Genomic DNA, 115,343 nt, shown 5'->3' with positions numbered 1-115,343 from the left:
GCCGCCTCCATCATCGCGGGCGTCGATCCCGTCGCTTACGGCCTGCTCGACAAGGGCGGCAAGACCCTGCCCCTGCCCCGCCGCCAGGAAGGATTCGTCACCCACCTCGGCGACCACGACTGGGTGCTTACCGTGCCCGCCTGCCAGTGGATTCTCCCGACCATGGAGAAAGTGGCCATGCGCGACTTCGGCATCTCCAAGAACGACCTGAAAGCCAAGCCGTTCAACCAGTTCCGCAACTACGTCTTCTCCCAGGCCACCATCATGTCCCTGTACGAAACCTACGCCTCCAAGGGCGAAGCGGAACTCGTCCGCACCATCCATTCCATAGTCACCCCCGCCTAAAGGCGATCACACCCCGTCCGGACGCGTCCCGCCGCGTCCGGGCGGTCTCCGGGGCCGGTGCAAGAAGAGCGCCCCTGACGAATGTTCTTCCTTCCCTCCCACCGGCCCCATTCCTTTTCCCCTCTATTGCGCCCAGCCGAGCGGAGCGCACAGGCCGCCTTGCGAACATGGACGAAGCCGAAACCACGGCCGGTCGGCCGCAAACGAACGAAGTGCGTCCGACATCGGTTTGCCGCAACGGACGCCGGGTTGACTAGAGAAAATCTAGACTTAACTTTCCGGCAACATTGCCCTTTTCCAAACGGCTACAGTTCCGGTAAAATTTCGGGTGGTTAGGGAGCGCAAAGTCATGGTATAAGCCTGTACACGCTGGACGAATGCGAAAAATTATCATTAATTCATTAAACTAATTGAGAATCGGGCCGATAAGAGCCAGTGAGGACAAGGCTCCGATTTCACAGGCGAGACATGAACGACAGAAAACGTGAATTGGCCGAACGGACGGCCGAGGTTCGGGAAGCGCTGGCCATCGCCGCGAAACAGGCCGGCCGTTCGCCCGAAGACGTGACCCTGGTGGCGGTTTCCAAACTGCACCCGGCCTCGGACATCCAGGCGCTGGCCGAAACGGGCCAGGCCGAGTTCGGCGAAAACTACGTGCAGGAGGCCCTGTCCAAACAGGAGGAGCTGGCCGGACTGGACGTCCACTGGCATTTCATCGGCGGACTCCAGACCAACAAGGCCAAGTACGTGGCCGGGAAGTTCGCCCTGGTGCACAGCGTGGACTCCTCCAAGCTGGCCCGTGCATTGCACAACAAGGCCGTGAGCCTGGACACGGTGCAGGATATTCTGATCCAGGTGAACATCGCGGGCGAAACGCAGAAGTCGGGAGTCGAAACCGAACGGCTTCCCGAACTGGCCGAGGAGATCCTCGGCATGAAAGGGCTGCGGCTCGCCGGATTGATGACCATGCCGCCGTTTTTCGACGACCCGGAACGCGCCAGGCCGGTTTTCGCCCGGCTGCGGGAGCTGCACGGCCGGCTCGAAACTCGGTTGGGCATGAAGCTGCCCCATCTTTCCATGGGCATGACAGGGGATTTCGTCCCGGCCGTACAGGAGGGGGCGACATTGGTGCGCATCGGCACGAGAATATTCGGGGCGCGGCCGCCGCGCGATTGAGAATAAAGCGGAGACAGCATGGATCTGGGTACCATAATAGGCATCGTCCTCTCCTTCGGGCTGGTCCTGTCGGCAATCATGACCGGCTCCAGCCTGATTATCTTCGTGTCCGTGCCGTCCCTGCTCATCGTGGTGGGAGGCACCCTCGGAGCGGGCCTGGTCAACTACCCCATGAACTACATCATCGGGGTCATCGGGGTCATCAAGAACACCTTCTTCTCCAGCCTGGATTCCCCGGCCGAGGTCATCGACCGTTTCAAGGACTACGCCAACCGCGCCCGCCGCGAGGGCATCCTGTCCCTGGAGCCGCTCATCAAGGAAATAGACGACGACTACATGCGCAAGGGGCTGCAACTGACCGTTGACGGCCTCGAGCCCCAGACCATCCAGGAAATCCTCGAAACCGAGATATCCTACCTGAGCGAGCGGCACGCCACCGGCGCGGACGTGGTCGCCGCCCTCGGGACCCTGGCTCCGGCCATGGGCATGATCGGCACGGTCATCGGCCTGGTCCAGATGCTCCAGACCATGAGCGACCCGTCCTCCATCGGCCCGGCCATGGCCGTGGCCCTGCTCACCACCCTCTACGGCGCCATCATCTCGAACCTGATCCTCAACCCCATGGCGGGCAAGCTCAAGGCGCGCAGCAAGGAGGAAATCCTCCTCCGCGAAATGATAATGGAGGGCATTTTATCCATATCCAAGGGCGAGAACCCGCGCATCATCGAGGAAAAGCTGAACAGCTACCTGCCGCCCAAAGACCGCATCGTCTCCGATTAACCATCCCGCCCGAGGGGGCGCGCCATGGCCAAGAAGAAGAAAAAACAGGAATGCGAGGGAATCCCTCTGTGGATGGTCACGTTCGCGGATTGCATGACGCTTATGCTGACCTTCTTCATCCTGCTCGTCTCCATGGCCACCATCGACCAGCGGCGAAAGCTGGTGGCGCTCGGCTCCATCATCGGCACCTTCGGCTTCAACAAGCAGAGCTACGACACGTTTTCCAAGGAAGACACCAAGAAGACCGTGGAGCCGGGCCCCATGGATTCCGGCGACCTGGAGCCGCTCCAGTCCCTGAAATGGGAGAACGTGGACGCCGACATCAACTTTTCCTCGAACAGGTTCGTCCAGATTCTGTCCATCAACGCCAGCCTCCTTTTCGGATCCGACGGCTCGGCCCTGAGTCCGGCCGGACGGGCCACCCTGGACCGCTTCATGCCCCTGCTGCGGCAGGTCGAATATCCCCTGCTCCTGGCCGGGCACACCTCTGACATGCGCGACGAACTCGGAATGAACTATCAGCCGGGCGACGACGAACGGAACCCGGACCTCTCCTGGAAGCTTTCTCTCAACCGGACGCTGGCCATCTACAGCTACCTGCTGGCCAACGGCATGAGCCCGGACATGCTCCGGGTGGAGGCCTTCGGCAAATACCGGCCCCATTACCCGCCGAACACAGCGGAGAACCGCGCCCGCAACCGGCGGGTGGACATCGTCCTGGACAAGCGTTCCAGCCGCCTCGGCGACCGCATCGTCGAAACCGCGCCCGCGCCTCCGCGCCGGGACGACACCATGAGCGTCGACGGCTTCGAATTCGACGTTTCCACCCCGGCGGAGCTGCGCTAGCCATGGCCAGAAAGAAAAAAGAAGAGCCGTGTCCGCCTCTGGCCCTGTGGCTGGTGACGTTTTCGGACCTCATGACCCTGCTGCTGACGTTCTTCGTCCTGCTCCTGTCCATGGCCTCCATGGACAACGCCATCCTGACCAAGGTCACGCTGACCACGGCGGACCTCGGCCTGCTCGACAAGCGCGGCTCGGGCCGGGTCAACGTCAAGGACCGGCTGGTCGTGGAACTCATGGAAAAGCCGTGGGAAGTCCTGGACAAGCAGCAGCGGATCAAGGACCTTCTCTTCCCGGACGACACCCTGCCCGACGAGATCAGCAAGTCCCGGCTTGACGACAACCTCGACGTCCTGGCCAAGCAGGACGGCGTGGCCCTGGTCTTCTCCGACCAGATTCTTTTCGCGCCCGGCGCGGCCGAGCTCTCCGACGGAGGCAGGTTCCTCATGGACCGGCTGGTGCCGATGATGACCCAGACCGACGCGCCCATCAACGTGGCCGGATTCACCGACGCCTCCGACGCGGCGCGGACGCCGCTGGAACTGTCCGGCGACCGCGCCCTGGCAGTGCTGGCCTATCTTGTGGACAAGGGCGTGCCCAACTCGCGATTCTCCCTGTCCGCCTACGGAGACGCCTTCCCGGTGGTCGACGGGACGGGCAGGGCCACGGCCTCGCCCAAGAACCGGCGGGTGGAGATACTGCTCAAGACCGCCCGTCCCATCGGCGGCTACTAGCGGCCAAGAATTGGCCTGGAAAATTGCGACGATTGACGATAAGCATTTTGACAACATCCAGCAGGAAGGAAAGCTGCCATGGCTGAAGACGAAATCCGGGAAGACGGGAAAAAGAAAAAGAGCGGTCTGCTCAAGTGGATCATCATCGTCGTTCTGCTGGCGGGACTCGGTGTGGGCGGATATTTCGGCTACACCATGTTCATCGCCGCGCCCGACGAGAACACGGCCGCCCAGAACGACGCCGCGGGCGATCCCGCCCAACCGGCCGAGCAACTGGAGGGTCAGATCGTGGCCCTGCCCACGTTCCTGGTCAACCTGGCCGACCCCCTCGGCCGCCGGTACCTGAAACTCGGCGTTGAGGTCGAGGTGCGCGACGGCGACGCCCAGGCCGCGCTGACCAAGTACGAGGCCAAGATCAAGGATACTCTGCTCCTGCTCCTTTCGAGCAAGACCTACGACGGCCTGTCCACCATGCAGGCAAAGGTGGAGCTCAAGCAGGAGATCGCGGACCGCCTCAATCAGATCATCGGCAACGGCGGCGTATTGCGGGTCTACATCACGGAAATGGTCATCCAGTAGCACGCTTCTTGCTAGTTCCGCATCGGGACGTCCCGGTTTTTGACGGCCCGGACGGAGAACAACGTATTCAATGAGGTGAGCGACATGGCTGACGATCAGGACAAACTCGCGCAGGAATGGGCCGACGCCCTCCTGGAAAGCGGCGACGTGACCGATCCCTCCGAGGCGGGGAGCGCCAACATGGGGAACGACGACGAAGCCCTGGCCGACGAATGGGCCGCTGCCCTGGCCGAGTCCGAGCAGGAGGAAGTCAGGCACGAAAAGGAGCAGGCGTTCCTGTCCACCCGGACCCACGACTACGACCTGACCGACATGGGCCCGGACGCCAAGGCCGGAAGCACCTCCGGCAAGCGGGACCTGGACTTCATTCTGGACATTCCGCTGGAAGTCTCGGCCGAACTCGGCCGTACCAAGCTTCTCATCAACGAGCTTCTGCAATTGGGACAGGGCTCGGTGGTCGAGCTGAACAAGTTGGCCGGCGAACCGCTAGAAATCTACGTCAACGGCAAGCTGGTCGCGCGCGGCGAAGCCGTGGTCATCAACGAGAAATTCGGCATCCGGCTGACGGACATCATCAGCCCCATCGAGCGGGTGAAGCAGCTTGGCTAGCCCGGCCCCGGTCGGCTCCGCCGCCCCCATGCAGCTTCCGGCCGTGGATTCCGGGACCACCCTCCTGACCACCGCCGGATACCTGTTCCTGCTGCTCGGCGTCATTTTTCTGGCTTACTGGCTGCTCAAGCGATTCGGCGTGCCCGGCGCGCTGACTTCCGGAGGTCCCGGCGGCCCGAGGCTGGTCAACCGCCTCATGCTCGGCAACCGCCAGTCCCTGGCCGTGGTCCGGTACCGCGACAAGGATCTGCTGCTGGGCGTGACCGAACACGAAATCACCCTGCTTTCCGAATCGGAGGCAGCTCCCGAGCCGGACAGGCCGGAGCGCAAAAGCTTCGCGTCGATCCTCAAGAGGAACGCAGGCCATGAGTAGCCGAGCGCGTCTCCTGACCCTGCTGGCGGTCCTGGCCGCCGTGCTCCTTCCGGCCCTGGCCTGGGCGCAGGCTCCGATCATTCCCAAGCTGTCCATGGAGCTGGCCGCAGGTCAGGCCGACCCGCAGGAAGTCTCGACCCTGCTTGAAATTCTCTTCCTGCTGACCGTTCTGTCCGTGGCCCCGGCCATCATGCTGACCATGACCTCCTTCACCCGGATCATCATCGTCTTCCACTTCATCCGGCAAGCCATGGGCACCCAGCAGATGCCGCCCAACCAGGTCCTGGCCGCCCTGGCCATCTTCATGACCATGGTCATCATGTACCCGGTGGGCAAGGCCATCAACGAGACCGCACTCCAGCCGTACATGGACGAGACCATCAATTTCACCGAGGCGCTGACCCGCGCCCAGGAACCCATCCGCGCGTTCATGTTCAAGCATACCCGCGAGAAGGACCTGTCGATCTTCTACTCCATCACCAAGGAACCGCGCCCCGAGAGCAAGGAGGATGTGCCGACCATCATGCTGGTGGCCGCCTACACCATCTCGGAGCTGAAGACGGGCTTTACCATAGGCTTCCTCATCTACATCCCGTTTCTCATCCTCGACATGGTGGTGGCCTCCATCCTGCTCGCCATGGGCATGATGATGCTGCCTCCGGTGATGATCTCGTTGCCGTTCAAGATTCTGCTGTTCATCCTCATCGACGGCTGGAACCTGCTGGTGGGCTCCCTGGTCAACACCTTCCAGTGACCGGACGCCCCGCGTTGCCCGGGGAGTGGTCCGTCCGGACTCCTGCCCATAACCTCAACCGCCCCGGCAAGGAGGGCCTGAAATGACACCGGAATTCGTCGTCGGTTTCGCTCGGCAGGCCATTGAAATGACCTTGGTTATCTCCCTGCCCATGCTCGGCATCGGCATGGCCGTGGGCATTCTCATTTCCATCATCCAGGCCGCAACCCAAATCCAGGAAATGACCCTGACCATGGTGCCGAAGATCATCGCCATCTTCCTGGCCCTGCTCGTGGCCTTCCCATGGATCATGGACAAGATGACTTCATACACCACAAACCTCTTCCTCAACCTGCCGAACTACATCCGCTAGCGCGTCGCCCCCTCTTCACGCGCGCCGCACCCCCCTTCCAGCCGAGCCTGCTTCCCCTCCCATGAGGCAGTTTAAACACCGCATCAATTGACGATACGTTCAATCCAATGCTAGGTATGGCAGGCTGAGAATATCGAACTGGTCGGCGTCCGGCAGGAGGGGAGACCTGCACGAAAGGCTTATCTCCGGTATCCAATGCTTGAAGCTTCCTTGCGCGTTGTCGAACGGCGGTTGACACCCGCGAACAGGGAGCTGATTGAAAATTCCGGATGGAGCCACATTGTTCCCCTCCTCTTTCTCAACTGAAATTGCGCACGGCAGCGCCACATGCGGAAACGGAAGGGGATCAATCTGTGAAGCAGCCGTCTTTATTGGTATTTTGTGCAACGCTCACCGCGTCCAAGCGGCTTTTATACTATTCCCATCCATCCTGTTTCCATCCATCCTGTTTCGCTCAAAAATCCCGGCAACCCCGCCGGGCGCCCCCTAAACCCGACGCCTATAAGAGAACGGCCCCGGCGTGCGCGAGCATGCGCAGCCTGCTCCTCGCCGCCGTCATCGCGGCCTGGTGCTGCCTACAGCCTCCGGCGTCGGCACTGGCCTCGGCGGACATCCATTTTCTGGACGCCTTCGCCTCCATGCCCGAACCCGAAGCCCGATCATTCGCGGCATCCATCCATTATCCGCCGGAATCTCCCGAAAAACCTCAGCCGCCCGCCTCGCTCAAATGGGTGGAACCCCTGCCGGACTCCCTGTTTCCCCCCGACATAGCCTCCCCGCTGTTCTGGTGGGTCGCCGCGGAAAAACCCGCGGCCTGGAAGATCACCGTATACGCCGAAGACGAACCGCTGTTCAGCGTGCTGACCAGATCGGGACACTGGATTCCGACCGCCGGACAATGGGGTGCGATGCAATCCCGTGCGGCCAACGGGCAGGACGCGGCGTTGCGCGTATGCGTCGCCTCCGTCGGGGGGTGGGACGGACGGACCATCGAAGGAGAAGCGTCCCTTCGAATCGTTTTCAGCCCGGACCCGATCGGAGCCAAGATATTCTTCCTGCGCAAACCCGTGCCCTTCGCCGTGGGGCAAGCCCACCCCGAACTGACGCAATGGCTGCTGGCCGACCCCGCCCAGCCTGGCGAAGCGGCCCTGGTCATGGACGGGCTCCCCGTCTGCGGCAACTGCCACGCTTTCGCCTCCGGGGGCAGCGTCCTCGGCATGGACGTGGACATAGACGGCGACAAGGGAAACTACATGCTCATCCGCGACAAGGACCGGGCCACGGTCGCCCGGGAAGACCTTGTCTCGTGGAACGACAGGCCGACTCCGGCGGGAGCGCCATACAGCTTCGGACTTTTCACCGCCTTGTCTCCCTCGGGCCGTTACGCGGTTTCCACCGTGGGGGAACACTCCCTCTTCGTCAGCCTCGACGACAAGGCGTTCTCTCAGCTCTTCTATCCCGTCACCGGCTTCATCGGCGTGTACGACGTCGACGAGGCCCGTCATGCGAACCTGGCGGGAGCCGCCGACGAACGGTGCGTGCAGACCTCCCCGGCCTTCAGCCCGGACGGCCGGACCGTGGCCTTTTCCCGCGCGCCGATAGACCCGACGCTGCTCAAGGCCGTGACGAGCGGGCAGGTGCGGGCCGAGCCCCATTCCGCAAGCATATTCGAGCTGAACGAAAAATATCCGTTTCGTTTCGACATCTGGACAGTGCCCTTCAACGAAGGGCGCGGCGGCGAGCCCTCGCCGCTTCAAGGAGCCTCGGACAACGGCATGAGCAACTATTTCGCCCGCTATTCCCCGGACGGCGAATGGATAGTCTTCACGCAGAGCCCCACGGGCCTCGTGCTGCAACCGTTCAGCCGCCTGATGATCGTCCCGGCGGCGGGCGGGAACGCGGAGCCGCTGGCCGGGAACGTCGAAGGCATGAATTCGTGGCACAGTTGGTCGCCAAACGGACGGTGGCTGGTCTTTGCCGGCAAGTCCCGCTCCCCGGTGACGGAGCTGTTCCTGACCCATATCGACGAGCAGGGGCAATCCAGCCCCTCGATCAGATTATTCCGGTACAGCTCGGAATCCATGGCGGCCATGGTCCCCGAGTTCGTGCCGGAATCCTTTGCGGACCTACGGAGCATCCGATTTGGCTTCCACCTGGATGGGAGTCGGCAGTCCAAATCGGGAAACATCCGATAACCTTTCATATTCATTTACAAACGAGGAAGCTATGAGGAACGGAATCACACTGCGGTTGCTAGGTTGCATCGTATTCATGATGGTCCTCGCCGTATCCGGCGGCCATGCCCACGCCTACGGAGGCGGGGGCGGGGGTGGTGGAGGCGGGGGAGGAGACGGAGGAGGAGGCGGCGATGTCGGCGGCTCGGGTCAGGACAGCGGCTTCGGCCCCCTTTCCCAGGCGGATTTGATCCGCGCCTTCGGAACGCCGCAGCAAAAGGAAGAACTGGAACGCTCCATCAAGGAGGCACAGGACCGTCTCAAGCAAGCTGAAAAAATGGCCGAGATCAAACGCAAACAGCTTAATCTGGCCAAGAAGAAGCTCAGGGAGCTCGAACAGGAAATCCGTGACGGGGACAACTCCATGGAAAAGGAGAGCGAATACTTCAACATGTGGAAAAAGCTCACCCGGAAGCAGAACGAATTCCTGAAGCAAAGCACCGAGGCGATCGTTGCCGGGGCGGAGCTGGGGCGTGCTGAAGAGGGCGACGACAGCCTGACCCAGGACCAGCGGGACAGGCTCAGGGACACCTTCAACAAGGACGCGGACGCCATCCGCAAGGAGGCGACCGAAAAAATGATCGAAGCCTTGTTGCAGCATTCGCGGGTCGCCATGAACGAGGCGGACGCCCATGACAGGAACATGCAGCGCGCCGAGATGGTCAAATGGGTGGCCGTTGCGGGAGGCGTCGTGGTAGGCGGTGTTGGAGCCGCCACCCTCACCACGGCCCAGGCGGCGAAGCTGCTCCTGATTTCAACGACGCTCGACGCGGCCGGAGCCGGAATCGGCGCCGCCGCCGATTCCCAAAGCAAGGGGCACAGCGTCACCGAGACTGTGGTCAGGTCCATGTCCGCAACCACCTTGCAGGCTGTTGCGGGCAAGGTGCTGGGGAATGTTCCCTCCACAAGTTCGGCCACGGCCGACGCGTTGGTGGAATTCGCCAAGGCATACGGCGTCGACGCCCTGCAAAACGCGATGGCCGACCTCGACACTTCCAAGTCGGCTCCAACATCCGCTCCCAACTACTCCCCCGGAGTTCCCACGCAACAACACCACCGGTAGGACAGGAGAGACATCATGAACAGACTGTTTTCATTTATCATTGTTTCGACCTTGTCCGCCCTGTTGTCCGCCTGCGTCACCGCCGGCATCAATGTCGACTCGGCCCCGGTCGAACCCGCCTTCAGCTCCGAAGACATCGCGAACACCGAGGTCATCGGCTCGCTGAACCTGCCCGGCCACGCCAAGGTCGTGCTTGCCGCCCTGCTGCTGGAAATGCGCGGGCAATCGACCGCCGGACTGAAATCGGCGGTCAAGTTCAGCAAGGACGGCGAACACGATCTGCGCAACTCGTTCACGAACTACAAGGGATACGACATCGCGCTCATCGAGATCGACCAGGTCGGCGTCGCGAAACAGCCTAAAAATGGCCTGGACATGGCCATGGGCGGTGTCTTCACCGTCATGAACGACATCGGCCAGACGTTCTCGGAAAGGTTCTTCGCCGACTACGTCATCAACCGCAACGGAACCATGGTCATCCGGAACAGCGCGGCCACACCCGAGTTCTCGGAGTTTCCGTCCGTCACCGGATTCTTCGTCAAATACGAAGCCCTTGCGGCGGCCGCCCCCAAGCTGAACACCTTCCGCGACTTCTTCCTCTTTGCCATGGCGAACAGCATCTCCATGAACGCGACCGAAGAAGAAACCCGAAACATCGCTCAATACGACACCCTTTCGTTCTTCGACAAGCTGTCCCGCTCGGACCTGTTGCCGAAGACCATGGAAGGCAACTTCGCCTTCCTCTGCTTCGCCATGGACAGGATGTCACCCGTGGACTCCCTGATCGTCAAGGTGAGCAAATCCAAGCTCCCGAGGGGCGTCTCGTCCACCGAACCCCACTTCGTGGACTTCCCCGACGGCTATAGAATGGCCATTGTCCAGGGCTCTGCCCGGCTGTTCGACAAGATGCGCCCGTTCTACATCCACGCGCTGTACAAGAAGGGCGGCTCGGCTTCCGGCACCGAACAGCACATCGGCACCTTCTCCAATCAGAAGCTGCCCGCCAACATCCAGCGTCTTTCCGTCCCTCCGGGAGGGGAATGGGTTGCGGAGAAGCTCTCCGGAAAAATGTTGGCGGCCCCCCAACGGCTGCTGAACCCGGCCGACCGTGGAGACGCCAAGCTGATACAGCAGGCCCTCGCCAAGCAGGGATTCTACACGGGCAAAATAGACGGCCTGTTCGGCAAGGGCTCGCAGAGTGCTCTGCGCGCTTTCCGCAAAAACGCCATGGGCTCCGACTCCGCCCAATGGGACATGGACGTGCAGAACAGGCTCTTCAACTAGCCATCCTCCCTGCACTGAAAACTTGGGGCGGTCCATGCGGGCCGCCCTTTTATTTGGGAATTCCCAATTTAATTTCCCGAAGAGGAAGATCAGGTGGTGAAAGCCGCTTCACGGCAATAGTCGGATGATTTCGCCTCCGGCGGGCAAGGGCTCGCACCCTTGCATCCCTTATATGCGCCTTCGGCGCGGGATTTTCTCGCTCCGCGCCGTTTCGCCTCGCAAGCGGGGAGTTGGCTATATGGAACACTTTCATTGTGCCCGCGCCCGGCTCTTCCGCTTTCGGCGGATGCGTCGAAAACACGGAACGGAAAAGGGATTGCGGACAGGATAACTCGCGCACGCCGATGGTGACAAGCGGGCGGAAACGGCTTAGATTCGGGGGTACGGTGTAAACGCCGCGCATAAACAAACTGAATGAGAGCCAATGATCAACAAGACTCTTCCCAAGGGGCTGCCCGGTTCCAAACTGCGGGCTGCCCTGGACCCGGCCACGATTCCCTATGAAACCAGCGCCGACGTCCCGGCCCGGAACGTCTATTCCAAGCTCCAGCCCAGAGCGATCCACGCGCTGGCCCTGGCGCTGGAAATCAAGGGGAACGAACATAACCTGTACGTTGCGGGTGAGCCCAACATGGGCCGCACCTACTTCGTGCAATCCTTCCTCAAGCCCGCGGCCGCCAAGGCCGCGCCGCCTGCGGACTGGGTCTACCTCTACAATTTCGAGGACAGCGACAAGCCCATCGCGGTGTCCCTGCCCGCCGGTCGGGGCCGCAAGTTCAAGCTGGCCCAGAACAAGGCGATGACGCACATTCGGCAGGAGATTCCCGCCCGGTTCGAGAAGGACACCTTCCAGAAAAAGCACGAGCGGCTGGTCAAGAAGTTCAACTCCCGCCGCGAGGAGCTGTTCAACCAGATGGACGACACGGCCGAAAAGGAGAACTTCTCCCTGAGCCTGGACGACGAGGGCGTACTGACCCTGTCGCCCATCGTGGACGGCGAGGTGGTCTCGGACAAGGACTTCGACAAGCTCAAGCCCGCCCATCGCAAGAAGCTCAAGGCCAAGGGCGAAGAGCTGCTGGCCGGGGTGAGCTCCATCCTGCGCCAGATCAACCAGAACGAGATGGACATGCGGGACTCCGAAAACGCCCTGCGCCGCGAGACGGCCAAGGCGGTGATGGATGACTGTTTCCTGCCGGTGGCGGATAAATTCAAGGACATCAAGGGACTGGCCGACTACTTCGAGGACCTGGTGGACGAGGTGGTGGACAACGTGGAGCAGTTCACGCCCCGCGACACCTCCCTTGCCGGCCTGCTGCCCGAGTCCATGCCCACGGGCGAGGACTTCTTTACCCGGTTCGAGGTCAACCTGTTCGTGGACAACGGCAAAACCAAGGGCGCGCCCGTTGTGGTGGAGGACCATCCCACCGCCTTCAACCTGCTCGGCTCCATCGAACGCGAAGCCGAATTGGGCGCGCTGTACACGGACTTCACCCTCATCAAGGCGGGCTCGCTGCACCAGGCCAACGGCGGATTCCTCATCCTGAACGTGGAAGACCTGCTGTCCAACCCGAGTTCCTGGGAAGGGCTGCTGCGGGCGCTGCGTTCGGGCCAGTCGCGCATCGAGGACCCGGTGGACCCGGAGCAGGTCCGCGCCAGGACCATCCAGCCGGAGCCCATCGACCTGGACCTCAAGGTGGTGCTCATCGGCACCGACGAACATTACGAAGTCCTGCTCTACAGCGACGACAGGTTCGCGAAATACTTCAAGCTCAAGGCGCACCTGCAACACGCCGCCATGCGCACCGCGGACAACATCCGCAGCTACCTCTCGGTCATCGGCCAGACCGCCCGCGAGGCGGGTGTCCTGCCTCTGACCCGCGAGGCCATGGCGGGGCTCGTGGACTTCGCCTCCCGGCTGGTGGAGGACCAGAAGCGGCTGTCCCTGTTCATCCCGCTGATCCGCGAACGCATGATCGAAGCCTCGGCCCTGGCCCGCATGGAGGGCAAGGAAACCGTGGACCAGGCGGCCATGAGCGAGGCCGTGCGAGCCAAGGACTACCGCGCCAACCTCTATGAAGAGGAATTCATGGCCGATTACGACCGGCAGGTCATCAAGGTGGAAACCGACGGCTTCGGCACCGGCCGGGCAAACGGCCTGTCCGTGACCCTGTTCGGGGACTACGAGTTCGGGCTGCCGCACCAGATTTCCTGCACAGTAGGCGTCGGCCACGGCGGCATCCTCGACCTGGAGCGCGAGGCGCAACTGGGCGGCCCCATCCACACCAAGGGCATGATGATCATCAAGTCCTACCTGGTGCGCCTGTTCGCCCAGGACAAGCCCATCGTGCTCACCGGGTCCCTCTGCTTCGAGCAGTCCTACGCGGGCATCGAAGGCGACTCGGCCTCGGGCGCGGAGCTGGCCTCCCTGCTCTCGGCCCTGTCCGACACGCCCATCAACCTGTCCTACGCCTTCACCGGCGCGGTTTCGCAAAGCGGCGCGGTCATGGCCGTGGGCGGGGTCAACCGCAAGATCGAAGGGTTTTTCGAAGTCTGCCGCCGCCGCAAGCTGACCGGCCGCCAGGGCGTGATCCTGCCCGCCGACAACGTGGTCAACCTGATGCTCAAGGACGAAGTCGTCCGGGCCGTGGACGAGGGCAAATTCCACATCTTCCCGGTCAAATCCATCGAGGAAGCCATGTTCATCCTCACCGGCCTGCGTTGCGGCAAGCGCAGCCCGAACGGCCAGTTCCCGCTCGGCACCCTCTACCGCAAGGTGGACCAGAGGTTGGCTGAATTGGCCAGGCTCGCCATGGAGACCTCCTCCAATCCCCGAGGGAAATAGACTCCTGCAAGGCGGGCGTCCGACAAGGACGCCCGCTTTTTTTGGGTGAACTTTATATTAATTCCCCGCGGTCGCGACAGAACACCGCAGAGCGAAAAATAACCGCGCCGAAAGCGCATACAGGGGATGCAAGGGTGCGAACCCTTGCCCGCCGGAGGCGAAATCACCCGACTACTGCCGCAAAGCGGCTTTCAACACCTGATTTTCGTCTTCAGGGAGTAAAAGGGATCGTTCCATTTTTTCGGCGAACACCATGCGTTGACGCAATCCCGGCACGCCGTTAGGGTCGGACAACCCCTGCCAAGGAGAGTCAGACATGTATTGGATAGCTTTCGGCGATATACACGAATCAACCGCCCTGCTGGAATCCGTTCCCGGCCTGGCCGAAGCCGACGGGGTAATCGTCACCGGCGACCTGACCAACCGGGGCGGCCGCGAAGCGGGCGGGCGCGTGCTGGACGCCGTGGCCCGGATCAACCCGCGCATCCTGGCCCAACCCGGCAACATGGATACCGACGAAGTGACCGCCTGCATCCGCGAACGGGATATGGACATCCACCTTCGGGTACGCGAACTCGCGCCCGGCCTGGGCCTCATGGGCGTGGGCCTGTCCACCCCCACACCCTTCGGCACTCCGGGCGAAGTCCCTGAAGCCGTCCTGTCCGGCTGGCTCGATGAGACCTACGCCAAGGCGTCCGGCTTCGACCGGCTGGTCTGCGTCATCCACGAACCGCCGCTGGACACCATCATCGACCGGCTGTCCAATGGCCTCCACGTAGGCAGCCCCGGCGTGCGCGCCTTCCTGGAACGGGTCCAGCCCGACCTGGCCGTCACCGGCCATATCCATGAAGCGGCGGGCACGGACTTCATCGGCGGCACCCAAGTCATCAATCCCGGTATGCTCGCAGGCGGCGGGTTCGTCCGCATCGACTTTGACGGTGAAAAGCTGACCGCCCGGCTGGAGCGCGTCTAGATGAGCAAAATCGGTTTCATATGGGTGGGCAAACTCAAGGAAAGCTTCTCGCAGGACGGGTGCGCCCTGTACTGGAAAAAAATCTCGCGCTTCTTCCAGCTTGAGGAGTCCGTCATCAAGGACGCGCCCGGCAAGCTTCCCCCGGCCGAAAAAAACAAGGTCGAAGGCGAACGCATCCTGGCCAAGGTCAAACCCGGCGACGTGCTCATCCTCCTGGACGAGTTCGGCGAGCGGCTGACCAGCCGCAGCCTCGCCGCCAAGCTCAAGCAATGGACCGACGCGCCCAACCAACGCCCCGTCTTCGTCATCGGCGGCCCCTTCGGCCTGTCCGACGACGTCAAGGCCGCCGCCCGGCACACCATCCGCCTGAGCGACATGACCCTGCCCCACGAGTTGGCCCGGCTCCTGCTTCTCGAACAACTCTACCGCGCCGGGACCATCCACAAAAACATGCCCTATCATCACGATTAACGGAGATATCCACCATGCTCGACATCGCTTACCTGGAACGCGTGGCCAACTATTTCGACTCCGGCGACTGCAAATTCGAATTCGAAAACGGCGAGGAGGAACGCCGCCTGCTCATCCTCGATTTCCTCGAACGGCTCATGGAACTCGGCGAAAAAGCCGACGAACTGGCCACCAAGCTCATCTTCAAGGACGCCTACGCCACCCTGCTCACCGAGGAAGGTGTGGCCGCCGCCGAGGCTGCGGAAGACGAAGAGGAAGGGTAGCCTCCGGCGGCTGGGGGAAGAGAAAAATCAGGCTTGAAAGCCGCTCCGCGGCAATAATCGGATGATTTCGCCTCCGGCGGGCAAGGGCTCGCACCCTTGCATCCCATGTAAGCACCTTCGGCGCAGACTTTTTTCGCTCCGCGGCGTTCTTACCCTTAGAGGTCCCTTTGAAAAGGGAACTCCCCCTTGGCTCCGTGAAGAGGAAAATCAGGCTTGAAAGCCGCTTTGCGGCAATAGTCGGGCGATTTCGCCTCCGGCGGGCAAGGGCTCGCACCCTTGCATCCCATGTAAGCGCCTTCGGCGCAGACTTTTTTCGCTCCGCGGCGTTCTTACTCTTATAGGCCCCTTTGAAAAGGGAACTCCCCCTTGGCTCCGTGAAGAGGAAAATCAGGCTTGAAAGCCGCTCCGCGGCAATAGTCGGGTGATTTCGCCTCCGGCGGGCAAGGGCTCGCACCCTTGCATCCCATGCAAGCGCCTTCGGCGCAGACTTTTTTCGCTCCGCGGCGTTCTTACCCTTATAGGCCTCTTTGAAAAGGGTCCTCTTCTTCCCCAGCCCCCATCTCCAACTCCCCTCCCAAACTTTTTGGGCGCTTTCGGCGAAAGCCTGAAAAGCGTGACGGTGGAATTGAAAAACATAAGACAAAGAAGACCTCCGCTCCGCAGGAGCGGCGATAGGGTTGCAAGGGGGCCCGCCCCTTGCCCGCCGGAGGCGAAATCACCCGACAATTCCGCCGAAGGCGGCATCCACACCTGATTTCCCCACCCAACCGTCTCGCCCCGCACAAAAAAAGCGCCCCGCTCAATTGCGGGGCGCTTTTTTAATCATATTGGCCGAAGGATCGGTGTTAGCCGCCGCACTTGGTATAAGCGCAGGACTTGCACATGTGGCAGCCTTCCTCGAAGACCAGGGGCTCGCCGCATTCGGGGCAGCGGTCGCCGTTGAGGGATGCGGTCTTGCCGTCCACATGGTCGCCGCTCAGGTAGCGGGATTCGAACACGTAGGCGATGGCGTCCGGAATGGACTTGACCAGATGCTTCTTCATGAACTTCGGATTTTCGCCGCCGATGCCCTTGAGCTGTTCGACGATCTCGCGGACTTCCACGCCGGAGCGCAGGGCCAGGGAGACGAGGCGGCCGATGGCTTCGGCCTTGGCGGTGATGGAGCCGCCGGACTTGCCGATGGTGGCGAAGACCTCGAAGGGCTTGTTGTCCACCTCGTTCACGGTCAGGAAGAGCATACCCAGTCCGGTGGGAATCTTCTGGGTGAAGCCGTAGATGACGTCCGGGCGATCCTTGACGATGGAGCCGGCCCGCGCCGCCTTGTCCTTTTTCTTGTCGCCGTCGCCGGTGCACAGGACCTGCGAGGTCTTGGAGCCGTCACGATACACGGTGACGCCCTTGCAGCCGAATTCGTAGGCCTTCCAGTAGATGTCCCAGATATCTTCCTTGGTAGCGGAAGCGGGCAGGTTCACGGTCTTGGAGACCGCATTGTCCGTGTATTTCTGGAAAGCGGCCTGCATCTTGAGATGCCAGATGGGTTCGATGTCCATGGAAGTGACGAAGACATGGCGCAGATGCTCCGGCAGATGATCCATCTTGCGGATGGACCCGACCTTGGCGATCTCCTCCATGAGCTTTCTGGAGTAGGCGTCGGCCTGCTTGAGCGCGGCCTCGAAATAGGGGTTGGTCTCCACCAGCTTGTCGTTGTCCATGACGTTGCGCACGAAGGACAGGGCGAAGAGGGGCTCGACGCCCGAGGAGCAGCCAGCGAGGATGGACAGGGTGCCGGTGGGGGCGATGGTCGTGGTGGTGGCGTTGCGGTACGGTCCGAGATTGGCCTTTCCGAAGGTGGAATCGGCATAGGTCGGGAACGCGCCGCGTTCGGCGGCCAACTGCTTGGACGCGCTGCGCGCCTCGGCCTGGACGAACTTCATGACCCGCTCGGCCATGTCCACGGCCGTCTGGGAATTGTAGGGAATTTTCAGTTGGTAGAGGAGATCGGCCCAACCCATGACGCCCAGGCCGATCTTGCGGTTCTTGCCGACCATCTCGGTGATCTGCGGCAGGGGATAGACCGAGGCGTCGATGACGTTGTCCAGGAAACGGACGGACAGGTGGACGATGCGCTTGAGCTCGTCCCAATCGATCTCGGAATCCTTGCCGTTCTTGCCCTTCGCGAAACACTTGCCCAGGTTGATGGAGCCGAGGTTGCACGCCTCGAAGGGAAGCAGGGGCTGCTCGCCGCACGGGTTCGTGGACTCGATCTCGCCGAGGCTCGGGGTCGGGTTGTCGCGGTTGATGCGATCGAGGAAAACAATGCCGGGATCACCGGATTCCCAGGCCTTCTGGACCAGGATGTTGAAGACCTCGCGGGCGTTGAGGGCGCCGACCTTCTCGCCGGAATTGGGTGCGATCAGATCGTAGTCCGCTTTTTCGTGCACGGCCTGCATGAAGGCTTCGGTCAGTCCCACGGAGAGGTTGAAGTTGTTCAGCTCGCCGTCGCGCTCCTTGGCCTTGATGAAGTCCATGATGTCCGGATGGTCGATGCGCAAGATGCCCATGTTGGCCCCGCGCCGGGTGCCGCCCTGCTTGATCTGTTCGGTGGCGCAGTTGAAAATCTTGAGGAAGGAGAGCGGCCCGGAAGCCACGCCGCCGGTTGAGCCGACCACCGAATCCTTGGCCCGCAGACGGGAAAAGGCGAAGCCGGTGCCGCCCCCGGACTTGTGGATCATGGCGGCGAACTTGACGGCGTCGAAGATGCCTTCAATGTCGTCCTCGACGGGCAGGACGAAACAGGCGGCCAACTGTCCCAGCCCGGTCCCCGCGTTCATCAGGGTCGGCGAGTTGGGCAGGAAGCGGTAGGAAGTCATCAGGTCGTAAAAATCCCGGGCCAGCTTGTCGGGCTTGGTGGTGGACTTTTCGTACTTGGCCTCCTCGCCTGCGATGGCCGAGGCTACCCGCCAGAACAGTTCCCTGACCGTCTCGTAGACCACGCCGTCCATATCCTTGCGTTGGTATCTGCGCTGCAAAACTATCTTTGCGTTTTCATTGATGATCGGTTCCGGAAGACTGGCTGGCATTTTGGGTGCGGACATAGAGAAACCTTCGTAACGTATTAGAATATTAAAAATTTTTTGAAGAGCGCAGCAACAAAATACGCTGGCGCTAGAGATTTTCTAGACTACAGAAACCAGCCCGAAAACGCCAGCTTAAAATTGATTTTACGCACAAATTAACCGGAAAGCCGCACAGTACGGGGCTTCCCGGGCGACCGCCACCTGAGAATCACTCCTATTTCAAAATTGTCGTTTTCGGAATGACTTTTTCGTCGACAGGAGGGCCAAAACCGCCTCTGCGCGAGGGGCGTGGGGACTTTGCCGGGCATGACCGCTAACGCGGCTTCGCCAGGATGAGAAACTCGTAGCCGACGGCTTCCGGGTAACGCCGGTAGAAATCGATTTCCACGCGGCTCAGATCGATTATGGTCCGGCCTTCGGGCTCATTTCCGTACAGGAGTTCGACCTCGTCGAGCCGCCGCTCCACGTCGCCGTAGAATGCTTCCCAGCAGCCTGCGTCGATGGTGAAATTGCCGACAGGCTCGTAGCCCGCCGCCCTGGCCGCCGCGTTGCAGGACTCGGCGGTGCCCATGGCCGGGTAGCAGTTATCCCAGAATTCGCGCAGATCCGCGGGGGCGTCTTCGGGATCGATCCGCCAGACCGCATTGGAGATGCACAGGTAGCCGCCCGGCTTGAGAAACGGCTTCCACAGGGCAAACGCCCGGTCAACACCGATCATGTAGGCCGCGCCCTCGCTCCAAACGAGGTCGAAGGACTCGGGCTCGGCCTGGATGTCGCCCATATCCATGAGCGCGGCGATGATGCGGTCGGCCACCCCGGCCGCCTTGGCCCGTTCGACCAGAACGTCCAGGAAGGGCCGATGCACATCTGTGGCCGTAACCGTACCGCCGGAAATCTGCGCCAGGGGAATGCTCGCCCCGCCCGAACCACAGCCGAGCTCCAGTATCTCAGGCCGGTCGGGCAGCCCTTCGCACATGTCATAGGCCCGCTTGGTCATTTCGAAGCTGCCGGGGCCTTCGCGGTCCAATCCTTCATAAATCTTGAAAATCATTTCCATTATTCTTTCCACTTCCCTGTAGATTCGACGACCGGAACGCGCGCGGCGGCCCGAGGGATTCCTCATGACGGCGAAAAAAGGTTCGACGCACGGTATCGGCAACCTACCCGCCAACGCGGTCTTCTGGCAATTTTTTTCCCCGATTGCGGGTAAACCGGATTTACCTTCGATTTCTTTTGGTCTATTTGCAATTCAGCGGTCCCGTACATTAATCGAGAAGAAAGTGAGCTTTTCCATGCGTATTTCCGAACGTCTTGCGAGGATCAAGCCGTCCGCCACCCTGGCAGTCAACACCAAGGCCCAGGAGCTCCAAGCCCAGGGCCGCGAAATCATCAGCCTGGCCGTGGGCCAGCCCGACTTCTCCACCCCGCCCAACGTCTGCGAAGCCGCCAAGGCGGCCCTGGACGAAGGCTTCACCCGATACACCGCGGTGCCGGGCATCCCCGAACTGCGCGAAGCCGTGGCAGGCTATTACGACAGGTTCTACGGGGCCAAGGCCAAAGCGGCCAACGCCATCGTCAGCAACGGCGGCAAGCAGGTTCTCTACAACCTCATCATGGCCCTGGTGAACCCCGGCGACGACGTGCTCATTCCCGCGCCCTACTGGGTCAGCTACCCGGCCATGGTCCAACTGGCCGACGGGCGGTCCGTGTTCGTGCCCACCACGGCCGACGACGGCTACCTGGTCACCGTGGAAGGGCTGGAAGCCGCGCGCACGGACAAGGCCACGGTGCTCATTCTCAACTCGCCCTCCAACCCCACTGGCTGCTGCTATACGCAAGAGCAATTGGAAGCCATCGCCGAGTGGGCCCGGAAGCACGACATTTTCATAATCTCTGACGAGGTTTACGACCGGCTGGTCTACGCCCCGTTCGAGCCGGTCTCCCTGGCCAAGACCTGGGAGGCGCATCCCGAGACCATCGCCATCGTGGGCGCGCTGTCCAAGTCGTTCTGCATGACCGGCTGGCGCGTGGGCTACGCCCTGGCCCACGAGGACCTCGTGAAGGCCATGACCAAGATTCAGGGGCAGTCCACGTCCAACATCAACTCCATCACCCAGCGCGCGGCCCTGGCCGCCCTGACCGGGCCGTGGGACGTGGTGGACGAAATGAAGCGGGCTTTCGTGCGCCGCCGCGACCTCGCCTATGAAATCATCACCGGATGGGGCGCTCCCTGCCCCAAACCCGATGGAGCGTTCTACCTCTTCCCGGTGCTCGACAAGTTCTACACCGAGGAAGCCCCCGACTCGGCGGCCATGTGCACGAAGATTCTCGAAGAGGTCGGCGTGGCCCTCGTGCCCGGTTCGGCCTTCGGCGACGACAAGTGCATCCGCTTCTCCTACGCGGTGGATGACGAGGTCCTGAAAACCGCCCTCGCAAAGGTGGGGTCGGTGCTGCTCGGCAAATAGACCGCCGCGCACCCGATAATTTACGGGAACGGCGAGGCGGTCTCCGAAACGGCCTTCCCCAACGATAGAAAGACAAAAGCCCCGAACCGACCAGGTTCGGGGCTTTCTGCCCTGCTGCCCGCTCTCGCGGCCCGCGACGAGGTCAGAGCACGGCCCGCAGGAGCCAGAGCGTTCCCATCCCGCTGATGATGGTCACCAGAATATTGCGGGTTTTCCAGGCCGCCAGCACAGCCACAGCGGCGGCAACGGGCCTGGCTAAAGCGGTCGGCCCGGCATCCGCGCCGTGAAGCAGCACAGCCGGTGCGATGATGGCGGGCAGCACCGAAGCCGGAATGAAGCGGAGCATACGCACCACGGCTTCGGGAAATTTCACCCGGTCAACGATGAGAATGAAGGAAAAGCGCAGGAGAAAAGTTCCCAGGCCAAGAGCGAGAACCACCGGCCAATAGTCGGCCATATCAACCATGTCGTGCTCTCCTCTCCGCCAGGTATCCGGTCAGGATGCCGGTCACGGCCCCGGCCATGAGCCCGAGATTGTACGGGACCCCGTCCGCCAGGCAGGCGACGGTCCCGGCGGCCAGAGCGGCCAACGCCGAAGGGCGGTCCTTGATGGCGGGCACGACCACGGCGATGAAGGTCAGGGGAATGGCGAAACCCAGGTCCCAGGAAGCGGGAATGAACGCGCCGACCGACGCCCCGAGCCCCGCGCCGACCAGATAGCAGAGCCAGATGATGAAGGCCGCGCCGAAGAAGTATGCAGGGCGGTCGACGGCCGCCCCGTCCTCCCGGCCGTAGCGGGCGATGGCCATGGCGTAGGCCTGGTCCGAAAGCATGTAGGCGAGCAGGCTCCGGCGCGCGAGGGGAATCCCCTGGAGATGCCGGGCCAGTGACGCGGAATACATGAGGAAGCGGGCATTGATGACCAACCCGGTGAGGACGACCACCGCCAGGGAGGCGTGGTCGGTCATGAGCTGGACGGCGGCCAACTGGCTCGCCCCGGCGTAGATGATGGTCGAGAAGCCCACGGCGGCCCACTCGGGCATCCCCGCATTGACGCAGACCGCGCCGCAGATGAGCCCGAACGGCGCCATGCCGAACAGGATGGGAATGGAGTCGCGCACGCCGTCGCGGAAGAAATGCCGTTTTCCGTTCATGCCTTGTTCCGTTCGAACGGGGTACAGTCCGGCCCGTCCGCCGTCAACGGATTAATTGCCGACCGCCCCCGCCCAAGGGGCTGGACTTTTGTCCTCAAATAACGGGATACTTCGTCTCATGAAAACCAAGGAAACCTACCGTTGCGCCGCCTGTGGCGCACAGTCCCCCCGCTGGCAGGGCCAATGCCCGTCGTGCAGGGAATGGAACACCCTCGAAGCGGTGACCGTGTTCAAAAAGACCGCGCGTCCCGTGGGCGCGGCCGCGTCGCAGACTTCGCCGCAACTCCTGGAGGACCTGGAAAGCGAACACCTCGGAGCCAGGCCGACCGGGCTGCCCTCCCTGGACGACCTCCTCGGGACGGGCCTGGTGCCGGGCGCGGCCATCCTGCTCGGCGGCGAGCCGGGCATCGGCAAGTCCACCCTGCTCCTGCAACTGGCGGGGAGCCAGGCGCGGCTGGGCCGCACGGCGGTCTACCTGTCGGGCGAGGAATCCCTGCCGCAGCTCAAGTCAAGGGCGTCCCGGCTGGGGCTGCTCGGACCGGGCCTCATGGCCATGGCCACCAACAAGGTGGAGGACGGCCTGGCCGTGCTGGAAGGGCCGAACCCTCCGGAGCTGCTCATCGTGGACTCGGTGCAGACCCTGGCCTCGCCGCTGGCCGAAGGCATCCCCGGCTCGGTCAGCCAGGTGCGCGCGGTGTCCAGCGAGCTGGTCGAAAAGACCAAAAAGACCGGAACCACCCTTATCCTGGTGGGCCACGTGACCAAGGACGGGCAAATCGCCGGGCCGAAGCTCCTTGAGCACATGGTGGACACGGTCCTGTATCTGGAAGGCGACCGCAAGCATTTCTCGCGCATCCTGCGCGTGCTCAAGAACAGGTTCGGCCCCAACGACGAACTGGTGGTCTTCACCATGAAGGAACGCGGCCTGGAGGTTGTGGAGGACCCGTCCACCTTTTTCCTGGGCGCGCGCGACCCGTCCCTGTCCGGCACCGCCATGGCGCTGGCCGTGGACGGGCAGCGGCCCTTCGCCGTGGAGGTCCAGGCCCTGGTGTCCAAATCGTTCCTGTCCATTCCGAGGCGCACGGCCCTCGGCTTCGACACCAACCGGCTGAACCTCTTGCTGGCCGTGCTCGAAAAGCGCCTCCGGCTCAACCTGAGCGGACACGACATCTACGCCAAGATTTCCGGCGGGCTCGCCTCCAAGGACCCCGGCCTGGACCTGGCCGTGGTGGCCGCTGTCATGTCGTCCTTCTACGACCAGCCCCTGCCCGAGGCTTCCGTCTTCTGGGGCGAGATAGACCTCAACGGCCAGGTGCGCCCGGTGGCCGCCCACGACGTCCGCATGAAACAGGCCGGACGGTTGGGGCACGGCCCGATCTGCCATTCGGAAACCGCTCCCACCCTGGCCGACCTGCAACGGACGCTCTTCGGCAAGAGATAGCGCGCCGCATGACATTTTCATCCAAACGGTGATATCCTCGGCCTCAACGCGCCCATCGCGCAAACAACGTAACGCCCCCTCCGCGCCGATGCGCGGCGGACACCGACCCAACCGGGAGGAAGACATGGCTGACATTCTCGACTGGACCAACGCGGACCTCGACCGGCTGAACGTGGCCTGCCACGGGGACAAGGCCGGGGACCTGGCCGCGCGTCTGCGCGACGAGACCGGAGCGGGCAGGCTGCCCTTCCTGACCATGCCCTATGAAGCGGAACTGAAAAGGGATCTGGCCGACCTCAAGCCCTATCTCGACAGATTCGACCATATGCTCCTGCTGGGCATAGGCGGCTCGGCCCTGGGCGCGCGCGCCCTGCAAAAGGCCTTCTACCCGCAGCAGGACCGCCCCGGACACAACGGCCCAAGCCTGTGGATCGCGGACAATGTCGACGCCTACACCCTCGACGCCTTTCTGGCCGAGCTGCCACCGGAAAAAACCGTAGTGGTCACGGTGTCCAAATCCGGGGGGACCATCGAAACCGTGGGACAGTACTTCATCGTCAAGGAATGGATGAAGGAACGGCTCGGCGACGGCTGGACCGAAAACATGCTCCTCGTCACCGACGCCGAAAAGGGATTCCTGCGCGGCGAGGCGGACGCCTACGGCATCAAGGCCATGCCCGTGCCCGACAACCTCGGCGGGCGCTATTCGGTGCTCTCGGCCGTGGGACTGATTCCGGCCCTGTTCCTCGGCATGGACATCGACTCGCTCATGGCCGGAGCGCGCGAAGTGACGGTCCCCCTGGCCGACCCGGCCCTGACCGGCGAAACGCTGGCCGGGACCCAGGCATTCCGCCTGGCCGCCTGGGCCGCGGCGCTGATGGACAAGGGCTTTACTGAAATGATCTTTTTCGCCTATATCCCCTTGTGGGCCAGCTTCGGCGACTGGTTCGCCCAGTTGTGGGCCGAATCGCTCGGCAAGGAAGGCAAGGGCAGCCAGCCCGTGCCCGCCGTGGGCGTCACGGATCAGCACTCGGTGAACCAGATGTTCATGGACGGCGTGCGCAACAAGGCGTGTCTCTTCCTGACCTGCCCGAACCTGCCCGCCGGGCCGAAGTTTCCGTCCGATCTGCCCGACCAGTTCGCCTATGTCCGGGGCAAGGACTTCGGCGAGCTGCTCCAGGCGGAAGGGCTCGGCACCCGCATGGCACTGTCGGCGAGCGGAGTGCCCCTGGTGGAATTGCAGATGGGCGAGGACGGCCCCAGGCAGGCGGGCAAGCTCATCGGCCTGCTCGGCGCGGCCACCATCCTGACCGGGTGGCTTATGGGCATCAACCCCCTGGACCAGCCCGCGGTCGAGCTCGGCAAGCGGCTGGCCAAGGCGCGCATGAACGCGGACGGCCTCGAAAGGGAAAAGGCGGACCTGAACGCTTTCCTCTCCGGGGCCAGAGATTTACGGGAGTTCTGAGTCATTGCTGAATAATCGCGAGGACAGCGGCAGCCCGCTCCAATTCGTCAGGGTCATCTCCTTGACCCTGCTCGTCATCATCCTGAGCTTCAGCCTGATGCTGTCTCTCTTCATCTCCAAGTATGCGGAGCAGACCCTGCTCGAAAAGCAGGAGGCCTTCGGCCTGCTCCTGGCCGAGAACGTCAGCCATCAACTCTTTACGCGCTTCGTCATCCCCACGGTGCTGAAGTTCGGGGCCATCCGGCTGCGCAACGAGGACCAGGCAATGGCCGTGGACCGGGTGGTGCGGTCCACCATCCACAGCTTCCACGTGTCGTCCCTGCGCATCTACGACGCCGAAGGCAACATCACCTACTCGCTGAACAAGGGCGAAATCGGCGACGACGGCAAAGTCGACTACATGGTTTCCAAGACCTGGGAAACCGAAGAGTTCAGCGCCGAAATCCTTTCCAAGGTCTCCAAGGCGGCCTCCCTGTTCCGGGTCAGCCTGGAGCCCGGCTCCATGGTCCTGCGCGCCTACTACCCCCTGCGGGCCGAGCGCAGCCTGACCGACATGGAAAGCAACCCGATCATGGGCATCCTCGAATTCCAGCAGGACATCACCGCCGACTATCTGGCCATGCTCAACTTCGAGCGGCTGGTCATCGCCTTTTCCCTCATCACCTCCCTGGTCCTCTTCTTCCTTGTCCTGACCGTCCTGCGCAGGGCCGAGCGGCTGAGCAACAAGCAACTGCGCGAAAAGGAGCGGCTCATCCTTGAGCTGCAACAACAGGAAAAGCTGGCGGGCATGGGCCGCATGGTCGCGGGCGTGGCCCACGAAATCCGCAACCCGCTGGGGATCATCTGCTCCAGCTCCGAGCTGGTTCTCAAGAAGGCCCGCAAGGAAAACAGCTCCCACGTCCGCATCCTCGAAGCCCTGCACGAGGAGGCCAAGCGGCTCTCGCGCACCGTCACGGAATTCCTGGATTACGCCCGGCCCAAGCAGCCGACCATGCTCGACGTGAACATCAAGTCCATCCTCGACCAGGTGGCCGTCTTCATGGAGCCCGAGTGCGAAAAGCTCGGCGTGGCCGTGGACCGGGAGTACGACGGCGACACCACCGTCAAGGGAGACAAGGACCTGCTCTACCGCGCCTTCTACAACCTGGTGGCCAACGCCCTCCAGGCCATGAACGGGCCGGGCGAGCTGTCCATCCGGACGGTGCGGGGCGAGAAAGGGCTGCACGTGACCCTCGTGGACACCGGCCCCGGTTTCGCCCCGGAGCATCTCGACCGGGTGCGCGATCCGTTTTTCACCACCAAGGACACCGGGACCGGCCTGGGGCTGGCCCTGGTCTCCACCATCTTCGAAAGCCACGGCGCGGAGATGGCCCTGAGCAATGCCGCCGAGGGCGGCGCGCGGGTAGACGTCATCTTCCCCGCCTGACGCAAACCACGGAGACTATCGTCATGTCGAAAGCATGGATACAGGCCAAGCACCCGGAATTCGTCCGGGACCTGTTCAAGTTCTTCTGCCAGGCGTGCGACCAGTTGGAGCGGCAGTTCATCCGCTTCGACGAGGACGGCACCGTCGAATTCGACGTGCTCAAGGACCTTGTCGGCAGCGAAATGAACAAGGGCCTCCTGTGGCGCATGAAAGACACCGCCCACCACGTCTTCCGCAACGACCCGCACGCGCAACTGGGCGGCCAGTTCCTCGACTGGGCCTTGGGATACATCTTCCACGAGACCCTGAAGCTCAAGGAGGACGCCTACCAGAAGCAGAACTACGCCCCATGGTTCCACCGGCTCTACGAAGGCGAACTGAACAACTCCGAAAAGGACGTCACCGCGCAGCTCTTCCAGGTCCTCAACCAGACCGAGGAGTCCATGCGCCGCGAGATCGACCGCATCCGGTTCATCATCGCCAAAGGCCGCCAACTGCTGCCCTATTATCTGCGCCGCTACAGCGACAACGTCCTGCTGGCCCGCTACATCTTCTCCCAGAACGAACTGGTCCGGTCCGTCTTCGACGCCGAGTACGAGGGACTCATCTTCGCCATCTACGGAAACGAGCCCGAACGCATGTACATTCTGGCCAGCCGCAGCCTGCGCCTGGGAGGCTGGGTCGACGAGGCGGAACAGGCCATGGATGAGGCCATCCGGGCAAATCCGGCCAGCAAAATGGTGTTGCAAGAAAAGAAAATTATTGATAATTGGGCGGAGAGAATAAGTACATGATCCAGCTCCTGGCTGGAAATTGCTAACCGAGCTTTATTTTGAGGAGGCCGTTAATGAAAAAATTATTCTTGCTGACAATCGCCCTGTGCGTAGTGTTCGCATGGGGTTGTTCCAAAAAGGTCCAGACCGAACCCGAAGTGGTTGTGGTCGAAGAGAAGGAAGTCGTCGTCGAGCAGCCCGCTCCGGCCCCTGTGGTCGACCCCATGGCCGTCTACAAGGCCGAATACGACGCTCTGCCTGTAACCCACACCGTCACCAAGGGCGAATGCCTGTGGTGGATCTCCGAGTACAAGCACGTTTACAACGATCCGTTCATGTGGCCCCTGATCTACAAGGCCAACCGTGACAAGATCAGCAACCCTGACCTGATCTATCCCGGTCAGCAGTTCGACGTGCCCCGTTACGGCTTCGACCTTGAAGACGTGAAGGCTTCCCGCAAGCAGGCCGGTGCGCCCTGGAAGGCTCTCGAGCCCGGCCAGGATGCCATGATTCCTGCTGAGATGCGCGCTGCGCTCGGTTTCAGCTTCTAAGGCCAGCCTCACCAGCCATACAGGCCCGCCCATCCCGAAAGGATGGGCGGGCTTTCTTTTAGCCATCGTCCGGGACGGGATTGCGCCGCAAGAAACGGATGGTTTTGCCGGGCGCATGTGGGTATTCTGCCTCCATGTCCCACAAAGAGACCATACGAAAGGCCCGTCTCCACGCGGTCATGAACCGGGACGCTTCCGCCGGGGGCTTCTGCTACGCGGTCAAGACCACCGGCGTGTACTGCCTTCCCGGATGCCCCTCCCGCTCCCCCAGGCCGGAAAACGTGCTTTTCTTCGACACCCCGGCCCAGGCCGAGGACGCCGGATTTCGCCCATGCAGGCGATGCAGGCCGGACGATCCGGCCCACCGGAATATTGCCTCCGCACGCACTGTCGCCGCCTGCCGGACCATCGAGCGGGCGATCAGGGATGACGCGCCCCCGCCCCTCGCCGCGCTGGCCGAAGACGCGGGACTGAGCTCTTCCCACTTCCAGCGGCTCTTCAAGGCGCACACGGGAATCTCGCCCAGGGAATACGCGCGGGCCATGCAGGATGAACGCGTCCGCAGCGCCCTGGCGCAGGGCCGATCCGTGACCGAGGCCATCCATGACGCTGGCTTCGGCTCCCCGAGCCGGTTCTACGAACGCGCCGCCCTGACCCTCGGCATGGACGCCGCAGTCTACCGCAAGGGCGGCAGGGGCATGACCATCCGCTTCGCTGTGGCCGAATCCTTCCTCGGCCCGGTCCTGGCCGGATTCACCGACCGGGGCGTCTGCGCCATCGAATTCGGCGACTCTCCCGAAGCCCTGGCGCAGGCCCTCCTCGACCGCTTTCCCGCAGCGGACATCCGCGACGGGCAAACCGAACTCGCCCCGCTCCTCCAGGAGGTCGCCGACTTCATCCGCCGTCCGGCGGAGGCCCTCGACCTGCCGCTCGACATCCAGGGCACCGCGTTCCAGCAACGCGTCTGGCGCGAACTGACCCGCATACCGCCGGGCGAGACCCGCTCCTATACCGACATCGCCCTCGCCATGGGCCAACCCGAAGCAGTCCGGGCCGTGGCCGCGGCCTGCGCCGCCAACCCCCTGGCCGTGGCCGTTCCCTGCCACCGGGCGCGCCGCAAATCAGGCGACCTCGCCGGGTATCGCTGGGGGCTTGCCCGCAAAAGGGCTCTGCTGGATAGGGAAAAAGAATAGCCCGCCCATATCCCGCACAGCAGAAAAGCCCCCGCCGACGACTCGACGGAGGCTTCAACCACAAAAACCGTTCTCACTTTTTTTCGGAACGCGGGTGAGGGAGCGTTGCCGGCGGCGCAGTGTCCATGCGGAGGCCGAAAACCGGTCGGCCGCGACGCGACGAAAGCCCGCCGACGGACATGCGCACCCTCCGGAGAGCGAAGCCGCCGATGCGTCCTAGACGGCTCCAAGCGCGTCGGCGCGCGTGGTGTAGAGGGGGAAGATCTTGTCGTAGCCGGAGACTTCGAAAACTTCCTGAATGTAGTCCTTGACCCCGCAGATGGCCACAGTGCCGGAATTCTTCTTGAGACGCTGGTAGGCGAGGACCAGAATGCGCAGCCCGGAACTGTTGATATAGTCCAGACCGGAAAAATCAAAAAGCAGACTGGTGACGCCGTTGTCTAGCAGAGCCAGGACTTTCTCCTCAAGGGCGTTCGTGCCTTCGCCGTCAAGGTTGCCGTCCACGGCAAGGATGACAACCCCGCCTTCTTCTATCTGATTCAAAGCCATTTCTTCCTCCGTGACGTTCCTAGCCCTTTGCGGCGCAGCAGGCCTTGCCGATGTCCTTGTTCAACGTCAGAACGTTCTTTCCGTTTTCTCGTTTGTAATGAATGTCTTGGACCATACTCTTGACCAGGTGGACGCCCAGGCCGCCAACGGGCTTGGAACGCTCCTCCAAGGGCAATTCCAGTTCGGGCTCCGGGGCCTCCAGAATATTGAAGGGCTCGGCGTCATCCTCCACCATAATGGTCAGCAGGTCGCCTTCGAGCGCGACGGTCGCGTCGATGGGATGCTCGTCGAAGTCGGCGTACCCGTAGGAAATAATGTTTGTTATCAGCTCGTCCAAAATCAGGGTGAGTTGGAAGACGATCTTGGGATGCAGTCCATGCTCAGCTCCGAACGCCTCCACCTTGGGCCGGAAGCGCTTGAAGCAGTTTTCCTTGTTGGACATGCGGAAGGTTATCGAATGCCGTGTCATTGGCCTGGCTCCCGCCCCCTTTTTGACCACGACGACGGCGATGTCGTCTTCCTGGCCATTGGCCTGAAATGCCTCCACTCCGGCCAGCATGGCCAGACGGATCTCCTCCGCAGTTTTATGGGCATTCTCCCTGACAATGGCAAGCATTCTCTGTTTGCCGAACATTTCCCCAGCCCGATTCCGAGCCTCCCAGACGCCGTCCGTGGCCAGAACCAGCACATCCCCTTCTTCCAGGAAGGATTCGTTGGTCTGATAGACGAAATCCCCGACCACGCCCAGGGGGATGCCCTCGCCCTTGAGCTCGCCGAAGGAGTCTTCAGCCGGATTGTAGCGAATGGCGGGATCATGCCCGGCCCGGACCCATCGGACGCGGCCCGAGCCCGCTTCGAGCTGGAGATAGAACAGGGTCAGGAAGCGGCCGGTCCCGTCCAGGTCGCGACTAAGCACGCGGTTGATGGTCGCAACCCGCTCATGCGGGGCCATGGCGAAATCCGACAGGGTGTGCAACTGGCCCCTGGCGGCGGCCATGACCAGAGCCGACGGCACGCCGTGCCCGGACACGTCGCCGAGGATCACGGCCAAGCCGGAGGCCCCTTCATCCGAACAGACATGGAGAAAATCGTAATAATCGCCGCCGGTCTTGTCGCAATAGATAATGCCCCCGGAAATGTCGTATCCGGCCAAGTCCGGCTCCGCGCCGGGCAGGAGCAGCCGCTGCACCTCCTGCGCGACCTCCATGTCCCGGTTAAGGTGCATGAGTTCCTTGAGCTTCGGCCCCATCTCGTTGAGGGAAAGTATGAGGTCGTCGCGCTCGTCGCCGGCGTGGTAGTCCATGCGCGCGCCGAAATCTCCTCGCGTCAGCCGCCGGGCCAGCTCGATCATTCCGTAAATGGGCCGGGTAATGGCCCGCGAGCCGAACCAGGCGAAAAGCCCGGTGACGAACAGCATGATCCCGGAGATAATCAACGACAGATTGCGCATCTCGTCGAACACGTCCCGCAAACCCGCGGTAACCTCGTCGGGCAGCTTGGCCACCACGCTTTTGGGCGCGATGACCAGAAACGAGGTGGTCGGGGCGGAGGCGAAGGCGCACAGGAAGGGCTCGCCCCCGATGGACACGTCGGCCACGCCGGTCTCGCGGGTGTCCAGGGAGTTCAGCAGGGCGTGATATTCCTCGGTATCGTCAAAAACCAGCCTTTCCTGCTCCACGGCGCCTGTCCAGTGAGCGTGCCCCATGGTGTTGGATTCAAGCTGGACCAGAATGGGCAGTCCCCGGTCCACGGGTTCGCCTTTGGGGATGCGTTCCACAAGATAGGTCCGCACTTTCCCTCCCCAGCGGGCCTCAAGGCGGCGGTCCGGCAGCATCGAATGGGCCGGGGCGTCGACGGACACGGCTCCGAGGAAACGGCCGTCACCGTCTTTCAGGGGATAAACCACGGTGTTGACGAGAAAACGGCTGGCCGGGTCCACGCTGTGCGCCCATTCGCACTTCTCGGAATTGCGGACCCTGCGATACCACTCCTGGTCCCTGGCGTCGTACATGCCGGGCAACATGCCGTGGCCGGGGTAGGTCATCATCACGCCCGACTCCAGTATCACGTTGATCCAAAACGGGTACTCGGGCAGGTTCTGGTAGATGGTCTTGACGACGGGCATGGCGGCGAGCAAGCGGCGCATCTCCGGTTCCGCAGAAGCCCTGTTCCCCATGTGGGGCAGATGGAAGGTCGGGTAATCGAAGCTGACCTGAATGAGCTGCTGGCGGTTGCCCATGGTTCGCCGGGCATACCCCCGCCGCCGGGCCGCGTCGGACGGAGTCCGGTCCGGATCGCCGAAATCCATGGCGAAGTATATTTCGCTCTCGGGAACCTTTTTGTTCCCGGCAAGCGCAATGTCGACATCCCTTGCCGCGCCAATGGCGGCCAGCCGCATGGCCTCCGAACTGCGTTGCAGCAGGGCCAGGAGAGAAGAGGCCGAGAACTCGAACTCGTCGGCCATGATGCCGAGCAATTCCTGCCGGGTCTGGTGCGAGGTCTTCGCGACAACGTCCTGAGAAGCACGGCCAGTGATGCCCCGCGAAAGGAAGATGGGCGCCAGGCTGAAGGCCAGAAGCACCGCAAAGAATTTGACCCTGATGGTTATTTTCATACGCTTACCGGACGGTTTTCATCATGCCCTTTCTCTGCCCTTTGAGCATAGATGTGGGACAAATGTCCACCGCAGTTCCTGCTTTTTCCGTTATTATACTTGGAAAAGCAGGCTTGAGCGTTTATACCCGAAGTGTCCAAAACCTGAAAAAGCGGATGCCCCATGCCACACCCCAACGACAGCAAGCGAATCACCAAGACGTCCCTTTATTCCTGGGTGCTGTACAAAAGCATTCCGCTCCAGCTCGCCGTGGTGGGCATCATCGTCATCACCGTGGCCATGCGCGTGGTCCCGCTGGAGATGCAGAAGCGGATCATCAACCAGGCCATCGGCATGAAGGATATCCCTGCCCTGTGGCGTTACTGCGCCCTCTACATCGGCGCCGTAACCCTGGCCGGGGTGCTCAAGTTTCTCATCAACCTGATGCAGGTGCACATCGGCGAGCGGGCCCTGAAAACCATCCGCGAACGGCTCTACGACCACCTGCTCTCCCTGCCGATCCAGTTCTACCGCCGCACCTCGCCCGGCAACGTCATTTCCTACCTGATAACCGAGTTCATCCCGGTAGCGACCTTCGTCGGCCAGGCCGTGGCCGTACCGGCGGTCAACATCCTGACCTTCCTCGCCATGGCCGGGTACATGATAAACCTCAACCCGACCATCGGGCTGATTTCCATTTCCATCTACCCGGTGGAGCTCTTCGTCCTGCCGCGCATCCAGAAATACTTCCGCAGGGCCAACCGCAGCCGCATAGAGCACACCCAGACGTTATCCGGCCTGGTGGGCGAAGCGGTGTCCGGCGTGCACGAAGTTCACTCCAACGCCTCGATCCCGCTTGAGCGGCAGCGCTTTTCCAATGTGCTGAACAAGCTCTACAAGGCCACGGTTCTGCAAAACGGCATCAAGTTCGGCATCAAGTTCGTGAACAACTTCTTCATGAGCCTGGGGCCCTTCGTCCTCTTCCTCATCGGCGGCTGGTACGCCATCCAGGGCCGGTTCGACGTGGGCGCCATCGTGGCCTTCCTGTCCGCCTACGAAAAGCTCTACGACCCGTGGAAGGAGCTCATGGAATTCTGGCAAGTCTACCAGGACAGTTCGGTGCGCTACAACCAGATCATGCGGGCCTTCGACCACTCGCCCGAATTCAAGCAGACCGCCGAAGGCCGCGCCCCGTACATCCTGGACAACGACGTGGACATCCGCGATCTCTCCTTCGTGGTGGGCGGCAACGTCCGGCTGCTCGACAACATTACCCTCCGCGTCGAAGGCGGCGAACATGTGGCCCTGGTGGGCTTCTCCGGCTCGGGCAAATCCACCCTGGCCCTGTGCGTCGCCCAGCTCTACAAATACACCAGCGGCTCCATCCTGCTCGGCGGGCGCGAGGTCTCGGAGCTGACCAAACAGGACATCTCCTACAACCTCGGCATGGTGGCCCAGCACCCGTTCATCTTCGACGGCACGATCAAGGAAAACCTCCTTTACTCCTGCCGATCCCTGGCCATGCAGGGCGGAAGCTGTCCCGGCGGCGAAGAGCCCAGCCTGGATGATCTCATCAAGATATCCCAACAGGTGGGGCTGTTTACCGACGTGCTGGCCGCAGCCATGCGCTCCAAGCTTGACCCCGAAGCGAACAACGAGTCCCTCAAGGAGGCTATCCTGGCCTCCCGCCGCGAATTCCAGGAAGGCGAGGCGGGCATGTATGCCGACGTCGCCGAACACATCGAGTTCTTCAACACCGACTCATACTCCCGCTACATGACCGTGGCCGAAAACATCGCCTTCGGCGCGGCCAATGCCGAGCAGTTCGACCAGGAGCATCTCCATGCCCACCCCGAGTTCCAGCAGTTCCTCGAAAATCACGGGTTGATGGCGCATTTGATCGTTCTTGGCGAAACCCTTACCCGCATGGTCACGGACGAACTGGGACCGGAGCCTTCCCACGAGGATTTCCGAAAGTGCCCCATTCCCGAAGAGGAATACGGCGAATACCAGAAGACGGCCAACCGCCTCGATTCCGGGGAGCCCCTGTCCGAACAGGAAAAGGGCCTCATCCTCAAGCTGGCCATGGCATACACCCCCGGCATCCACAAGCAGGTGCCCCTGGACAAGGGATTCGCCAACCGGGTGGTCCGCTCCCGCCAGGACTTCATGACCCTGGTTACGGAACTCTACCCCAAGGCCTTCACCTTCTTCTGCCAAGACGAGTACATCGACTCCCTGAACATCCAGGACAACATCCTGTTCGGCCGTGTGCGCTCGGATGCGCAGGGGGCCGAGGAGGAGATCAACCACCGGATCATGCAGGCGTTGATAATGCAAGGCTCCCTGGAGCCGGTGGTGGAGATGGGCCTCAACTTCCAGGTGGGTTCCATGGGCGACCGGCTGTCCGGGGGACAGCGGCAAAAGGTGGCTCTGGCCCGGACCCTGCTCAAGGCGCCGCCCGTCCTCATCCTGGACGAGGCCACGGCCGCCCTGGACAACAAGTCCCAGGCCCGGGTGCAGAACATCCTGACCAACAACTGGAAGGGCAAGTCCACGGTCCTGGCGGTCATCCACCGCCTGGACATGCTGCCGCACTACGACAAGGTGGTGGTCCTCAAGGCGGGCCGCATAGTGGAACAGGGCGCATACCAGGAGCTTCTGGAAAAAAAGGGCGCGCTGTATTCCCTGATTCACGGCAAAGAAGAATAACCCGTCCGTACAGCCCGCACGAAACAGCCGATTCCATGCAGCGACATGGAATCGGTTGTTTTTTTGCCAGAAATCACAACGATCTTCTTCAACCGGGCGTTTTCACCATTTTTTTTCCGCTTTACAGGCCAATTTTTTGAATGTACCCAGTTACCAACCCAATCGGGACTCTCTCCCTCTCATAGGCCCGGTCCAGGAGACGGTCTCCTGGACCGGACTCTGCCAAAAAGGAGACCGCTATGCCGGAACCTGCTGAGAAAGCAACTGAACTCTTTCGTCAAATGAACAAGAACCGTCGGAACGTCTTCAAGGCGTACCAAGGGTTCACCGCCGCCATCAAAAAAGGCAGCGCCATCGAGGACAAGTACCAGTCCCTGATTCTTATCGCCTGTTCCATCCTGTCCCAGTGCGATATGTGTATTTCCCTCCACGTCCAGAACGCCGTGACCTGCGGCGCGACCAAGGACGAGATCATCGATGCGGGACTGCTGGCCGTCGCCATGGGCGGCTCCCCCAAGATGATGTACATGCGGTACGTGTACGAAGAGCTCGACAAGCTCTACGAATAGAACGAACGGGGCCCGAGCCCGGGAATTCGTCCTCATGGGGCGCGCCGCGCACTTCCGCGACGCGCCTTTTCACGTTTTCAAGGGACGCGGTGCACCGGCCTCCCTACTCCCTTTTCACTGGCCTCAGGTTTCCGATCCCTCCCTCAACCGCCCTGCCCAGCCAGCTCCCCTGCCATCCTTTCTTGCCAACCCACCCCAAAAAATGGCCTATATACTCAACCCTCCGCTTTAGCAGCCGAACGCCGCGGAGCGGGGGAAAAAACCCGCGCCGAAGGCGCATACAGGGGATGCAAGGGTGCGAACCCTTGCCCGCCGGAGGCGAAATCACCCACCTATTGCCGCAAAACGGCTTTCAACGCCTGATTTTCCTCTTCAGTGCGTTAAGGGGCTAGTTCCCAAAAATAATGGGCCGCACGCAACAATAACGCTAACCTGGTATCATGATGACGAACACGATCTTGAACTGGCGGCTCGCCCTGACTGCGGCCCTCCTCGTGATCGGGGTGGTGCTGGGCTTCGGCGCGCCCGGGCTGGGCAAGGGAAGGCTCTTCGTGATCGTGGCGAAATCCGAATCGGACATGAATTTCGTCCGGGTCTTCAACGCGGCGAAAGCCGAGGCGGAGGCGCGCGGCGACCGAATGATCCTGGCGGGCGGCAAGGGCAAGGCCCACTTCCGCATCCAGGATGAAGAAGTCCGCAACGTGCTGGCGCAAAAACCGAACGGACTGGCCATCTCGGTCCTGCACAGCCAATTCCTTGCCGATAATTCCTTCAAACTGGTGCGTGATGCGGGCATTCCCGTCGTCACCTTCGATTCCGACTTCACGGAAGGATACCAATCGCTGCGGGCCGGGTACATCGGCACCGACAACGTGGAGCTGGGCCGCGAGCTGGCCCGGCAGGCGCAACGCCTCCGCCCCGGCGGCGGCGTGGTGGCCATCATGACCGGCGGGCTCAACGACACCAACCTGAACGACCGCATCCGGGGCGTTATAGAGCGATTCAACTTCGACGACCCGAAGTCTGATTGGACCCTGCTGCCCCGTTCGCCCATCCCCTGCCGGGACAACTACGACGAGGCCGTGCGGCAATTGGAGGCTCTGCTCGACGACGACTCGGTAAACGTCATCATCTCCGTGGGCTGGTGGGCGCAAATGGCCGAGGGGTACGAGTCCCTGGTTGGGCACTATCGGCGCAGCCTGAGCCGGGCCGACAAGATACTGGCCTTTGCCGGGGCGCATCCCACGCAACGTAAGATCTTTGCCAAACGGCTGAGCCATGTGAACATAGGGCTGGATTTCGAGGCGATGGGCCGACTGGCCTACAAGAACCTGTCCGAGCTGGCCGACGGCGGGACCGTGCCGTCCGTGACCTACACGCCCATGCGCATCTACAGTCAGGACTGTCTCTACGCCCCGGAGCGGTAGGGCTACAGGTCCAGGCCCTGCTTCTTGTATTCGTTGAGCTTGTTGCGCAGGGTGCGCACGGAGATGCCGAGCAGCTCGGCCGCGCGGGTGCGGTTGCCGGTGGTCTCTTCCAGACTCTTGAGGATGAGCCTTTTCTCCATCTCGTGAAGCGGCATGACAGACATGGCCTCGTCGGGCGTGGCCGGAGGCGCGGCCTCGCAGACGGCCTGCTGGTCGGCGTCGATGTCGGCCAGATCATCTGGCGTCCACTGCTCGTCGCCCATGAGGAAGTGGCGCGGCCGGATGGGGCCTTGCCCCGCCAGAAGCACGGCCCGTTCCATGAGATTCTGCAACTCGCGGACGTTGCCGGGCCAATCGTAATCCATGAGCCACTTCCGGGCCTCGTCGGTGAAGGCGAGTCCTCCCAGCCCATAGGCGGCGGTGAACTTGTTGGTGAAATATTCCGCCAGCAGGAGCACATCCTCGCCCCGCTCCCTGAGCGCTGGCAGAGCGAGCGGGATGACGTTGAGGCGGTAGTAGAGGTCCTGCCGGAACTTTCCTTCCCTGACCGAATCCTCGATACGCCGGTTGGTGGTGGCCAGGACGCGGACGTCCACCTTGACCGTTTCCACGCCGCCTACCCGGTCGAACTCGGATTCCTGCAACACGCGCAGGAGCTTGGCCTGGAGGCCGAGATCCATCTCGGTGATTTCGTCGAGCAGGATGGTTCCGCCGTCGGCCAGCTCGAACTTGCCGAGCTTGCGGCTGATTGCCCCGGTGAACGCGCCCTTTTCATGGCCGAAAAGCTCGGATTCCAGCAGATGCTCGGGCAGAGCCGCGCAGTTGATGGCCACGAACGGCCTGTCCGTGCGGTCCGAATTGTGATGCAGGTAGCGGGCGAACATTTCCTTGCCGGTGCCCGACTCGCCGGAGATGAGCACCGTGGCCTTGGACCCGGCCACCTGCCGCGCCAGGGCGAGCACGCGCAGCACGGCGGTATGGCGGCCGATGATCTGGTATTTTCCCTTGGGTGAGGGAGCGGCGGGCGGCGCGTGATGCGTTCTTGGCGGACACGGCGCGGGCTCGGAATCCGGCTCCTCGTCGGGCAGGACCAGCCTGATTTTCTCCCATATCAACGGCTCGATCCAATAGTCACGCGCGCCAAGCTCCAGGAATTCCGTGGCTTGCTCCGCGCTGCCCGAACCGGCGAATACGACCACCGGAGGGAACCCTTCGGTTCCGGCCGCCTTTTGCAGAAAGGCCCTGGCGTCGAAACCCTGCAATTCGGGACGGCAAAAGACCAGGCAGGGACGGGACTTCTTGATGAATCCCAGGGCGCCGTTGAGGTTGTCGGCCAGCCCGGCCTGCAATCCGGCCTTTTGCAAGGCTGGAAAGATGGCCGTCACGGACTGCGGTTCCGCAATGAAAAGGACTGTTTTTGCCGACATGGTCACTTCTATTATCGGCAAGTCGGGAAGTTTACAAGAGGTTCACGAGGTTGCCGCGCGGACGGCCGGAATCCCCGGCCCGCCACGCCTCCATCCTTGCCCTGATACCCCCCATCTGCTACTCCTCGAAAGCCTAATCGCAAACGAGAAAAACACATGACATGCATATCCATACCCGTCCTTTGCTACCATAACGTTTCCGACGTGAACGGGCATACGCCCGAGATGTTCCGCGCCCACCTCGACGCCATCGCAGATGCGGGCTGGCGGACCATCACCGCCCGCGATCTGCTCGCCGTCACGCGCGGCGAAATGCGCCCCCCGAAGAAGTCCCTGGTCCTGACCTTCGATGACGGCCACGTCTCCAACTGGACGACCGTTGTCCCGGAACTCGAAAAACGGAACATGACCGGCACCTTCTTCGTCCTCACGGACTTCACCGTGCCGGGCGAGGCGCGCACGGCCGAAACCGCGCCCGAAATGCTCACCATGAAGCAGGTCTTTCGGGCCGCTCACCTGGAAGGCGATTACTCCCAGTTCATCAACGAATCCGAGATTCGGGCCATGCTCGACAAGGGCATGGAGATATACTCCCACGGCCGCCGCCACCAGGCCGCCTTCATGTCATTCCAGCCTGAATGCCCCCTCGGCGCGGAGAGATCGCACTGGGGAGGCTGGTCCATCTACCCCGGACACAACGATTCCTGGCCCACTTTCAAGGTCGGCAGCGCCTATGTCTACGACGGCTTCTGGCCCAAATTCGAGGGCAGGGGCCAGCCGCGTTTCGTCAAGCGGTCCGAAGAGGAACGCCGCGAATTCTGCCGCAGGGACTTTCGCAAAAGCCTGGAGCGCATCCGGGAATTGAACGGCCTCGACGAACAGATTTTCTGCTGGCCGTGGGGCCAATTCGACCAGGCCGCCCAGGACGAATTGAAAGCGGCCGGATACGCGGGCGCGTTCACCCTGGAACGCTGGTCCAACACGCGGGGCACCGATCCGTTTCGGCTCAACCGCATCGGCGTGGCCGCCAGGAAGGACAGCGACTGGCTCCGGTCCCGACTGCGCATGTATTCCACAACGCCCTCGGCCCGCTTTTTCTTCAAGAAATACCACAAGAAGCCCGAGATCAACACGGTGCTCTACGCCACCGATTCCATCAAGCTCTCCGGCGGCAGCCGCCAGATGGTCAACAACATCAAGGCGATGTCCGACATGGGCCTGAAGGTCTACGCCCTGGTGACTCCGGACACGGCCATCAACGCCGCCCTGGAGGACCTGGATGTGGAGGTGATCCGCCACGACGGCTTCAGCCGGTACTGGAAAGCCGGGAAATTTCTCAAGAGCCTGATTGAGGAAAAAGGCATCGACGTGGTCCACTCCTTCCACAACCGGGCCTACAAGATGGGCGTGCTGGCCCGCCTCATGGGCGCGAAATTCAAGCTGTTCATCAACCGGGGGGTCATCTCCAAGCCCAATTCCGTCTTCTTCCTCTGGACGGCCTTGAGCAACGGGGTCATCGCCAACTCGGCCCAGTGCGCCGAAGTCATGCGCAAATACTGGGTTCGCGGCAAGCTCCTCAACGTGGTCTACAACGCCTACGCCGGACCCGACTTCGGCGAGCCCAAGCCCCGCAAGAAACGGGGCACCCGCTTCATCTATCTGGGCAATACGGCGCCCATCAAGGGTTTCGACGTCTTCCTGAAGGCCGCCGACCGGCTCTGCCGGGAAGGAGCCAGGGACCTGGAGTTCGTGGGCGTGGGCGTGTCCGACAATAAACTCGGCAACTACGACGACATTCTCACCCCGGCGGTGCGGGAGCGCTATCGCAACGCTGGCGAAATATCCCACGACGCAGTCTTCGACGAGCTGCGCTTCGCCGACGTCCTGGTCATCACCTCGCGCAAGGAAAGCCTGCCCAATGCCCTGCTCGAAGGATTCGCCCTCGGCCTGCCCGCCGTGTGCACGAACGTGGGCGGCATCCCGGAGGTGGTCCGAGACGGCGTTGACGGTTTTCTCTGCGCCTCGGAGGACGCGGATTGCCTGGCCGAAAAGATGCGGCTGCTGGCCGAAGACCCGACGAAACGATTCACCCTCGGGCTCGTCGGCCACAGGATGGTACGCCGCCTGCTCACCCCGGAAGCCAAAGGGCGCAACCTCATGCGCGTCTACATGGGCGAACATCTCTACGAGCCTCTGCCCTTGGAGGACATCGCCCGGGAAGCGGCGGACGCCCCGGACCCGTTCGAGACGCAAAACTCCATGGAAGAACACTCCCATGAGCGCCCCGAGCGCTGAATCTTCGGCCGCCTTCCGGCGCGCACTGCCCGATGACCTCGCGGCCCTGCTGCGTCTGGGGTTCGCGGGCAAATCCCATCTGCTGGATGTGGCCGGACGTTGCCTGCGCCCGGGCCGGGAAAATCTCGTCCCCGTTGCCTCCGACGCCCTGCGCACCCTGACCGCGGACAACCCGCTGGATGGAGGGTTGGCCGCCGAGTTGCTCGCTTCGGAGCGGACCAGCGTCCTCCTCGAACCCGCGGCTCGGGCCATGCTTCGCGGGCTCGCCGCCCACTGGCGGCGGCCCTCCGATCCCTCCCCCCTCATCGACGCCCTGACCGCCCGTGACTTCCAGCGGACCGCAGCCTTCCTGGACAAGGCCGTACGCCAAGAGCCCGGCAACCTCTTCTGGCGCGAACAAGTCTTGACCGTGGGCGCGGTGGAAAACGCCCCCGACTTCGTGTTCCGCCTTCTCGAAGCCGATGGGCCGGAAGACGCCCGCCCCGCTCTCCGCAACGCCGCCAAACGCGTTCACGAACTTTTTTCCCCGCGTGAAGCCCCCTCGGCCGAATCGCTCCTGGAGGCAGCCCGCCTCACTCCGTGGAACACGAACCTGGCATTGCGCGCCCACGACGCCGTGTCGGGCGCGGCCGAAGCCCGCGCGCCCCTGCCGGGACGCGCCGCCGTCCTGCTCTATTCATGGAACAAGGCGGATGAACTGGACGCCACCCTGCAATGTCTGCTCGCCTCCGACCTGAACGGCGCGTCGGTCTTCGTCCTCGACAACGGTTCCACGGACAGCACCGGCGCGGTCCTGAGCCGCATGGAAACGCGGTTCGCGGCAACCCTCAGCGCGGACCGGTTCACGACCGTCTCCCTGCCGGTGAACATCGGCGCAGCGGCGGCGCGTAACTGGCTGCTCAGCCTGGAAGCGGTGCGGGCGAACGAATTCATCTGCTATCTGGACGACGACGTGGAACTGCCCTCAGATTGGCTGCAACGCCTGGGCGCGGCCGTCTCGCGCTATCCCGAGGCGGGCGTATGGGGGTGCAAGGTAGTGGACCACGCCAACCCGCTGTGCATTCAGAGCGCGGACAGCCACCTTCGCCTGGACCCGGCGGAACGCGCGGACCTGACCCGCCTGGCCCCCAACCCCTTCGGCCTCACGGATCTGCACATCCAGACGCTGGACACCGGCGCATTCGACTTCATGCGGCCCTGCGCCTCGGTCACGGGCTGCTGTCACCTGTTCCGCACCGGCGCGCTGCTCGACTCCGGCGGCTTCGCCATCCAGCTTTCCCCGTCCCAGTACGACGACATGGAACACGACCTGCGATTATGCGAAGCCCGCCGTTTCCCGGTCTATCAGGGACATCTGGCGGTACGCCACAAGAAGCGTACAGGATCGGCCTCCCACACCTCCCGGCAGGAGTTGGGCAACGCCTTGGGCAACAAATACAAGATGCAAACCATGCATACCCGCGCCGACATTGCCGCCGCCATGGAGGCGGAGCAGACGCTGCTCGAAGCCGATTTGCTCCGGAAGCTGGAATATCTTGATTCGTTCTGAGGCTGATGCTGCTGTTTGTTGTCTGTTGTTTGTTGTTTTGAAGTGTAGCGCGGGGAGGTGTGCCGCGCTTCGCGGCAGACCGTGCGCGTTCGCATCACGTTTTGTTTCGCCTTTACGGCGACTTCCTTTTTTGCTGGCGCAGAAAAAAGGAAGCAAAAACTGCGCTTTTTGGCCCGTTCAGCTCCCGAAAGCAGTGGCCAAGAGCCTGTAGCGGCTTTCGCTGCCCGACAGGATGTCCGCCTGCGGCGGACGCAGTCGGCCTACGCTTCGCCGCTTCAGACAGGCTCTAGGCCCCGGCTTTCGAACGTCTCCCGCGCAAGCGAGGTCTGTTCTTCCAACTCGGTAGACCTCATTCCCTGCTCTTCGTTCCCAAAGCCGCTACCCAAATCCACTTCGAAGGCGGTTGCACTCGGCTAGCCCCCTTACGAGCACCAGCCCTGGATCAGCGGCCTAGAAGCCGACCGCGAAGGGGCGGCGGCTCCGGTGACGAGGAAGGAAGGACCTACGAGAGTGGGAAGCTGGCCAGCGGGAAAGGGCTTATACTTTTGCTCGGATGGAGCCGCCCCGAGCGGATCGGATTCTTGCCGAAGATCCTGGGGGCGGCCGCGCTAGGAAAAGGCCCTTTTCTTTCGTCTATTTCTTTTGGGCCCAGCAAAAGAAATGGACCCCGCCGGGAGGGCATGGAGGCTGAAGGGGCAAAGCCCCTTCACTGGCTCTCGCGCCAAAGGCGCGCTTCTTTCCGTCAAAAAAAGCCGCCCCTTAGGATGGCCTTCCATCTTTGTTTTTTTGGGAGGAGAGCGCGTGACGGTGTGCCGCGCTTCGCGGCAGACCGTGCGCGTTCTCATCACGTTTTGTTTCGCCTTTACGGCGACTTCCTTTTTTGCTGGCGCAGAAAAAAGGAAGCAAAAACTGCGCTTTTCGGCCCTTTCAGCTCCCGAAAGCAGTGGCCAAGAGCCTGTAGCGGCTTTCGCTGCCCGACAGGATGTCCGCCTGCGGCGGACGCAGTCGGCCTACGCTTCGCCGCTTCAGACAGGCTCTAGGCCCCGGCTTTCGAACGTCTCCCGCGCAAGCGAGATCCGCTCTTCTAGATCAATAAGACCTATTTCCGGCTCTTCGTTCTCGAAGGCCCTCCCCAAGGCGAACGCAAGGCAAATAGTCTACTACGAGCACCAGCCCTGGATCAGCGGCCTAGAAGCCGACCGCGAAGGGGCGGCGGCTCCGGTGACGAGGAAGGAAGGGCTGGCGAGAGTGGGAAGCTGGCCAGCGGGAAAGGGCTTATACTTTTGCTCGGATGGAGCCGACCCGAGCGGATCGGATTCTTGCAGATGATCCCGGGGCGGCCGCGCTAGGAAAAGGCCCTTTTCTTTCGTCTATTTCTTTTGGGCCCAGCAAAAGAAATGGACCCCGCCGGGAGGGCATGGAGGCTGAAGGGGCTTTGCCCCTTCACTGGCTCTCGCGCCAACGGCGCGCACGGCTTACCGTGATCGCGCACCAACCCGCAAAAAAACTTCGCCCCCCCTAGGGCTACCTCAACAAAAGCTGCTGCCCCTGGGAAAAACACCGTTTCCGCACGAGATTGGTGACGATCAGCGACCCCAGAGCGGTGGACGCAACCAACATCAGCATGACCACTATCTGGTAGCGGATGGCTATGAGCGGGTCGGTGCCGGACAGAATCTGGCCTGTCATCATGCCGGGCAGGGAAACCAGCCCCACGGCCATGAGAGAGTTGATGGACGGGATCATCCCCGCGCGCATGGCCCCGGCCAGAATCTCCCGCGACGCCTCGCGGTAGTCCGCGCCGAGGGCGAGTTTCATCTCCACCTCGTTGCGGCGGTTTCTGAGGTCGGAGAAGAGCCTGTCCAGGCAGATGGATATGGCGGTCATGGAGTTGCCCACTATCATGCCCGCCAGGGGGATGAAGTATTGGGGCGTCCACCACGGCTTCGCGCCCACGATCACCCCGGTGACGACCACGGAGACCAGGGCGTAGGACACGAGCATGGACAGGAAGACGGGAACGGCGAACGATACGGTCCGCTCCTTGACCCGTCCCCGAATGGTATGCACCGCGGCGGCCACCATGATGATGAACATGGTCATGACCAGCCAGGAGATACGCACCTCGAAAACGAACTTGAGCACATAGCCCATGAGGAAGAGCTGAGCGAACGTGCGGACCGTGCCCACGGCCAGGTCGCGGCCCAATCCGAGCCGGTGCGTGAAGGACGTCACGCCCGCCAAAAGCACGAAGCCGAGACAAAGGGCGAGCTGCAACGGGCCTATTTCGATGATGTGCGGGGTCATGCCATCACCAGCCCCTGTTTTTCGATGTAGATGAAGCGGGTCACGCCCTCGGGGACGGTCTCGGAGTGGGAGATCATGACCACGGTTACTCCGCTTTCGCAGAGCTCCCGGGCGCGGTCCAGGACAACCCCCGCCGAGTGGGCGTCCAGGGATGCGGTGGGCTCGTCCAGAAGGACGACCTCGGGCGAAAGGAGCAGGGAGCGGATGAGGCACACCCGTTGGGCCTGGCCCACGGAGAGCTTGTCGGCCCGGGAGTCGAGAGTCACGCCCTGGAGCAGAAAATCGGAGAGCCGCTCGGCCATGTCCTCGTCGGAAGGAGACGACAACAACGCATTGGCCTTGAAGCTGAACGGCAAAAGCAAATTCTCGCGCACGGTTCCGGGCAGCAGGGTCGGCAATTGCTGCACATAGGCCACGCTCCGGCGCAGTCCGGCCGGGGGGATGTCCCGAATGGGCGCGCCCTTGAAGGAAATGGTTCCGCCCTGCGCTTCCTCCAGGCGGCAGAGGAGCCTGAGCACCGTGGACTTGCCCGCGCCGGACGGACCGCGCAGAAGATGATAGCCGCCGGTCTCGAGAACGAGGTCCGCATCCTTGAGGATGGCCGGACCGTCAGGGTAGGCGAAGGAGACCCGGTCCAGGGCGAGGGGCACGCCTAGCCCTTCCTCTTGTTGAGAAAATCCAGGAATCGATTGGCCTCGTCCATGAGCGGGGCTATCTCCAGGGCCTTCATCAGGTTGGCCCTGCACTCGGCCTCGTCACCGCGTTCGAATTGGGCCCTGGCAATGTTGTAGCGGAGATTTTCGTCATCGTCGGCGATCTCCAGCGCCCGGGAGTAATATTCCACCGCCTGGTCCGTGAGCCCGGATTTGCGCAGGCTGATGCCGAACTCGTTGAACAGGTGCTTGTGCTCGGGAGAAAAGGCCGCGTCCAGGGAGACCACGCGTTTGAAGATGTCGCCCGCCTTGTCTGCGTCACCCCGCTGCATGTAGGTGAGCCCCAGGCCGAAATTTGCCCGGACGTTCTGTTCGTCCAGCCCCAGGGCCGATTCGAATTCGAACTGCGCGGAGTAGAGAGCGCCCCGGCCGCGCTGCTCCTCGGCCCGCAGGAGGGTGTCGCGAAGCTCGCGCATACGGGGGTAGACCTCGGTCTGGTAGAATTCCAGTTCCGGGCTGAAACGGGCGAGGAAGTCGGGCAGCGGAAGCGTCTCGCCGGAGCCGGACGGCACTTTATTGCCGTTCAGGGGCCTGACCAGAATCATGCGCACGCCGTCGTCCGACTGTTCGGCCTCCTCGGCATACCAGTAGGCCTTCCTGACGACCTTGCGCCGGGTAGCTCCCGAGCCGACGACGGCCTCGGACTTCGTGGAAAACGCGCCGGATATTTTCTCCACGCGTACATCGGCGGGGAGCGCGCCGCGTCCGGAAACGCTACGCGCTGGGTGCGATTCCTTGCGGACCAGGCCCGCGGAATGAGTAGATTCTGGGGTCACTTTGCTGCCTCGTGCTCTGTGGTTGCGAGCGAAGGGCGAAGATACACCCGGCCCTGACCGAACGCAACCGCCCCCCATCCGCCGGGGAGCGATTTCGCCAAAAGGTGACAATCGGCCGTATATCCGCTAAAGGCAGGGACGGCGGACGTCCCCGGCGTTCCGTCGAAATCGGAAGAAACCTTGCGCCAGCACCTGTGGCATCGAAAACGGAGAAAGAACATGACTACGATCGGGAAGAGGATTCGTGCCTACCGCGAAAAGCAGAATCTGAGCATCGAGGATCTGTCCAACAGAACCACCTTGTCCGAGAACTTCATCCGTGCCGTTGAGGAAGAGGAAATGTACCCCTCCCTGCGGCCCCTGGTTAAGCTGGCTCGCGCGCTAGGAGTACGATTGGGAACCTTCCTGGACGATCAGGTTTCGAGCGATCCGCTGATTACCCGCCTGGACGAACGCGAGCAGGAAATCATCATGCACCCGGACGGCAAGGAAGCCGGGCTGATCTTCCACTCCCTGGGCAAGGGCAAGACCGACCGCCACATGGAGCCGTTCTTCATCGAGCTGATGCCCGAATCCGGCAAGGACAACGCCATGTCCTCCCACGAAGGCGAGGAATTCATCGTGGTCCACTCCGGCAAACTGCGGGTCCGATACGGCCAGGAGGAGCAGATTCTCGAAACCGGCGACTCCATCTACTTCAACTCCATAGTGCCCCACAACGTGGCCTGCGGCGGAGAGGAAAAGGCCGAAATCTACGCCGTCCTCTATTTCCCGGAATAAGGGGGGACGAATGAAGGCGCTTCGCGAAATTACCCTCGGCAACCTCCTCAAGGAGACCGCCGACAAGCATCCCGATACCGAGGCCGTGGTCTATGTGGACCGCGACTTCCGCCTGACCTACGCCGAGTTCGACGAACTTACCGACACCATCGCCAAGGGGCTGATGGGGCTCGGCGTGAAGAAGGGCGAGAAAGTGGCCGTGTGGGCCAACAACGTGCCCTACTGGGTGGCGTTGCAGTTCGCCACGGCCAAGATCGGAGCTATCCTGCTCACGGTCAACACCCACTACCGCTCCCATGAGCTGGAGTACCTGCTCAAGCATTCCGAGACCGAGAACCTGTTCATCATCGGCCAGTACCGCGACCATGACTACCTGACCTCCACCTACGACCTGGTGCCGGAACTGCGCACCCAGGAGAGGGGGCACCTGCGGACCGAGAAATTCCCGCATCTGAAGCGGGTCTTCTACCTGGGCCACGAGAAGCACCGGGGCATGTACTCCATCCCCGAGCTACAGGCCATGTCCGCCATGATCTCCGACGAACAGTACGCCGAACGCCAGGCGTCCCTCGATCCGCACGACGTGGTCAACATGCAGTACACCTCCGGCACCACAGGGTTCCCCAAGGGCGTGCAGTTGACCCACTACAACATCGTCAACAACGGGTACTGGATCGGGGCGAACCAGAATTTCGTGCCCGGCGACCGGCTCTGCCTGACCGTGCCCCTGTTCCACTGTTTCGGTTGCGTGCTCGGCGTCATGGCCGCGGTCAACCATGGCGTGACCATGGTCATTCTGGAGGACTTCGCCCCCCTGGACGTTATGGGCGCCATCGACCAGGAACGGTGTACGGCCGTGTACGGCGTACCCACCATGTTCATCGCCATCCTCGACCATCCGTTGTTCGCGAGATTCGACTATTCGTCGCTGCGCACCGGGATCATGGCCGGTTCGCCCTGCCCTGTGGAGGTCATGAAGCGGGTCATCGAAAAGATGAACATGCGCGAAATCACCATCTGCTACGGACTAACCGAGGGCAGCCCGGTCATGAGCCAGACCGTAGTCGGCGACAGCCTCAGGCACATGACCGAGACCGTCGGCCGGGCCATGCCCGAGATCGAGGTCCGCGTTGTCGACCCCGAGTCCAACGAAGAGTGTCCTCGCGGCGTCACCGGCGAGGTCTGCTGCCGGGGCTACAACGTCATGAAGGGCTACTACAACAACGAAAAGGCGACCAAGGAAGCCATCGACAAGGACGGCTGGCTCCACTCGGGCGACCTCGGCGTCATGGACGAGGACGGCTACCTGTCCATCACCGGCCGCCTCAAGGACATGATCATCCGCGGCGGCGAGAACATCTATCCGCGCGAGATCGAGGAGTTCCTCTACCTGATGGACGGCGTCCTCGACGTGCAGGTGGCGGGCGTTCCCAGCGGCAAGTTCGGCGAAGAGGTCGGCGCGTTCGTTATCCGCAAGGATGACGCGGACCTGGAGGTCGAAGACATCGTCGACTTCTGCCGGGGCAAGATTTCCCGGTACAAGATCCCGAAATACGTGACCTTCCTGGACGCCTACCCCATGACCGCATCCGGCAAGATCCAGAAATACAAACTTCGCGAAATGGCCTCGGATTTGTGGCCCGACGCGTAGAGATATAGTGCATATTGCCGGGAGGGCCTCCATCGGGAGGCTCCCCGGCGTCCTTGCCGTTCGTTTCGGCAGGGAGTAGGGCAAAACCGGCGGCGCGGCCGGAAGCGGGAAAGGGGCTTTCCCGCCGGACCGGGACCATGTCCCTGCCGCCGGATGCAAATTCCAGGAGGAATGTATGGAACAGTACAAGGAAATCGCGCCCCGTCTGGTGGGCGTGCGGGAAGGCGTCGGCTGGACGCCCAAGGAGATGGCCGACCTGCTCGGAGTGTCCGAGGAGAAGGTGCTGACCTATGAATCCGGGACCGTGGAAATCCCGGTGGGCTACATGCTCGACGTCTCCCGGTTGTGCCGGGTGGACCTGACCACGCTCATCTCGGGCCGCGAACCGCATCTCAAGTCCTATTCGCTTGTGCGCAAGGACGAGGGATTCGCCGTGGACCGGCGCAAGGACTACGATTACAAGTCGCTCGGCTACAAGTTCGCCGGACGCGAGATGGAGCCTTTCCTCATCACGGTCCCGCCCAAGTCCGGGGACGATATGGTCGAAACCGCCCATCGCGGCCAGGAGTTCATCTACGTGCTCGAAGGCCGTCTCGAAGTACGCCTCGGCGGGGAGCCGATCATCGTCGAACCCGGCGATTCCCTCTATTTCAATTCCGAAACGCCCCACGCCCTGCGCGGCCTGGACGGCAAGCCGGTTCGTTTTCTCGACGTGATTCTATAGGGCCGGTCGGAGAAAATCCGACCCGCCCGGAAAAATCCTACGATTTTTGCTGCCATAAAAAATCACGATATCCGATCTGAATCACGGAGAAAACCCATGTTTACCAAAGAAGAATACGCCGACTACAAAGATTTTTGCCAACGTTTCACACCCGAATGCCCCGAGAACTTCAACTTCGCCTTTGACGTCCTGGACGGAAAGGACCCCGACGCTCTCGCGCTCATTCATGTGGACGACGATTTCAACCGGCGCGACTTCAATTTCGGCTTCTTCCAGGAATCCTCTTCCAGGCTGGCCAACTCCCTGGCCGCCAAAGGCGTGAAGAAAGGCGACCGGATCATGCTCGTCCTCTACCGGCGCGTGGAGTACTGGGTGGTCATGCTCGCCCTGCACCGCATCGGCGCGGTGCCCATTCCCTCCCCCTCGCTTCTGACCCGCAAGGACATCACCGAGCGCGTCAACTACGCGGGCATCACGGCCATCATCTGCGACGAATCCATTGTCGAGCGCGTGGACAGGGCCAGGCCCAAATGTCCCGGCCTGAACCTGCTGGTGCAGGTGGGCGGCGAGACCGAAAACGGCTGGTTCGGCTACGAGGACCTCGTGGCCTCGGGCGATCCGAGCTTTCCGCGCACCCCGGATTCCCCCGGCGGGGACGATCCCTTTATCATCTTTTTCTCCTCCGGCACCACCGGGCTGCCGAAGATGGTCATGCACAACCACAAGTACGCCGCGTCCCACTACACCACCGGCGCCCTGTGGCACGACCTGGAGGAAGGCGACATCCATCTGACCGTATCCGACACGGGCTGGGGCAAGTCCGTCTGGGGCAAGTTCTACGGCCAGTGGATGGCCAAGGCGGTCATTTTCGTCTGGGACTTCCGGGGCAAGTTCCATCCCGCCGCCCTGCTGCGCGTCATAGCCGACAACAAGATCACCACCTTTTGCGCGCCGCCGACCATTTACCGCTTCCTTGTACGTGAAGACCTGTCCCGGTTCGACCTTTCCGCCCTGCGTCACTGCACCACGGCGGGCGAACTGCTCAACGATTCGGTCTTCCACGCCTGGCAAAAGGCCGTTGGCCTGCCCATCTACGAGGGCTACGGCCAGACCGAAACCACCCTGCAAGTAGCTACCTTCAAGTTCATGAAGCCCAAGCCGGGCTCCATCGGCAAGCCCGTTCCCGGCTGGGAGATCGCGCTCATGGACGATGAGTGCAACTTCGTGCCGCAGGGCGAGGAAGGCGAAATCTGCATTCGCATCGACAAGCCCGTCATGGGATTGTTCGACTCCTACATGGACGAGCCGGCGAAGACCGCCTCGGTCAAGTGCGCGGGCTGGTATCATACCGGCGACAAGGCCTGGGCCGACGAGGACGGCTACCTCTGGTTCATGGGCCGCACCGACGACCTCATCAAGTCCTCGGGCTACCGCATCGGACCCTTCGAAGTCGAATCCGCCCTGGTGGCCCACGAGTCGGTCATCGAGGCCGCCGTCACCGGTATCCCCGACGACGTGCGCGGACAACTGGTCAAGGCCACCGTTGTTCTCGCTCCCGGATACGAGCCTTCCGAGGCCCTGACCAAGGAACTCCAAGCCTTTGTCCGCGAGCTGACCGCGCCGTACAAGTACCCGCGCGTCATCGAATACGTGGAAGAACTGCCCAAGACCATCTCGGGCAAGATCAAACGCAAGGAAATCCGCGAAGCCGACCTGGCCAAGCTGGGCCGATAGCTCCTACAGCGGCCCGGGAAAGGGATTCCCCTTTCCCGGGCCGTATCTTCCCTCCTCCCTTTTTTGGGGAACCCTCCCTTTTACTTCTTGAAGACGAAAAAGCAGGTGTTGAAAGCCGCTTCGCGGCAATAGTCGGGTGATTTCGCCTCCGGCGGGCAAGGGCTCACACCCTTGCATCCCCTGTATGCGCCTCCGGCGCGGGCTTTTTTCCCTCTGCCGCGTTCTGCCGTGAAAAGGGGGCGTTAAATATATAGGTCTTTTTTTCAACGCCGTCCTTTCCGGGCGTGGTTTACAGATTCCGCCGTTCCTCGTATGAAATAGGAATGGAGGACTCCCTATGGACGTTTTCGAGCGGATGATGAATCGGCGAAGGTGCGTCAAGACCATGCTGGCCCTCGGGGCCGGACTGCTGGCGGGAGTAAGGCCGGTGCGCGGCGCGGAGCCGCCGCCGCGGGCCAGGGTCGCGGTGGTCCGTACGGGAGACCGCGCCAAGGGCGTCGAGCAGGCCCTTGCCCAATTCGACCTGACCGATTTCAAGGGAAAGTCCGTGGCTCTCAAGGCCAACTACAACAGCGCGGACCCGTTCCCGGCCTCCACCCATCCGGACACCCTGCTCGCCCTGGCCCTGGCCCTCAAAGGCGCGGGAGCGGGACCGATGACCCTGGTCGAACGCAGCGGCATGGGCGACACCGGGTCCGTCCTGCGAAAGATGGGCGCGTACCGCGTCGCCGAGACTGCGGGCTTCGAGGTGGTGGTCATGGACGGCCTGGGTGAAGACGGCTTTGTACGCGAGACGCCGCCCGGAACCCATTGGAAAAGGGGCTTCCTCCTGGAACGCCACTTCGCGGAAGCGGACAAGGTGGTCCAGACCTGCTGCCTCAAGACCCACCAGTTCGGCGGACACTTCACCATGTCCCTGAAAAACGCGGTGGGGGCCATCGCCAAATACGATCCCGGAAACGGCTACAACTATATGTCCGAGCTGCACTCCTCCCCCTTGCAGCGCACGCTCATCGCCGAAATCAGCCAGGCGTTCCGCAACGACCTCATCGTCATGGACGGCATGTCGGCCTTTGTCGACGGCGGGCCGCATCGGGGAACCGAAGTATCGATCAACGCCATCATAGCGGGCACGGACCCTGTGGCCGTGGACGCGGTCGGCGTCGCCATCCTGCGCATGTACGGCACCACGCCGGAGGTCGGTAAGGGGCGTGTTTTCGACCAGGAACAGCTCCGCCGCGCCGCCCAAGCCGGGATAGGCGCATCCGGCGCCCGGGATATCGAACTCGTTCCCGTCGGCGCGGAAGCCCCGGATTTCGTGAAGCGCATCCGAAAGGAACTGAACGCCTGATCCGCCTTCCGAGCCGAACTTCCTCTCACGCGGACGAAAACCGAGCGTGGAAGGGCGCGCTATTTGCGCATGATCATTTTGTAGTATTCCTCGCCCACCACGCTCGGGTCGTAGAGGTCCGGGAAGTAGAAGGGCAGGGCCTTGGTCGGCAGGGCCACCCGCAGGGCCGACTTCGGCGTCGTCGAGGTCAACAGTCCGGCATCCACCAGATTCCTCACCACCCGCCGGGCGGTGGACGTCGCCTTGTTCATGATCGTTCCGGCTTCGCCTCGCGGGATTTCCCCCCGCATAAAAACGGCGCGGAGAAGGCGCGAGGAATCGGGATGCAGCTCCCCTCCCCGTTTGGTGGAATTGGCGTCCACAAACCACTCGATCCGTTCGTCGAGGGTTTGTAGCGAAAGCAGCCGATCCATGAAATGGATCTGGTCCAGGCAGACCCCGAAAACGAATTCAACCAATCCCGCGAGCAGATCGCTCCGCTCGGCCAGGGATACTTCGCCATCCGGGGGCGGATCGCAGGAAAACAGATTGACCATGTACTCGTCTTTCCGCCTGGACAGGCCGCGGGACAACGACCACAGGTTTGAGCGGTTGATGTTGCAACCGGCCATATAGAGCGTGGAGAACAGCCGCGTCACCCGCCCGTTCCCGTCCCTGAAGGGATGCAGCCAGGTCAGGCGATGGTGCGCCGAGGCCATGGCGATCAGCCTTTCATCGCCGTGGAACCGTCTCTGGTCGTAGTCTTCGGCGAACTTGTCCATGCCCCGTCTCAAATCTTCCCCCGGCTCAGGCCCGATGGCGGCTCCCATGGCCGCATTGGGTCCCACGGCTATGGGCCGGTCGCGGAGCTCCCCCGGCATGACGGGGATGTCGGTAAAGCCATTTTCCTCGTGCGTGAACAAATGCTCGGGAGCCAGATGGCGGTAGAAGGTGGAGTGAATGAGCTTCAGAAAATCCACTCCGGCCACGTTCTCCCCCTTGCGGGAGTCCAGCAGGGCGGTCAGATCCTCCTCGGCCAGGATGTGCGCCGCGCACAAATCCTGGGCGTACCGCTTTTCGGAGTTCCGGTCGTACCGTTTTTCCAGGGCTTGCTCGATGGCCAAAAGGGAAGACTTATGCCCTTCGATGAGATTGCTGTAGTAACTATTGAGAAGCCGGAGGTTGCCTCCGAGGGCCTTCGCCGTTGCAGGCGCGACGCGCCCTTCCAGGGAGGCGGACGACGAGATCACTTCCTGGGCCATGTCTTTCAACGGCCCCAACTCGGCCTGCTCCGGAATCACCATAGGCCAGAAAATCATGCACTTAACCTCACAAAAAACGAGCGTTTTTATCGGCGATCTTCATACACCCACAACTATCTGTATATACAAATATTATAATTTTTGAAACCATTCTTTAAAATTGATTTTTGAGCGGTTTAATCGGCGATCTGAGAAAGGAATTGAACCTTCCTTTTCCCGTCCGGCATACCTCGAGGCCCCTACTTCACATACCCCCACTCCACCAGCCGGTTGTAGGCGTGCTGCGCCTGGTTGCCCTGGTTCACCTGCTGGAGGAACTTGTAATAGTCTTCGGCCGCCTCCTTGCGGCGGCCCATGCCCTCCTGGGCGTACCCCATGAAGAACGTCGCGTAGGGGTTGCCCGGAAGCGCTTTTTCATAGGCCGCAAAAGCTTCATGGGCCTGTTCGTACTCCTTGGCCTGGATCAGGAGTACGCCCGCCACCTGATTGGCCTGAGCCTCACCGGGATACACTTCCCTGGCCTGTCGGGCATACGGCAGGGCCTCGCTGTACTTTTCCTGCGCGATCAGCAGCTTGGACATAAGCAGAAGGCCGGTGTAGTCCTCGGGCGCAAGCCGCAGGGCCGTGCCCATTTTTTCTTCGGCCCGATTGTACTTTTTCTCTCCTCCGAGCTTTTCCGCATCCTGCATGTCCCGGATGGCCGGGCCGATCTTGCGGAGGTTCACGGTGTGGTCCATGTACCGCTCGCGGTAGAAGGCGTACTGCCTGGCTCCGTAATATTTCTTGCTGGCCTCCTGGCGGGCCGTGGCCAGTCTCTCCGCGCTCATTGGATGAGTGGCGAACATGACTTCCAGGGCGCTGGGTTCGCGGTTGTGCTGTTCGTTGAGCATCTCCATGAGGCCCACCATGCCTTCGGGGTTGTATTCCGCGCGAGTCATGTATTCCAGGCCCAGCGCGTCGGCCTGCCGCTCGTCGTCGCGGCTGTAGGAGGCCAGAAGCAATCCCGCCCCGAGACCGCCCAGGCCGCCCGCAACGGAACCCCATGCGCCGCCGTACTTGGCCCCGATGGCCGCGCCGCCCAGTGTGGCCAGCCCGCCCACGACCATCTGCGAACTCATGCGCGAAGCCGTATGCCGGGCGTTGACGTGGCCGATCTCGTGGCCGAGCAGCGCGGCCATCTCGGCCTCGTTGTCGACCTCGAGCAGGATGCCGCGGGTACAGGCGATGGTGCCGCCGGGAAAGGCGTATGCGTTCACATAGTTGGCGTTGACCGCGTGGTAGTTGTAGGGCATCTGCGGCCGGTGGGACGTATCGGACAGGGACTTGCCCACGCCGGACACGTACTCGTTCAGGGCCTTGTCCTGGGTGGAGCCGTAATCGTTGGACAACTGCTGTGGCGAGGCCTGGCGATCCATCTGGATTTCCTGCTCCTCGCTGACCAGCATGAACTGGCTCTGGCCCGTGACGGGATTCTTGGCGCATCCCCCCACTCCGGCGGCGACCGCGGTCATGGCCCCGGCCTTGAGAAACTCCCGCCGCGTAAGGCGCGAACGGATTCGTACGGATTTCATTGTCATCTCCCGGTTGTTGCCTGTTCAATACCGTAAATCCTACCTCCAGTTCAACCCCGAGGCCGCAGCGCGCACGGAGTTGACACCCCGCCCCGCTTGCTACATTATTCTCTTAATAGCTTAAATAAACTACATTTTCGTAGGACAAAAATGAAAAAGATCCTGATTGTGAAAACCGGCGGCACCTATGCCGACTACGCTGCGGAGCGAGGCGATTTCGTGGACTGGACCGCGCAGGGCATGAGGCTCGCCTGCGACAGGTGGGTGAGCGTCGACGCTCAGGCCGGAGAACCCTTGCCCGCCCCGGAAGAATTCGCAGGCGGCGTCATCACCGGCTCCCACGACATGGTCACTGACGGGTTCGGATGGATAGATGACGCCAAAGCCTGGATACGGCGCGCCGTGGACGCCCGGCTGCCCCTGCTCGGCATCTGCTTCGGCCACCAGCTCATGGCGGACGCCCTGGGCGGCAGAGCGGGCTACCATCCGGACGGGCTGGAGATCGGCACGACGGATGTCACGCTGACCGAAGCGGCCGGCGACGATCCCATATTTCGCGACCTGCCGCGGACCTTCCCGGGGCATGTGACTCATTCCCAGACCGCTCTCGAACTGCCTTCTGGGGCGACGCTCCTGGCCACGGGCGCGCACGACCCGCACCAGTCCTTTCGGGTGAGCGAAGCCGCCTGGGGCGTACAGTTCCATCCCGAGTTCGACGCGCCCGCCATCCTCGAATACATCGCCCGGCGTGAGCTGGAATTGGCTGAACAAGGATTGGACGCCGCCCGCATCCGGACCACGGTCCGAGACACGCCTGAATCCGCGTCCCTTCTCGAACGGTTCGCTGCCTACTGCCTGTCCCGCTGAACGGCGTCCGTTTCCGGAGAAGCGGGGGAAGCCGCCCCGCCGAGCCGGTAGCCCTCGGAACGGAGTTCCCGCAGGGCCTTTTGCAGCTTGGGCACGATGCCCGAGTTCTTTTCGTGCAGGTAGTGATAGAAAGGAGTCCTGCAGGCGGGCGGGTCCAGCCCCACAATCATGTCAAACCGTCCCGCGTGATCGCGAAAGGTCTTTTCGGCGCTGAGCTTGCTCCCCAGAGCCAGGCCGATGCGCCCCTCCTGCAACATGCTGAACAGGGTCTCATAATTGTTGACCAAAACAAGCGGGCGTCCGGCCATGACCCGCTCGGCCCAGATGACTCCCCTGACCGCTCCCACCGCCATTTCGTCCAGCAGGCTCTTGTCGAACCGCTCGATCTTCCGATTTTTGAGCACATAGGCCGTTCCGATCAGCTCCATGAGCTCGACATTCACCCGAATCAGCGTGGGGAAGTTCTGCTCCAGGTTGGGAATACGTCCGGCGTCCCCGTCCAGAACGCCGTCGCAGGCAAGGACCAGGGAGCGTTTTGTGGGCATGGACACGAACTCCACCGGCAATCCCGCACGCTTGTAGACCGCTTCCAACCGTTTCTTGGCCTCCACGTGAACCATGGCGTCGGGCGAATAGCCGATCCGATAGGGTTCGCGGGCATGGCCGGGCTCGGCCGCAAGCAGGCACAGCGCGACGCACGCGGCCGCAAGGACTGCGCGGCGGCTTGTTGTCCGGAGACAGGTCAGGGTATGTCGCAGGACGGATTGCATCGCTTCCGTGCATAGCACAGATGGCCCGGCGTGGGCAAAGGGAACATGGCGCGCGGCCCGGGAATCGGGGCGACTTGCCCCTTATCGCCTATTTGAGGTATGGGAGCGTATGAAACGCGCTCTCATCCTCTTGTCCGCCGGCGTGCTGGTCATCGCGCTCGGCTACGGAATGAGCCAGCCGAACAGGCTGTTCTGGAACAGCCTGGAGGTTTCGGTCACGGCCTACAACTCCACTCCCGCCCAGACCGACGGGGACCCGCACAGGGCAGCCTGGAACAACCGGCTCAAACCCGGCATGAAGGCCATTGCGGTATCCCGCGACCTTATCGAGCTTGGCCTGGACAACCAAACCAAAGTCTGGATCGACGGCTTCGACGGCCCCTATATCGTCCTGGACAAGATGAACCAACGGTTCACGCAACGGATAGACATCTACTTCGGCATGAACGTAAAAGCCGCCCGCAGATTCGGCGAACGCACGGCACGGATTTACTGGCGCTGACGGCACTGTCGGCCTTGCGGACAGATGCGGCCGCCCATCCATGAAGGATGGGCCGCCGCATCTGTTTCATCCCCCGCCGAAGGCGGCAATGGGATTCTCAAGGCCCTCGGCCTTGAGCGGGTCCAGGGCAGCGCCCCGGCCTCCCCGGAGGGGCCGCCGGAGGCTCCCCCCTACACCAAAAACTGGCCTGTGACGGAATCCGGGCTGGCGATGATCTCTTCCGGGGTGCCGGATGCCACGATGCGGCCGCCGTGCTCGCCGCCGCCGGGGCCGAGGTCGATGACATGGTCCGAGGCCATGATGACGTCGGTGTTGTGCTCGATGACGATGACGGTGGCGTTCTTGTCCACGAGCTGATGCAGCACCCGGATGAGCTTGCCGACCTCGTGCATGTGCAGTCCGGTGGTTGGCTCGTCGAGAATGTAGAGCGCGCCGGGCAGGGAGCGCTTGCCGAGCTCGCGGGATATCTTGATGCGCTGGGCCTCGCCGCCGGACAGGGTGGTGGCGGGCTGGCCGAGGCGCACGTATTCCAGTCCCACGTCGGCGAGCACGTCGAGCTTGCGCATGAGCGCCGGGTGGTTGGAGAAGAACTCGCGGGCCTGGCGCACGGTCATGTCCAGGACGTCGGCGATGGTCTTGCCCCGGTATTCCACTTCGAGAGTCTGGGCATTGTACCGTTTGCCCTTGCATGTCTCGCAGGTCACGTAGACGTCGGGCAGGAAATGCATTTCCACGCGAATCTGGCCGTCGCCCTTGCACGCCTCGCAACGGCCGCCCTTGACGTTGAAGGAGAACCGGCCGGGCGCATAGCCGCGCTTGCGCGACTCCTTGGCCCCCGCGAATATCTTGCGGATCTCATCGAATATCTTGGTGTAGGTGGCCGGGTTGGAACGCGGAGTGCGGCCGATGGGCGACTGGTCGATGGAGATGACCTTCTCGATGGAATCCAGCCCTTCTATGCCGCCGATCTTTCCTGGATCACTGGCCTTTTGCCCGCGATGCAGGAGAAGATGCTTGTACAGGGAGTCCATGACCAGGGAGGACTTGCCCGAGCCGGACACGCCGGTCACGCAGGTCATCACCCCGAGGGGGATGTCCACGTCCAGGTTCTTGAGGTTGTTGGTCTGGACTTTTCGGAGGGAGATATGGCCCGTGGGCTTGCGCCGGGTCTTGGGCGGCTCGATGAACATGTCGCCGCGCAGGTACTTGCCGGTCAGGGAATCCGCCTTGAGCAGTTCATCCACCGGCCCCTGGAACACGATCTCGCCGCCCAGCCAGCCGGAGGAAGGGCCGATCTCGATGACGTGGTCGGCCTCGCGGATGGTCGGCTCGTCGTGTTCGACCACGAGCACCGTGTTGCCCCTGGACTGGAGCGAGCGCAGGGTGTCGATGAGCCGCTGGTTGTCGCGCGGATGCAGGCCGATGGACGGCTCATCGAGCACGTAGGTCACGCCCACCAGGCCGGATCCGAGCTGTGAGGCGAGCCGGATGCGCTGGGCCTCGCCGCCCGAGAGCGTGGCCATGTTGCGGCCGAGGGAAAGATATTCGAGCCCCACGTTGACCATGAACCCGAGGCGGTGGGTCAACTCCTTGAGGAGCGGCTCGGAAATGAGGGTCTCGTGGCCGGAGAACTTCAACCCCTCAAGCCATTCCAGAGCGCGCTGGATGGACATGGAGGTAAACTCCACCAGGTTTTTGTCGGCCACGCGCACGGCCAGGGATTCGGGCTTGAGGCGCGCGCCCTCGCAGGCCGGGCACGGCTTGGACTGCTGGAACCGGGCGGTCCAGTGATCCCATACGCCCGCCTGTTGCTGGCCGTATTCGAGAATGGACACCACGCCCGGCCAGCCTGTTTCCTGATCGCCGTAAAAAAGCGCCGCCCATGCCTCGCCGGAGTAGTCGGCCAGGAGGGTATCCAGGGTGAAACCGAATTTCTTGCCGAGCTTCTTCAACAACGGAGCGTACTTGTCCTGGCGGTAAGCGGATTTCCAGGGGATTACTCCGCCTTCGTTGAGGGACAATCCCTTGTTGGGCGCGATGAGGTCCGGCTCGAAATATTCCACCGAGCCGATACCGTTGCAGACCGGACATGCGCCCTGGGGCGAGTTGAACGAGAAGAGCTGCGGGCTGAGCTTCGGCATGGAAATCTTGCAGGATGGGCAGGTGGACAGCGTGGACATGAAGATGTCGCCCGCATTTTCCCCGCCGATCACGGAAACGATCATGCGTTCGTCGCCCTTTTCCAACGCCAGCTCCACGGAATCCGCCAGCCGCTTTTTGATGCCGTCCTTGAGCACCAGGCGGTCCACCACCAGATCGATGGTGTGCTTCTTGTTCTTTTCCAGCTCAGGGACCTCGTCCAGGGAGTAGAGCGCGCCGTCCACGCGCACACGCACGAAGCCTTCCTTCTTGAGCTTGGCGAAAAGGTCCTTGTGGGTGCCCTTCTGGTGCTCCACCAGCGGCGCCAGCAGCATGAATTTGGAGCCGGGCTCCATGCCCATGACGGTCTCCACTATCTCGTCCGTGGTCTGCGCCTCGATGGGCTTGCCGCAGGACGGGCAGTAGAACTTGCCCAGGCGGGCGAAGAAGACGCGCAGAAAGTCGTAAACCTCGGTCACGGTGCCCACGGTGGAACGCGGGTTGCGGGTGGAGGTCTGCTGCTCCAGCGATATGGCCGGGGAAAGCCCCTCGACCTTGTCCACGTCCGGCTTGTCCATCTGGGGCAGGAACTGGCGGGCGTACGCGGACAGGGATTCGACGTAGCGTCGTTGGCCTTCGGCGTAGACGATGTCGAAGGCGAGCGTGGACTTGCCCGACCCGGACGGACCGCAGATGACCACCAGCTTTTCGCGGGGGATGTCCAGGGTCAGATTCTTGAGGTTGTGGTGCCGGGCGCCTTCTATATGGATGGATTTGGAGTCGGTGGTATGCATCGGCAGAGAGTAATCATTCTCGCAGGCAAGGCAAGCGCGGAGGCGAAGGAATCATCCGCCCCGCCATCCATCCTTTACAGGTCCGTACGCAGCGCGTATATGCGTGAATAGAGACAATGCCAAACCCGTTGCGAGACGGGGACGGAAAGCCACGGGCCTCACGCAGGCAGCCGGGTTGCCGAAGCTCCCACCGACACCTTGCGGACTTCACGCGGCCACGGCATATGGCAAGGAGAACGCATGGACAATATCCCTTCCGCCGACAACGGCGCGCACGGCGGCAACGGCCGGGCCATGGTCAAGGTTTCACCCTACATGGTCATTCCTTCGCGGGTGGGCGGCTTTTCCGTATACCTGAAGCAGGGCGGGAAATACGTCCTGTATGCGGAAAAAGGAGAGCTGTTCACCGACTCGCACAAGCAGCGGCTATCCCTGCTCGGCGTGGACCATCTCTACGTCCGGGCCTCGGACTATGACGACTTCACCCGCTATGTGCAGGAAAACATTCTGGAAATCCTGGATGACGAGAGCATCCCCGTGGGTGAGCGCGCCCGCGTCTGGAGCGACGCCACCGTGGCGCTCGCCCGGGAAGCCTTCGACAGCTCCCTGCCGGCGCCCATAGACAGGAGGCATTTTCAGCGCATCCGCAAGCTCATCGCCGACTCCCTCAAGTTCCTTTCCAGGGAGGACGCCCTCAAGGAGCTCGCCCGGTTCATACGCGACGGCGAGGAATCCTTCCACCACGGCGTCGGGGTAATGGTCCTGACCGTGACCACCCTGTGTTCGTTCATGAAGGAGGATTCCGAACTCCTTGTGGCCGTGGGCATGGGTGCCATCCTGCACGACATAGGCAAAATCGAGTTGCCGCGGGAAGTCTTCACCAAGAAGTTCGATGCGCTGAGCCGCGAGGACAAAGACCTCGTCAAATCCCATCCCGCCCTGGGCGTGGGCGTCTGCTCGGGCCTGCCCATGCCCCAGGAGACGTTGCAGTGCATCCTTTTCCATCACGAACGCGAGGACGGACTGGGCTATCCCTCCGGCTCCACCGGGGCCATGCTGCCGTCCTACGTCAAGGCGCTCATCCTCTGCAACGAATACGACAACCTCACGCGCGGCCGCACGGGACGCCGCCTGACGCCCTTCGAAGCCCTGACCAGGATCAAGTCCATGCGAAGCGCGTTCGACACGGAAATGCTCAGGCGTCTCATCGAGGTGCTGGCCAAGGCCGATCTGACCTCCTAGCGGGCATTTCGCGTGTGCGGGGCGGAAGATGCGAGGCCCGCCGCAAACGCGGGGCGGTACGCCGGGAAAACGTGTTTGCCTTTTGCGCAAGCTGAGGCTAGAGAGCGTCCATGGCATCATCTTCGCGCCGCAGGCCCCGCAAAAGGGTCTGCCCTCCCGCCCCGCAGTGGTCCGACCGCGTATACGTGCGCGTCGACCCGAGCGACATCGGACTCTTCCGGTTCATCCTGGAAGGATACGACAACCTCGGCGTGTTCACCGTGGTCAACAAATTCAAGGGAATCCTTGTCCTGCGCTACAGCCCGCACCTCCAACGCGAGGTGAGGACCTTCCTCAAGGCGGCGGGCACGGAGATGAAGTTGGAGATCCTGCCCGCCCCGTTGCGGGAATCCTAACCATACGCAGACGCGCCGCCCGCAGGGCGACACGGCCACCACGGCGGACGCCAGCCCCAGGGCGCGTTATTTCAACCCGATCATGCCGCGCTGGCCGATAGTCTTGATGAAGGCGGTGACCGACAATTCGGCTTCGCGAAGCTGGACCTCGTAGGCCTCGGCAAACATTTCCGCTATTGCGCGGACCGAGTTGCGGCCGTCGATGCGCCGCCAGACGAAGGTTCCCATCTCGTCCAGCTCCACCCGTTTCGTCATGGGCCTGCCGTCCCACAGCCCCACCTTGTCGGCCAGGCGGCCGAACCACGGCTTGACCGCCAGGGGATAGGCCAGCCTGACCAGGCCGCCGGGAAGCTCGGTCTCCTCCACCGCCTCGTTGCGCACCGGGATCATTCCCAGGGCCTCGGCTCGGGATATGACCGGCTCAGGCCGTTTCTTCCGGAACAAGGGTAAAACTCCCGCAGATATCGTTGAAAACGGATTCGGCAAGTGAAACTGTGCCCGTGGCCGTGACCGCCAAAACGGCGTTTCCCGCGTCCGTAAGCCATGCCCGGCCGCTGGTCCGGACTACCCGGCGCAAAGCCCTGCGCAGGAAAGACGTCCGCGCATCGCCGCGCCAGGAAACGCGCCCGGAATCGCCCTCCATGGGCAGGGACGCGGGCGGCGCATGGGCCAGCCTGTCGCGGCACCACGCTTCCAGCGTCGTTTCCTTGAGCAGGGCCGACGCCGGGGCGAACCGTTCGAAATCGAGCCGAACGCCCGGCCCCTTGCCTGCGGGCGCGCGCCCGGACCGTCCGCCCGAGGCGGAACGCCAGAAAGACATCCGGTAATGTCCCGGCCTGAAGGAAAAGGTATCGAGCGCGAAATCCGCGGGGACTCTCGCGGCCAGGCCGAACATGGCCCACGGCATGGTCTTCCCGGCGGTGTGGTCGCGCAGGGTGGCCATCACCCGGGCGGCCGGCCCCTCGTCAGCCTCCGAACGGATGAAGAACTGAACCAGGCAGGCCAGGCCCGTGCCGGGATGATGCAGGGCCGCGCCCAGGCCTCGATTCTCCCCGGCCCGCCAGACGAAACTCCGGGCGCGAAGACCGGATTCGGCCAACCGGTTCACGGCCCCTGCCCAGTCGGGCGGGACCTCGTCCGGCTCCACAGCGCGGACCTCGGCGTTTTTGTTGCCCTTGGTCAGCCTTTTCAGGTGCCTGTCAAAGGAGAAGGCCCCCTGCACCCGGTTCCACTTGAGTTCGCAGACCGGCCCCGAGCCGTCGGCCAGAAACAATCCGTCCCGCTCGATGGCGGAAGGCTCCCAGTCCGCGGGGGCGGCCAGGCCGATCCCGTTCCAGGCGAAATCAACCATCATCAGCGCGGCACGTAGGTGTCCAGGGACCGGATTACGGATTTGCCGGGACCGTTCGGAGCACCCTCGAACCCGGCCATGTAGCACTCGTACTCCTCGTCCATGAGACTCCCGTACGTCATCTTGATGGACACGCCGGGCCGGATTTCCTTGTCGCGGCTCCACATGAGCACCAGGGAAATCTGTTCTCCCTTGTCGTTCCTGAAAAACCATTCCCAGGCGATGACGTTCTTGAAGGCGTCGCCCAGATACTTGTCCGGCTCGCCGAAAGCGTCCTCGTAGCGCTCATACAGCTTGTCGAAGAACCCCTGTCCCCGGTCGTTGAACTTGAGTTTGACGCGCACCAGACGGTCCTTGTTCCTGCAATTGCCGAACGCGAGGCTGCCCCCGCGCACCCCGGGCAGGGCGTCGGGCTTGATGAGGACTTCGGACAGGAACGGCGCGTCGGACACGGGAAGGGCCTGCTCCATGCGGCAATACTGCCCGTATCGCTCCATGGGCTCGCCGAGGGTGAACCCGGCTATGGATTTGGGGAACCCGTCGGCGGCAGAGGCTGAGGTCGCGAAAAGGACCGCCAGGACGATCAGCAGCGGGAATGCTTTTCTCATGGGTACTTCGCCTTTGGTTTAATTAAGACTTGTCCGCGCAATGGACACATCCTATGATTAAACGACATCATGCCGATTGGCAAAGAAATAGGCAACCGACATGGAGGAATGAATGAGCAATGAACCGGCCATGACCGTCTGGCGACCGCTTCTCTATTGTTCGCTGGCCGTGGCGGGCGGCTCGGTCTACGGCGGCCAGGTCTGACCCTTCATGGCGCAGCTCCCGGTCTGGGAGCTCGGACTGGTCATCTTCATCCCCCTGGCCGCGGCCTGGGCGGTGCGTCCCATGCTCGAACAGCGAATGGTGGAAACCGCCCGCCCACGGCGGCAGCCCCTGCGCCAGTTCCAGATGGACCTCGGCCTGTTCCTGGCCGCCGGGTTCGTCTCGGCCCTCGTCCTCCTGGCCGTATTCAGCTTTCCCCTGGCCCGAAGCGGCATGAAGCTGGTTCTGGGCATCTTCACCATCGGGCTCTTCGCGGGCCTGGACATGGCCCTGGCCCGGGAGCGGCAGGTCATCCGCAACGCGCTGGCGGGCAACGCCGCCTACGATCCGCCCGCCCGGCTCATTCCCATGACCCGCAAATTCTCGCTCATCGCCGTACTCATCCTTATCCTGAGCACGGCCATCATCATCCTGGTCCTCATCCGCGATATCGGCTGGCTCGCCACCCAGGACCTGAACCTCGGCACGCTGGACATCATCGGCCGCGTAGTCCTGGTGGAAATCCTATTCGTCATGGGGTTCCTGACGATCATGGTCACCAATCTGGTGATCTCGTACGCCCGGAACATGCGCATCCTCTTCAACACCCAAACCACGGTCCTGGAGAACGTCAGCCGGGGAGACCTCTCCCGAAAGGTGCCCGTGACCACATCGGACGAGATGGGCGTCATCGCCGGGTACACCAACACCATGATTAACCGGTTGCGGGAGGGCGTGCGGATGCGCGAGGGGCTGCTTATCGCCCAGGAGGTCCAGCAGCACTTCCTGCCCAAGGCCGCGCCGGACATGCCCGGACTGGACATCGCGGGCGCAAGCCTGTTCTCGGATGAAACCGGAGGCGACTTCTACGACTTCATCGGATGCGACCTGGACGGGTGCGGCAGACTGGCCGTGGCCGTGGGCGACGTGTCCGGACACGGCATCGGAGCGGCCCTGCTCATGACCGCGGGCCGCGCCGTCATCCGCCAGAACGCGGCCACGCCCGGCTCGGCCGCCGAATCCATCCGCCGGGCCAACCTGCACCTCACCAGGGACATCGGCGAAACAGGCCGGTTCATGACCCTGTTTTTCATGGTAATCGACCCGCTCGAGGAAAACATCACCTGGATCAACGCCGGGCAACAGCCCCCTGTTCTCTACGACCCCGCCACCGACGCCTTTACCGACTTCAAGGGACGGGACATCCCCCTCGGCGTGGAACCCGAATGGGAATATCACGAAGAGGTCATGAAACAACCCGCGCCCGGGCAAATACTGCTCATCACCACGGACGGCGTCTGGGAGGCTCACGACGCAAAGGGCGAAATGTTCGGCCGTGAGCGGCTTCAAGACATCCTCCGCGAGAACCGGGACAGGAGCGCGCAGGACATTCTGCAAGCCGTCAGCGACCGGGTCCTGGAATTTTCCGGCCCGGGCAAACGCGAAGACGACCTGACCGTGGTGGTGGTAAAGGGCGTGGCCCGATAACCAGGCCTCGGCTTCGACGATCTTGCTACAACCCTGTGTTTTCTTGGACACTGATTCCTATTTCTGCTTGTTTAGAACGATGCGAAACTGTATGCTGAGTGTGAAATAATCCAGCATCTTCCCCCTGAAGGAACACTCATGAGCAAACCGGAACGACTCATTTCGCTGCCATTCTCGAAATCCGTCGAGATCAGCTTCAAGAGTTTGAAGGTCCGTTTCTTCCGCTCCATGATTACGGTCTCCAGCCTGGTCCTGGCCGTATCGTTCCTGAGTTTCGTCCTGGTCAACCTGGACATCGCCACGGGTATGCTCCAAAGCGGCGGGCGCGAGGCGGCCAGGGCCCTGTCCCAGGCGGGCTACGACGTGGATATGGCCCGCGAGGCCGTGGCCATGTCGGCCAAGGAGCGCTGGATCGTCATTCTGTCCCTGCTGGTCTGTACGGTGGGCATAGTCAACGCCCAGCTCATGTCCGTGACCGAGCGGTTCTCCGAAATCGGCGTCATGAAATGCCTGGGCGCCCTGGACTCCATGATCCTTCGCCTGTTCCTGCTGGAAGCGGCCATGCAGGGCCTGGCCGGGGCCTTCGCCGGGGCGGTCCTGGGCTGCGTCTTTTCCATGCTGGCCGGAGCCGCGCGCTTCGGCTTCTCCTCCCTCGCGCACATGCCGTTGGCCTCGGCGCTCGGCTCCGTCGGGCTGGCGACCCTGGCGGGCTGCCTCCTGAGCCTTCTCGGCGTGCTCTACCCCGCCCTGCTGGCGGCGCGCATGGACCCGATCAAGGCCATGCGCGCGGAACATTGAGGATATTCCATGAGCGACGACAAACGAACCATAGTCCGCGTCATCGGCGTGAGAAAAACCTTCACCATGGGCAAGATGGAACTGGAAGCGCTCAAGGGCGTGGACCTGGAAATCTTCGCCGGGGAATACATTTCCATCATGGGACCGTCCGGTTCGGGCAAATCCACCCTGTTCAACATGATCGGCGGCCTGGACAAACCCACCGAGGGCAAGGTCTTCATCGACGAGGTGGACATCTCCCAACTGGACGCCTTCGAGCTGGCGTGGCTCCGCAACCGCAAGATCGGCTACATCTTCCAGACCTTCAACCTCATCCCGGTCATGACCGCGCTGGAAAACGTGACCCTGCCCATGACATTCGCGGGCATGAACGCGGACGACGCCCAGGACAAGGGCATCGAACTGCTCAAACTGGTGGGGCTGGGCGAACGGTTCCAGCACAAACCGCTGGAGCTGTCCGGCGGCCAGCAGCAGCGCGTGGCCGTGGCCCGCTCCCTGGCCAACGACCCGTCCATCGTCCTGGCCGACGAGCCCACCGGCAACCTGGACCTGACCACCGGCGAGGAGATCATCGAGCTGTTGCGGATGCTCTCACAGGAGCGCGGCGTCACGGTCATCTCGGCCACCCACGACTACAAGATGCTCAACGTGTCCGACCGCGTGGTCTGGGTGCGCGACGGCCAGGTGGACCGCATCGAACGGCGTGAAGAGCTGGACATCTCCATAGGCTCCATCGGCGAAAAGCTGACCGGACACAGGGAAGCCGGAGCGTAGCCCATGATCCGGCGCGGACCGCATCTTCACATTCTTCTCGCCTTGGCCGCGGCGTTCGTCCTGGGCGCGGCCTTCGCGCCTTCCGCGCGGGCCGACGGCGCGGCGCTTCTGCGCAGGCTGAGCGCGATCGAAGACCGCTCGCCCGGCAGCCCCGGCTGCGCCGAAGCGGCCGACATGGTCGAAGCCGAGTTGAAACGCCTCTTCCCGAACGGGACCTTCGGCCGCCAAAGCTTCCATCTGCCCGTGCAGGTTCAGGAGGGAGCCGCCCTGAAAATCGCGGCCAGCGGCCATGTGGAGCCCCTGCGCCAACTGCGGGCCAACGCCCTGTCTCCCGGCGCCCTGACCCCGCCCGGCGTCGACGGACCGCTCATCTATGTCGGCAACGGACGCGTCGCCGACTTCAACGGGCTGTCGGTCGAAGGGGCCGTGGTCCTCATGGACATGGACTCGGGCAAGAACTGGAACAACGCGGCCATGCTCGGCGCGCGCGCCCTGATCTTCGTGGGCGTGGGCGGCGACGGCGGCCCGAATCCCAGGCCGGGCTTCGAGGCCAAGTTCGAACTCACCCCGGTGGACTTCCCCATCTTCTGGATATCCCGCGAACGGGCCGAAGCCCTGTTCGGCAAAGGCCTCGTCTCGAAAGGGCCGAAGGCTCTGGGCGAAGTCGGACTGACCTCCAAGGGCAAGTGGCGCAACGAACGGCTGGAGAACGTCTACTGCCGCATCCCCGGCTCAGACCCCGAGCTTTCCGCACAGACCGTCATCCTTGAAGCGTTCTACGACTCCACCGCGCTGGTGGAGGGGCACTCGCCCGGCGCGGACGAAGGCGCATCCATAGCCGTCCTCATGGACCTGGCCGAGACCCTGGCCGCGCATCCGCCCAAACGATCGGTGCTCTTCCTGGCCACGGCGGGCAAATCATCGGCGCAGGCGGGAATGCGCGAATTCACCTGGGCCCTGGTGTCCAGGGGCAAGGACCTCAAGGGACGGCGCGACCGGCTACAGGGTCTCGTGGCGGACACCCGGCGCACCCTGGATCTTCTCCGCTCTCCGGCTCCCCTGTCCCCGAACGGCCTCGCCGCCCCCAGTGACGCGACCCTGCTCAAGAAAGCGCTCAAGGCCGTGGTCCGCAACCGCGAGGACGACATCACCGGCGAACTCATGCGGCTACGGCTGCTGAACGGGGACGAAACCGCCGACCAGACGCGCATCCAGACCCTGGCCGACGAGCGCATCCGCCTGAAGCGGCTGACCTGGGTCGGCTCCACCGTGGCCGACTACAAGCTGCCCGACGACGAGCGGACGGCCCTGCAACGATTCATCCTGCCCGCCGAAACGCATCAGGCCGCCGTGCTCGCGGACGCGACAGGCCAACTGGAGGACATCGCCTCGGCCCGGGCCGTGCGCGATGCCCTGGGCGAAACGAGCATCGCGGCCCACATATCCCTGTACCTCTCCACCCACGGCGACGGGGTGGGCGGCTTCGACCAGGGGTGGCTCATCGACCTCAAGCCCGACGTCAACCGGACCGGCTTCTTCCGTCCCCTGGACACGGTCATGAAGGGCGCGGTGGAGCGGCTGAAAAACAGCGATCCCGACACCGCCCGGCTGTTCCGCGACACCCTGCGCCCCGGCAAACGCGCCTGGCAGAGCTACCTTCCCGACCGCCCCGAGCTGGGCGGCGAGCCCATGGCCCTGGCCGGACTGCCCGGTTTCACCCTGGCCACCGTCCACGACGTGCGCCCCGCCTGGGGCACCCCCTACGACCGGCCCGGGCGCGTGAATTTCGAGTTCCTGGCGAAGCAGTCCCGACTGGTCGCGACCCTGGTCACGGCCCTGGCCAACGAACCCGTGACCGACGCGGGCAAACGGGAAAAGAACAACTTCGTGACCGTGGAAGGCCGCGCCAACCTTCTCCGCAAGGGCGAAATCTTCCCGGACAGGCCAGCCACGGGCATGGTCGTCCTGGCCTTCCAGTGGCAGACGCGCGATTACGGCATGGTCGACACCCAGGGAGACTTCCGTATCCCCGGCCTGGCAGGCAAGACGGTCAGCTACCACAAGGCGGTCATCGAAGCCTTCAAATTCAACGAGGAGACCGGGCTGGCCGATTGGGCCATCGACAAGCCGAAAACCGGCAAGGACGCATACCGGCTCAAGCTCTCCCGCCCCGTGCAGGCCACGGACCTGGTCCTCTTCGCCTGCACGCAGACCACCCTGTTCGACATGTTCGAGCCGAGGACCTTCAAGTACCTGTACCGGCCCACCCTCATCGACGGCCGCTCCGAGGCTCCGCCCGTAAGCTACTGGTACAGCCGCCTGGACACCCGCCTGTCCACGCTCGGCACCCTTTTCCTGGAGCCGGACACCCCGGTCAAGCTGACCCTGTCCGACACGGTCCTGGACAAGAAGGTCCTGCTCCTCAATTCGAATCCGGAACATCCAGAGGGACTGGGCTATGTGGCCCGGCGGTGGCCGGTCATCCCCCTGACGGAATTCCGGGCCGCCCGGGACATGTGGACCCTGCTCGCCCCGCGCATCGACAACCTGGAGGAAAAGGGCATCGTCAACGACCGCATCCGGCTGCTGCGCAAGCAGGGAGACGAGCAGTTGGCGGAGGCCACGGCTTTCCGCGAGGCCAAGCAGTGGGACAAGTTCGTCGAGGCGTCCCGCGCCTCCCTGTCCAAGGCGAGCCGGGTATACAACGACGTGGACAAGACCCAGCGCGACGTGCTTTTCGGAGTGCTCTTCTATGTGGCCCTGTTCGTGCCCTTCGCCTACTGCATGGAACGGCTCTTCTTCTCCTTCGTGGACATCAAGAAACGGATCAGCGCCTTCCTGGGCTTCCTGTTCCTCATCATCGGGGTCATCTATCTGGTGCACCCGGCCTTCCAACTGACCTATTCGCCGCTGGTGGTCATCCTGGCTTTCTTCATCCTGGCCCTGTCGCTGCTCGTCTCGCTGATTATCTTCTTCCGCTTCGAGCGGGAGATGGTGGAACTGCAAAAACGGTCCTCCCACGTCAAACTGACCGGCATCAGCCCCATGGCGGCCTTCGGCGCCGCCTTCGTCCTTGGGGTGGGCAACCTGAAGCGGCGGCCCGTGCGCACCTTCCTGACCTTCGCCACCCTGGTCATCCTGACCTTCACCATCATGAACTTCACCACGGTCAAATCGGTGCGGCAGGCCGGGTGGGCGAAATTCAACGATCACGCCTCCTACGAGGGGCTCATGGGCAAGTACCTCAACTGGCAGGACATCCCCGTGGAGGCCCTGTCCGTCGTCCGCAACGCCTTTTCCGGCTCGGGGACCGTGGCCCCGCGCGTCTGGTACGACACCGGCTTCACCTCCGACAAATCCCGCGCCCCGCTCATCCCGGTAGTCCGCGACGGGAAGGAGGCGCAGGGACGCGGCCTGGTCGGCCTTTCCTGGCTCGAACCGCGGGTCAGCGGACTCGACCGCATCCTGGTCAAGGGACGCTGGTTCCGAGAAGGCGAACGGCAGGCGGTCATGCTGCCCGAGCGCATGGCCGAACGGATCGGAGCCGACCCGGACGATCCCACGCGCAACAAGGTCGTTCTCTGGGGGCTGCCCCTGACCCTGGTGGGCGTGTTCAGCGACGACGGCCTCCGCGACAATCCCGACCTGGACGGCGAGCCCATCACCCCCATCGTCTTTCCCAACCAGGCGGCCACCCAGCTCTCCGAGGTCGAGGCGGAAGCCATCGAAAGCGGCGAGGACGTCATGACGACCGAATCCCGCTACCAGCACATCCCCGGCTTCGAGACCGTCATCGTCCCGGCCGAGGAACTGCTGGCCCTGTCGGCGGGCCGCCTCAAGGGCATTGCCGTGCGCCCGGACATCGGGCATCGCGTGGGCGACGACCTGGGCGACCGCTTCGGCCTGCTCTTGTTCAAGGGCGGCCCGGAGGGGACCTCCCTCTACTACGCCTCGGACGCGGTCAACTACTCGGGAATGGCCAACATCCTGATTCCGCTGGGCATCTCCATACTCATCGTGCTCAACACCATGATCGGCTCCGTCTACGAACGCCGCCCCGAGATCGCGGTCTACACCTCGGTCGGGCTGGCCCCGCCCCACGTGGCCTTCCTGTTCATCGCCGAGTCGCTGGCCTTCGCGGTCATTTCCGTGGTGGTGGGCTACATCCTGGCCCAGACCTCCAGCGCGTTCCTGGCCGGGACCCCGCTGTGGGCGGGCATGACCGCCAACTATTCTTCCACGGCAGGCGTGGCCGCCATGATCCTGGTCATCGGCGTGGTCCTGATCTCGGCCATCTACCCAGCCCGCGTGGCGGCCAACATCGCCATCCCGGACGTGAACAAATCCTGGACCATGCCCGAGGCCGAAGGCGACAGGCTGACCGTCATCCTGCCCTTCCTCATCAAGATGTCCGAAATGTCCTCGGCGGGCGGCTTCCTGCGCCAGTACTACCTGGCTCACCACGACATTTCCCACGGCATGTTCTGCACGGACGACATGCGCTGCAATTTCCTCGACCTGGACGAACAGGGTGCTCCGGAGCCCGACATCCCCCTGTCCGACGACCTGTGCTTCTCCATGGACCTGCGCGTCTGGCTGGCGCCCTTCGACTTCGGCGTGCGCCAGAAAGTGAAGCTGATCTTCTGCCCCTCCGAAATATACGGCGGCTTCCGGCAGATAAAGGTCCTCATCGACCGCGAGGCGGGCGAGCTCACGGCCTGGGAAAACCTCAACCGCAATTTCATCAACGACCTGCGCAAGCAACTGCTGGCCTGGCGGTCCCTGGACAACGACGCCGTGGTCCACTACGCCGACGACCTGAACGCCGAGCGGCGGCGGTTCGAGCGGGAACAGCCGAAGGAGGCCGAGGCATGAACGGACGACTGAGGCTGCGCGCACTGGCGACCGGGCTCGTCCTCGGACTGATCCTGTGCGTCTACACCCCCTACAACAACGCGGTGCTCGGCGGCGTCCCGCTGGGCGGCGGACACTTCCCCCTGGCCCCCTTCTTCATCCTGGCCTGGATGTTCGTCATCGACGCGGCCGTCGCCCGGCTGACCGGCAGGCCGCCCTATTTCTCCGGGGTGGAGCTCCTGACGGTCTGGCTGATGATGACCCTGTTCACGGCCATCGGCTACGCGGGGCTGTCCGAGACCTTTCTCGTCGATATCACCGCGCCCGGACGCTACGCCAGGGACGCCTACCGCTGGACCGAAGTGCTGGGGCCGCTCCTGCCCGAATCCTGGTTCCCCCACTCAGCCGAGGCCGTGCGCCAGCTCTTCCAGGGGCTCAAGGGCGGCCGGGACATGTCCGTCATCGAGGTCATGTCCGCCATCCCGTGGGGCGTCTGGCTGCCCCCGCTCCTCGTCTGGTCCCTGTTCATCCTGGGCGCGTACTTCGTCATGATCTGCCTGACGGCCCTGTTCGGACGCCAGTGGGTGGTCAACGAACGGGTCAACTTTCCCCTGCTGCGCGTCCCCCAGCTCATGGGCGAGGCCCTGGACCAGCGGCAGTTGTCCTCATGGTGGACGAACCGGTTCCTGCTCATCGGGCTGACCTTTGCCGGGTCGCTGCACCTGCTCAACGGGCTGCACTTCTACTATCCGTCCGTGCCCGAGCTGCCGACCCTGGTCCTGGCCGGAACCTACTTCCCGAAATTCGGCCTCTTCTCCGGGTTCTACAAACTGAAGCTCTATTTCATCCCGGCCTTCGTGGGCTTCGCCTTCCTGACCACCCGGCAGATTTCCTTCTCCATGTGGTTCTTCCACCTCGCGGCCGGTCTCCTCTTCGGCCTGCTCTACGTGCTCGGCTGGCAGTTGCCCGAAGCCGCGCTCGGGACCACCCTCGGCCCGGACCTGGCCCGCCCCGAGGGAGCGCAGACCATCGGCTCCTACGCCGTGTTTTTCCTCTTCCTTCTCTGGCTCTCCCGCCACCACCTGAAGGAAACGGCCGCCTGTTTCATGCGGCCCGCCTGCAAAGGCGGCAAGGCCCTGCACGCCCCGGGCTTCGAATCGCCGCCCCGCGAATGGGGCCCGCCCGCATGGCCGCTCGCGGGACTCTTTCTCGGCATGGCGTTCCTCGTCGCCTGGTGCCGCTTTTTCGGCCTGCCCTGGACCGGCGCGGTGCTCCTGCCCCTGGCCTTCCTGCTGGTCACGCTCGTGGTCAGCCGACTCGTCTGCCAGGGCGGCCTGCCCTACTTCACCCTGACGGCCGCTCCGTCCGACGGGATCATCGGCCTGTTCGGCACAGGCGTCTTCGGCTCGGCGGGCGTGGCCGCAACCGCTGTCATGCAGAAGGTCCTCTTCCTGGACGTACGGGAATCCGTGGCTCCGACGCTGTTCCACGGGTCCAAGATACGCGAATCGGCCGCCCCGGCCCGCCGCAGGCTGCTCCTCGCGGCCATCGGCGTCTCCCTGGTTCTGGCCCTGGCCGCGGCCTTCGCCACCATGCTCTATCTCGGCCACCGCTACGGCCTGCGCGAACTGCGCCTGGACTGGGCCACCCAGACCGTGCTGGCCAACTACGAAAACGCCCAACGGCTGGTGGACCAGCCCGCAGGCCCCAACCAATGGCTGATAACCTACGCGGGCTTCGGCGCGCTGGTCATGTTCGTGCTCATCTACTGCTACTACAAGCTGCCCTGGTGGCCCCTGCACCCGCTGGGCTACCTGGCAGCCTATTCGGCAGGCATGAAAATCCTGTGGTATCCGTTCTTCCTGGGCTGGCTGTGCAACCACCTGGTCCTGCACTACGGCGGCACCCGGCTCTACAACAAGGTCCGATTCCTGTTCATCGGCCTGATTCTCGGCGATTTTCTCATGGGCGGCGTCTACGCCGTCATCGGCATGTTCTCCAACCAGGCGTACAGCGTCTTTCCCCTGTAACCGAGGATGTCCATGAAGGCGTTCATGAAGATATTGCCGCTCCCCCTCCTCCTGCTGTTCGCGGCCGCCCCGGGCCATGCGCAACGCGCCTTTGCGGCTTCCCCCCCGAAGAACGCCCTCGTCATGTTCATCGCCCACGCCGACGTGCCGCCCTACTACATCGGCGGCCCGGGCGCGCCGGACAGGGGCATCCTGCCTGACGTGCTGAAGGCCGTGGCCGAACCGCTGGGATACGCCCTTTCCTTCAAGCAGTTGCCCGACAAGCGGGGCTGGGACATGCTCGAACACGGCGGTGTGGACGTCTACGCCTCGGCCAGGGAATGGAAGGACGAGCCGGACAGATTCCTCTGGACCGACCCGTTCATGCCCAACGAGGACGTACTCGTCTACCGCGCGGGGTGCTCGATTCAGTACCTCAGCCCCGAGACGCTTCACGGCACGACCGTGGCGTGCATCAAGGGATTTTTCTACCCGGCCCTGCAAGCGCACTTCGGGCCGGGCGGCATAACGCGGCTCGACGCCACCTCACCCGACGTCATGCTGGAGCTTCTCAGGTTGGGCAGGGCGGATGCCGCCATCGTCAACCGCACGGAAATACACTGGATGTTTCACCACCGGGAAGATATCGACTCCCGACAGTTCCGCGTGGACCCCACCCCGGCCGGAACCGCCTCCATCCGTTTCGTATTTCCCAAGAACCGGGGATGGGAACCGGTTATCGAACAATTCAACCTCCGTCTCAGGGAAATGAAGGCGGACGGCAGCCTCGAAGCCGTCCTCGACCGGTACAGGTAGCCCCCGGTCCGCAGGAGCGAAGCATATGTACGACGACAAGGAATTGAAGGAATACCGGGACCTGCTCAAGCCGCCCGAGAAATTCGAGGAGGGGTTCGACTGGAAGACCGTGGTGGGAGCCGTTTTCATCGGCTTCCTGATGATGCCCGGCTCCATGTACCTGCAACTGGTCATCGGCCAGGGCATCGGCCCGGCCGCCCGCTGGGTGACCATCATCCTCTTCGCCGAAATCGCCAAACGTTCCTACACCCATTTGAAGGAGCAGGAGATATTCCTGCTTTACTACATGGCGGGCGCGGCGCTGGCTTCGCCGTTCCAGGGGCTATTGTGGAACCAGTACCTGGTCCAGTCCGACGCGGCGCGGATGCTCGGCCTGACCGAGTTCATCCCCCACTGGGTCGCGCCGGCCATGGGTTCCGGCTCATACCTGGAGCGAACCTTCCTGCACCGCGACTGGCTCGTGCCCATCCTGCTGCTCGTCGGCGCGCAACTGGTCCAGCGCATCGACCATTTCGGGCTGGGCTATTCCCTGTACCGCATCACCTCGGACGTTGAGAAGCTGCCGTTCCCCATGGCCCCGGTGGGCGCGCTGGGCACTATGGCCCTGGCCGAATCCACCGAAGACAAGAAGACCGGCTGGAAGTGGCGGGTCTTCTCCATCGGCGGGGTCATAGGACTCGCCTTCGGTTTCTTCTACGTGCTCCTGCCCGCCCTGTCCGGGCTGCTCTTCACCGAACCCATCCGGCTCATCCCCATACCGTGGATCGAGCTGACCCGGCACACCGAGGACGTTTTGCCCGCCGTGGCCACGGGACTGCAATTCGACCTGGGGCTGGTCTTCATCGGCATGGTCCTGCCTTTCTGGGCGGTCATCGGAGGCCTGCTCGGGCTCGTCGTGACCATCGCGGCCAACCCGATCCTCTACGCCCACGGCATCCTGCACCGCTGGCATCCGGGCATGGCCACCGTGGAAACGGTCTTCGCCAACAACTTCGACTTCTACATGAGCTTCGGCATAGGCCTGGGCCTGGCCATCGGCGCGGTGGGCGTATACTACGTCGTCAAATCGTTCCGCAGCGCGAGCGGCGGCCTGGACTTCTCGGCCCTGTTCAACCCGCCCGAAGGACGCGGCGACATCAACTTCTGGGTGTCCATCGGCATCTACGTCTTTTCCACCCTGTGCTACATCGCCTTCTGCCTGTGGCTGGTGCCGAGCTTTCCCTGGATTTTCTTCGTCCTCTACGGCTTCGTGTACACCCCGGTCATTTCCTACATCTCCGCGCGCATGGAGGGCGTCGCCGGACAGTTCATCGCCCTGCCCATGGTCCGCGAGTTCTCGTTCATCGCCGGGGCCAAATTCTTCGGCTATCACGGGCTGGAGATATGGTACGCGCCCATCCCGTTCCACAACTACGGGGAGGCCACGGTCCAGTTCCGGCAGATCGAGTTGACGGGAACCAGCCTGCGCGGGATCATCAAGGCCGAAATTCTGGTCTTCCCCATCGTCATGGTCTCCTCGCTGCTCTTCTCGCAATTCCTCTGGCAGCTCGCGCCCATTCCCTCGCCGGAATACCCCTTCGCGCAGGAGCTGTGGCACCTCCAGGCCCTGAACACCCTGCTCATGCAGACCTCCACCCTCGACGGCAACTCCCTCTTCTTCGAGGCGCTGTCCGGCCCGGTGGTCCTGTCCGGCCTGGGGCTCGGCCTGATCCTCTATTCGGTGCTCAACGTCCTCGGCCTGCCCGTGCTTCTGGTCTACGGCGTGGTCCGCGGACTGGGCCAGTCCACGCCGCACGGCATGATCCTGGAAGTGGTCGGCGCGCTCCTGGGCCGCTTCTACTTCCTGAAAAAATACGGCGCGCGCTGGCGGCATTACGCCCCGGTCCTGCTGGCGGGCTTCTCCTGCGGCATGGGCCTGACCGGCATGTTCGCCATGGGCTGCACCCTCATCATGAAGTCGCTCGGAAGGCTGGCGTACTAGGAACCCGCTCCGAACGCGCGCGTCATGGCCCGCCACGTCCGGAAACCTGCCCGCATTTTGCAAACGGGCCTTGTTCTTTCCCCTGCGAGCGGGTAATTTGTGCCCGGCGTAACGGTACAAGGAACCACATACGGAGAACGGAATGCCCGAATACAAGACGACCGCCCTGGTGCTGGCCGCAGGCAAGGGAACGCGAATGCGCTCTCCCAAGGCCAAGGTCCTGCAAACCCTGCTGAACGAGCCCATGCTCTTCTACGTGTATGAGGCCCTTGCGCCGATCGTGAAGGGAAACGTCCTGACCGTGGTCGGGCACGACGCCGACAACGTGGCCGCGGCCTTCCCGGACATGGCGGACAGGTTCGTCACGCAGACGGAACAGCTCGGCACCGGCCACGCCCTCCAGGTGGCCTGGGAAGCCGTGAAGCGCTCCGGGGCCACCCACTGCCTGGTCATCAATGGCGACACCCCGCTGGTGACGGTTGAGGCGCTGGACCGGCTCATGGCCGCCCAGGGCTGCTGCGACCTGGCCTTCATGACCATCACCCCCCGCGACACCGCCTCCTTCGGCAGGGTGGTCCGCGACGCCGAACGGCGGATCACGGCCATCGTCGAGGCCAAGGACTACGATTTTTCCGTGCACGGCCCGGTCACCGGCGAGGTCAACGCGGGCATCTACCTGCTCAAGGTCGAAACCGTCGGCCCGCTGCTCGACCAGCTTGAAAACAAGAACAAATCCGGCGAATACTACATCACCGACCTGATCGGGCTGGCCGTGGAAAAGGGGCTGTCCGTGGACGGCGTCCAGGCGGGCAACGACATTTCCCTCATGGGCATCAACTCTCCGCGCGAACTGATCGTCGCCGAGAACGCCCTGCGCAGCCGCATCGTGAACGAACTCATCGACGCGGGCGTGCTTATCCACAACCCCGACACCGTCATCATCGGCCCCAGGGCCGAAGTAGAGCCCGGAGCCGAAATATTCGGCCACTGCGAAATCTACGGGGCCTCCAAGGTGGCGGCGGGCGCGCGCCTCGGCTCATACAACCACATCACCGACGCCGTCTTCGCCCCGGGCTGCGTGGTCCGCGAATTCAACCACATCGAAAAAGCCGAGGTGGGCGAAGGCGCGACCGTCGGCCCCTACTCCCGGCTGCGGCCCGGCGCGGTGCTCAAAAAGAACGCGCGCGTCGGCAACTTCGTGGAAATGAAAAAGGCCGTTCTGGGCGAGGGGTCCAAGGCCAGCCACCTGACCTACCTGGGCGACGCCGAGGTCGGTCCCGGAGCCAACATCGGAGCGGGGACCATCACCTGCAACTATGACGGCAAAAACAAATTCACGACCAAAATCGGCGCGGGGGCGTTCATCGGCTCCAACACCGCCCTGGTCGCCCCGGTGACCGTGGGCGAAAACGCCCTGATCGGGGCCGGGTCCACCATCACCAAGGACGTGCCGGACAATCAGGCAGGCATCGCCAGAGGCAAGCAGGTCAACCTGAAAAGGCGCCTGAAGAAAAACTAGTGATGCAGTGGAAAACCCTCAAAATAACTGTGGAAAGAAATCTTGCCTTGGACCGGAAAAAAGCATAGATAGAAGATATGGAATTAGTTGCCAAGCTTGAAGAGCGTTTCAATGTCTTATTGAATAAAATTGCGGAACTGAAAGAAGAAAATCAGCGCTTGAAGGAGGAGGCCGAGGCCGAAAGGCGTCTGCGTAACGACATCGAATCCCGTATCGACGCGCTGCTCGAAAAAGTTCAGAACGAGCTCGAATGATAGTGGGTTACGATGCCTCGCTACACGCTGACCCTGATGGGACTCGAGATATCCTTCAAGACGGATGCGGACAATGTCCGTATCGAGGCCGCGCAGGCGTTCATCGAGAACAAGCACAAGGAGCTTGTCGCCGGAGCCGGTGACATCAGCAAGGAAAAGCTGCTCACCTATCTGCTCCTGAGCCTGGCGGACGATTATCTGGTCGCCGAAGAAAAACTGAAGCGACTGGAAGGGAAGATCGGAGAGATTTTGGAAAAGACCTCGACGGATCCGGACCGATAACTGGGCGGACCCGTGGTCGGCAACAAGGAATTACCCTGGGGCGTACGTGATTGCCCGGAGTGTTATTGAGCCAATGCTCTGAAAAAGGGCGACGACTCCAGTGTGCTGGTGAGCAGGCCCGGTCCGGCCGGGAAGCCTGAAGGCGCGCGAGTCATGCCCACCTGGACATGCCAGGTTCAAAACATACAGGCAACACGGCTTCCCGGGGATTTTTAAACTCCGCCCGACCGGCACTGACCGGCGTTCTCGGGCGGTGATATAAAACCCTACAGCCATATCCGAAACCCCGCTCCTCTCTTCTCTTCCGAAGCAGAGTGCGTTTTCGCGTGCGCGCTCTTCAAGCCGGATTCGGCGGAAACAGGCCGCCAGACGAATAGCCTGTCAACATAATCAAGGAGCAACCACATGATAGCCGAAATCGCCATGGTCGGCGGTGGATTGATCGTCGGTCTCGGGACCGGGTTCATACTCTTCAAATACATTTCCGACAAAAAGATTTCCGATTCAAAGGGACTTGCGGAACGCATCGTCGAGGAGGCCCGCAAGGAAAGCGAAGCCCTCAAGAAGGAGTCGCGTCTCCAGGCCCAGGATGAGATATTCAACCAGAAAAAGGAGCTGGAGCGGGAGTTCAAGGACCGCGAGAACCAGCTCAAGAACGAGGAAAAGCGCCTCCATTCCAAGGAGGAGCGCCTTGACGCCAAGCGGGAAAAGGTCGCCGACAAGGAAGCCCAGGTGGTCGAGCTGGAAAAGCAGCTCATCAAGCAGGAAAAGCACCTGAGCGAAGTCGAGGAGGACCTGGCCCAGAAGTCGGACGAGCACGAGCGAAAGCTCCAGGAGATTTCCGGCCTGACCGTGGAGGAAGCCCGGGAAAGCCTGCTCAAGGAAATCGAATCCCGCACTCGTCACGAATCCGCCAAAATGATCCGCAATATCGAAATGGAGGCCAAGGAAAACGCCTCCAAGAAGGCCAAGGAGATCCTCTCCCTGGCCTTGCAGCGCTATGCGGGCGACTACGCGGGCGAGCAGACCGTGACCGCCGTCACCCTGCCCTCCGAGGACATGAAGGGCCGCATTATCGGCCGCGAAGGGCGCAACATCCGCGCTCTGGAAGCGGCCACCGGCGTGGACCTGATTATCGACGACACGCCTGAAACCGTTGTCCTGTCCGCCTTCAGCCCCCTGAAGCGCGAGGTCGCCAAGCAGGCCCTTGAACGGCTTATCCACGACGGCCGCATCCACCCCGCCCGCATCGAAGAGATCGTGCGCAAGGTGGAAAGCGAAATGGACACCAAGCTCAAGGAGATCGGCGAGCAGGCCACCTTCGACGTGGGCGTGCACGGCATCCATCCCGAGCTCATCAACCTGCTGGGCAGGCTGCACTACCGCACCAGCTTCTCCCAGAACGTGCTCCAGCACTCCATGGAGGTCGCCTTCCTGTGCGGCGTCATGGCCGCCGAGCTCGGCCTCAACGAGAAGGAGGCCAAACGCGCCGGACTGCTGCACGACATAGGCAAGGCCGTGGACCACGAGGTGGAAGGCCCCCACGCCATCATCGGCGCGGACCTGGCCAAGAAGCACGGCGAATCCAAGGAGATCATCCACTCCATCGCCGCCCACCACGAGGACACCCCGCCCATGACCATTCTGGCCAACCTGGTCCAGGCGGCCGACTCCCTGTCCGGCGCCCGTCCCGGCGCGCGCAAGGAGCTGCTTGAGAACTACGTCAAGCGCCTTGAAGAACTCGAAGGCCTGGCCACCGGGTTCGACGGCGTGCAGAAGGCCTACGCCATCCAGGCGGGCCGCGAAATCCGCGTCATGGTCGATTCCGAGAAGGTCGGCGACGAGAACACCTATGTGCTCTGTAAGGACATCGCCGAAAAGATCGAGAACAACATGACCTACCCCGGCCAGATCCGGGTCACGGTCATCCGCGAAAAGCGGGCCGTGGGCTACGCCAAGTAAATGCTTTCGGCAACGCACCCGGAGGAATGTCCTTCGGGTGCGTTTTTCTTTTCCCCGACGGCGCCTTCGAAAAAATAATCATAGATCACCAGCATGATGATCCCCTATGATTACGTGACCCCACCCGGCATCGAAGGGAGCCCAGACAACCATGAACGATTCAGAACCCGTCCCCGAAAAGCTCAGAAAGGCCATGGACAAGTCCATGAACCTCGTGCGTTCCGAGATGGGCGACGCGGAATTCTCGCGGTTCAGCGAGCTTATCCAGACCGAACTCGGCATCAAGATGCCGCCCTCCAAGAAGGTCCTGCTCCAGTCCAGGTTCCAAAAACGGCTGCGAGCACTGGGCTTGTCCGGCTACAAGGAATACTGCGACTACGTCTTTTCGCCGGAGGGACGCGAACAGGAGCGCACGCACCTCATCGACGCGGTCACCACCAACACCACGCATTTCTTCCGGGAGCCCAAGCACTGGGAAATCATGACCGGCATCGTCCTGCCCGAGTTGTGGAAACGAAACGTCGGGAAGCATGGGGCGTTGCGCATCTGGTCCGCGGGCTGCTCCAGCGGCGAGGAGCCGTACACCCTGGGCATGGTGCTCCACGAATGGGCGGACCAGTACCCCGGATTCGACTTCACCATCCTGGCCACGGACATCTCGGGGAAAATCCTCGCCGAGGCGAAGCAGGCCGTCTACCCCATGGACAAGGTCGCCGACGTGCCCATGCAGTACAAGAAGAAGTACATGCTCAAGTCCAAGGACAAGCTGCGGGTCAAGATGGACGCGATCCTGCGCAACAAGGTTTCCTTCCAGCGGCTCAACTTCATGGAGGATTTCCGGCTGCGCGACCGGCAGGACATCATCTTCTGCCGCAACGTGGTCATCTATTTCGACCGGGCCACCCAGGAAGTCCTCTTCAACAAATTCTGCAACAACCTCCAGACAGGCGGCTATCTCTTCATCGGCCACTCGGAAAGCCTGTCCGGCATGAACCTGCCTCTCCGGCAGGTCGCCCCCACTGTCTTCCGGCGGCTGTGACCGCCGCATACGCCTCGCTGCACGCAGGCGGCAACCCCATCGCATCACCCCAAGGAGCGTCATGCGCATTCTCTTTCTCGGCGACATAGTAGGTCTTCCGGGCCGCAAGGCCGTCATGCAAAACCTGGCCCGCATAAAGGACGAGGAATCCATCGACATTGCCTTCGCCAACGGCGAAAACGCCAGCGGCGGCTACGGCCTCAAGGCCAGGCACGCCGCCGAACTGCTCAAGGCGGGCCTGGACGGCATCACCGGCGGCAACCATATCTGGAAATACAAGGACCTTTACGCCATGCTCGACGGGGACGGGCGCATCCTCCGGCCCCACAACTACCCGGACCACCTGCCCGGCAGCGGCGTGCGCGTCTTCCGCAAGGAAGGCTTCCCGCCGGTGGCCGTCATCAACCTCATCGGCCGGACCTTCATGCCGCCCATCGACTGCCCGTTCGCGGCCGCCGAGACCGTTCTCGACGCCCTCCCGGCCGACATCCCGGTGCAGATCGTGGACTTCCACGCCGAGGCGACGGGAGAGAAGATCGCCATGGGCTATTTCCTCGAAGGCAAGGTCTCGGCCGTGGTCGGCACCCATACCCATGTCCAGACCAACGACGCCAAGGTACTGGCCGGAGGCACCGGATACCTGACCGACCTGGGCATGTGCGGAGCCGCGAATTCCTGCCTCGGAATGAAGCCGGAAATCATCCTTGACCGATACCTTACCGGCCTGCCCAGGCAACTTGAGGCGGCAACTGGCCCAGGGGTTTTACAAGGCGCGATTTTTGACATAGATGATACCACCGGCAAGGCGGTGTCCATGATTGCGTTCCAACGGAACGGATGACCGCATCACATTGTCAAACCTACATAAATGAGGAAGAAAGTGAACATCTACGACGAGTTGAAATGGCGGGGGCTGATCAATCAGGTTTCTGACGAAGACAAGGTGCGCGAGTATCTGTCCAAGCCGGGAGCCACCATGTATTGCGGCTTCGATCCCACCGCCGAAAGCCTGCACGTGGGCAACCTCGTCCCTCTGCTCTGCCTGGTTCGCATGAAGAAGGCAGGCCACAACCCCCTCTACCTCATGGGCGGGGCCACCGGCCGCATCGGCGACCCCTCCGGCAAGGACAAGGAGCGGGAGCTGTCCGACGCCGACAAGCTGGACGAACGCCTGGAGCTCATCAAGCACCAGGTCCGCCGTTTCGTCGAACGCAACACCGGTGAGCGTCCGAGCATCGTCAACAACTACGACTGGACCAAGGACATGACCTGCATCGAGCTGCTGCGCGACGTGGGCAAGCATTTCACGGTCAACTGGATGCTCCAGAAGGAATCGGTCAAGGGCCGCATCGACCGCGAGGAGACCGGCATTTCCTACACCGAGTTCTCCTACATGATTCTCCAGTCCTACGACTACTACCACCTGTACAAGAACTACGGCTGTCGCCTCCAGATCGGCGGCGGCGACCAGTGGGGCAACATCACTTCCGGCTGCGAATTCATCCGCCGCAGGTACGCCGCCGACGGGGAGCAGGCCGAGGCTTTCGCCCTGACCTTCCCGCTCATCACCACGGCCTCCGGCAAGAAGTTCGGCAAGTCCGAAGGCAACGCCGTCTACCTGAACGCCGACCTGACGACGCCCTACGCCTTCTACCAGTTCTTCATCAACACCGATGACGCGGACGTCATCAAGTTCCTCAAGCTCTTCACCTTCCTCACTCCCGAGGAAATCGCCGAGCTTGAAAAGCAGACTGCGGAGGCTCCGCACCTGCGCGCCGCCCAGAAACGGCTGGCCGAGGAAGTCACCACCATGATCCACGGCAAGCACGAGCTGGAGCGCGTCCTGGCCGCCACCGAGGCGTTGTTCGGCAAGGGCGACATCAAGACCATTGATCCGGGCACCCTGCGCGCCGCCTTCGAATCCGCGCCCGCCGTGCGCTACGCATCCGGCGACGTTCCCGACCTGCCCCAGATGCTCGTGGACCTCGGTCTCGCCGCGTCCAAGGGCCAGGCCCGCAAGGATATCCTCGGCGGGGGCATCTACATCAACGGCGAACGCGTCGAAGACGGCGACGAGATCGCCGACTCGCAGTTCATCGGCGGCGAGCTTCTCATCATCCGCAAGGGCAAGAAGAACTACGGCCTGGTCACGAAGTACTAGGCGCGCCGCATATCGAATATAAATGGGGGCCGGGTAATACCGGCCCTCTTTTTTTTGTGGGAGGGGCCGGCCCGCCGCCTGAGAAGAACCAGGAGGTGAAAGCCGCTTCGCGGCAATAATCGGAGGATTTCGCCTCCGGCGGGCAAGGGCTCGCCCCCTTGCATCCCCTGTATGCGCCTTCGGCGCAGGCTTTTTCGGTGACGGTCCTCGGCGTCCATCCGCCCTTCCTTTCAGGGATTTTCGCCCAGGGCCCGGTGCGGAGAACGCGGAAAATGGCCGTTATGACCCGTATGAAGGCTCGGAGGGAAGGCGGCCGGACGGGGCTCCGAAATACGCGGAACTTGACCTGACGCGGAAATAGAGGCACATCCACGGCCATGAACGAAACATTGTGGATACTGTTTGCATTGGTGGACCTGTGCATGGTCCTGGTGGTGTACCGCCTCTTCGGCCGGGTGGGATTGTTCGGACTCATGGTCTTCAACCTGCTCCTGTGCAACATCCAGGTGCTGAAAACCGTCCAGCTCTTCGGGCTGACCACCACGCTCGGCAACGTGCTCTACGCCAGCGTGTTCCTGGCAACGGACCTGCTCAGCGAATTTTACGGCAAGAAGGAAGCGCGCAAAGGCGTGTTGCTCGGCTTCGTCACCCTGGTGATGATGGTCGGCTACATGCAGATCGCGCTCTACTTCCAGCCCGCCGCGGACGACTTCGCCCAGCCGCACCTCGAAGCCCTGTTCGGCTTCCTGCCTCGCGTGGCGCTGGCCTCCATGGCGGCCTATCTGGTCTCCCAACTGCACGACGTATGGGCGTTTCACGCCATTCGGGAACGCACCGGCGAAAAATACCTGTGGCTGCGCAACAACGCCTCGACCATGCTGAGCCAGCTCCTCGACTCGGCCATATTCTGTTTCATCGCCTTCTGGGGCGTCTTCCCCATGAACGTGTTCATGGAAATCCTGCTCTCCACCTACATCATCAAGGTCGTGGTGGCCGCCATGGACACCCCGTTCATCTACCTGGCGAAACACCTGTTCCAGAAGGAACACACCCCGCAGAACGCGTAGCCGACTTCACACAAAAAGGCCGGGCCCTGGATTTCCAGAGCCCGGCTTTTTTTATGAGACGTCGTCGCAGAATTCGAAAACCCGGTCCGATCCTCCGCGCCTACTGGACAGCGGACTTCTTCTTGAGCAGCGGCTTGTCGATGCCGTATTTCGCGAGCACCGTCTTCATCTGCGAAGTGGAGGCCGGAGTTCCTCGATGAACCACCTGGACACGGTGCCAGGTGGCCCCTTTGGCCTCGCCTGACTCGACCCGGGCGTTCAGCCCCGCCGCGGAGAGCTTGTCGCTCAGGCTGCGGGCCATGTCCATCTTGCGGAAAGAAGCCACCTGATACACGTAGTCGAACACAGGCTCGCCCGGCTGGACCGCAGCGGGCGCGGCCGCCTGGGCGGGTTCCGGCGCCGGTTCCGGTGCCGGTTTGACCTCGGGCTTGGGCTCGGGTTTGGTTTCGGGCTTGGGCTCCGGCTTGGGCGCGGCCTTCGGCTCCTCGGCCGGAGTGTCGAGCATCTGCTGGGGCGAGGCCTTGAGCCTATCCTGATAATCCAGTTCCTCAAGAGTCAAAACCGTAGGCGGAGAGGCGTCCTCGGCCAACCGGCCGTGCTCGGCGCTGGGCATGATGTCCCGCAGGGGCGGCACGTCGGCTTCGGGCCGGTAGCCGCGCCCTATGAGGATACCCATGATGAAGAAAAAGGTCAGGGCCAGCACACCCGCGCCCACGGCGCTTATCATGCCGGGCAGGGTCAGCGAGAAGTCGAATTTCTTCTTGGCCGCGTTGATCCTGGGCACTTTGACCTTGAATTTCGGTTCCATTTTTTCAGCCATGGCAGTCGTCCGTATTCAATTTCGGCCGGAAGGCCCCTACATGGATTCCGGAGCGTTGACACCCAGCAGGGCCAGGCCGCCGGCGACCACGCCGGCCACGCAACCGAGCAGCATGAGCCGAGCCGAAGCCACTTCGGGCTCGGCGCTGAGAACATGACAATTGGTATAGTACCTGTGAAGCTTTGAAGCAAGGTCCTGCAAATACGTGGAGATCAGGTGCGGGCTCTGGGTCCGCGCGGCAGCCTCCACGTAGTCCGGGTACTGATCCAGCAGCCGGAGCATCTCAAGGTCATACTCGGTATCGAGCAGGGCCAGGGAGGCCGGGGAGACGGCGGCGGCTTCGACACCGGCCTCGGCGGCCTTGCGGTACAGCGAGCAGATGCGCGCATGGGCGTACTGCACGTAGTAAACCGGGTTGTCCATGGACTTCTGCTTGACCAGCTCCAGGTCGAAATCGAGCTTGGAATCGGACTTGCGGGACAGGAACATGAACCGGGCCGCGTCGGAACCGACCTCGTCCACGACGTCCTTGAGGGTCTCGAACTGGCCCGCGCGGGTGGACATGGCGATGGGCTGGCCGTCCCGCAGGAGGTTGACCAGATTGACCAGGATGACGCACAGGCCGCCCGGCTTGCCGAGCGCCTCGCAGGCGGCCATCATGCGCGGGACGTAGCCGTGATGGTCTGCGCCCCAGATATCAACGACCAGATCGAAGCCGCGCTTGAACTTGTTGTCGTGGTAGGCGATGTCGGAGGCAAAATAAGTGGTGTCGCCATTGGTCTTGCGCAGCACGCGGTCCTTGTCGTCACCCAGCTGGGTGGACTTGAACCAGTACGCGCCGTCCGCCTCGTAGCCCATGCCGGAAGCGGTCAAGTCGGCGAACGTCTCGTCCACCTTGCCGTCCTCGACCAGGGATTTCTCGGAGAACCACACGTCGTGGCGCACGCCGAAGGCGGCCAAGTCCTGCTTGATGCCTTCCAGGATCACGTCCTTGCCGTACACCTTGCAGATCTCCATGGCTTCCTGCTCGGGCAGCTCCAGGAGATCGGAGCGTTCGGCCATCAGGTCGCGGGCGATGTCGGTGATGTACTCGCCCTTGTAGTAATCTTCGGGCTCGGCCGGATTGAGGCCGCCCAACTGGCGGGCGCGGTACAGAATGGAACCGCCCAGAATGAGCATTTGGCGTCCGGCGTCGTTGATGTAGTACTCGGCCTGGACGTCATATCCGGCCTTCTCCAGGATGCGGGTCAGGGAATCGCCCAAGGCCGCGCCTCGGCCATGGCCGATGTGCAGCGGCCCGGTGGGGTTGGCGGACACGTACTCCACCTGCACCTTCGTGCCTTTGCCCAGGGTCGAGGAGCCGTACTCCGCGCCCTGCTTGAGGATTTCGCCCACGGTTTCCTGCCAGAAGGCCGGGGCCAAAGTGAAATTCAGGAATCCGGGGCCCGCGATCTCGATCTTCTCGATGAGCGGATCGTTCTCAAGCACGCCCTTGAGGTCTTCGGCAATGGCGCGCGGGGCCTTTTTGGCCTCCCGGGCCAGCATCATGGCCACGTTGGCCGACATGTCGCCGAACCCGCTGTCCTTGGGCGGCTCGATGACCGCCTTCTCCGGCCACGCCCAGCCGAATCCGTCCAGCGCCTTCTTCAGCGCCCCTTCCAAATGTATCTTTGCTCTCATCTTCGAGTATTCTCCTTAAACAAACCTTGTGGCGAAGCCTCTAGCACGAAACCCCGCCCAATCCAAGCCCGGATCAAGCGTCCCGCCCGGCCGCCGGGGCTTTCCGGCCATGCGGACCGGCACTCCGAACCTGCGGCAATTCCTCTCAAACCTCGGATGGGGACTGGCGCGTCACAGCTCCAGATTGGTAAACGGCCTGCGCTTTCTCTTTTTCCCGGACGGTTCGGGAGGCGGCTCGGGCGGCCTCGTCTCTTCCCGATGGTGACGGCGCGAAGCCTCGGGCTGGAGACGGGCCAGGTTCCGGACCAGGTCGAGCTTGGCGCGGGCCAATTCGTTCTCCGGGTCCAGGCCGAGAACATGCTCGAAGAAAGGAGCGGCGTCAGCCGGATAGCGCAGATCGAGATACAGGGAGCCTATGTTCAGGGCCGCCCCCACGCTCCCGGCATAAAAGTTCGGATCGAGGGCCAGGGCTTTCTCGAAGCAGTCCAGGGCGGTCATGCGTTCGTTCCCCTCCCAATGGGCCAGCCCCATGTTGTAGAGGATGACCGGGTCATCCGGCGCGATGGAGAGGGCCTTCCTGTAAACCTCCACACCCTCGGCCCAACGGCCTTCCCCGCGCAGGATGATGCCCAGGCGGTTGAAATGCACGAGGTCGTCGCGGCCGAGCACGCGCTTGGTGTCGATGACGCGCTTCAGGTATTTGACGGCCAAATCCGGGGCCGTGGCCGACACGGCGTCCACGATACGCTCGGTCAGGTCGCCGACCATGGACCGCGTCTCTCGCTCCGCGGCCTGCACGCTCTGGTCCAGATATCGCTCGGCCTGTTCGTGCTCTCCCTGGCGCAGATGCTGCTCGGCGATGTCGATTTTGCGCTCGGGATTGAGGGGGGAGATGTTGTCCAGCTCCTTGAGATAGGCCAGGGCGCGCTCGTCGTCCATGCTGCGGAACGCTTCGGCGAGCTTGATGAGCGGAGCCATGAATATGGGATTGGCCTCATGGGCGGACATGTAGGTCTGCACGGCCTCGTCAAGCAGGCCGACGCCCATGAGGGCGTCGCCCCGCATGGCCAGCCCGCACGCGGAATCGGGCTTGAGCATGAGGATGCGGTCCGAGGCGGCCAGGGCGGCCTCGTAGTTGCGGGCGTCCAGGAGCTTGCGGCAGTGCTCCACCTGTTGGCTCAGGGCCATGGGCGGAGAAATGGCCGAAGCCAGTTCCTCCACGACCTTGTTGGCCGAGGCGGGCTTGACCAGCACCCGGCTGACGCCCAGCTCGAAGAAATACGCCACGGTTTCCTTGGTCGCCTCCCAGGTGAGGACGATCATGCGCGCCCCGGGGCATTCGCGCGAAAGACGGATGATGAAGTCGGTGGACGGACGGTTGTCGATCATCCGCTCGATGAAAACCACGAACGGAATGTCCTGGTCATCCAGCTCCACGCACTTGTTCAGCGCCGCCTCCAGGGAGGCATAGGGAAGCAGCACCTCGCCGCGCAGGCCTATGACCCTGGAGACCATGTTGCGCAGGGCGCGAGTGAAACCGAAGTCGTCCGAGACATAGACGATGACGCCGCCATCCTTCTCGATGAACCTGCGGACCGTGCTGTCGGCGGTTTCCTGCTGCATGGGTGCCCCTTCCGGCTGCCTGTGGCGAAGCGGCCATCCGCTCCTCATCCGGACACTACGTGAAGTGGGGGAAAACGGTCAACCCGGCGGGAAAGAGAGGGGATGAAGGGCCGCGCTCCCGGCCCCAAACGGTTCCGGGCGCGGATCAGCCCACGGCGTCCCGCAAGACGCCGAGCCTGCGCGCGGCCAGGACATTGTCCGGATTCAGCCTGAGGACGTTTTCCAGGCAGGGAATGGCCAGCTCGTATTCCCGCAGATCGGCGAACAGGGTGCCGAGGTTCATGGAAACCCTTTCGCTGTCCTTGTAGAAATCGGGGTTGTACTCCATGGCCTTGCGAAAACAATTTCCGGCCCGGCGCTTGTCGCCCCCGTCGTAAAAGGCCATGCCCATGTTGTAATGCAGCCCCTCGTCCTCCGGGGAAATTCGCAGGGCCTCGACATAGTTCTCGATGGCCTCCCGCCACTTGCCCTGGCCCCGCAGGGCGATGCCGAGCTTATTGAACAGGGAGATGTCCTCCTTGCTCAACCGGCCGCCCTTGGCTTCCAGGACCTTGCTCAGGTATTTCTCGGACATGCCCGGGTCGTCGGCCACGGCCTCGGCAATGCTTTCGGCCACGGAACCGATCATGCCCATGGCCTCCCTGGTGACGGTTTCGATGGCCTGGTCGAAATAGGCCATGGCCTCGTCCATCTCCTGCCGCTTCGCGTGAACCTTGCCGATTTCGGTCTTGCGCTGGGCGTTCAGCGGGCTCAGCCGATCGAGCTTCTTCATGTACTTGAGCATCTCGCTCTCGTCCACGCCCCGGTACGCGTCCACCAGCTTCTTGATCGGCTCAAGGTAAATCTTGGAGCTGTCGTGGGCCTGGTGATAGCTGTCCAACGCCTTGTCCAGCTCGTTCAAGGCCATGTGCACGTCACCCTTGAGCATGAGCCCGGCCGGACTCCCCGGCTTGAGCTCCAGGACCTTGCGGGCGATCTGCATGGCCTCCGTGAACTTTCCGGCGGCCAGACGCTGCTTGCCGAGGTGCATATACTCGCTGAGCTTGCCCTGGGGCTTCACGGTGAACGCCAGTTTTTCGATGATGTTGTTCATGGAGGCGGGCTTGGAGATGACGTTGCTCACGCCGATCTCGTAAAAGAAGGCGATGTTCTCGCGCTTGGTCTCCCCCACCAGAACGATGATCTTGAGGTCGGGCAGCAGCCGTTTGAGCGTCAGGATGGTGTCCGTGCTGGTGCCGCCGCCGAGCATCCGTTCGATGAAGACGATGAACTCGTGCCCGGCCTTATGCATGGACTGAACCTTCTTCAGCCCCGCATGGACGGTCTCCATGGCGAACAGGCAGTCCCGCTTCGTGCCTATGATCTTGAAAATGGTCGAGGACAACATCCGCTTGAACAGGAGGTCCTCACTTATGAGAATGATGGAACCGTTGGTCTTCTCGAAATAATCGTAGACGATGGAGTCGTATTTACCGGCCATGTTCTCCCCTGGTCGCGGCTTGTTCAAACGCTGTCGGCGCACCTTTTACCGCCGGCACGCAGACGCTGAGGATGGCACGAGCAGGAACAAAAGGAAATGATATTTCTAGAGCCCCGAGGGAGGGATCAGTACTCGTACACATCACCCGGCTCGGGCACGAAGGCGTTGACGCCCGGCATGGTCCCGATGGCCATGCGGATCATGTCCATCATCGAATGCCGGATGGTCCGCTTCATATGCACCAATGCGCAAGCCTTGGCTCCCGACTTGCTCGCCATCTCCAGCGCGGTGCCCACGTCGCCGTGGCCCGTGGTGATCTCGTCCAGGGTAAAGGCCTCGTGCACCACAAGGTCGCAATCCCCGGCCAGGTCAACGGTGTCGTCCGTGGGCTTGCCGTCGCCGGAATAGTACAGGGACTTGCCCCCGGCATCCAGCCGGATGGCCAGGCACGGCATGGAATGGTCGTTGAGGGCGAAACGAAAGCGGAATCCGCTGTGCTTGAAATCCTCGCCGGGCACGCACTCGATGAAGAAAATCTCGAACCCCGCCCGCGAGAGGGCATTGGAATAGGCCAGGTCCATAAGCCGACGGACACGGGATTCAATGCCGCTCGGACCGAGAATGGTCAACCGCTTGGAGCGTCCCTCCTCGATGGAACGGGAAATCAGGGCCGGAAGCCCGAAATAGTGGTCCGCGTGAAAATGGGAGACGAACACCGCGTCCAGGTCGAGGGGATTGGCCGCGTATTTCCACAATTTGCAGGAGGCGTTGAAACCGCAGTCAAGCAGTATGGACGAACCGCCCGACTCCACCAGCAGGGAAGTGTTCGGCAGAAGTTCGTCAAAGGCCTCGCCCACCCCGACAAAAGTCACGCGCATTCATTGCTCCGTTTTATTAAATTCCCTTTAAAAAAACACCGTTTCACAAATACACGGTGGAGGCAAAAGGAAAAGCAATCAATCGTCGTCGCGATTGCGCACATCCTCCCGCCAGGAATTCAACGGGGCGTAGCAGCCCTGCCCTGCGTGCTGCGACCGCCTGACCTGCTCCGAGGTCTCCGGATCGAGCATCAGCCCGCACATATACCGGCCTGCGGCCTCATCCCAAAACAGGTCGGGGCAGCGGCGCATGTAGCCATATCTTCTGTGGGATTCCATGCAGGGGTCCTGAAGGCAGCACCACCCGCAACCTACGCACGGTTTGGACATGATCGAAATCTCCTGGTCAATCTGCACAATCGATATCGTTCCCGCCCCCTAAATGCAAGGAAGCGCCCAGCCCCGGCCGACGACCATCCATACGCAAAAAGAATTGGACCATACCCCCCGTCCCGTATAGCTTTTCCGAAAAATGCGAGGATTTTCCATGAACATATTCACCGACTCCGTGCCCTTCTACAAGATGCAGGGTTGCGGCAACGACTTCGTCGTCATCGACAACCGCGAACTCGGCGTCCCCGTGGAAGCCATGGCCGACTGGGCCAAGGCCGTGTGCGCCCGCGCCTTCGGCGTCTGCGCCGACGGGCTCTTCTTCCTCGAAAACGCGGACGACCCGTCCCTCGCCTATCGCTGGCACTTCTACAACTCCGACGGCTCCCGCGCCGAAATGTGCGGGAACGCCTCGCGCTGCGCGGGCAAACTCGCCCATGCCATCGGCCTCGCGCCCGCCGAGCACGCCTTCGGCACCGACGCCGGTCCCATCAAGGCCAAGGTCCTTCTCGACGGCCCGGACGAAGGACGCGTCAAGGTCCAGCTCACCCCGCCGCTCAAGACCGAAACCAACATCGGCATCGAAGTCGACGGCGCGCCGCTCACCGTCCACTTCTCCGACACCGGCGTGCCGCACACCGTGGTCTTCGTGGATGACGTCGCTTCCGTCGACATCATGGACCTCGGCCCCAAGATCCGCTACCACGAACGCTTCGCGCCCGCCGGAACCAACGTCAACTTCGCCCAGGTCGTCGACGACGCCACCATCCTCCTGCGCACCTACGAGCGCGGCGTGGAAGCCGAAACATACGCCTGCGGCACCGGCGCCGCCGCCACCCAGCTCCTGGCGCACACCCTCGGACTCACCGGCGAAAAGGCCGACCTGACCACCACCGGCAACGAAGTCCTTACCGTGTTCCTCGAAAACGGCACCGTCTTCCTCCAGGGAGCCGCCGAACTCACCTTCCAGGGACAACTCTACCTCAAGCCCCTCGGCCTCTCCCTGTAGGCCTGGGTCCACAGACGTCAAAAAAGGGACGTTCCTGATGGAACGTCCCTTTTTTTTTGCCTCCGGCGGCCGGGGGAAGGGGAGGAAAAACCCTTTGAAAAGGGTTCTTTCCTCCCCTTCCCCCGGACCCCCATCCCCTTCTTTTCCCAAACTTTTTATAGCCGCTCCGCGGGGGCGCTCTTTTGTAGAAGGCCTGACCGGCGAGATGGCCGGTCTCCGCGAAGCGGCGCTAAAAAGTTTTGAAGGGGAGTCCAGAGGGGAAAACTTTTTCAAAAGTTTCCCCTCTGGCCGCCGGAGGCATCCCCTCACTGCTTCACTAAATCTGCGTGGCGGCCACGCGTTCTTCCTGGGTCATGGCGGCGAGCCGCTTGACTTCGGCCATATCGAGGCCGAGACCTTCGGCCACGCGGGTGCCGTACTCTTCATGGGTGAGGTAGAAGAGCGCGCACTGCCGGAGCTGGATGGGCTCGGGCACGTTCTGCATGGACCCGAGGATGTTGTTGACGAGGTTGGTCCGGTCCTGATCGCTCATGACCACGGAATACAGGGTTCCGGGCTGGACGAAGTCGTTGTTCGGATGGGTGTACTCATGCCGTCCGCCTTCGCCTTCCAGGGGAATGCCCGGCTCGACCGAAACATTGTCCGGAGACGGTCCGTGGAAGCTGTTGGGCCAGTAGTTGGGACCGCCGCCGCCATTGTTGTCGACGCGCATTGCGCCGTCGCGCTGGTAGTTGTTCTCGGGCGCATGTTTGGCCTGGTTGACCGGGATAAGGTGATAGTTGGGACCAAGCCGGTGCAGGTGGGTGTCGTGGTAGGAGAAGAGACGCCCCTGGAGCATCTTGTCCGGCGAGACGCCGATACCGGGCACGAGGTTGCTCGGATTGAAGGCGGCCTGCTCGACTTCGGCGAAGTAGTTGTCCGGATTGCGGTTGAGGACAAGCCTGCCCACGGTGATGGGCGGGACTTCCTTGTGCGGCCAGACCTTGGTGATGTCGAAAATGTCCCAACCGAAGTCCTCGGCCTGCTCCGGGGTCAGAATCTGCATTTCCAGCGTCCAGGACGGGTAGTCGCCCGCCGCGATGGCGTCGAACAGATCGCGGGTGGCGTGATCCGGGTCCTTGCCCCGCATCTCGTCGGCCTCGGGACCGGTAAGGTTCTTGATGCCCTGGTCGGTCTTGAAGTGATATTGAACCCAGAAATATTCGCCCTTGTCGTTGTACCACTTGTAGGTGTGGCTGGAGTAGCCGTTCATGTTCCGGTAAGTGGCCGGGGTGCCGCGATCGGAAAAGAGAATGGTCACCTGATGCATGGACTCGGGGGTCAGCGACCAGAAGTCCCATGCCATGGTCGGGTCCTTGAGGTTGGTGGCAGGGTCCCTTTTCTGGGTGTGAATGAAATCGGGGAACTTGAGAGGATCGCGAATAAAGAAGACCGGAGTGTTGTTGCCGGTCATGTCGTAGTTGCCTTCCTCGGTGTAAAACTTGAGTGCAAAGCCGCGCGGGTCGCGCTCGGAATCCGCGCTGCCCTTTTCGCCGCCCACCGTGGAAAATCGGGCGAAGACATCGGTTTTCTTGCCCACCTCGGACAGGAAAGCGGCTTTGGTGTACATGGTCACATCGGCCGTGACCTCGAAATAGCCGTAGGCTCCGGCTCCCTTGGCGTGCACCACCCGCTCGGGAATCCGCTCCCGGTCGAAATGGGCCAGCTTCTCAAGAAGATGCACATCCTGCATCAGGGCCGGGCCCCGGGGCCCCGCGGTTACCGTATTCAAGTCGTTGCCCACCGGGCTGCCAAAGGCGGTCGTCAATCTTTTCGAGTCTTTCGACATGGATCTCTCCTTATAAGACAATGTTAACGGGAACTTATCCCCCTTGCTTCCGGTTAGTTGTTCAAACCATACCAAATAGGAATGATTATCGATAGCATTTTGTTCACATCTTACCAAAAAAATTACAGTTCACATCTCAACCTATTATACACAATGTATTTGTTACCACATCATCGGTTATGATGCCCATAAAAAAGGGACCTACATACTAACCTGTACCCTTTTCATTACAGAACACCCCGAAGCGAAAAACCGCGCCGAAGGCGCATACACGGGATGCAAGGGTGCGAGCCCTTGCCCGCCGGAGGCGAAATCACCCGGCTATAGCCGCAAAGCGGCTTTCTCCTCCTGATTTTCCTCTTCAGCGGTCAAAAAAAGATAATCCCAAAAAAAAGGCCCCCGACGAATCAGGGGCCTTGAATGCCTTGTTGAGCGGACCGGCGGCTAGCTGACCAGGTCCTTGTTGCCTTCCACCAGATCGGTGACCACACCCGGATCGGCGAGGGTGGAGGTATCGCCGAAATCGCTGGAGCCTTCGACGATCTTGCGCAGGACGCGGCGCATGATCTTGCCTGAACGGGTCTTGGGCAGACCGTCGGCGAACTGGATGAACTCGGGGGTGGCGATGGGGCCGATCTCCTTGCGCACCCAGACCTTGAGTTCCTTGATCATGTCGTCGCTGGGCTCCACGCCGGAACGCAGGGTCACGTAGGCGTAGATGGTCTCGCCCTTGATGTCGTGGGGCATACCGACGACGGCGGCCTCGGACACGTCGGGGTGGGCGACCAGCGCGGATTCGATCTCGGCTGTTCCCATGCGGTGGCCGGACACGTTGATGACGTCGTCGAGCCGTCCCATGATCCAGAAATAGCCGTCCTCGTCCACGCGCGCGCCGTCTCCGGCCTCATAGGCTCCGGGGAACCCGGCGAAGTAGGTGGACTTGTAGCGGTCGGGGTCGCCCCAGACATTGCGCAACATGCCGGGCCACGGCTTGTCCACGACCAGATGGCCGCCCTCGTTGGGTTCGGCCAGGCTGCCGTCGCGGCGCACGATCTTGGCCGAGATGCCGGGCAGGGGCAGGGTCGCGGAACCGGGCTTCAGCGGCGTGGCGTAGGGCATGGCCGAAATCATGATGCCGCCCGTCTCGGTCTGCCACCAGGTATCCACGATGGGCAGTTTCCCGCCGCCGACGTTGTTATGATACCAGAGCCACGCCTCGGGGTTGATGGGTTCGCCCACGGAACCCAGCAGCCGCAGGGAGGAGAGATCATAGGTTTTGGTCCACTGCTCGCCCTCGCGCATGAGGGCGCGGATGACCGTGGGAGCGGTGTAGAAAATGCTGACCTTGAACTTGTCCACGATCTTCCAGTAGCGGTCCGGGCGGGGATAGCTCGGCACGCCTTCGAACATGACCGAAGTGGCTCCCAGGGCCAGCGGACCGTAGACGATGTAGGAATGGCCGGTGATCCAGCCCACGTCCGCGGTGCACCAGTACACGTCGTCGTCCTTGACGTCGAACACGTACTGGGTGGAATGGGCCGCGTAGGTCAGGTAGCCGCCGGTGGAATGCAGCACGCCCTTGGGCTTGCCGGTGGAGCCGGAGGTGTACAGAATGAACAACGGGTCCTCGGCGTCCATTTCCTCATAGGCACAATCCGAGGTAATGTCCTCGGCCATGATCTCGTCGTGCCACCAGGAGTCGCGGCCCTCGACCATGCCGACCTCGTTGCCGCCCCGCTTGACCACGATGCACTGCTCCACCGAGGGGCAGTCCTTGAGCGCCTCGTCGGCGTTGGGCTTGAGCGGAATGGTCTTGCCGGCGCGCAGGACCGCGTCCGCCGTGACCAGCACCTTGGCCTGGGCGTCCTCGATACGAGACTGGAGCGCGATGGACGAGAAGCCCGCAAAGACGATGGAGTGCGGCGCGCCCAGCCGGGTGCAGGCCAGCATGGCGATGGCCAGTTCCGGGATCATGGGCATGTAGAGGGAAACGCGGTCGCCCCGCTTGACGCCTTTTTTCTTGAGCACGTTGGCGAAGCGGCAGACCTCGGTGTGGAGCATCTGATAGGTGTAGACCCGCACGTCCTCCTCGGGCTCGCCCTGCCAGATGAGCGCGGCCTTGTTGCGGCGGCCACCGGTCAGATGACGGTCCAGGCAGTTGTAGGAGACGTTGGTCTTGCCGCCCGAGAACCACTTGAACTCCGGCTTGTCGTAATCCGCCTCCAGAACGGAGTCGAAATCGGAAAACCAGTCGATCAGGTCTTTGGCCCGCTCGCCCCAGTATCCTTCGGGATCGTCGAGCGCCCGCTGGTTGGCCGCTGCGTAGGCGTCCATGCTCGAAACCCAGGCCTGATCCTGCATGGAGGTGTCGGGCTGAAATATCTGTCCTTCCTTTTGCAGACTTTCGATCTTCCTTTCTTCTTCGGTCATCAAGATGCTCCTGATCTGTACGTTTCTTCGCCTCGCCCGCCGGGAACGGGCCGCAACCCACTGAAATGTCGTATCATGGCGCTAGTCCGCCGTAGACACGTTATCATCTATATGAAGCAAATAACAACCGCTCCCATTTTTAGGTGAACGGTCAGAAACCGCCCGGTGAACGGCAAACGGCGCGGGGAGGCGCGGGAAACGGCAGCCGACGTCGGCGCGCACGCTCCGAAGACGCACAAATAGCTTTGAAGAGGAGTCCGGAGGAGGAACTTTCTCAAGCGTTTCCCCTCCGGCCGCCGGAGACGATATCTACCCGGCCACGGCGCGGGCGAAGAAGCGGCAGGTCAGGTCCTGCCACCAGACGAAGCCGAGTTCGGCGTCCACATACCAGGCGGCGGTAAAGGCCTTGCGGTCGGCGGACCAGAGGCGGGCCTTGCGCGGGTCGAAGGCGGGCTGGAGACAGAACTCGCCGGGTTCGGTGCGGCCGGTGAAGAGCGTGGCCAGTTCGGCCACGGTCGGCAGCCGCCAGTCGACGCGGCCGGCGAACGCATTGCGGTTCAGGCGGGCCACATGGGCCGCCGCACGCTCCCAGGTAAGCGGATAGCGGGAGCCGTCAAGTTCCCAAATCAGCCCCGAGGACAGCTCGGCGACGGTGCCGTCGCCCTGATCGGCGAACTCCCCGTGGGCGTACCGTTCGGGCCGCCACAACCCGTCCAGGCCGAAGACGGTGCGTCCTTCCTTGAGACCGGCCTTGACCGGCTCGCGCCGGGGACGCGGAAACGGCCTGCCGTTCCCGGCATCGCCAAGGAGGTCCGGGGCCGCGCAGACGGCATCCCGCTGCTCGCGCCAACGGGCTTCGAGATCGTCCAGGGCGTTGAGCATGGCGGGGCCGTCGGGAAACCGCGCCGCCGGGTCGCGCGCCAGGGCCGTGGAGAAAAAGTCGTCCCACCGGCAATCCAGGTCCGCGTGCACGTCGCAGATTGGCAGCCTTTTCCCGGATTCCGGCAACCGTCCGGTAAGCATACGGTACAGGGTCACGCCAACGGAATAAAGGTCCGACCGCTCGTCGGCCGATTCAGGGTCCGCTTCCTGTTCGGGGGCGGCATAGTACGGCGAGCCGACGACCATGCCCTTATGGCGAACCGTCCGTTCCCCGCGCAGCTTGGACAGGCCGAAGTCGATGAGCTTGACCGTGCCGGGACCGCCCTGGTCCTCGGCGAGCATGACGTTGAAGGGTTTGACGTCGCGGTGGATGATTCCCTCATAGTGCAGCCGGTCCAGGCCGCAGATCATGCCCCGCGCGATGGCCAGCGAGGTTTCCACGCCGAGCCGCCGGGACTCGCGCTCCACCTCGTAGGTCTCGCCCATGAGCGCCCCGAGGTTGCCGCAGTAATATTCCATGGTGAAATGCGGAGGAGCCGGATCACCCTCCCCTTCCCCGCTCCCGCCGCTAACGTCGAGGATGGCGGCCACATTGGGATGGCTGATGGAGGCCATGGCCGACGCCTCCTTGTAAAACATCTCCCTCAGGGCGTCCTCTCCCACGAGGTCCGCCATGATCTCGGCCGGCTTGAGAACCTTGAGGGCCACTATCCTGCCGGTCACAGGCATGGCCGCCTTGTACACCGCGCCCATGCCGCCCCGGCCGAGCAGGCCGCGTATTTCGTATCGTCCTATCCGCATGAGCGCACGTTAGCCCAAGGGCGCGGCCCGCGTCCATCCCGCCGTTCGGCTTCGATCCGGCCAGCCTCCGATAAACCGGGCCGGGCGGGCCCGGACCGCATCCTGACGGGGCGGGAGCAGCAGCCCCCGCCCCTGAACCGGGATGGCGCCCGGGGCCGATCCCCGAGCTTCCCGGAAACCCTACACCCTGTTTTCGGGAAAAGCCGTTTCGGGGAAGGAATGTCGGGAAAAATCAAACGATAAGCATAAAAAAACATCTTGACGGGGTTGGAAAAACGCATTCGCCCGCACTAAGCAGCACAGGCTTGCCAACGCATCCCTTGACCTTTACTTTAGACATACTCTAGAAATACATCCTAATAAGATCGAACAGGGAGAGCGACCCATGAAAAAAACCATACTGGCCCTTGCGGCGCTGACAGCCGCCGCACTCGTGCTGGGCGGTTGCTTCCGCAAGCACATCGAATCCGCACCGGCGCGGCAACCCGCCCAACAAACGGAGATGGCGCCGACGGCTGCACAGCCCATCATTGAAGAAACCCACGTGGTGGGCGACGAGAAGCCGTTGGACGGCCCCGTGGAGGAAGTCTACGAGGTGGACGCCGCCAAGCAGGCCGGAGCCTCGGCCCCCGCCGTGGGCGAAGCCAACTTGGCCGAAGAGGCCCTTCCCGACGCGGACCAGCTCAAGCGCGAGGCCGAAGCCGCTGCGAGCAAGCAGCCCGCGCCCGCAAGCCAACCCGCCGCCCCGGCCGCTCCGAAGCAGGATCGGGCCAACCCCTGGGCCGACCCTGAAGACGAGGTCGTCGGCATCGGAGGACAACCGGACGCGACCAGTGCGGCCCAGACCGCGAGCGGACCGTATTTTGTGCAGGTGGGCGCGTTCTCGGATGTTGAAAACGCGAACAGAGCCCTGGCGCGTCTCGTTGAAGACGGCTACAAGGGCTCTGTGATAATCAGGACCGACGAAGGACTGTACCGCGTGCAGGCAGGTTCGTTCCCGGACGAGACAACGGCCGTAAGCGCCCTGGAAATCCTGAAGGCGGACTATCCCAAGGGGTTCGTGCTGAAGAAGCCGTAGTCAGGTTGAAGCCTGACTTCAGGGCCGGGCGTCGCCGCTCGGCCCTTTTTTGTCGCTACGGCCTAGGGATTCAGTTCGGCGCGGAACTTGCGGGAGAGCCGGAAGACGACCACCTTGCGCGGCGGCAGGGTGATGGTCTGGGTCGTCTGCGGATTGCGGCCCTTGCGCGCGCGTTTGTCGTACGCTTCGAACTTGCCGAAACCGGAGACGAGAAGGGCATGATCCTTCTTGATGGCCGTCTTCATGATTTCAAGAATGGTTTCCACCAGGTCCTTGATCTCGGCGCGGTTCTTGTCGGTGCGTTCGTAGATGTAATCCACGATTCCGGCTTTGGTGAGAGTGCTCATCGATTGCCTCCAAAAAGGGGTTATCAATAACTTACTTCAGCAATCCCGCGATGGTGCCCGCGAGTTTCTGCATGTCGTCCGGGGTGTCGTAAGACGACTGGGCCCACAATCTGAGGCCGTCGTCGCCGAACCTGGGAATGAGATGGAAATGAGCGTGGTTGACCAGTTGTCCAGCCGCCTCGAAATTGTTCTGCATGAGGTTGAGTCCGTCCGCGCCGGTCGCCTTCATCACGGCGCCGCCCACGGCCGACAAGGCCTTGAACAGGTCGTTGCCCAGCTCGGGCGGGATGTCCATGAGCGTCGGGTAATGGTCCTTGGGCAGCACCAGCGCATGGCCGGGATGCACGGGCGCGATATCCAGGAATGCCAGGACCGTGTCCGATTCAAAGACCTTGGCGCAGGGGATCTCCCCGGCCACTATCTTACAAAAAATACACTCGGAATCCGCAATCGCCATTCGTTTTCTTCCTCCATCGGAGTTGAATCCCAAGGGTTTCAGCCGCATGGGATTCGCAGTCATTTGATGATAGTTTTTGACCGTTACTGGCATTCATACAAGAGATGTTCAGTTAAATCAAGTCAGTTCGTTTGAATTCCCAAAAAAGCCCGCCCGGCAAGGGCTGACGGGGAGTCTAGATATTGTCTGAAAAATCGGACGGTTGCCCGGACAAGGAAGAATGAAATTACTGAACAAATCAATTGTGAAACAATTCCGGCTTATTGCGCACACCGTTGAGAACGGGCCAAAGGACCGCCGGAAAATACCCTGTGCCGAGGAGCAGGCCCCGGAGGACGGCCGCACCGGTCACGGTCCCGCCGACCCGGCCCGCTCCGAACGGAATGATCGGCCCGGCCGTCCGTTGCACACGCTTGACGCGGACTTCCGCGGCACGGTATCCGGTTGCTACGGAAAATCGACACCACAGCGCGGACCGCAGCCTGCGGCACGCGCATTTTCAAGGAGACATACATGACCAAGACCGGCATTCTCTTCCCCGGACAGGGGTCCCAGGAAAAAGGCATGGGCCGCGACGTGGCCGAGGCGGATTCCACCGCCCTGGACCTCTGGAAGCTGGCCGAGCGCGAGTCCGGCCTGGCCCTGCGGGAAATATACTGGGATGGCGAAGCGGCCGACATGGCCGACACCCGCGCCCTCCAGCCCGCCCTGACGGTGGTCAACCTGACCCTGTGGCTGGCCGTGAAGGACAAGCTTTCCCCGGCGGCCACCGCCGGGCATTCCCTCGGCGAATTCGCCTCCCTCGGCGCGTCCGGCGCGCTCGATGTGGAGGACTGCATCCGGGCCGTGATCCTGCGCGGACGCCTCATGGCCGAATCCGGCGGCGCGGGCCACGGCATGGCCGCCGTGGTCAAGCTCCCGCAGGACAAGGTCGAGGAGATCGTCGCCGCGGCCGCGAAGCAGTCCGGCAAGGAACTGCGCATCGCCAACTACAACACCCCGGCGCAGTTCGTCGTGTCCGGCGAAGCCGAAGCCCTCGACGCGGCCGAAGCGCTGGTCAAGGAAGCCAAGGGCCGGGCCATCCGCCTGGCCGTTTCCGGCGCGTTCCACTCCCCGCTCATCCAGGAGGCCGCCGACGAGTTCGCCGCATTCCTGGAGACGTTGTCCTGGAAGGCCCCCGCCTTCCCGGTCTTCCACAACGCCACCGCCCTGCCCCAGCCCGAGCCTGCCGGAATCCGGACGACCATGCAGAGCCAGATGACCTCCTCGGTCCTGTGGATTCAGACCATGCAGGCCATGTGGGCCCACGGCGTGCGCGAATTCATCGAAATAGGCCCCAAGGGCGTGCTCTTCAAGATGCTCAAGGCCAACCTCGGCTCCGAAGAGGAGAAGTGGTCCGGCCTGAACATCGGCGACCTCGCCCAGGCGGGGGAACTGTAGGCCGTGACCCGCTCCTACGGCATCATAGGCTGGCCCCTGGGCCACACCATGTCGCCCGCCCTGCACAACCACGGCTTCGCGCGGCTTGGCCTGGACGCCCGTTACGAGGCGTGGCCGCTGGAGCCCAAGGACCTGCCCGCATTCATGGAGCGCGTGCGCTCCGTTCCCATCCACGGGCTGTCCGTGACCATCCCGCACAAGCGCGCGGTCATGGCCTGCCTCGACCGGATATCGGACCGGGCCAAGGCCGTGGGCGCGGTCAACACCGTGTATTGGGACGGTGACAGGTTATGCGGCGAAAATACCGACGTCATCGGCGTCGCCGCCTCCCTGCGCACGCTCGCCCCGCTGCCGCGCTCGGCCGTCGTGCTCGGCGCGGGCGGCGCGGCCCGGGCCGCACTGGCCGCATTCAGGGAACTCGGCATTCCGCGCGTGGCCGTGTCCAACCGGACCCGCGCCAAGGCCGACGCCCTGGCCGCCGAGTTCGGCGTGGAATGCGTGAAGTGGACCGAACGCATGGATTTCCCGTGGGAGCTGGTCTGCAACGCCACCCCGCTGGGCATGGCCGGGGCCATGGAAGGGGAAACGCCCTTCGATGCCGCCCGGCTGGCCGAAAACGCCGTGGCCTATGATATAGTGTACAACCCGCTTGAGACCCGCTTCCTGGCCGAAGCCCGGGCCGCCGGGCGCAGGATCGTTTCCGGGCTGGAGATGTTCCTGCACCAGGGGCTGGCCCAGTTCCGGCTGTGGACCGGGCAGGACATGAACGAAGCCGAAGCACGCCGTCTGCTGCTCTCGATCCTTCGCCAGTAAGACAACCGAAAGAGGATAAACCGCATGAAATGCACAGCCCGACTGTTCGCTCCGCTGCTCCTGGCCTTTACCCTGATCCTGTCCGCCCTGTCCGGTTCCGCTCTTGCCGGACCCAATCCGGTGGTCATCATGGAGACATCCATGGGCCGGATCATGATCATGCTCTACCCCAAGGAGGCCCCCAAGACCGTGGCCAACTTCCTCAAGTACGTTGACGCCGGTTTCTACGACAACACCATCTTCCACCGCGTCATCCGCCAGCGCAAGACCGGCGGCGACGACGACAAGTCCATGAACATCGTCCAGGGCGGCGGCTTCACCTTCCCCATCCGGCACAAGACCCCGCTGCTGCCCCCCATCCCCAACGAGGCGGGGAGCGGCCTCTCCAACGTGAAGGGAACCATCGCCATGGCCCGGGCCGCCGCTCCGGACTCCGCCACCAGCGAGTTTTTCTTCAACGTGCAGGACAACCCGGCCTTCAACTTCCATCAGTCCGCCTCGCAGACCGGCGCGAATACCTACTCGCAATCGGTCAGCGCGGGCTACTGCGCGTTCGGCAAGGTCATCCGGGGCATGGATGTGGTCGAGAAGATCAACGAGGTCAAAACCGCCCGCTCGGGCCGCATGGAAGACGTCCCGGTCACTCCGGTGTTCATCAAGAAAGCCTACGTGGCCAGATAGGAAGCGTCGGCCGGGCGCTACTCCCGGCAACCGGCGTCAGCGCAGGCGAGGAACAGGTCCCGCAGGCCGTCCAGCTCGGCCACCACGTCCGCCGCGACCCGGTCCATGACCGACGATGTGACGCCCAGCCGCCCGACGGCGGCGGGCGACACCTCGTAGTTGAGCCCGTCCGCGCCGAGCCCCACGCCGATCATCTTGGCCAGCACGTTGCCCACGTGAACCAGGTCCAGGACCACGTCCCGGCCCTCGTATTCGTCCGGCCTGAGATGATGGCGCACCACCCGGGTAATGGAGTCCGGCAGCCCCCAACGATCCAGGACGATGCTCCCCAACTCCGCATGGGAAATGCCGAGCACGGCCCGTTCAGCCGCGTCGAAGGCCATGTCGCCGTCAAAGACCAGCCGCAGTATTTCGCTCAGGTCCACCTGCACGTACGCCCCGAGCAGCAGCTTGCCCACGCCGGACAGCAGACCGGCGGTGAACACATGGTCCGGGGCGGCAATCCCCGATGCCCGAGCCAATTGCCGTGAGGCGACGGCCACGGTAACGGAATGCCGGAGGAACATGTCAGGGGCCTGGTCGTATCCCTTGATGGCGCGCATATAATGCGGCGCAACGCCCGTGGAGACGAAAAAGCGCAGGACCTCGACCGAATCGAGGACCTCGAAGGCGGCCCGCGCGGTCAGCACAGGCCCGCCCGAAGGCGAAACCGAGGCGTTGACCACCTTGAGCAGGTTGGCGGTAAGACCGGGGTCGTGCCCGATGATCCGGGCCAGCATGTCGAAATCCGCGTCCGGCGCGTTCATCAGGACCTCTGCCCCGCGCACGCAGGTCGGCATGGCCACGACGTTCCCGCAGGCCCCCAGAATCTCGTCCCGTCTGCTCACAGCTCGCTCTCCTTTCCAAAGGAACGCACTACCACACGCCCCGTGTCCAGGTACAGGAAGAGCGTCCGGGGAATGGTGCCGCCCACGTCCCGGGCCGCCAATTTCCTGCCGTTGCGGTCCAACAGCCGCATGAGCGCCTGAAAATTCCGTGCGCCCGTCTCAAACAGACGGTCACCGCGCATGTTCGCCCCGCCCGCAGCCTTGAAGACCAGCCGCCGCTTGTCGGCCCCGAGATCGACGAGCCTGCGGACGGTCATGGCCACGCCCGTGTTCACGAACATGAAGGGGTTGCGCCTGGCCCGCTCCCCGGCGGACGCCGCGCTGGGCAGCAGGCAGTGGACCATGCCGCCGATCCCGGCTCGGGGATCATAGACGGTCACCCCGAGGCATGAGCCCAGCGAGTAGGTGACGATAACGTCTTCCGGGCGGGTGGAAAGCTTCATGTCGGAAATGCCGACGACCAGGGTCTTGCTCATTATCATGTCTCTTATATCCGGGGGTATCGGGAGTAAAGGCCGCCGGTCTTGCCTTCGCGTGTTTTTTCCCCGATAGTCGGCTCATGCTCGACTCCGCTCCGCTGGCCGTACTGGCCGACATCCACGGCAACGCCGCCGCGCTCGCGGCCGTACTGGACCACGCCGCGAAGCGCGGGCTGACCCGGTTCGTCAACCTCGGCGACACCTTCTACGGTCCGCTGGACCCGGCCGGGACATGGGATATTCTACGTCGGCTCGACATGCCCGCCGTGCTTGGCAACCAGGACCGCATCCTGCTCGGCAGCGATCCTTCGCCCGCCGTCGCGGCCGTGCGCGACCTGCTCGGCCCGGCCGCCCTGGCCTGGCTCGCCGCCCTGCCCAAGACCCTCCGCACGGAGCCGGACATCCTGCTTTGCCACGGCACTCCCCAAAACGACGGGGCCTATCTGCTCGAAGAGGTTTCCACCGGCCTGCCTGTTCCGCGCGACCCGGCCCTTATCCTGGCCGACCTGCTGCCCGAGGCCGAAGGGTGCGGTCTGGTCCTGGCCGGGCACAGCCACCACGCCGGTCTGACCGTGGCCCACGGCATCACCGTGGTCAATCCGGGCAGCGTCGGGCTTCCGGCCTATAGCGACGACGACCCGCCCCACGCCATGGAGGCCGGATCGCCGCAAGCACGCTACGCCGTGGTTTGGCGGACGGGGCACGGGTGGGAAACGGAATTCGCAACCGTTGATTATAACTGGCGATCCGCCGCAGAATTGGCCCGCAAAAACGGCCGCGGCGACTGGGCCGAATGGCTCTCAACCGGACGGGCCTGACACCGCGCTTCACGGCCTTCCGACGTATCACCCTTTTCTTCTGGACTTTTTTTAGATTTTTTTGGAAAATGCTTATTTAATGAACCTGCCGGACATGCGCCTGCGGGAAGGCGATGCCGGGTGGGCCATACCCTAGCCACGGTCCGATACGCATGAAGCAGTTTCACGCAGTGAACATACGCCTGCTGACCACATTGACGCTATGCGCCTTTGCGGCGCTTCTTCTGTGCGCGCGTCCCGCCCCGGCCGCTTCCGCCAAATCCTACTTCACGGCCGGACACTCCGAATTCCACGCCCTGGTGAACAACGCCCGGAAGGCCAAATACCGTTCCAACTGGCAAAAAGTGGAGAACATCTTCACGGATTGCCTCAAGGCCTCGCCGAACGGCTCCTATGCGCCCAAGGCCCTGTATTATCTCGGCCGGACCAGGGAGGAACTGGGCGAACGAAGCGGGCTGAAATCCGATTTCCGCAAAGCCGTGGACTATTACGACAGGGTCCTGGCCCGGTATCCCGACCACGGCTGGGCAGACGACTGCCTTTTCCGGCGCGCCGAGATCAACGCCAGGCGGCTCAACATGGTTACCCAGGCCCGGCTGGACCTGGCGACCATCATCGTCGACTACCCCAAGGGCGACATGAAGCCCAAGGCCGAGGCATCCCTCAAGCAATTGGGCAAATACGACTGGGCCATAGCCCAGGTTTCGGGCAAATCCGCCCCGAAGAAACAGACGCCCACGGCCAAGGCCGCTCCCGCCGGACAGCATACTCCCGCCAGCCCGGCCCACCTCGATGTGGTGCGCTACACCTCCAGCGACGAGTACACCCGCGTGGTTCTCGAACTGGACGACCAGGTCAAGTACCGCTATCAGGTGCTCGGCCCCAACCCTGCGGTCAACCGGCCCCACCGGCTGTACATTGACCTGGAGGGCTCCCGCCTGGGACGCGATGTGACCCCGGCCACCACCGTGTCCGACGGCATCCTGCGCTCCATCCGCACGGGCCAGTATTCCCAGGACACCACCCGCGTGGTTCTCGATTTCCTGAATATGCAGGAATACAAGGTCTTTCCCCTGCAAAACCCCTACCGCATCGTCATCGACGTGTACGCGCCCGACGGGCAGACGCCCGTTGTCGCGGCCAAGGCCGACCCCGGGCACAAGACCACGGCGAACTCGCAATACCGCCCGCCCAAGGGCAGCAAGCAGATGGCGGGCAGCCTTCTCGAACAGCTCGGGCTGACGGTCCGGACCATCATGATCGACGCCGGGCACGGCGGCAAGGACCCCGGCGCCACGGCCAACGGGCTGCGCGAAAAGGACATCAACCTGAAGTTCGCCAAGCTGCTCGGCGGCAAGCTCCAGGCCAAGGGCTTCAACGTCGTCTATACCCGGACCACGGACGTCTTCATCCCGCTGGAAAAACGCACGGCCATGGCCAACGCCCAGAAGGCCGACCTGTTCCTGTCCATCCACTGCAACGCCAACCACAGCCGCAAGATCAGCGGGCTCGAAACCTACAGCCTCAACCTGGCCAAAACCGACGCGGCCGTGCGCATCGCGGCCCGTGAAAACGCCGTGGACCCCCGCGCCATATCGGATTTGCAGTTCATCCTCACCGACCTGATGGTCAACTCCAAGATCAAGGAGTCGCGCGACCTTGCCCAAGACGTGCAGACCCAGACCATCAACCGGGTGCGCAAGGCCTACCCCCTCAACAACAAGGGGACCCGCGAGGCTCCGTTCTATGTGCTCATGGGCGCGAAAATGCCCTCGATCCTCGTGGAGATCGGCTATATCACCAACAAGACCGAGGCCGGCCGGCTGCGTTCGGACAAGTACCTCGGGCACCTAGCCAACGGCATCGTCGACGGCATTCTCGCCTACAAGAGCCAGATCGAACGCTACGCCATGAACTAGGCGTTCATGGCGCGCCTCCGGTTTCTGACCGAACGGCGCACCCTGGTTCCCGCGCTTCGGCGCGTCCCCGTCACGGCAACAAAAAAACCGCGCCTCCACCGAGGCGCGGGTATTGCGTCAGGCCGTGCCGCCAAGGGCACACGGACGGGGAAAGACATCGTCGCCGTTCGATAACGAACCGATAGCGCGGCAAAACGCCGCCCGGACGCGGCCTGCGCGGGAAATGATATGCCGCATCGGGCCATGGCGTAAGGCGCAACGGACGCCAAGAGTATGCGGGCGGGTTATCGCGCGGCGGCCTTGGCCCGAAGCCAGGCATTGGCGCGGCGGCCCGCCTCGTCCATCTCCTCGCGGGACATGAACTCGACGATCTGGTGAAGCCGTTTTTCGGCCCGGGGATGGCCCTTTGTTCCGGCGATGGCGAACCACTTGCCCGCCTCCACCAGATCGGACGGCTGGTCCAGATTTCGGATCAACAGCTCCCCAAGGGCCACTTGGGCTTCGGTGAACCCCTGGTCCGCCGAGAGTTCAAGCAGGGCGCGCCCGGCCGGGACATCCTGGGAAACCAGGCTGCCGGTCAGGTAGAGGACGGCCAGATTGTACCGGCTCCGGGCGTCGCCGTTTTCAGCGGCCCGCCTGGTCCAGCGCAGGAACTCGACGGTGTCGCGCTCCACGCCCGCGCCTTCCCCGTAGGCATAGGCCATATACGCCTGAGCCTGGGGCTGGCCCCTGTCGGCGGCTTCCCTGAGCAGGGACAGCCCCCTGGCCTCGTCGCGCTCAACCCCCACCCCGGACAGGTAGAACCGGCCCAGGATGTTCATGGCGTCGGGATCGCCCTGATCCACCGCGGCCAACAGCCAGCGAGCGGACATGACCGGGTCGTGGCTCCCGAAAGTCCCTTCGAAATACATCCGCGCCAGGATCACCTGGGCCGCGGCGTCGCCCGACCGCGCTGCGGCCTTGATATCGCGGCCCACCGCAGGCAGGGCCGAGCAATAAATGCCTCCCAGGAGCAGGGAAAGAATCAGCAGGAAGGAAAACGACCGTAATATCATGCCCGAAACCTCGTTTACAGGATACGATACCGCCAATAACGATCTAATACGCCTCGGCGCGCAATGTCAAAGCAACGCTGCGCCGAAATCGCCGGGTGAAGGCCCTACCACTGCACGGGCAGCTTGACCTTTTGCCCGGCCTTGTTGGTGAAAAACACGTGGCCGTACTCCCGTCCGAAAAGATACACGTCCCTCGTAACGGCCACATCCTGGCGGCAATATTCGGTAATCAAATCAAGCCGCCCTTCCTTCCACCACTTGAGCGCCTGGAGCCCGTCTGCGGACTTGCCCGCGCCCAGGGTGGCCGACGCGATGTTGTCCAGCTTGACCCGGTAGCCGAGACGGTTCTGGACTTCCGTCAGCAGATCGAGGCTGGGCAACGAACGGAAGCTGAAAGGATGCAGGCCGCCGAGCACGGCATAGTCGAACTTGATATGGTTGAAGCCGATGACCAGGTCGAACCGTTGCAGGTGAGCCACAAGGCCGTTCATGTCGTCCTGCTCGTAGTCGAACATGGCCTCATCGCCCGAATCCCAGACGCAGGCGATGGACACGCCCATGCGGTCGGCGCGGTTCCAGCCGCCCACCTCGTCGGCGGAGTAGCGGGTTTCGATGTCGATGACGCCGAATCGTTTCGGCGCGGGCCGCTTCATGTCGATGCCGGGGAGCGTGTTCACGTCGATGTCCTTCGGGGTGATGGATTTGGGGTCGCCCGAGCGGATGGCTTCCAGCACGAACAGGGCGGCCCGTTTGTCGATGGGCCGGTTGCCCGACCCGCATTTGGGCGAATGAACGCAGGAGGGACAACCCAGCTCGCACGGGCAGTCCCGGATGGTCTTGAGGGTAGTTTCGATAAGCTCGTCGGCGCGCTCGAAGGCTTGGCGGGTCAACCCCGCGCCGCCGGGCATTCCGTCGTAAATGAACACCGCCGGGCCGTCCACCTGGGTATGCATGGGCGTGGATATGCCGCCCAGATCGTTGCGGTCGGTCATGACCAGCAGCGGCAGCATCCCGATGGCCGCGTGCTCGAAGGCGTGGATGCCGCCCATGAAATGCAGGAACTCCTCTTCGCACCGCCGCCGGATGTCGTGGCCGATCTCGAACCAGATGGCCTCGGTCTCGAAGACCTGCGGCGGCAGGTCCAGGGGCACGATGCCGAGCAGCTTGCCGCCGCGCACGGACCGCTTCTCGTACCCGGTAATCATCTCCGTGACCTTGACCCGGCCGAAATAGACGCGCGTGCCGAAGCTCGCCTTCTGACCCAGGACCTCAAGAATCTCGGTCTCCTTGGACCCTCTCGGCTTGGTGTAATAGCCCACCCGCCGCGCCACGGCGTGCACCGCTCCGGCGGCCAGGTCCAGCCCCTCGACGACGAAGGTCCGCCCCCGGTGCAGATACACCGCGCCCGGATGGGTCTCCCTGAACGCCCGGTACTGGTCTATGGTCCCGATGACGGGCGCCTTTTCGCGGTCGAGGGAGTTGTCCTCGATATGCAGTTGGCTGCCCGCCCCGCGCAGGTCGACGTCCCGATGCGGCCGTTTGCGGTGGGTGACTATCTCCACGGGATGGCCGGGCAGGTCCGGCTCGACCTCGAAAAGCTCACCCGCGTCCACCAACTGCCCGACCCTGCGGGCCACAGGCTCCTCGGCCAGGAACTCCTCGCCACGGCGCAAGGTCAGCTCGGCCGCGGCGCAGATCAGATGACGGTCCATGATGACCGGGTTGAACGGGTTGAGCATGGCCGACTCGGGCGGACGGGCGAAGAAATCCTCCGGGTTGCGCATGAAATACTGGTCCAGGGCGTCCTCCTGGGCGATGAGCGCCACGGCGGAATCCCTTTGGCTGCGACCCACCCGGCCGCCCCGTTGCAGGGTGGCCATGATGGAGCCGGGGTAGCCGACCATGATGCAGACGTCCAGCCCGCCGATGTCGATGCCCAGCTCCAGCGCCGAGGTCGAAATGACGGCCAGCAGATCGCCGTCGGCCATGCGAGCCTCGATCTCGCGCCGCTCCTCGGGCAGGAACCCGGCCCGGTAGGCGGAGATGCGGTCCCTGAACTCCCCGCTGTGTTCCGAGGCCCAAATGGAAATCAGCTCGGTCATCTTGCGCGACTGGCAGTAGACTATGGTCCTGAGGCCGCGCGCCAGGGCCGCCCGCAGGAGCTGGATGGCGGCCTTGGACGGGCTGGCGTCAGGGTTGATGAAGATCATGTGCCGCCCGCCGTGCGCGGCCCCGGACTCCAGGATGGGGTGGGCGTCGAGGCCGGTGAGCATCCGGCACAACTCGGCCGGGTTGCCGATGGTCGCCGAGCAGAACACGAAGGTCGGGCTGGCCCCGTAGTAACGGCACAGCCGCATGAGTCGGCGGAAGACCATGGCCATGTGACCGCCCATGACCCCTCGATAGGTGTGCACCTCGTCCACCACGATGTGCGTCAACCCGGACAGGAATTCGGCCCAGCCCGCGTGGTGCGGGAGCATGGACAGATGGACCATCTCCGGGTTCGAAAGAATCACGTTGGGCGGCGAATTCCTGATCTTCTTGCGGAAATGGGGCGTGGTGTCGCCGTCGTAGATGGCCGCAGTGGGCCTACGCTCCTTCGGCAGCAGCGCGGTCAGCTCGTTGAATCCCTTGAGCTGGTCCTGGGCAAGCGCCTTGAGCGGGAAAAGATACAACGCCTTGGACTCGGGGTCGGCCAGGCACTGCTCGATGACCGGGAGATTGTAGGTCAGGGTCTTGCCGCTGGCCGTGGGCGTGGCAACCACGACGTGACGCCCCGCACGGACATAGTCCACAGCCTCGGCCTGATGGTCGTAAAGCTTGTCGATGCCGAGCAGTGAAAGCGCGTTTTGCAGGGCGGCGGGCCACGGGCGGCGAGGCTCGCCAAACCGGGCGTCCGCTCCCTCGACGATCCGGTGGTGGGCTATCTGATGGGCCATGCGCTCGGAATCGAGCATGGCCGATACGTATTCGAAGACTGGGCTTTCCACACCCGAATCCTACTTCGGGCGCAAGGGCGAGGCAAGCCGCTAAATATAATTGCCCCAGGTACGGCGCATCCGCATACTTGGGGCGTAAACCCGTTCAGCCTCCCGGAGCAACCATGCCGCCCGAACAAAGCCTCCCCGGCAGCCTGGCCTGCCTCATCGAAATAGCCCGCGCCGCCGAGTCGCGGACAGAATCCACAGCGTTCCACTCCGAAAAGGTCGCCCGCGTGGCGCACGGCGTCGCCAAGGCCCTGGGCAAGCCCAAAGCCGTCCTGGAACGCCTGCTGCTCATGGGCAGGCTGCATAATATCGGCCTGGTGGGCATCAGGGATTCGGTCCTGCTCAAAACCACGAAACTCACGTCCGGGGAATTCGCGCACATCCGGGAACACGCACGGCTCGGCGCGGACCTGCTCGCCGCCATCCCGCAATTGGCGGACGTGGCTGAAGTCTGCCGCCGCCACCACGAGCGTTGGGACGGCTCGGGCTATCCCGACGGCCTGGCAGGCGAGGCCATCCCCAACCCGGCGCGGCTCATCGCCGTGGCCGACGTTTACTGCGCCATGATCTCCGAACGGCCCCACCGCGACTCACTGCCGCGTGCCGTAGCCGCCGAAATAATCAAGGAGGAGCGAAACCGTCTCCTTTGCCCGGAATGCGTGGACGGGTTCCTCGCCTGGTATGACAGGACGGACGGCCGCATCGACCTCTTCTAGCCCGGCCAACGGCATCACCCCGCCTCCACTATGCATAAAAAGGCCGCCGCGGATGTCCGCAGCGGCCTTTTTGTTCCGATCAGAAGAGAAGAGAAACGCTTACTTCATCCCGACGAAGCGGGTGAAGTCCTGAGCGAGGACCGGCTTGAGGGCCTCCAGATCGCCTTCGGACATGGTCGCGAAGGCAAAGGCGAAGACGGGGTATTGCATGTAATCAATTTTACGCAATTCCAAGATGTTGGAAAAAAGAGACCGGAATCCGTCGTAGTCGATGTCCCGGATGGAGGCGCGGTCCAGGCCGGACGGCAGGTCGCCGATGACCATGACGGTGGCGTTCCCCTGGTCCGAGGAGAGGATGGCGTCCCAATCGGGACGCAGTTCCTTGAAATAGGCTTCATAGGGATCGAATCCCCAGGCCATGGAGGTCATGTCGGCCACGCACCAGCCCGCGAAACGCAGGGGGTTGGCTTCGATGGGCAGGATGTCGCCGGTTGCGGTAACGCGCACCTCCACATGGGTGGCGAAATCGCGGAAGCCGCACTCCCTGCCCACGTCGCGAAGGTAGTCGGTAAAAGGCAGCAGCCAGGTTTCGATGATCCGTGCCGAGGTGTAGTAAAGGCGGTCCGAGATGTCGTCGGCGGACAGAAATGCGTGATGCATGATGTTGGTAATCACCGGGTTGCCGTCGGCATCGTAGTAGACGTCGACGGCGTACTCCTCGCCGTCGATGGACGCTTCCGCGATAAACTCGCCCCCGCTGACCACCGCTTCGGGGTACTCGGCGTTCAGGGCCTCGCGCTCGGCCTCGATGGCGCGGACCGTCGCGTGCCAGTCGGCGGGCGAACCGACCACATGCACGCCCAGGCTGAAGAAGCCCCGAGTGGGCTTGACGACAAAGGGACAAGGCATGGACGAGGCGTCGAAAGCGGCCAAATCATCAAAGGGAATGCGCCGAAAGACGTAGTCCGGATGCAGGGCGGCCACGGCCTCGCGGAAGAGCGCCTTGTCCTTGCAGACGTCTATCTGCCGGGCCAGGTCCTCGTTGCACCGGCAACGCAGGACGTGCCCCAACCCGTTCTCAGAATTGGTCAGGACCTTGCCGCCCAGGGCCATGCGGGCGGAAAATTCGATCTCGTCGATGTAGGCGAGGGGCGCACCCTTGGCCAGGCTCCGGGCCTGGGGCGTATCGAGCACGGGCTGGTCGAGTTCGCGAATGGAGTCGAGCAGGAAGTCGGAAACGTAGGGATAATCGATGACGAACATCTATTTCGCTTTGCCTGTCAGGCCGTATTTTTTCAATTTGTACTGTAGGTTGGACTTGGAAAGGCCAAGCATCTCGGCGGCCTTGACCTGAACGAAGTCGGTCCTGACCAAAGCGCGCTTGACCAGGGCTCCCTCGATCTTGTCCATGGTATCGGCCAGATTGAGCTTGGTGGGCAGAAGATCCACGGCGGACTTGAACTGCGCTTCCTCATCCTTGATCTCGGGCGGCAGGTCGTCGGCGTCGATGACCACGTTGCGGGCCAGGACGGTGCACCTCTCGACCACGTTCTCAAGCTGCCGCACGTTGCCGGGCCATTCGTAGGCGGTCAGGTAATCCATGGCCGCCGAGGTGAAACCGGAAATCTCCATCTGGTTTTCCTTGTTGTATTTCTCAAGGAAATGCGCGGCCAGGAGCGGAATATCCTCGCGTCGCTCGCGCAGGGGCGGCATGAAGAGGGAAACGACGTTCAGGCGGTAGAACAGGTCCTCGCGGAACTCGCCCTTGGCCACCGAATCCTGGAGATTCTTGTTGGTGGCGGCCACTATGCGGATATCCACATCCAGGGTCTCGGTCCCGCCCACGCGCTCTATCTGATGTTCCTGCAACACGCGCAGGAGCTTGACCTGAAGTTCCGGGGTCAGCTCGCCGATCTCGTCGAGAAAGAGCGTGCCCTTGTTGGCCTGCTCGAACCGGCCCTTGCGCATGGCCGTGGCGCCGGTGAAGGACCCCTTCTCATGGCCGAAAAGCTCGGATTCGAGGACGCCGGGGTTCAGGGCCATGCAGTTGACCGTGACGAAGGGAGCCTCGCGCCGGGGCGAGGAAGTGTGGATGGCCCGGGCCACGAGCTCCTTGCCCGTGCCGGACTCGCCGAGAATGAGCACCGTGGATTTGGAGGGGGCGGCCCTGTCGACCATGTCCAGAACCTGCTGCATCCCCTTGCCGCGAGCGATGATGTTGTCCTTGGAATACCTGTCGCGAATTTCCTTTTTCAGCCGGATGTTCTCCTGCTGGGTGGAGGCGTACTGCACGGCCTTGGAGATGGACAGGAGCAGCTCCTCGTTGGCGAAGGGCTTGGTGATGTAGTCGAAGGCCCCGATGCGCATGGCCTCCACCGCGGCCTCGATGGAACCGAAGGCGGTCATTATCAACACCGGGATATGCGGATAGTTCTTCTTGCAGTGTTCGAGCACATCCCGGCCCGACATGCCGGGCATCTTCATGTCGGTCAGGATCACGTCGACCTCGGAATCCTCGAGATATGCCAGTCCCATCTCCGGATCGGACAAGGTGGTCACGCCGTATCCCTCGTCCTCCAGGATGGACTCCAGGATGAGCAGATAGTTCTTTTCGTCGTCGAGTATGAGTATGTTTGCTGCCATTCGGTCTCCGGGGTGATGTCCATTACATATCAGGCATTGGGAAGATAGACCAAGACGGACCGAAAACCAAGGGCCATCCCCGTGTCGCCGGAATTTCACCCTTTGCCGCTGGATTGTCGTTTGCGGCCATGGTAGCTTTCCGCCATGTCTGAAAAGGGAAAAACCGAACTGCGCGAACGGCTCATCAGACGCCGTGCCGCCC

Annotated in this window: 96 protein-coding genes, 1 other RNA gene and 1 riboswitch (2 of these 98 cut by a window edge); of the genes, 63 read left to right on the top strand and 34 right to left on the bottom strand. The window is 62.8% G+C overall.

All coding sequences use genetic code 11. The features are described from left to right. The 17 genes from PSN43_RS02660 to PSN43_RS02580 form a co-directional block, all read left to right on the top strand. Positions 1-345 carry the final stretch of a twin-arginine translocation signal domain-containing protein gene (locus PSN43_RS02660; protein WP_272699170.1) on the top strand. Its footprint begins 786 nt before the window's first position, so the window shows 345 of its 1,131 coding nt (coding positions 787-1,131); its start codon lies beyond the left edge, outside the window; its stop codon occupies positions 343-345. Between the two features lie 468 nt (positions 346-813). Next, entirely contained in the window at positions 814-1,521 is a 708-nt protein-coding gene (locus PSN43_RS02655) for a YggS family pyridoxal phosphate-dependent enzyme (RefSeq protein WP_272699169.1), read from the top strand. Between the two features lie 18 nt (positions 1,522-1,539). Continuing rightward, positions 1,540-2,301: a motility protein A gene (locus tag PSN43_RS02650; protein ID WP_272699168.1), complete on the top strand. Its 762-nt coding sequence runs from the start codon at positions 1,540-1,542 to the stop codon at positions 2,299-2,301. A gap of 24 nt (positions 2,302-2,325) precedes the next feature. After that, the gene (locus tag PSN43_RS02645; RefSeq protein ID WP_272699167.1) at positions 2,326-3,147 is read left to right on the top strand and encodes an OmpA/MotB family protein; all 822 of its coding nucleotides are present in this window, start codon (positions 2,326-2,328) and stop codon (positions 3,145-3,147) included. A 2-nt stretch (positions 3,148-3,149) separates the two neighbouring features. Beyond that, positions 3,150-3,875, top strand: a complete 726-nt coding sequence (locus PSN43_RS02640) for an OmpA/MotB family protein (RefSeq protein WP_272699166.1) — start codon at positions 3,150-3,152, stop codon at positions 3,873-3,875. 78 nt (positions 3,876-3,953) lie between these two features. Beyond that, the gene (locus PSN43_RS02635; RefSeq protein WP_272699165.1) at positions 3,954-4,454 is read left to right on the top strand and encodes a flagellar basal body-associated FliL family protein; all 501 of its coding nucleotides are present in this window, start codon (positions 3,954-3,956) and stop codon (positions 4,452-4,454) included. Between the two features lie 84 nt (positions 4,455-4,538). Beyond that, complete coding sequence (fliN, locus tag PSN43_RS02630; protein WP_272699164.1) at positions 4,539-5,063, top strand: flagellar motor switch protein FliN; 525 nt, start codon at positions 4,539-4,541, stop codon at positions 5,061-5,063. Then, on the top strand, positions 5,056-5,436 hold the full coding sequence (gene fliO / locus PSN43_RS02625) for a flagellar biosynthetic protein FliO (protein ID WP_272699163.1): 381 nt from the start codon (positions 5,056-5,058) through the stop codon (positions 5,434-5,436). The genes fliN and fliO overlap by 8 nt, the downstream gene beginning before the upstream one ends. After that, positions 5,429-6,190, top strand: coding sequence for a flagellar type III secretion system pore protein FliP (gene fliP / locus PSN43_RS02620; protein WP_272699162.1), 762 nt, complete (start codon positions 5,429-5,431; stop codon positions 6,188-6,190). The genes fliO and fliP overlap by 8 nt, the downstream gene beginning before the upstream one ends. Before the next feature lie 82 nt (positions 6,191-6,272). Further along, positions 6,273-6,542, top strand: a complete 270-nt coding sequence (gene fliQ, locus PSN43_RS02615; RefSeq protein WP_272699161.1) for a flagellar biosynthesis protein FliQ — start codon at positions 6,273-6,275, stop codon at positions 6,540-6,542. Positions 6,543-7,072: 530 nt separating this feature from the next. Beyond that, positions 7,073-8,737, top strand: coding sequence for a TolB family protein (locus tag PSN43_RS02610; protein WP_272699160.1), 1,665 nt, complete (start codon positions 7,073-7,075; stop codon positions 8,735-8,737). 31 nt (positions 8,738-8,768) lie between these two features. Then, complete coding sequence (locus PSN43_RS02605) at positions 8,769-9,839, top strand: hypothetical protein (protein ID WP_272699159.1); 1,071 nt, start codon at positions 8,769-8,771, stop codon at positions 9,837-9,839. 15 nt (positions 9,840-9,854) lie between these two features. Continuing rightward, complete coding sequence (locus PSN43_RS02600; RefSeq protein WP_272699158.1) at positions 9,855-11,123, top strand: peptidoglycan-binding domain-containing protein; 1,269 nt, start codon at positions 9,855-9,857, stop codon at positions 11,121-11,123. A 424-nt stretch (positions 11,124-11,547) separates the two neighbouring features. After that, entirely contained in the window at positions 11,548-13,965 is a 2,418-nt protein-coding gene (locus PSN43_RS02595; RefSeq protein ID WP_272699157.1) for a Lon protease family protein, read from the top strand. Positions 13,966-14,281: 316 nt separating this feature from the next. Beyond that, the gene (locus tag PSN43_RS02590; protein WP_272699156.1) at positions 14,282-14,938 is read left to right on the top strand and encodes a metallophosphoesterase family protein; all 657 of its coding nucleotides are present in this window, start codon (positions 14,282-14,284) and stop codon (positions 14,936-14,938) included. After that, complete coding sequence (locus PSN43_RS02585) at positions 14,939-15,409, top strand: 23S rRNA (pseudouridine(1915)-N(3))-methyltransferase RlmH (RefSeq protein ID WP_272699155.1); 471 nt, start codon at positions 14,939-14,941, stop codon at positions 15,407-15,409. It begins immediately after the preceding gene. A 14-nt stretch (positions 15,410-15,423) separates the two neighbouring features. Then, the gene (locus tag PSN43_RS02580; protein ID WP_272699154.1) at positions 15,424-15,672 is read left to right on the top strand and encodes a hypothetical protein; all 249 of its coding nucleotides are present in this window, start codon (positions 15,424-15,426) and stop codon (positions 15,670-15,672) included. A gap of 845 nt (positions 15,673-16,517) precedes the next feature. Here PSN43_RS02580 and PSN43_RS02575 read toward each other — a convergent pair. Continuing rightward, positions 16,518-18,767, bottom strand: coding sequence for a vitamin B12-dependent ribonucleotide reductase (locus PSN43_RS02575; protein ID WP_272699153.1), 2,250 nt, complete (start codon positions 18,765-18,767; stop codon positions 16,518-16,520). 295 nt (positions 18,768-19,062) lie between these two features. Next, positions 19,063-19,806 (bottom strand): SAM-dependent methyltransferase, encoded by a 744-nt coding sequence (locus PSN43_RS02570; RefSeq protein ID WP_272699152.1) that lies wholly within the window; start codon positions 19,804-19,806, stop codon positions 19,063-19,065. Positions 19,807-20,041: 235 nt separating this feature from the next. Between PSN43_RS02570 and PSN43_RS02565 the strand changes: the two genes are divergently transcribed. Beyond that, positions 20,042-21,214 (top strand): pyridoxal phosphate-dependent aminotransferase, encoded by a 1,173-nt coding sequence (locus PSN43_RS02565; RefSeq protein ID WP_272699151.1) that lies wholly within the window; start codon positions 20,042-20,044, stop codon positions 21,212-21,214. Between the two features lie 142 nt (positions 21,215-21,356). On the opposite strand, the gene PSN43_RS02560 is transcribed toward PSN43_RS02565, so the two are convergent. Both PSN43_RS02560 and PSN43_RS02555 read right to left on the bottom strand, forming a co-directional pair. After that, positions 21,357-21,680 carry an AzlD domain-containing protein gene (locus tag PSN43_RS02560; protein WP_272699150.1) on the bottom strand — a complete coding sequence of 108 codons (324 nt, stop codon included), beginning with the start codon at positions 21,678-21,680 and terminating at the stop codon, positions 21,357-21,359. Continuing rightward, positions 21,673-22,368, bottom strand: a complete 696-nt coding sequence (locus tag PSN43_RS02555) for an AzlC family ABC transporter permease (protein WP_272699149.1) — start codon at positions 22,366-22,368, stop codon at positions 21,673-21,675. Before PSN43_RS02555 ends, PSN43_RS02560 begins: the two co-directional genes overlap by 8 nt. A 118-nt stretch (positions 22,369-22,486) precedes the next feature. Between PSN43_RS02555 and radA the strand changes: the two genes are divergently transcribed. The 6 genes from radA (at position 22,487) to ada (ending at position 29,217) form a co-directional block, all read left to right on the top strand. Next, a complete protein-coding gene (gene radA, locus PSN43_RS02550; protein ID WP_272699148.1) occupies positions 22,487-23,809 on the top strand; it encodes a DNA repair protein RadA in 1,323 nt (440 codons plus the stop codon). Positions 23,810-23,933: 124 nt separating this feature from the next. Next, on the top strand, positions 23,934-25,274 hold the full coding sequence (locus tag PSN43_RS02545; RefSeq protein ID WP_272699147.1) for a glucose-6-phosphate isomerase: 1,341 nt from the start codon (positions 23,934-23,936) through the stop codon (positions 25,272-25,274). 4 nt (positions 25,275-25,278) lie between these two features. Then, positions 25,279-26,700, top strand: a complete 1,422-nt coding sequence (locus tag PSN43_RS02540) for a sensor histidine kinase (RefSeq protein WP_272699146.1) — start codon at positions 25,279-25,281, stop codon at positions 26,698-26,700. A gap of 23 nt (positions 26,701-26,723) precedes the next feature. Continuing rightward, positions 26,724-27,494 (top strand): hypothetical protein, encoded by a 771-nt coding sequence (locus tag PSN43_RS02535; RefSeq protein ID WP_272699145.1) that lies wholly within the window; start codon positions 26,724-26,726, stop codon positions 27,492-27,494. A gap of 53 nt (positions 27,495-27,547) precedes the next feature. Beyond that, a complete protein-coding gene (locus tag PSN43_RS02530) occupies positions 27,548-28,024 on the top strand; it encodes a LysM peptidoglycan-binding domain-containing protein (protein WP_272699144.1) in 477 nt (158 codons plus the stop codon). Positions 28,025-28,158: 134 nt separating this feature from the next. Next, complete coding sequence (gene ada, locus PSN43_RS02525; protein WP_272699143.1) at positions 28,159-29,217, top strand: bifunctional DNA-binding transcriptional regulator/O6-methylguanine-DNA methyltransferase Ada; 1,059 nt, start codon at positions 28,159-28,161, stop codon at positions 29,215-29,217. Positions 29,218-29,433: 216 nt separating this feature from the next. Here the strand turns inward: ada and PSN43_RS02520 are convergent, their stop codons facing one another. Next, entirely contained in the window at positions 29,434-29,766 is a 333-nt protein-coding gene (locus PSN43_RS02520) for an STAS domain-containing protein (RefSeq protein WP_272699142.1), read from the bottom strand. 19 nt (positions 29,767-29,785) lie between these two features. Further along, complete coding sequence (locus PSN43_RS02515; protein WP_272699141.1) at positions 29,786-32,380, bottom strand: SpoIIE family protein phosphatase; 2,595 nt, start codon at positions 32,378-32,380, stop codon at positions 29,786-29,788. A gap of 162 nt (positions 32,381-32,542) precedes the next feature. On the opposite strand from PSN43_RS02515, the gene PSN43_RS02510 reads away from it, so the two are divergent. The 3 genes from PSN43_RS02510 to PSN43_RS02500 all read left to right on the top strand — a co-directional run bounded on the left by PSN43_RS02510 (position 32,543) and on the right by PSN43_RS02500 (position 37,067). Next, positions 32,543-35,071, top strand: a complete 2,529-nt coding sequence (locus PSN43_RS02510; RefSeq protein ID WP_272699140.1) for an ABC transporter ATP-binding protein/permease — start codon at positions 32,543-32,545, stop codon at positions 35,069-35,071. Positions 35,072-35,352: 281 nt separating this feature from the next. Continuing rightward, entirely contained in the window at positions 35,353-35,640 is a 288-nt protein-coding gene (locus tag PSN43_RS02505) for a carboxymuconolactone decarboxylase family protein (protein ID WP_272699139.1), read from the top strand. A gap of 440 nt (positions 35,641-36,080) precedes the next feature. Then, positions 36,081-37,067: a sugar ABC transporter substrate-binding protein gene (locus PSN43_RS02500; RefSeq protein WP_272699138.1), complete on the top strand. Its 987-nt coding sequence runs from the start codon at positions 36,081-36,083 to the stop codon at positions 37,065-37,067. A 2-nt stretch (positions 37,068-37,069) separates the two neighbouring features. Here the strand turns inward: PSN43_RS02500 and PSN43_RS02495 are convergent, their stop codons facing one another. Continuing rightward, on the bottom strand, positions 37,070-38,494 hold the full coding sequence (locus tag PSN43_RS02495) for a sigma-54-dependent transcriptional regulator (protein ID WP_272699137.1): 1,425 nt from the start codon (positions 38,492-38,494) through the stop codon (positions 37,070-37,072). 156 nt (positions 38,495-38,650) lie between these two features. On the opposite strand from PSN43_RS02495, the gene PSN43_RS02490 reads away from it, so the two are divergent. Further along, positions 38,651-40,789 carry a glycosyltransferase gene (locus tag PSN43_RS02490; protein WP_272699136.1) on the top strand — a complete coding sequence of 713 codons (2,139 nt, stop codon included), beginning with the start codon at positions 38,651-38,653 and terminating at the stop codon, positions 40,787-40,789. Then, entirely contained in the window at positions 40,770-42,338 is a 1,569-nt protein-coding gene (locus PSN43_RS02485) for a glycosyltransferase family A protein (RefSeq protein ID WP_272699135.1), read from the top strand. The genes PSN43_RS02490 and PSN43_RS02485 overlap by 20 nt, the downstream gene beginning before the upstream one ends. Before the next feature lie 1,524 nt (positions 42,339-43,862). Here PSN43_RS02485 and PSN43_RS02480 read toward each other — a convergent pair. Genes PSN43_RS02480 through PSN43_RS02470 form a run of 3 tightly spaced genes read right to left on the bottom strand, consistent with a single transcriptional unit; the run spans position 43,863 to position 46,035 of the window. After that, complete coding sequence (locus PSN43_RS02480) at positions 43,863-44,645, bottom strand: ABC transporter permease (RefSeq protein ID WP_272699134.1); 783 nt, start codon at positions 44,643-44,645, stop codon at positions 43,863-43,865. Further along, a complete protein-coding gene (locus PSN43_RS02475; protein WP_272699133.1) occupies positions 44,642-45,295 on the bottom strand; it encodes an ABC transporter ATP-binding protein in 654 nt (217 codons plus the stop codon). The genes PSN43_RS02480 and PSN43_RS02475 overlap by 4 nt, the downstream gene beginning before the upstream one ends. A 2-nt stretch (positions 45,296-45,297) precedes the next feature. After that, positions 45,298-46,035, bottom strand: a complete 738-nt coding sequence (locus tag PSN43_RS02470; protein WP_272699132.1) for a tetratricopeptide repeat protein — start codon at positions 46,033-46,035, stop codon at positions 45,298-45,300. A 318-nt stretch (positions 46,036-46,353) separates the two neighbouring features. On the opposite strand from PSN43_RS02470, the gene PSN43_RS02465 reads away from it, so the two are divergent. From PSN43_RS02465 to PSN43_RS02445, 5 genes are all read left to right on the top strand, one after another. Beyond that, the gene (locus PSN43_RS02465) at positions 46,354-46,914 is read left to right on the top strand and encodes a helix-turn-helix domain-containing protein (RefSeq protein ID WP_272699131.1); all 561 of its coding nucleotides are present in this window, start codon (positions 46,354-46,356) and stop codon (positions 46,912-46,914) included. Between the two features lie 10 nt (positions 46,915-46,924). Continuing rightward, positions 46,925-48,565: an AMP-binding protein gene (locus PSN43_RS02460; protein ID WP_272699130.1), complete on the top strand. Its 1,641-nt coding sequence runs from the start codon at positions 46,925-46,927 to the stop codon at positions 48,563-48,565. Positions 48,566-48,740: 175 nt separating this feature from the next. Beyond that, on the top strand, positions 48,741-49,289 hold the full coding sequence (locus PSN43_RS02455; protein WP_272699129.1) for a helix-turn-helix domain-containing protein: 549 nt from the start codon (positions 48,741-48,743) through the stop codon (positions 49,287-49,289). A 96-nt stretch (positions 49,290-49,385) separates the two neighbouring features. Beyond that, complete coding sequence (locus PSN43_RS02450; protein ID WP_272699128.1) at positions 49,386-51,023, top strand: AMP-binding protein; 1,638 nt, start codon at positions 49,386-49,388, stop codon at positions 51,021-51,023. A 337-nt stretch (positions 51,024-51,360) separates the two neighbouring features. Then, positions 51,361-52,374, top strand: coding sequence for a DUF362 domain-containing protein (locus PSN43_RS02445; RefSeq protein WP_272699127.1), 1,014 nt, complete (start codon positions 51,361-51,363; stop codon positions 52,372-52,374). Between the two features lie 59 nt (positions 52,375-52,433). Here the strand turns inward: PSN43_RS02445 and PSN43_RS02440 are convergent, their stop codons facing one another. Both PSN43_RS02440 and PSN43_RS02435 read right to left on the bottom strand, forming a co-directional pair. Continuing rightward, complete coding sequence (locus tag PSN43_RS02440; RefSeq protein WP_272699126.1) at positions 52,434-53,672, bottom strand: Fic family protein; 1,239 nt, start codon at positions 53,670-53,672, stop codon at positions 52,434-52,436. Positions 53,673-53,854: 182 nt separating this feature from the next. Continuing rightward, complete coding sequence (locus PSN43_RS02435; RefSeq protein ID WP_272699125.1) at positions 53,855-55,186, bottom strand: M48 family metalloprotease; 1,332 nt, start codon at positions 55,184-55,186, stop codon at positions 53,855-53,857. A 150-nt stretch (positions 55,187-55,336) separates the two neighbouring features. Here PSN43_RS02435 and PSN43_RS02430 point away from each other — a divergent pair, with 150 nt between their 5' ends. Continuing rightward, on the top strand, positions 55,337-56,053 hold the full coding sequence (locus PSN43_RS02430; protein WP_272699124.1) for a glutamine amidotransferase: 717 nt from the start codon (positions 55,337-55,339) through the stop codon (positions 56,051-56,053). Here PSN43_RS02430 and PSN43_RS02425 read toward each other — a convergent pair. Continuing rightward, positions 56,035-56,823: a hypothetical protein gene (locus PSN43_RS02425; protein ID WP_272699123.1), complete on the bottom strand. Its 789-nt coding sequence runs from the start codon at positions 56,821-56,823 to the stop codon at positions 56,035-56,037. The two genes, PSN43_RS02430 and PSN43_RS02425, sit on opposite strands and share 19 nt — an antisense overlap. A 109-nt stretch (positions 56,824-56,932) precedes the next feature. Here PSN43_RS02425 and PSN43_RS02420 point away from each other — a divergent pair, with 109 nt between their 5' ends. Beyond that, complete coding sequence (locus PSN43_RS02420; RefSeq protein ID WP_272699122.1) at positions 56,933-57,325, top strand: 3D domain-containing protein; 393 nt, start codon at positions 56,933-56,935, stop codon at positions 57,323-57,325. Between the two features lie 170 nt (positions 57,326-57,495). On the opposite strand, the gene uvrA is transcribed toward PSN43_RS02420, so the two are convergent. Beyond that, positions 57,496-60,258 carry an excinuclease ABC subunit UvrA gene (uvrA, locus tag PSN43_RS02415; protein ID WP_272699121.1) on the bottom strand — a complete coding sequence of 921 codons (2,763 nt, stop codon included), beginning with the start codon at positions 60,256-60,258 and terminating at the stop codon, positions 57,496-57,498. 108 nt (positions 60,259-60,366) lie between these two features. Then, positions 60,367-60,441, top strand: a riboswitch (cyclic di-GMP riboswitch). A 57-nt stretch (positions 60,442-60,498) separates the two neighbouring features. Between uvrA and PSN43_RS02410 the strand changes: the two genes are divergently transcribed. Beyond that, a complete protein-coding gene (locus tag PSN43_RS02410) occupies positions 60,499-61,500 on the top strand; it encodes an HD-GYP domain-containing protein (protein ID WP_272699120.1) in 1,002 nt (333 codons plus the stop codon). Between the two features lie 110 nt (positions 61,501-61,610). Then, on the top strand, positions 61,611-61,895 hold the full coding sequence (locus tag PSN43_RS02405) for a DUF4911 domain-containing protein (protein ID WP_272699119.1): 285 nt from the start codon (positions 61,611-61,613) through the stop codon (positions 61,893-61,895). A gap of 66 nt (positions 61,896-61,961) precedes the next feature. Here PSN43_RS02405 and PSN43_RS02400 read toward each other — a convergent pair whose 3' ends face one another. From PSN43_RS02400 to PSN43_RS02390, 3 genes are read right to left on the bottom strand one after another with little or no spacing between them, the layout of a single operon-like run. After that, the gene (locus tag PSN43_RS02400; protein ID WP_272699118.1) at positions 61,962-62,339 is read right to left on the bottom strand and encodes a PqqD family protein; all 378 of its coding nucleotides are present in this window, start codon (positions 62,337-62,339) and stop codon (positions 61,962-61,964) included. Beyond that, positions 62,317-63,249 carry a hypothetical protein gene (locus PSN43_RS02395; protein WP_272699117.1) on the bottom strand — a complete coding sequence of 311 codons (933 nt, stop codon included), beginning with the start codon at positions 63,247-63,249 and terminating at the stop codon, positions 62,317-62,319. The genes PSN43_RS02400 and PSN43_RS02395 overlap by 23 nt, the downstream gene beginning before the upstream one ends. Further along, complete coding sequence (locus tag PSN43_RS02390; protein WP_272699116.1) at positions 63,249-63,854, bottom strand: hypothetical protein; 606 nt, start codon at positions 63,852-63,854, stop codon at positions 63,249-63,251. The genes PSN43_RS02395 and PSN43_RS02390 overlap by 1 nt, the downstream gene beginning before the upstream one ends. 211 nt (positions 63,855-64,065) lie before the next feature. Between PSN43_RS02390 and PSN43_RS02385 the strand changes: the two genes are divergently transcribed. From PSN43_RS02385 to PSN43_RS02310, 16 genes are all read left to right on the top strand, one after another. Then, complete coding sequence (locus PSN43_RS02385) at positions 64,066-65,544, top strand: PP2C family protein-serine/threonine phosphatase (protein WP_272699115.1); 1,479 nt, start codon at positions 64,066-64,068, stop codon at positions 65,542-65,544. Positions 65,545-65,682: 138 nt separating this feature from the next. After that, the gene (locus PSN43_RS02380) at positions 65,683-66,342 is read left to right on the top strand and encodes an ABC transporter permease (protein WP_272699114.1); all 660 of its coding nucleotides are present in this window, start codon (positions 65,683-65,685) and stop codon (positions 66,340-66,342) included. Positions 66,343-66,351: 9 nt separating this feature from the next. Next, positions 66,352-67,116, top strand: a complete 765-nt coding sequence (locus PSN43_RS02375; protein ID WP_272699113.1) for an ABC transporter ATP-binding protein — start codon at positions 66,352-66,354, stop codon at positions 67,114-67,116. Positions 67,117-67,119: 3 nt separating this feature from the next. Next, positions 67,120-71,991, top strand: coding sequence for an FtsX-like permease family protein (locus PSN43_RS02370; RefSeq protein WP_272699112.1), 4,872 nt, complete (start codon positions 67,120-67,122; stop codon positions 71,989-71,991). Next, positions 71,988-74,000, top strand: a complete 2,013-nt coding sequence (locus PSN43_RS02365) for a DUF6785 family protein (protein ID WP_272699111.1) — start codon at positions 71,988-71,990, stop codon at positions 73,998-74,000. Before PSN43_RS02370 ends, PSN43_RS02365 begins: the two co-directional genes overlap by 4 nt. A gap of 24 nt (positions 74,001-74,024) precedes the next feature. Then, positions 74,025-74,795, top strand: a complete 771-nt coding sequence (locus PSN43_RS02360) for a substrate-binding periplasmic protein (RefSeq protein ID WP_272699110.1) — start codon at positions 74,025-74,027, stop codon at positions 74,793-74,795. 25 nt (positions 74,796-74,820) lie between these two features. Continuing rightward, a complete protein-coding gene (locus PSN43_RS02355; protein WP_272699109.1) occupies positions 74,821-76,776 on the top strand; it encodes a peptide transporter in 1,956 nt (651 codons plus the stop codon). Between the two features lie 142 nt (positions 76,777-76,918). Next, positions 76,919-78,295 carry a bifunctional UDP-N-acetylglucosamine diphosphorylase/glucosamine-1-phosphate N-acetyltransferase GlmU gene (gene glmU, locus PSN43_RS02350; protein ID WP_272699108.1) on the top strand — a complete coding sequence of 459 codons (1,377 nt, stop codon included), beginning with the start codon at positions 76,919-76,921 and terminating at the stop codon, positions 78,293-78,295. Positions 78,296-78,372: 77 nt separating this feature from the next. Then, positions 78,373-78,549: a hypothetical protein gene (locus PSN43_RS02345; protein ID WP_272699107.1), complete on the top strand. Its 177-nt coding sequence runs from the start codon at positions 78,373-78,375 to the stop codon at positions 78,547-78,549. Between the two features lie 12 nt (positions 78,550-78,561). Further along, positions 78,562-78,831 (top strand): cell division protein ZapA, encoded by a 270-nt coding sequence (gene zapA, locus PSN43_RS02340; RefSeq protein WP_272699106.1) that lies wholly within the window; start codon positions 78,562-78,564, stop codon positions 78,829-78,831. 29 nt (positions 78,832-78,860) lie between these two features. Continuing rightward, positions 78,861-79,044: non-coding RNA, 6S RNA (gene ssrS / locus PSN43_RS02335), on the top strand. A 192-nt stretch (positions 79,045-79,236) separates the two neighbouring features. Then, on the top strand, positions 79,237-80,793 hold the full coding sequence (gene rny, locus PSN43_RS02330) for a ribonuclease Y (protein ID WP_272699105.1): 1,557 nt from the start codon (positions 79,237-79,239) through the stop codon (positions 80,791-80,793). A gap of 151 nt (positions 80,794-80,944) precedes the next feature. Continuing rightward, positions 80,945-81,832: a CheR family methyltransferase gene (locus PSN43_RS02325; RefSeq protein ID WP_272699104.1), complete on the top strand. Its 888-nt coding sequence runs from the start codon at positions 80,945-80,947 to the stop codon at positions 81,830-81,832. Between the two features lie 61 nt (positions 81,833-81,893). Beyond that, positions 81,894-82,673: a TIGR00282 family metallophosphoesterase gene (locus tag PSN43_RS02320; RefSeq protein WP_272699103.1), complete on the top strand. Its 780-nt coding sequence runs from the start codon at positions 81,894-81,896 to the stop codon at positions 82,671-82,673. 39 nt (positions 82,674-82,712) lie between these two features. Further along, on the top strand, positions 82,713-83,993 hold the full coding sequence (gene tyrS / locus PSN43_RS02315) for a tyrosine--tRNA ligase (RefSeq protein ID WP_272699204.1): 1,281 nt from the start codon (positions 82,713-82,715) through the stop codon (positions 83,991-83,993). A 377-nt stretch (positions 83,994-84,370) separates the two neighbouring features. After that, on the top strand, positions 84,371-85,060 hold the full coding sequence (locus PSN43_RS02310; RefSeq protein WP_272699102.1) for a queuosine precursor transporter: 690 nt from the start codon (positions 84,371-84,373) through the stop codon (positions 85,058-85,060). Positions 85,061-85,160: 100 nt separating this feature from the next. Here the strand turns inward: PSN43_RS02310 and PSN43_RS02305 are convergent, their stop codons facing one another. The 6 genes from PSN43_RS02305 to PSN43_RS02280 form a co-directional block, all read right to left on the bottom strand. Continuing rightward, entirely contained in the window at positions 85,161-85,880 is a 720-nt protein-coding gene (locus tag PSN43_RS02305) for an SPOR domain-containing protein (RefSeq protein WP_272699101.1), read from the bottom strand. 36 nt (positions 85,881-85,916) lie between these two features. Beyond that, positions 85,917-87,560 carry an arginine--tRNA ligase gene (gene argS, locus PSN43_RS02300; RefSeq protein ID WP_272699100.1) on the bottom strand — a complete coding sequence of 548 codons (1,644 nt, stop codon included), beginning with the start codon at positions 87,558-87,560 and terminating at the stop codon, positions 85,917-85,919. A 171-nt stretch (positions 87,561-87,731) separates the two neighbouring features. Next, a complete protein-coding gene (locus PSN43_RS02295; protein ID WP_272699099.1) occupies positions 87,732-89,183 on the bottom strand; it encodes a tetratricopeptide repeat protein in 1,452 nt (483 codons plus the stop codon). A 145-nt stretch (positions 89,184-89,328) separates the two neighbouring features. Beyond that, a complete protein-coding gene (locus PSN43_RS02290) occupies positions 89,329-90,663 on the bottom strand; it encodes a response regulator (RefSeq protein ID WP_272699098.1) in 1,335 nt (444 codons plus the stop codon). A 125-nt stretch (positions 90,664-90,788) separates the two neighbouring features. Further along, a complete protein-coding gene (locus PSN43_RS02285) occupies positions 90,789-91,541 on the bottom strand; it encodes an MBL fold metallo-hydrolase (RefSeq protein WP_272699097.1) in 753 nt (250 codons plus the stop codon). Between the two features lie 78 nt (positions 91,542-91,619). Continuing rightward, entirely contained in the window at positions 91,620-91,871 is a 252-nt protein-coding gene (locus tag PSN43_RS02280; RefSeq protein ID WP_272699096.1) for a hypothetical protein, read from the bottom strand. A 157-nt stretch (positions 91,872-92,028) separates the two neighbouring features. Here PSN43_RS02280 and dapF point away from each other — a divergent pair, with 157 nt between their 5' ends. Continuing rightward, positions 92,029-92,880 carry a diaminopimelate epimerase gene (dapF, locus tag PSN43_RS02275; protein ID WP_272699095.1) on the top strand — a complete coding sequence of 284 codons (852 nt, stop codon included), beginning with the start codon at positions 92,029-92,031 and terminating at the stop codon, positions 92,878-92,880. A 316-nt stretch (positions 92,881-93,196) separates the two neighbouring features. Here dapF and PSN43_RS02270 read toward each other — a convergent pair whose 3' ends face one another. From PSN43_RS02270 to PSN43_RS02260, 3 genes are all read right to left on the bottom strand, one after another. After that, complete coding sequence (locus PSN43_RS02270; protein ID WP_272699094.1) at positions 93,197-94,708, bottom strand: catalase; 1,512 nt, start codon at positions 94,706-94,708, stop codon at positions 93,197-93,199. A 444-nt stretch (positions 94,709-95,152) separates the two neighbouring features. Continuing rightward, positions 95,153-97,138, bottom strand: coding sequence for an acetate--CoA ligase (gene acs, locus PSN43_RS02265; protein WP_272699093.1), 1,986 nt, complete (start codon positions 97,136-97,138; stop codon positions 95,153-95,155). Between the two features lie 309 nt (positions 97,139-97,447). Beyond that, positions 97,448-98,821 (bottom strand): protein kinase domain-containing protein, encoded by a 1,374-nt coding sequence (locus PSN43_RS02260; protein WP_272699092.1) that lies wholly within the window; start codon positions 98,819-98,821, stop codon positions 97,448-97,450. 385 nt (positions 98,822-99,206) lie between these two features. Between PSN43_RS02260 and PSN43_RS02255 the strand changes: the two genes are divergently transcribed. Further along, positions 99,207-99,899, top strand: coding sequence for an SPOR domain-containing protein (locus PSN43_RS02255; protein WP_272699091.1), 693 nt, complete (start codon positions 99,207-99,209; stop codon positions 99,897-99,899). Positions 99,900-99,961: 62 nt separating this feature from the next. On the opposite strand, the gene PSN43_RS02250 is transcribed toward PSN43_RS02255, so the two are convergent. Next, positions 99,962-100,246, bottom strand: coding sequence for an integration host factor subunit alpha (locus tag PSN43_RS02250; protein WP_272699090.1), 285 nt, complete (start codon positions 100,244-100,246; stop codon positions 99,962-99,964). Positions 100,247-100,277: 31 nt separating this feature from the next. Further along, positions 100,278-100,703, bottom strand: a complete 426-nt coding sequence (locus PSN43_RS02245; protein ID WP_272699089.1) for an HIT family protein — start codon at positions 100,701-100,703, stop codon at positions 100,278-100,280. Positions 100,704-101,216: 513 nt separating this feature from the next. Between PSN43_RS02245 and PSN43_RS02240 the strand changes: the two genes are divergently transcribed. The 3 genes from PSN43_RS02240 to PSN43_RS02230 are packed head-to-tail and all read left to right on the top strand — an operon-like array spanning position 101,217 to position 103,637. Then, positions 101,217-102,143, top strand: a complete 927-nt coding sequence (locus PSN43_RS02240; RefSeq protein ID WP_272699088.1) for an ACP S-malonyltransferase — start codon at positions 101,217-101,219, stop codon at positions 102,141-102,143. A gap of 3 nt (positions 102,144-102,146) precedes the next feature. After that, positions 102,147-102,956 (top strand): shikimate dehydrogenase, encoded by an 810-nt coding sequence (aroE, locus tag PSN43_RS02235; RefSeq protein ID WP_272699087.1) that lies wholly within the window; start codon positions 102,147-102,149, stop codon positions 102,954-102,956. 24 nt (positions 102,957-102,980) lie between these two features. After that, entirely contained in the window at positions 102,981-103,637 is a 657-nt protein-coding gene (locus tag PSN43_RS02230) for a peptidylprolyl isomerase (RefSeq protein ID WP_272699086.1), read from the top strand. Between the two features lie 17 nt (positions 103,638-103,654). On the opposite strand, the gene PSN43_RS02225 is transcribed toward PSN43_RS02230, so the two are convergent. Together PSN43_RS02225 and PSN43_RS02220 are read right to left on the bottom strand one after the other, a co-directional pair. Further along, entirely contained in the window at positions 103,655-104,524 is an 870-nt protein-coding gene (locus PSN43_RS02225; protein WP_272699085.1) for an HDOD domain-containing protein, read from the bottom strand. Further along, positions 104,521-105,000 carry a chemotaxis protein CheD gene (locus tag PSN43_RS02220; protein ID WP_272699084.1) on the bottom strand — a complete coding sequence of 160 codons (480 nt, stop codon included), beginning with the start codon at positions 104,998-105,000 and terminating at the stop codon, positions 104,521-104,523. Before PSN43_RS02220 ends, PSN43_RS02225 begins: the two co-directional genes overlap by 4 nt. Positions 105,001-105,083: 83 nt before the next feature. Between PSN43_RS02220 and PSN43_RS02215 the strand changes: the two genes are divergently transcribed. Next, positions 105,084-105,821: a metallophosphoesterase family protein gene (locus PSN43_RS02215; protein ID WP_272699083.1), complete on the top strand. Its 738-nt coding sequence runs from the start codon at positions 105,084-105,086 to the stop codon at positions 105,819-105,821. A gap of 152 nt (positions 105,822-105,973) precedes the next feature. Further along, complete coding sequence (locus PSN43_RS02210) at positions 105,974-107,740, top strand: N-acetylmuramoyl-L-alanine amidase (protein WP_442874857.1); 1,767 nt, start codon at positions 105,974-105,976, stop codon at positions 107,738-107,740. A 284-nt stretch (positions 107,741-108,024) separates the two neighbouring features. Here the strand turns inward: PSN43_RS02210 and PSN43_RS02205 are convergent, their stop codons facing one another. Together PSN43_RS02205 and PSN43_RS02200 are read right to left on the bottom strand one after the other, a co-directional pair. Continuing rightward, positions 108,025-108,795 carry a tetratricopeptide repeat protein gene (locus PSN43_RS02205; protein ID WP_272699081.1) on the bottom strand — a complete coding sequence of 257 codons (771 nt, stop codon included), beginning with the start codon at positions 108,793-108,795 and terminating at the stop codon, positions 108,025-108,027. Positions 108,796-108,899: 104 nt separating this feature from the next. After that, positions 108,900-111,752, bottom strand: coding sequence for a DEAD/DEAH box helicase (locus tag PSN43_RS02200; protein WP_442874860.1), 2,853 nt, complete (start codon positions 111,750-111,752; stop codon positions 108,900-108,902). Positions 111,753-111,898: 146 nt separating this feature from the next. Between PSN43_RS02200 and PSN43_RS02195 the strand changes: the two genes are divergently transcribed. Then, the gene (locus PSN43_RS02195) at positions 111,899-112,498 is read left to right on the top strand and encodes an HD-GYP domain-containing protein (protein ID WP_272699079.1); all 600 of its coding nucleotides are present in this window, start codon (positions 111,899-111,901) and stop codon (positions 112,496-112,498) included. Positions 112,499-112,597: 99 nt separating this feature from the next. On the opposite strand, the gene PSN43_RS02190 is transcribed toward PSN43_RS02195, so the two are convergent. Together PSN43_RS02190 and PSN43_RS02185 are read right to left on the bottom strand one after the other, a co-directional pair. Continuing rightward, positions 112,598-113,761 (bottom strand): ATP-grasp domain-containing protein, encoded by a 1,164-nt coding sequence (locus PSN43_RS02190; RefSeq protein WP_272699078.1) that lies wholly within the window; start codon positions 113,759-113,761, stop codon positions 112,598-112,600. After that, positions 113,762-115,141, bottom strand: a complete 1,380-nt coding sequence (locus PSN43_RS02185) for a sigma-54-dependent transcriptional regulator (RefSeq protein WP_272699077.1) — start codon at positions 115,139-115,141, stop codon at positions 113,762-113,764. Positions 115,142-115,285: 144 nt separating this feature from the next. On the opposite strand from PSN43_RS02185, the gene PSN43_RS02180 reads away from it, so the two are divergent. After that, a protein-coding gene (locus PSN43_RS02180) for a 5-formyltetrahydrofolate cyclo-ligase (RefSeq protein WP_272699076.1) crosses the window boundary here: on the top strand, positions 115,286-115,343 show its start. 524 nt of this gene lie beyond the right edge of the window; only the first 58 of its 582 coding nucleotides appear in the window; the start codon lies at positions 115,286-115,288; the stop codon falls past the right edge of the window.

This window comes from Desulfovibrio sp. Fe33 (genome assembly GCF_028532725.1).
GTDB lineage: Bacteria > Desulfobacterota > Desulfovibrionia > Desulfovibrionales > Desulfovibrionaceae > Pseudodesulfovibrio.
Note: the sequence above shows the minus strand (reverse complement) of the source record. Positions and strands in the feature narration are given on the sequence as shown.

What these genes read in the sequence shown, in the direction of transcription:
- PSN43_RS02655 (WP_272699169.1), top strand. Translation starts at nt 814, where the DNA reads ATGAACGACAGAAAACGTGAATTGGCCGAACGGACGGCCGAGGTTCGG.
- PSN43_RS02650 (WP_272699168.1), top strand. Translation starts at nt 1,540, where the DNA reads ATGGATCTGGGTACCATAATAGGCATCGTCCTCTCCTTCGGGCTGGTC.
- PSN43_RS02645 (WP_272699167.1), top strand. Translation starts at nt 2,326, where the DNA reads ATGGCCAAGAAGAAGAAAAAACAGGAATGCGAGGGAATCCCTCTGTGG.
- PSN43_RS02640 (WP_272699166.1), top strand. Translation starts at nt 3,150, where the DNA reads ATGGCCAGAAAGAAAAAAGAAGAGCCGTGTCCGCCTCTGGCCCTGTGG.
- PSN43_RS02635 (WP_272699165.1), top strand. Translation starts at nt 3,954, where the DNA reads ATGGCTGAAGACGAAATCCGGGAAGACGGGAAAAAGAAAAAGAGCGGT.
- fliN (WP_272699164.1), top strand. Translation starts at nt 4,539, where the DNA reads ATGGCTGACGATCAGGACAAACTCGCGCAGGAATGGGCCGACGCCCTC.
- fliP (WP_272699162.1), top strand. Translation starts at nt 5,429, where the DNA reads ATGAGTAGCCGAGCGCGTCTCCTGACCCTGCTGGCGGTCCTGGCCGCC.
- fliQ (WP_272699161.1), top strand. Translation starts at nt 6,273, where the DNA reads ATGACACCGGAATTCGTCGTCGGTTTCGCTCGGCAGGCCATTGAAATG.
- PSN43_RS02610 (WP_272699160.1), top strand. Translation starts at nt 7,073, where the DNA reads ATGCGCAGCCTGCTCCTCGCCGCCGTCATCGCGGCCTGGTGCTGCCTA.
- PSN43_RS02605 (WP_272699159.1), top strand. Translation starts at nt 8,769, where the DNA reads ATGAGGAACGGAATCACACTGCGGTTGCTAGGTTGCATCGTATTCATG.
- PSN43_RS02600 (WP_272699158.1), top strand. Translation starts at nt 9,855, where the DNA reads ATGAACAGACTGTTTTCATTTATCATTGTTTCGACCTTGTCCGCCCTG.
- PSN43_RS02595 (WP_272699157.1), top strand. Translation starts at nt 11,548, where the DNA reads ATGATCAACAAGACTCTTCCCAAGGGGCTGCCCGGTTCCAAACTGCGG.
- PSN43_RS02590 (WP_272699156.1), top strand. Translation starts at nt 14,282, where the DNA reads ATGTATTGGATAGCTTTCGGCGATATACACGAATCAACCGCCCTGCTG.
- PSN43_RS02585 (WP_272699155.1), top strand. Translation starts at nt 14,939, where the DNA reads ATGAGCAAAATCGGTTTCATATGGGTGGGCAAACTCAAGGAAAGCTTC.
- PSN43_RS02580 (WP_272699154.1), top strand. Translation starts at nt 15,424, where the DNA reads ATGCTCGACATCGCTTACCTGGAACGCGTGGCCAACTATTTCGACTCC.
- PSN43_RS02575 (WP_272699153.1), bottom strand. Translation starts at nt 18,767, where the DNA reads ATGTCCGCACCCAAAATGCCAGCCAGTCTTCCGGAACCGATCATCAAT.
- PSN43_RS02570 (WP_272699152.1), bottom strand. Translation starts at nt 19,806, where the DNA reads ATGGAAATGATTTTCAAGATTTATGAAGGATTGGACCGCGAAGGCCCC.
- PSN43_RS02565 (WP_272699151.1), top strand. Translation starts at nt 20,042, where the DNA reads ATGCGTATTTCCGAACGTCTTGCGAGGATCAAGCCGTCCGCCACCCTG.
- PSN43_RS02560 (WP_272699150.1), bottom strand. Translation starts at nt 21,680, where the DNA reads ATGGTTGATATGGCCGACTATTGGCCGGTGGTTCTCGCTCTTGGCCTG.
- PSN43_RS02555 (WP_272699149.1), bottom strand. Translation starts at nt 22,368, where the DNA reads ATGAACGGAAAACGGCATTTCTTCCGCGACGGCGTGCGCGACTCCATT.
- radA (WP_272699148.1), top strand. Translation starts at nt 22,487, where the DNA reads ATGAAAACCAAGGAAACCTACCGTTGCGCCGCCTGTGGCGCACAGTCC.
- PSN43_RS02545 (WP_272699147.1), top strand. Translation starts at nt 23,934, where the DNA reads ATGGCTGACATTCTCGACTGGACCAACGCGGACCTCGACCGGCTGAAC.
- PSN43_RS02535 (WP_272699145.1), top strand. Translation starts at nt 26,724, where the DNA reads ATGTCGAAAGCATGGATACAGGCCAAGCACCCGGAATTCGTCCGGGAC.
- PSN43_RS02530 (WP_272699144.1), top strand. Translation starts at nt 27,548, where the DNA reads ATGAAAAAATTATTCTTGCTGACAATCGCCCTGTGCGTAGTGTTCGCA.
- ada (WP_272699143.1), top strand. Translation starts at nt 28,159, where the DNA reads ATGTCCCACAAAGAGACCATACGAAAGGCCCGTCTCCACGCGGTCATG.
- PSN43_RS02520 (WP_272699142.1), bottom strand. Translation starts at nt 29,766, where the DNA reads ATGGCTTTGAATCAGATAGAAGAAGGCGGGGTTGTCATCCTTGCCGTG.
- PSN43_RS02515 (WP_272699141.1), bottom strand. Translation starts at nt 32,380, where the DNA reads ATGAAAATAACCATCAGGGTCAAATTCTTTGCGGTGCTTCTGGCCTTC.
- PSN43_RS02510 (WP_272699140.1), top strand. Translation starts at nt 32,543, where the DNA reads ATGCCACACCCCAACGACAGCAAGCGAATCACCAAGACGTCCCTTTAT.
- PSN43_RS02505 (WP_272699139.1), top strand. Translation starts at nt 35,353, where the DNA reads ATGAACAAGAACCGTCGGAACGTCTTCAAGGCGTACCAAGGGTTCACC.
- PSN43_RS02500 (WP_272699138.1), top strand. Translation starts at nt 36,081, where the DNA reads ATGATGACGAACACGATCTTGAACTGGCGGCTCGCCCTGACTGCGGCC.
- PSN43_RS02495 (WP_272699137.1), bottom strand. Translation starts at nt 38,494, where the DNA reads ATGTCGGCAAAAACAGTCCTTTTCATTGCGGAACCGCAGTCCGTGACG.
- PSN43_RS02490 (WP_272699136.1), top strand. Translation starts at nt 38,651, where the DNA reads ATGACATGCATATCCATACCCGTCCTTTGCTACCATAACGTTTCCGAC.
- PSN43_RS02485 (WP_272699135.1), top strand. Translation starts at nt 40,770, where the DNA reads ATGAGCGCCCCGAGCGCTGAATCTTCGGCCGCCTTCCGGCGCGCACTG.
- PSN43_RS02480 (WP_272699134.1), bottom strand. Translation starts at nt 44,645, where the DNA reads ATGACCCCGCACATCATCGAAATAGGCCCGTTGCAGCTCGCCCTTTGT.
- PSN43_RS02465 (WP_272699131.1), top strand. Translation starts at nt 46,354, where the DNA reads ATGACTACGATCGGGAAGAGGATTCGTGCCTACCGCGAAAAGCAGAAT.
- PSN43_RS02460 (WP_272699130.1), top strand. Translation starts at nt 46,925, where the DNA reads ATGAAGGCGCTTCGCGAAATTACCCTCGGCAACCTCCTCAAGGAGACC.
- PSN43_RS02455 (WP_272699129.1), top strand. Translation starts at nt 48,741, where the DNA reads ATGGAACAGTACAAGGAAATCGCGCCCCGTCTGGTGGGCGTGCGGGAA.
- PSN43_RS02450 (WP_272699128.1), top strand. Translation starts at nt 49,386, where the DNA reads ATGTTTACCAAAGAAGAATACGCCGACTACAAAGATTTTTGCCAACGT.
- PSN43_RS02445 (WP_272699127.1), top strand. Translation starts at nt 51,361, where the DNA reads ATGGACGTTTTCGAGCGGATGATGAATCGGCGAAGGTGCGTCAAGACC.
- PSN43_RS02440 (WP_272699126.1), bottom strand. Translation starts at nt 53,672, where the DNA reads ATGATTTTCTGGCCTATGGTGATTCCGGAGCAGGCCGAGTTGGGGCCG.
- PSN43_RS02435 (WP_272699125.1), bottom strand. Translation starts at nt 55,186, where the DNA reads ATGAAATCCGTACGAATCCGTTCGCGCCTTACGCGGCGGGAGTTTCTC.
- PSN43_RS02430 (WP_272699124.1), top strand. Translation starts at nt 55,337, where the DNA reads ATGAAAAAGATCCTGATTGTGAAAACCGGCGGCACCTATGCCGACTAC.
- PSN43_RS02425 (WP_272699123.1), bottom strand. Translation starts at nt 56,823, where the DNA reads ATGCAATCCGTCCTGCGACATACCCTGACCTGTCTCCGGACAACAAGC.
- PSN43_RS02420 (WP_272699122.1), top strand. Translation starts at nt 56,933, where the DNA reads ATGAAACGCGCTCTCATCCTCTTGTCCGCCGGCGTGCTGGTCATCGCG.
- uvrA (WP_272699121.1), bottom strand. Translation starts at nt 60,258, where the DNA reads ATGCATACCACCGACTCCAAATCCATCCATATAGAAGGCGCCCGGCAC.
- PSN43_RS02410 (WP_272699120.1), top strand. Translation starts at nt 60,499, where the DNA reads ATGGACAATATCCCTTCCGCCGACAACGGCGCGCACGGCGGCAACGGC.
- PSN43_RS02405 (WP_272699119.1), top strand. Translation starts at nt 61,611, where the DNA reads ATGGCATCATCTTCGCGCCGCAGGCCCCGCAAAAGGGTCTGCCCTCCC.
- PSN43_RS02395 (WP_272699117.1), bottom strand. Translation starts at nt 63,249, where the DNA reads ATGATGGTTGATTTCGCCTGGAACGGGATCGGCCTGGCCGCCCCCGCG.
- PSN43_RS02390 (WP_272699116.1), bottom strand. Translation starts at nt 63,854, where the DNA reads ATGAGAAAAGCATTCCCGCTGCTGATCGTCCTGGCGGTCCTTTTCGCG.
- PSN43_RS02385 (WP_272699115.1), top strand. Translation starts at nt 64,066, where the DNA reads ATGGCGCAGCTCCCGGTCTGGGAGCTCGGACTGGTCATCTTCATCCCC.
- PSN43_RS02380 (WP_272699114.1), top strand. Translation starts at nt 65,683, where the DNA reads ATGAGCAAACCGGAACGACTCATTTCGCTGCCATTCTCGAAATCCGTC.
- PSN43_RS02375 (WP_272699113.1), top strand. Translation starts at nt 66,352, where the DNA reads ATGAGCGACGACAAACGAACCATAGTCCGCGTCATCGGCGTGAGAAAA.
- PSN43_RS02370 (WP_272699112.1), top strand. Translation starts at nt 67,120, where the DNA reads ATGATCCGGCGCGGACCGCATCTTCACATTCTTCTCGCCTTGGCCGCG.
- PSN43_RS02365 (WP_272699111.1), top strand. Translation starts at nt 71,988, where the DNA reads ATGAACGGACGACTGAGGCTGCGCGCACTGGCGACCGGGCTCGTCCTC.
- PSN43_RS02360 (WP_272699110.1), top strand. Translation starts at nt 74,025, where the DNA reads ATGAAGATATTGCCGCTCCCCCTCCTCCTGCTGTTCGCGGCCGCCCCG.
- PSN43_RS02355 (WP_272699109.1), top strand. Translation starts at nt 74,821, where the DNA reads ATGTACGACGACAAGGAATTGAAGGAATACCGGGACCTGCTCAAGCCG.
- glmU (WP_272699108.1), top strand. Translation starts at nt 76,919, where the DNA reads ATGCCCGAATACAAGACGACCGCCCTGGTGCTGGCCGCAGGCAAGGGA.
- PSN43_RS02345 (WP_272699107.1), top strand. Translation starts at nt 78,373, where the DNA reads ATGGAATTAGTTGCCAAGCTTGAAGAGCGTTTCAATGTCTTATTGAAT.
- zapA (WP_272699106.1), top strand. Translation starts at nt 78,562, where the DNA reads ATGCCTCGCTACACGCTGACCCTGATGGGACTCGAGATATCCTTCAAG.
- rny (WP_272699105.1), top strand. Translation starts at nt 79,237, where the DNA reads ATGATAGCCGAAATCGCCATGGTCGGCGGTGGATTGATCGTCGGTCTC.
- PSN43_RS02325 (WP_272699104.1), top strand. Translation starts at nt 80,945, where the DNA reads ATGAACGATTCAGAACCCGTCCCCGAAAAGCTCAGAAAGGCCATGGAC.
- PSN43_RS02320 (WP_272699103.1), top strand. Translation starts at nt 81,894, where the DNA reads ATGCGCATTCTCTTTCTCGGCGACATAGTAGGTCTTCCGGGCCGCAAG.
- PSN43_RS02310 (WP_272699102.1), top strand. Translation starts at nt 84,371, where the DNA reads ATGAACGAAACATTGTGGATACTGTTTGCATTGGTGGACCTGTGCATG.
- PSN43_RS02305 (WP_272699101.1), bottom strand. Translation starts at nt 85,880, where the DNA reads ATGGCTGAAAAAATGGAACCGAAATTCAAGGTCAAAGTGCCCAGGATC.
- argS (WP_272699100.1), bottom strand. Translation starts at nt 87,560, where the DNA reads ATGAGAGCAAAGATACATTTGGAAGGGGCGCTGAAGAAGGCGCTGGAC.
- PSN43_RS02295 (WP_272699099.1), bottom strand. Translation starts at nt 89,183, where the DNA reads ATGCAGCAGGAAACCGCCGACAGCACGGTCCGCAGGTTCATCGAGAAG.
- PSN43_RS02290 (WP_272699098.1), bottom strand. Translation starts at nt 90,663, where the DNA reads ATGGCCGGTAAATACGACTCCATCGTCTACGATTATTTCGAGAAGACC.
- PSN43_RS02285 (WP_272699097.1), bottom strand. Translation starts at nt 91,541, where the DNA reads ATGCGCGTGACTTTTGTCGGGGTGGGCGAGGCCTTTGACGAACTTCTG.
- PSN43_RS02280 (WP_272699096.1), bottom strand. Translation starts at nt 91,871, where the DNA reads ATGTCCAAACCGTGCGTAGGTTGCGGGTGGTGCTGCCTTCAGGACCCC.
- dapF (WP_272699095.1), top strand. Translation starts at nt 92,029, where the DNA reads ATGAACATATTCACCGACTCCGTGCCCTTCTACAAGATGCAGGGTTGC.
- PSN43_RS02270 (WP_272699094.1), bottom strand. Translation starts at nt 94,708, where the DNA reads ATGTCGAAAGACTCGAAAAGATTGACGACCGCCTTTGGCAGCCCGGTG.
- acs (WP_272699093.1), bottom strand. Translation starts at nt 97,138, where the DNA reads ATGACCGAAGAAGAAAGGAAGATCGAAAGTCTGCAAAAGGAAGGACAG.
- PSN43_RS02260 (WP_272699092.1), bottom strand. Translation starts at nt 98,821, where the DNA reads ATGCGGATAGGACGATACGAAATACGCGGCCTGCTCGGCCGGGGCGGC.
- PSN43_RS02255 (WP_272699091.1), top strand. Translation starts at nt 99,207, where the DNA reads ATGAAAAAAACCATACTGGCCCTTGCGGCGCTGACAGCCGCCGCACTC.
- PSN43_RS02250 (WP_272699090.1), bottom strand. Translation starts at nt 100,246, where the DNA reads ATGAGCACTCTCACCAAAGCCGGAATCGTGGATTACATCTACGAACGC.
- PSN43_RS02245 (WP_272699089.1), bottom strand. Translation starts at nt 100,703, where the DNA reads ATGGCGATTGCGGATTCCGAGTGTATTTTTTGTAAGATAGTGGCCGGG.
- PSN43_RS02240 (WP_272699088.1), top strand. Translation starts at nt 101,217, where the DNA reads ATGACCAAGACCGGCATTCTCTTCCCCGGACAGGGGTCCCAGGAAAAA.
- PSN43_RS02230 (WP_272699086.1), top strand. Translation starts at nt 102,981, where the DNA reads ATGAAATGCACAGCCCGACTGTTCGCTCCGCTGCTCCTGGCCTTTACC.
- PSN43_RS02220 (WP_272699084.1), bottom strand. Translation starts at nt 105,000, where the DNA reads ATGAGCAAGACCCTGGTCGTCGGCATTTCCGACATGAAGCTTTCCACC.
- PSN43_RS02215 (WP_272699083.1), top strand. Translation starts at nt 105,084, where the DNA reads ATGCTCGACTCCGCTCCGCTGGCCGTACTGGCCGACATCCACGGCAAC.
- PSN43_RS02210 (WP_442874857.1), top strand. Translation starts at nt 105,974, where the DNA reads ATGAAGCAGTTTCACGCAGTGAACATACGCCTGCTGACCACATTGACG.
- PSN43_RS02205 (WP_272699081.1), bottom strand. Translation starts at nt 108,795, where the DNA reads ATGATATTACGGTCGTTTTCCTTCCTGCTGATTCTTTCCCTGCTCCTG.
- PSN43_RS02200 (WP_442874860.1), bottom strand. Translation starts at nt 111,752, where the DNA reads ATGCTCGATTCCGAGCGCATGGCCCATCAGATAGCCCACCACCGGATC.
- PSN43_RS02195 (WP_272699079.1), top strand. Translation starts at nt 111,899, where the DNA reads ATGCCGCCCGAACAAAGCCTCCCCGGCAGCCTGGCCTGCCTCATCGAA.
- PSN43_RS02190 (WP_272699078.1), bottom strand. Translation starts at nt 113,761, where the DNA reads ATGTTCGTCATCGATTATCCCTACGTTTCCGACTTCCTGCTCGACTCC.
- PSN43_RS02185 (WP_272699077.1), bottom strand. Translation starts at nt 115,141, where the DNA reads ATGGCAGCAAACATACTCATACTCGACGACGAAAAGAACTATCTGCTC.